At 59.9% G+C, this 113,982-nt stretch carries 109 protein-coding genes, 4 tRNA genes and 3 pseudogenes (2 of these 116 running past the window's edge); 68 read left to right on the top strand and 48 right to left on the bottom strand.

Annotated elements, in window-relative coordinates; translation table 11 throughout:
• The 3 genes from DV706_RS17050 to DV706_RS17040 form a co-directional block, all read right to left on the bottom strand.
• Nucleotides 1–315: the 5' portion of a YihY/virulence factor BrkB family protein gene (locus tag DV706_RS17050; RefSeq protein ID WP_006067694.1), read on the bottom strand. 477 nt of this gene lie to the left of the window's left edge; only the first 315 of its 792 coding nucleotides appear in the window; the start codon lies at nt 313–315; the stop codon falls past the left edge of the window.
• An 84-nt stretch (nt 316–399) separates the two neighbouring features.
• Nucleotides 400–1,179, bottom strand: a complete 780-nt coding sequence (locus DV706_RS17045) for a CAP domain-containing protein (RefSeq protein WP_006067695.1) — start codon at nt 1,177–1,179, stop codon at nt 400–402.
• Nucleotides 1,180–1,263: 84 nt separating this feature from the next.
• A complete protein-coding gene (locus tag DV706_RS17040) occupies nt 1,264–1,566 on the bottom strand; it encodes a lycopene cyclase domain-containing protein (protein WP_006067696.1) in 303 nt (100 codons plus the stop codon).
• A 103-nt stretch (nt 1,567–1,669) separates the two neighbouring features.
• Here DV706_RS17040 and DV706_RS17035 point away from each other — a divergent pair, with 103 nt between their 5' ends.
• Nucleotides 1,670–2,827, top strand: coding sequence for a CBS domain-containing protein (locus DV706_RS17035; RefSeq protein WP_006067697.1), 1,158 nt, complete (start codon nt 1,670–1,672; stop codon nt 2,825–2,827).
• A 22-nt stretch (nt 2,828–2,849) separates the two neighbouring features.
• On the opposite strand, the pseudogene DV706_RS17030 reads toward DV706_RS17035, so the two are convergent.
• Nucleotides 2,850–5,053: pseudogene (locus tag DV706_RS17030) on the bottom strand (beta-glucosidase).
• Nucleotides 5,054–5,110: 57 nt separating this feature from the next.
• Complete coding sequence (gene radB / locus DV706_RS17025; RefSeq protein WP_006067698.1) at nt 5,111–5,818, bottom strand: DNA repair and recombination protein RadB; 708 nt, start codon at nt 5,816–5,818, stop codon at nt 5,111–5,113.
• Nucleotides 5,819–5,938: 120 nt separating this feature from the next.
• Between radB and DV706_RS17020 the strand changes: the two genes are divergently transcribed.
• Nucleotides 5,939–6,715 carry a hypothetical protein gene (locus tag DV706_RS17020; protein ID WP_006067699.1) on the top strand — a complete coding sequence of 259 codons (777 nt, stop codon included), beginning with the start codon at nt 5,939–5,941 and terminating at the stop codon, nt 6,713–6,715.
• A 172-nt stretch (nt 6,716–6,887) separates the two neighbouring features.
• On the opposite strand, the gene DV706_RS17015 is transcribed toward DV706_RS17020, so the two are convergent.
• Nucleotides 6,888–8,324 carry a hypothetical protein gene (locus tag DV706_RS17015; RefSeq protein ID WP_006067700.1) on the bottom strand — a complete coding sequence of 479 codons (1,437 nt, stop codon included), beginning with the start codon at nt 8,322–8,324 and terminating at the stop codon, nt 6,888–6,890.
• Between the two features lie 994 nt (nt 8,325–9,318).
• Here DV706_RS17015 and DV706_RS17010 point away from each other — a divergent pair.
• From DV706_RS17010 to DV706_RS16995, 4 genes are all read left to right on the top strand, one after another.
• Nucleotides 9,319–9,669 (top strand): hypothetical protein, encoded by a 351-nt coding sequence (locus DV706_RS17010; RefSeq protein ID WP_006067701.1) that lies wholly within the window; start codon nt 9,319–9,321, stop codon nt 9,667–9,669.
• An 8-nt stretch (nt 9,670–9,677) separates the two neighbouring features.
• On the top strand, nt 9,678–10,034 hold the full coding sequence (locus DV706_RS17005) for a hypothetical protein (protein ID WP_006067702.1): 357 nt from the start codon (nt 9,678–9,680) through the stop codon (nt 10,032–10,034).
• A 362-nt stretch (nt 10,035–10,396) separates the two neighbouring features.
• On the top strand, nt 10,397–10,903 hold the full coding sequence (locus DV706_RS17000) for a hypothetical protein (protein WP_136350747.1): 507 nt from the start codon (nt 10,397–10,399) through the stop codon (nt 10,901–10,903).
• 460 nt (nt 10,904–11,363) lie between these two features.
• Complete coding sequence (locus DV706_RS16995; protein ID WP_006067704.1) at nt 11,364–13,145, top strand: hypothetical protein; 1,782 nt, start codon at nt 11,364–11,366, stop codon at nt 13,143–13,145.
• Nucleotides 13,146–13,438: 293 nt separating this feature from the next.
• Here DV706_RS16995 and glmS read toward each other — a convergent pair whose 3' ends face one another.
• The 3 genes from glmS to DV706_RS16980 form a co-directional block, all read right to left on the bottom strand.
• Nucleotides 13,439–15,235 (bottom strand): glutamine--fructose-6-phosphate transaminase (isomerizing), encoded by a 1,797-nt coding sequence (glmS, locus tag DV706_RS16990; RefSeq protein ID WP_006067705.1) that lies wholly within the window; start codon nt 15,233–15,235, stop codon nt 13,439–13,441.
• The gene (locus DV706_RS16985) at nt 15,235–16,419 is read right to left on the bottom strand and encodes a sugar phosphate nucleotidyltransferase (RefSeq protein ID WP_006067706.1); all 1,185 of its coding nucleotides are present in this window, start codon (nt 16,417–16,419) and stop codon (nt 15,235–15,237) included. The genes glmS and DV706_RS16985 overlap by 1 nt, the downstream gene beginning before the upstream one ends.
• Nucleotides 16,420–16,907: 488 nt before the next feature.
• Nucleotides 16,908–17,594, bottom strand: a complete 687-nt coding sequence (locus DV706_RS16980; RefSeq protein WP_240756787.1) for a hypothetical protein — start codon at nt 17,592–17,594, stop codon at nt 16,908–16,910.
• Nucleotides 17,595–17,946: 352 nt separating this feature from the next.
• Here DV706_RS16980 and DV706_RS16975 point away from each other — a divergent pair.
• The 3 genes and pseudogenes from DV706_RS16975 to DV706_RS16965 all read left to right on the top strand — a co-directional run.
• Nucleotides 17,947–18,759, top strand: a pseudogene (locus tag DV706_RS16975) (glycosyltransferase family 2 protein); the annotation flags it as partial.
• A gap of 548 nt (nt 18,760–19,307) precedes the next feature.
• Entirely contained in the window at nt 19,308–20,273 is a 966-nt protein-coding gene (locus DV706_RS16970) for a glycosyltransferase (protein ID WP_161569782.1), read from the top strand.
• A gap of 190 nt (nt 20,274–20,463) precedes the next feature.
• A complete protein-coding gene (locus DV706_RS16965; protein ID WP_136350748.1) occupies nt 20,464–21,141 on the top strand; it encodes a polysaccharide deacetylase family protein in 678 nt (225 codons plus the stop codon).
• 47 nt (nt 21,142–21,188) lie between these two features.
• On the opposite strand, the gene DV706_RS16960 is transcribed toward DV706_RS16965, so the two are convergent.
• Entirely contained in the window at nt 21,189–22,199 is a 1,011-nt protein-coding gene (locus DV706_RS16960) for a glycosyltransferase family 2 protein (RefSeq protein WP_006067711.1), read from the bottom strand.
• A 332-nt stretch (nt 22,200–22,531) separates the two neighbouring features.
• Here DV706_RS16960 and DV706_RS16955 point away from each other — a divergent pair, with 332 nt between their 5' ends.
• The 3 genes from DV706_RS16955 (at nt 22,532) to DV706_RS16945 (ending at nt 27,542) form a co-directional block, all read left to right on the top strand.
• Nucleotides 22,532–24,577 (top strand): glycoside hydrolase family 18 protein, encoded by a 2,046-nt coding sequence (locus tag DV706_RS16955; protein ID WP_006067712.1) that lies wholly within the window; start codon nt 22,532–22,534, stop codon nt 24,575–24,577.
• A 176-nt stretch (nt 24,578–24,753) separates the two neighbouring features.
• Entirely contained in the window at nt 24,754–25,785 is a 1,032-nt protein-coding gene (locus DV706_RS16950; RefSeq protein WP_006067713.1) for a glycosyltransferase family 2 protein, read from the top strand.
• Between the two features lie 296 nt (nt 25,786–26,081).
• Nucleotides 26,082–27,542: a flippase gene (locus DV706_RS16945; RefSeq protein WP_006067714.1), complete on the top strand. Its 1,461-nt coding sequence runs from the start codon at nt 26,082–26,084 to the stop codon at nt 27,540–27,542.
• Nucleotides 27,543–27,648: 106 nt separating this feature from the next.
• Here DV706_RS16945 and DV706_RS16940 read toward each other — a convergent pair whose 3' ends face one another.
• Nucleotides 27,649–29,511: a hypothetical protein gene (locus tag DV706_RS16940; RefSeq protein ID WP_006067715.1), complete on the bottom strand. Its 1,863-nt coding sequence runs from the start codon at nt 29,509–29,511 to the stop codon at nt 27,649–27,651.
• A 362-nt stretch (nt 29,512–29,873) separates the two neighbouring features.
• Nucleotides 29,874–30,650 carry a glycoside hydrolase family 18 protein gene (locus tag DV706_RS16935; RefSeq protein WP_006067716.1) on the bottom strand — a complete coding sequence of 259 codons (777 nt, stop codon included), beginning with the start codon at nt 30,648–30,650 and terminating at the stop codon, nt 29,874–29,876.
• A 409-nt stretch (nt 30,651–31,059) separates the two neighbouring features.
• Here DV706_RS16935 and DV706_RS16930 point away from each other — a divergent pair, with 409 nt between their 5' ends.
• A complete protein-coding gene (locus tag DV706_RS16930) occupies nt 31,060–31,320 on the top strand; it encodes a hypothetical protein (protein WP_240756789.1) in 261 nt (86 codons plus the stop codon).
• Nucleotides 31,321–31,398: 78 nt separating this feature from the next.
• Here the strand turns inward: DV706_RS16930 and DV706_RS16925 are convergent, their stop codons facing one another.
• Nucleotides 31,399–32,091, bottom strand: a complete 693-nt coding sequence (locus tag DV706_RS16925) for a hypothetical protein (protein WP_136350750.1) — start codon at nt 32,089–32,091, stop codon at nt 31,399–31,401.
• Nucleotides 32,092–32,693: 602 nt separating this feature from the next.
• On the opposite strand from DV706_RS16925, the gene DV706_RS16920 reads away from it, so the two are divergent.
• Nucleotides 32,694–33,704 carry a DUF1616 domain-containing protein gene (locus DV706_RS16920; protein ID WP_240756791.1) on the top strand — a complete coding sequence of 337 codons (1,011 nt, stop codon included), beginning with the start codon at nt 32,694–32,696 and terminating at the stop codon, nt 33,702–33,704.
• A gap of 19 nt (nt 33,705–33,723) precedes the next feature.
• Here the strand turns inward: DV706_RS16920 and DV706_RS22515 are convergent, their stop codons facing one another.
• On the bottom strand, nt 33,724–33,891 hold the full coding sequence (locus DV706_RS22515; protein WP_006067720.1) for a hypothetical protein: 168 nt from the start codon (nt 33,889–33,891) through the stop codon (nt 33,724–33,726).
• A 17-nt stretch (nt 33,892–33,908) separates the two neighbouring features.
• The gene (larC, locus tag DV706_RS22510) at nt 33,909–34,019 is read right to left on the bottom strand and encodes a nickel insertion protein (RefSeq protein ID WP_006067721.1); all 111 of its coding nucleotides are present in this window, start codon (nt 34,017–34,019) and stop codon (nt 33,909–33,911) included.
• Between the two features lie 559 nt (nt 34,020–34,578).
• On the opposite strand from larC, the gene DV706_RS16910 reads away from it, so the two are divergent.
• Together DV706_RS16910 and DV706_RS16905 are read left to right on the top strand one after the other, a co-directional pair.
• Nucleotides 34,579–36,807, top strand: a complete 2,229-nt coding sequence (locus tag DV706_RS16910; RefSeq protein ID WP_136350751.1) for a CDC48 family AAA ATPase — start codon at nt 34,579–34,581, stop codon at nt 36,805–36,807.
• Between the two features lie 228 nt (nt 36,808–37,035).
• Nucleotides 37,036–37,326, top strand: a complete 291-nt coding sequence (locus tag DV706_RS16905; RefSeq protein WP_049889989.1) for a hypothetical protein — start codon at nt 37,036–37,038, stop codon at nt 37,324–37,326.
• Between the two features lie 28 nt (nt 37,327–37,354).
• Here the strand turns inward: DV706_RS16905 and DV706_RS16900 are convergent, their stop codons facing one another.
• The 7 genes from DV706_RS16900 to DV706_RS16870 form a co-directional block, all read right to left on the bottom strand.
• Entirely contained in the window at nt 37,355–38,281 is a 927-nt protein-coding gene (locus DV706_RS16900; RefSeq protein ID WP_049889979.1) for a DMT family transporter, read from the bottom strand.
• Nucleotides 38,282–38,421: 140 nt separating this feature from the next.
• On the bottom strand, nt 38,422–38,787 hold the full coding sequence (locus DV706_RS16895; RefSeq protein WP_006067725.1) for a DUF7344 domain-containing protein: 366 nt from the start codon (nt 38,785–38,787) through the stop codon (nt 38,422–38,424).
• A 245-nt stretch (nt 38,788–39,032) separates the two neighbouring features.
• Nucleotides 39,033–40,340, bottom strand: a complete 1,308-nt coding sequence (locus tag DV706_RS16890; protein ID WP_006067726.1) for an ABC transporter ATP-binding protein — start codon at nt 40,338–40,340, stop codon at nt 39,033–39,035.
• Nucleotides 40,337–41,614, bottom strand: coding sequence for an ABC transporter ATP-binding protein (locus DV706_RS16885; RefSeq protein ID WP_006067727.1), 1,278 nt, complete (start codon nt 41,612–41,614; stop codon nt 40,337–40,339). Before DV706_RS16885 ends, DV706_RS16890 begins: the two co-directional genes overlap by 4 nt.
• A 1-nt stretch (nt 41,615) precedes the next feature.
• Nucleotides 41,616–42,623, bottom strand: coding sequence for an ABC transporter permease (locus tag DV706_RS16880; RefSeq protein ID WP_006067728.1), 1,008 nt, complete (start codon nt 42,621–42,623; stop codon nt 41,616–41,618).
• Nucleotides 42,620–43,609, bottom strand: coding sequence for an ABC transporter permease (locus tag DV706_RS16875; RefSeq protein WP_006067729.1), 990 nt, complete (start codon nt 43,607–43,609; stop codon nt 42,620–42,622). The genes DV706_RS16880 and DV706_RS16875 overlap by 4 nt, the downstream gene beginning before the upstream one ends.
• 81 nt (nt 43,610–43,690) lie before the next feature.
• Entirely contained in the window at nt 43,691–45,295 is a 1,605-nt protein-coding gene (locus tag DV706_RS16870) for an ABC transporter substrate-binding protein (protein ID WP_006067730.1), read from the bottom strand.
• 154 nt (nt 45,296–45,449) lie between these two features.
• Here DV706_RS16870 and DV706_RS16865 point away from each other — a divergent pair, with 154 nt between their 5' ends.
• From DV706_RS16865 to DV706_RS16855, 3 genes are all read left to right on the top strand, one after another.
• Nucleotides 45,450–46,094, top strand: coding sequence for a ribonuclease H family protein (locus tag DV706_RS16865; RefSeq protein ID WP_006067731.1), 645 nt, complete (start codon nt 45,450–45,452; stop codon nt 46,092–46,094).
• Between the two features lie 79 nt (nt 46,095–46,173).
• On the top strand, nt 46,174–46,641 hold the full coding sequence (locus DV706_RS16860; protein WP_006067732.1) for a DUF2240 family protein: 468 nt from the start codon (nt 46,174–46,176) through the stop codon (nt 46,639–46,641).
• A gap of 23 nt (nt 46,642–46,664) precedes the next feature.
• The gene (locus DV706_RS16855) at nt 46,665–47,060 is read left to right on the top strand and encodes a hypothetical protein (RefSeq protein WP_006067733.1); all 396 of its coding nucleotides are present in this window, start codon (nt 46,665–46,667) and stop codon (nt 47,058–47,060) included.
• A 28-nt stretch (nt 47,061–47,088) separates the two neighbouring features.
• Here DV706_RS16855 and DV706_RS16850 read toward each other — a convergent pair whose 3' ends face one another.
• The 4 genes from DV706_RS16850 to DV706_RS16835 form a co-directional block, all read right to left on the bottom strand.
• The gene (locus DV706_RS16850; RefSeq protein WP_006067734.1) at nt 47,089–47,754 is read right to left on the bottom strand and encodes an HAD family hydrolase; all 666 of its coding nucleotides are present in this window, start codon (nt 47,752–47,754) and stop codon (nt 47,089–47,091) included.
• Between the two features lie 182 nt (nt 47,755–47,936).
• Complete coding sequence (locus DV706_RS16845; protein WP_006067735.1) at nt 47,937–49,622, bottom strand: cation:proton antiporter; 1,686 nt, start codon at nt 49,620–49,622, stop codon at nt 47,937–47,939.
• On the bottom strand, nt 49,609–51,345 hold the full coding sequence (locus DV706_RS16840) for a cation:proton antiporter (RefSeq protein ID WP_006067736.1): 1,737 nt from the start codon (nt 51,343–51,345) through the stop codon (nt 49,609–49,611). Before DV706_RS16840 ends, DV706_RS16845 begins: the two co-directional genes overlap by 14 nt.
• A gap of 158 nt (nt 51,346–51,503) precedes the next feature.
• The gene (locus DV706_RS16835) at nt 51,504–51,872 is read right to left on the bottom strand and encodes a methylglyoxal synthase (RefSeq protein ID WP_006067737.1); all 369 of its coding nucleotides are present in this window, start codon (nt 51,870–51,872) and stop codon (nt 51,504–51,506) included.
• Nucleotides 51,873–51,984: 112 nt separating this feature from the next.
• Here DV706_RS16835 and DV706_RS16830 point away from each other — a divergent pair, with 112 nt between their 5' ends.
• The gene (locus tag DV706_RS16830; RefSeq protein WP_049889991.1) at nt 51,985–52,410 is read left to right on the top strand and encodes a VOC family protein; all 426 of its coding nucleotides are present in this window, start codon (nt 51,985–51,987) and stop codon (nt 52,408–52,410) included.
• 41 nt (nt 52,411–52,451) lie between these two features.
• Here the strand turns inward: DV706_RS16830 and DV706_RS16825 are convergent, their stop codons facing one another.
• The gene (locus DV706_RS16825; protein WP_006067739.1) at nt 52,452–52,715 is read right to left on the bottom strand and encodes a hypothetical protein; all 264 of its coding nucleotides are present in this window, start codon (nt 52,713–52,715) and stop codon (nt 52,452–52,454) included.
• A 275-nt stretch (nt 52,716–52,990) separates the two neighbouring features.
• Between DV706_RS16825 and pyrF the strand changes: the two genes are divergently transcribed.
• On the top strand, nt 52,991–53,791 hold the full coding sequence (pyrF, locus tag DV706_RS16820; RefSeq protein WP_006067740.1) for an orotidine-5'-phosphate decarboxylase: 801 nt from the start codon (nt 52,991–52,993) through the stop codon (nt 53,789–53,791).
• A gap of 58 nt (nt 53,792–53,849) precedes the next feature.
• Here the strand turns inward: pyrF and DV706_RS16815 are convergent, their stop codons facing one another.
• Nucleotides 53,850–54,104, bottom strand: a complete 255-nt coding sequence (locus tag DV706_RS16815) for a hypothetical protein (RefSeq protein ID WP_006067741.1) — start codon at nt 54,102–54,104, stop codon at nt 53,850–53,852.
• Between the two features lie 7 nt (nt 54,105–54,111).
• Nucleotides 54,112–54,291, bottom strand: a complete 180-nt coding sequence (locus DV706_RS16810) for a hypothetical protein (protein ID WP_006067742.1) — start codon at nt 54,289–54,291, stop codon at nt 54,112–54,114.
• Between the two features lie 191 nt (nt 54,292–54,482).
• On the opposite strand from DV706_RS16810, the gene DV706_RS16805 reads away from it, so the two are divergent.
• Nucleotides 54,483–56,084 (top strand): GTPBP1 family GTP-binding protein, encoded by a 1,602-nt coding sequence (locus DV706_RS16805; RefSeq protein WP_006067743.1) that lies wholly within the window; start codon nt 54,483–54,485, stop codon nt 56,082–56,084.
• A 47-nt stretch (nt 56,085–56,131) separates the two neighbouring features.
• Here DV706_RS16805 and mch read toward each other — a convergent pair whose 3' ends face one another.
• On the bottom strand, nt 56,132–57,064 hold the full coding sequence (gene mch, locus DV706_RS16800) for a methenyltetrahydromethanopterin cyclohydrolase (protein ID WP_006067744.1): 933 nt from the start codon (nt 57,062–57,064) through the stop codon (nt 56,132–56,134).
• A 163-nt stretch (nt 57,065–57,227) separates the two neighbouring features.
• A complete protein-coding gene (locus tag DV706_RS16795; protein ID WP_049889992.1) occupies nt 57,228–57,437 on the bottom strand; it encodes a heavy-metal-associated domain-containing protein in 210 nt (69 codons plus the stop codon).
• A 287-nt stretch (nt 57,438–57,724) separates the two neighbouring features.
• Between DV706_RS16795 and DV706_RS16790 the strand changes: the two genes are divergently transcribed.
• The 4 genes from DV706_RS16790 (at nt 57,725) to DV706_RS16775 (ending at nt 62,713) form a co-directional block, all read left to right on the top strand.
• Entirely contained in the window at nt 57,725–58,921 is a 1,197-nt protein-coding gene (locus tag DV706_RS16790) for an MFS transporter (protein ID WP_006067746.1), read from the top strand.
• Between the two features lie 104 nt (nt 58,922–59,025).
• Nucleotides 59,026–59,397 (top strand): VOC family protein, encoded by a 372-nt coding sequence (locus DV706_RS16785; protein WP_006067747.1) that lies wholly within the window; start codon nt 59,026–59,028, stop codon nt 59,395–59,397.
• Between the two features lie 166 nt (nt 59,398–59,563).
• Entirely contained in the window at nt 59,564–60,604 is a 1,041-nt protein-coding gene (locus tag DV706_RS16780) for a TAXI family TRAP transporter solute-binding subunit (protein WP_136350752.1), read from the top strand.
• Between the two features lie 93 nt (nt 60,605–60,697).
• On the top strand, nt 60,698–62,713 hold the full coding sequence (locus tag DV706_RS16775) for a TRAP transporter permease (protein WP_136350753.1): 2,016 nt from the start codon (nt 60,698–60,700) through the stop codon (nt 62,711–62,713).
• Between the two features lie 42 nt (nt 62,714–62,755).
• On the opposite strand, the gene DV706_RS16770 is transcribed toward DV706_RS16775, so the two are convergent.
• The 4 genes from DV706_RS16770 to DV706_RS16755 form a co-directional block, all read right to left on the bottom strand.
• The gene (locus tag DV706_RS16770) at nt 62,756–63,067 is read right to left on the bottom strand and encodes an MTH1187 family thiamine-binding protein (RefSeq protein ID WP_006067750.1); all 312 of its coding nucleotides are present in this window, start codon (nt 63,065–63,067) and stop codon (nt 62,756–62,758) included.
• Nucleotides 63,068–63,229: 162 nt separating this feature from the next.
• The gene (locus DV706_RS16765; protein WP_006067751.1) at nt 63,230–63,583 is read right to left on the bottom strand and encodes a HalOD1 output domain-containing protein; all 354 of its coding nucleotides are present in this window, start codon (nt 63,581–63,583) and stop codon (nt 63,230–63,232) included.
• A 518-nt stretch (nt 63,584–64,101) separates the two neighbouring features.
• Nucleotides 64,102–64,172 (bottom strand) — tRNA-Gly (locus DV706_RS16760).
• Between the two features lie 627 nt (nt 64,173–64,799).
• Nucleotides 64,800–64,870 (bottom strand) — tRNA-Gly (locus tag DV706_RS16755).
• Between the two features lie 302 nt (nt 64,871–65,172).
• On the opposite strand from DV706_RS16755, the gene DV706_RS16750 reads away from it, so the two are divergent.
• The 25 genes from DV706_RS16750 to secY are packed head-to-tail and all read left to right on the top strand — an operon-like array spanning nt 65,173 to nt 79,602.
• Nucleotides 65,173–66,075 carry a putative RNA uridine N3 methyltransferase gene (locus tag DV706_RS16750; protein ID WP_006067752.1) on the top strand — a complete coding sequence of 301 codons (903 nt, stop codon included), beginning with the start codon at nt 65,173–65,175 and terminating at the stop codon, nt 66,073–66,075.
• A gap of 4 nt (nt 66,076–66,079) precedes the next feature.
• A complete protein-coding gene (locus DV706_RS16745) occupies nt 66,080–67,099 on the top strand; it encodes a 50S ribosomal protein L3 (RefSeq protein ID WP_006067753.1) in 1,020 nt (339 codons plus the stop codon).
• A 3-nt stretch (nt 67,100–67,102) separates the two neighbouring features.
• Nucleotides 67,103–67,855 carry a 50S ribosomal protein L4 gene (gene rpl4p / locus DV706_RS16740; protein WP_006067754.1) on the top strand — a complete coding sequence of 251 codons (753 nt, stop codon included), beginning with the start codon at nt 67,103–67,105 and terminating at the stop codon, nt 67,853–67,855.
• Nucleotides 67,852–68,106 carry a 50S ribosomal protein L23 gene (locus DV706_RS16735; RefSeq protein ID WP_006067755.1) on the top strand — a complete coding sequence of 85 codons (255 nt, stop codon included), beginning with the start codon at nt 67,852–67,854 and terminating at the stop codon, nt 68,104–68,106. The genes rpl4p and DV706_RS16735 overlap by 4 nt, the downstream gene beginning before the upstream one ends.
• A gap of 2 nt (nt 68,107–68,108) precedes the next feature.
• Nucleotides 68,109–68,831, top strand: coding sequence for a 50S ribosomal protein L2 (locus DV706_RS16730; RefSeq protein ID WP_006067756.1), 723 nt, complete (start codon nt 68,109–68,111; stop codon nt 68,829–68,831).
• Entirely contained in the window at nt 68,828–69,250 is a 423-nt protein-coding gene (locus tag DV706_RS16725) for a 30S ribosomal protein S19 (protein WP_006067757.1), read from the top strand. Before DV706_RS16730 ends, DV706_RS16725 begins: the two co-directional genes overlap by 4 nt.
• 7 nt (nt 69,251–69,257) lie before the next feature.
• The gene (locus DV706_RS16720) at nt 69,258–69,734 is read left to right on the top strand and encodes a 50S ribosomal protein L22 (RefSeq protein WP_006067758.1); all 477 of its coding nucleotides are present in this window, start codon (nt 69,258–69,260) and stop codon (nt 69,732–69,734) included.
• A complete protein-coding gene (locus DV706_RS16715) occupies nt 69,734–70,660 on the top strand; it encodes a 30S ribosomal protein S3 (protein ID WP_006067759.1) in 927 nt (308 codons plus the stop codon). Before DV706_RS16720 ends, DV706_RS16715 begins: the two co-directional genes overlap by 1 nt.
• On the top strand, nt 70,660–70,872 hold the full coding sequence (gene rpmC, locus DV706_RS16710) for a 50S ribosomal protein L29 (RefSeq protein WP_006067760.1): 213 nt from the start codon (nt 70,660–70,662) through the stop codon (nt 70,870–70,872). The genes DV706_RS16715 and rpmC overlap by 1 nt, the downstream gene beginning before the upstream one ends.
• A gap of 7 nt (nt 70,873–70,879) precedes the next feature.
• The gene (locus DV706_RS16705) at nt 70,880–71,284 is read left to right on the top strand and encodes a ribonuclease P protein component 1 (protein WP_006067761.1); all 405 of its coding nucleotides are present in this window, start codon (nt 70,880–70,882) and stop codon (nt 71,282–71,284) included.
• Entirely contained in the window at nt 71,275–71,709 is a 435-nt protein-coding gene (locus DV706_RS16700; RefSeq protein ID WP_006067762.1) for a 30S ribosomal protein S17, read from the top strand. Before DV706_RS16705 ends, DV706_RS16700 begins: the two co-directional genes overlap by 10 nt.
• Nucleotides 71,709–72,107 (top strand): 50S ribosomal protein L14, encoded by a 399-nt coding sequence (locus tag DV706_RS16695; protein WP_006067763.1) that lies wholly within the window; start codon nt 71,709–71,711, stop codon nt 72,105–72,107. The genes DV706_RS16700 and DV706_RS16695 overlap by 1 nt, the downstream gene beginning before the upstream one ends.
• 3 nt (nt 72,108–72,110) lie before the next feature.
• On the top strand, nt 72,111–72,467 hold the full coding sequence (rplX, locus tag DV706_RS16690; protein ID WP_006067764.1) for a 50S ribosomal protein L24: 357 nt from the start codon (nt 72,111–72,113) through the stop codon (nt 72,465–72,467).
• Complete coding sequence (locus tag DV706_RS16685; protein WP_006067765.1) at nt 72,464–73,165, top strand: 30S ribosomal protein S4e; 702 nt, start codon at nt 72,464–72,466, stop codon at nt 73,163–73,165. Before rplX ends, DV706_RS16685 begins: the two co-directional genes overlap by 4 nt.
• Entirely contained in the window at nt 73,162–73,698 is a 537-nt protein-coding gene (locus DV706_RS16680) for a 50S ribosomal protein L5 (RefSeq protein WP_006067766.1), read from the top strand. Before DV706_RS16685 ends, DV706_RS16680 begins: the two co-directional genes overlap by 4 nt.
• Nucleotides 73,691–73,879, top strand: a complete 189-nt coding sequence (locus DV706_RS16675; RefSeq protein WP_006067767.1) for a 30S ribosomal protein S14 — start codon at nt 73,691–73,693, stop codon at nt 73,877–73,879. The genes DV706_RS16680 and DV706_RS16675 overlap by 8 nt, the downstream gene beginning before the upstream one ends.
• A 1-nt stretch (nt 73,880) precedes the next feature.
• Nucleotides 73,881–74,273 (top strand): 30S ribosomal protein S8, encoded by a 393-nt coding sequence (locus DV706_RS16670; RefSeq protein WP_006067768.1) that lies wholly within the window; start codon nt 73,881–73,883, stop codon nt 74,271–74,273.
• A 2-nt stretch (nt 74,274–74,275) separates the two neighbouring features.
• A complete protein-coding gene (locus DV706_RS16665; protein ID WP_006067769.1) occupies nt 74,276–74,809 on the top strand; it encodes a 50S ribosomal protein L6 in 534 nt (177 codons plus the stop codon).
• A gap of 3 nt (nt 74,810–74,812) precedes the next feature.
• Nucleotides 74,813–75,538: a 50S ribosomal protein L32e gene (locus DV706_RS16660; protein WP_006067770.1), complete on the top strand. Its 726-nt coding sequence runs from the start codon at nt 74,813–74,815 to the stop codon at nt 75,536–75,538.
• A complete protein-coding gene (locus tag DV706_RS16655) occupies nt 75,531–75,980 on the top strand; it encodes a 50S ribosomal protein L19e (protein WP_006067771.1) in 450 nt (149 codons plus the stop codon). The genes DV706_RS16660 and DV706_RS16655 overlap by 8 nt, the downstream gene beginning before the upstream one ends.
• On the top strand, nt 75,980–76,528 hold the full coding sequence (locus DV706_RS16650; protein WP_006067772.1) for a 50S ribosomal protein L18: 549 nt from the start codon (nt 75,980–75,982) through the stop codon (nt 76,526–76,528). Before DV706_RS16655 ends, DV706_RS16650 begins: the two co-directional genes overlap by 1 nt.
• Nucleotides 76,525–77,175, top strand: coding sequence for a 30S ribosomal protein S5 (locus DV706_RS16645; RefSeq protein WP_006067773.1), 651 nt, complete (start codon nt 76,525–76,527; stop codon nt 77,173–77,175). The genes DV706_RS16650 and DV706_RS16645 overlap by 4 nt, the downstream gene beginning before the upstream one ends.
• Nucleotides 77,175–77,642, top strand: a complete 468-nt coding sequence (locus DV706_RS16640; protein ID WP_006067774.1) for a 50S ribosomal protein L30 — start codon at nt 77,175–77,177, stop codon at nt 77,640–77,642. Before DV706_RS16645 ends, DV706_RS16640 begins: the two co-directional genes overlap by 1 nt.
• Before the next feature lie 2 nt (nt 77,643–77,644).
• Nucleotides 77,645–78,139, top strand: coding sequence for an uL15m family ribosomal protein (locus DV706_RS16635; RefSeq protein WP_006067775.1), 495 nt, complete (start codon nt 77,645–77,647; stop codon nt 78,137–78,139).
• Nucleotides 78,140–78,141: 2 nt separating this feature from the next.
• Nucleotides 78,142–79,602 carry a preprotein translocase subunit SecY gene (secY, locus tag DV706_RS16630; RefSeq protein WP_136350754.1) on the top strand — a complete coding sequence of 487 codons (1,461 nt, stop codon included), beginning with the start codon at nt 78,142–78,144 and terminating at the stop codon, nt 79,600–79,602.
• Between the two features lie 730 nt (nt 79,603–80,332).
• On the opposite strand, the gene DV706_RS16625 is transcribed toward secY, so the two are convergent.
• A complete protein-coding gene (locus DV706_RS16625) occupies nt 80,333–80,593 on the bottom strand; it encodes a cytochrome C oxidase subunit IV family protein (RefSeq protein ID WP_006067778.1) in 261 nt (86 codons plus the stop codon).
• A gap of 374 nt (nt 80,594–80,967) precedes the next feature.
• Here DV706_RS16625 and DV706_RS16620 point away from each other — a divergent pair, with 374 nt between their 5' ends.
• Together DV706_RS16620 and DV706_RS16615 are read left to right on the top strand one after the other, a co-directional pair.
• Entirely contained in the window at nt 80,968–81,195 is a 228-nt protein-coding gene (locus DV706_RS16620; protein ID WP_049889994.1) for a hypothetical protein, read from the top strand.
• Between the two features lie 229 nt (nt 81,196–81,424).
• Nucleotides 81,425–83,092, top strand: a complete 1,668-nt coding sequence (locus DV706_RS16615; RefSeq protein WP_006067779.1) for a S8 family serine peptidase — start codon at nt 81,425–81,427, stop codon at nt 83,090–83,092.
• Nucleotides 83,093–83,307: 215 nt separating this feature from the next.
• On the opposite strand, the gene DV706_RS16610 is transcribed toward DV706_RS16615, so the two are convergent.
• Entirely contained in the window at nt 83,308–85,788 is a 2,481-nt protein-coding gene (locus DV706_RS16610; protein ID WP_006067780.1) for a cbb3-type cytochrome c oxidase subunit I, read from the bottom strand.
• Nucleotides 85,788–86,825, bottom strand: coding sequence for a cytochrome c oxidase subunit II (gene coxB / locus DV706_RS16605; RefSeq protein WP_006067781.1), 1,038 nt, complete (start codon nt 86,823–86,825; stop codon nt 85,788–85,790). Before coxB ends, DV706_RS16610 begins: the two co-directional genes overlap by 1 nt.
• A gap of 438 nt (nt 86,826–87,263) precedes the next feature.
• On the opposite strand from coxB, the gene DV706_RS16600 reads away from it, so the two are divergent.
• Complete coding sequence (locus DV706_RS16600; protein WP_006067782.1) at nt 87,264–87,554, top strand: amphi-Trp domain-containing protein; 291 nt, start codon at nt 87,264–87,266, stop codon at nt 87,552–87,554.
• Nucleotides 87,555–87,664: 110 nt separating this feature from the next.
• Here the strand turns inward: DV706_RS16600 and DV706_RS16595 are convergent, their stop codons facing one another.
• The gene (locus tag DV706_RS16595) at nt 87,665–88,081 is read right to left on the bottom strand and encodes a hypothetical protein (protein WP_006067783.1); all 417 of its coding nucleotides are present in this window, start codon (nt 88,079–88,081) and stop codon (nt 87,665–87,667) included.
• A 97-nt stretch (nt 88,082–88,178) separates the two neighbouring features.
• On the opposite strand from DV706_RS16595, the gene DV706_RS16590 reads away from it, so the two are divergent.
• Entirely contained in the window at nt 88,179–88,814 is a 636-nt protein-coding gene (locus DV706_RS16590) for an adenylate kinase (protein ID WP_006067784.1), read from the top strand.
• A 27-nt stretch (nt 88,815–88,841) separates the two neighbouring features.
• Here DV706_RS16590 and DV706_RS16585 read toward each other — a convergent pair whose 3' ends face one another.
• A complete protein-coding gene (locus tag DV706_RS16585; RefSeq protein WP_083902075.1) occupies nt 88,842–90,383 on the bottom strand; it encodes a DUF7289 family protein in 1,542 nt (513 codons plus the stop codon).
• Nucleotides 90,384–90,612: 229 nt separating this feature from the next.
• Here DV706_RS16585 and DV706_RS16580 point away from each other — a divergent pair, with 229 nt between their 5' ends.
• The 6 genes from DV706_RS16580 (at nt 90,613) to DV706_RS16555 (ending at nt 95,353) form a co-directional block, all read left to right on the top strand.
• On the top strand, nt 90,613–91,566 hold the full coding sequence (locus tag DV706_RS16580; RefSeq protein WP_006067786.1) for a DUF106 domain-containing protein: 954 nt from the start codon (nt 90,613–90,615) through the stop codon (nt 91,564–91,566).
• Between the two features lie 153 nt (nt 91,567–91,719).
• A complete protein-coding gene (cmk, locus tag DV706_RS16575) occupies nt 91,720–92,295 on the top strand; it encodes a (d)CMP kinase (RefSeq protein WP_006067787.1) in 576 nt (191 codons plus the stop codon).
• A 5-nt stretch (nt 92,296–92,300) separates the two neighbouring features.
• Nucleotides 92,301–93,221, top strand: coding sequence for an RNA-guided pseudouridylation complex pseudouridine synthase subunit Cbf5 (locus DV706_RS16570; protein WP_006067788.1), 921 nt, complete (start codon nt 92,301–92,303; stop codon nt 93,219–93,221).
• Nucleotides 93,222–93,395: 174 nt separating this feature from the next.
• Nucleotides 93,396–93,466: transfer RNA gene (locus DV706_RS16565), tRNA-Pro, on the top strand.
• 431 nt (nt 93,467–93,897) lie between these two features.
• A complete protein-coding gene (locus tag DV706_RS16560) occupies nt 93,898–94,713 on the top strand; it encodes an Nmad3 family putative nucleotide modification protein (protein ID WP_006067789.1) in 816 nt (271 codons plus the stop codon).
• 103 nt (nt 94,714–94,816) lie between these two features.
• Nucleotides 94,817–95,353 carry an acyltransferase gene (locus DV706_RS16555; RefSeq protein WP_006067790.1) on the top strand — a complete coding sequence of 179 codons (537 nt, stop codon included), beginning with the start codon at nt 94,817–94,819 and terminating at the stop codon, nt 95,351–95,353.
• Nucleotides 95,354–95,495: 142 nt separating this feature from the next.
• On the opposite strand, the gene DV706_RS16550 is transcribed toward DV706_RS16555, so the two are convergent.
• Both DV706_RS16550 and rocF read right to left on the bottom strand, forming a co-directional pair.
• Nucleotides 95,496–96,650 (bottom strand): NAD(P)/FAD-dependent oxidoreductase, encoded by a 1,155-nt coding sequence (locus DV706_RS16550; RefSeq protein WP_006067791.1) that lies wholly within the window; start codon nt 96,648–96,650, stop codon nt 95,496–95,498.
• A 116-nt stretch (nt 96,651–96,766) separates the two neighbouring features.
• Complete coding sequence (gene rocF / locus DV706_RS16545; protein WP_006067792.1) at nt 96,767–97,687, bottom strand: arginase; 921 nt, start codon at nt 97,685–97,687, stop codon at nt 96,767–96,769.
• An 86-nt stretch (nt 97,688–97,773) separates the two neighbouring features.
• Here rocF and DV706_RS16540 point away from each other — a divergent pair, with 86 nt between their 5' ends.
• From DV706_RS16540 to DV706_RS16530, 3 genes are all read left to right on the top strand, one after another.
• Nucleotides 97,774–98,454 carry a metal-dependent transcriptional regulator gene (locus tag DV706_RS16540; protein WP_006067793.1) on the top strand — a complete coding sequence of 227 codons (681 nt, stop codon included), beginning with the start codon at nt 97,774–97,776 and terminating at the stop codon, nt 98,452–98,454.
• A 153-nt stretch (nt 98,455–98,607) separates the two neighbouring features.
• Nucleotides 98,608–99,540, top strand: coding sequence for a ZIP family metal transporter (locus DV706_RS16535; RefSeq protein WP_006067794.1), 933 nt, complete (start codon nt 98,608–98,610; stop codon nt 99,538–99,540).
• Nucleotides 99,541–99,762: 222 nt separating this feature from the next.
• Nucleotides 99,763–100,296: an Rrf2 family transcriptional regulator gene (locus DV706_RS16530; RefSeq protein WP_006067795.1), complete on the top strand. Its 534-nt coding sequence runs from the start codon at nt 99,763–99,765 to the stop codon at nt 100,294–100,296.
• 289 nt (nt 100,297–100,585) lie between these two features.
• Here DV706_RS16530 and gyrA read toward each other — a convergent pair whose 3' ends face one another.
• Entirely contained in the window at nt 100,586–103,060 is a 2,475-nt protein-coding gene (gyrA, locus tag DV706_RS16525; protein WP_006067796.1) for a DNA gyrase subunit A, read from the bottom strand.
• A gap of 17 nt (nt 103,061–103,077) precedes the next feature.
• Nucleotides 103,078–105,000 (bottom strand): DNA topoisomerase (ATP-hydrolyzing) subunit B, encoded by a 1,923-nt coding sequence (gyrB, locus tag DV706_RS16520; RefSeq protein ID WP_006067797.1) that lies wholly within the window; start codon nt 104,998–105,000, stop codon nt 103,078–103,080.
• Between the two features lie 287 nt (nt 105,001–105,287).
• On the opposite strand from gyrB, the pseudogene DV706_RS16515 reads away from it, so the two are divergent.
• The 3 genes and pseudogenes from DV706_RS16515 to DV706_RS16505 all read left to right on the top strand — a co-directional run bounded on the left by DV706_RS16515 (nt 105,288) and on the right by DV706_RS16505 (nt 110,050).
• Nucleotides 105,288–106,279 (top strand): annotated as a pseudogene (locus DV706_RS16515) (potassium channel family protein).
• A gap of 167 nt (nt 106,280–106,446) precedes the next feature.
• On the top strand, nt 106,447–108,909 hold the full coding sequence (locus DV706_RS16510; RefSeq protein WP_006067799.1) for a DNA topoisomerase VI subunit B: 2,463 nt from the start codon (nt 106,447–106,449) through the stop codon (nt 108,907–108,909).
• Between the two features lie 49 nt (nt 108,910–108,958).
• Entirely contained in the window at nt 108,959–110,050 is a 1,092-nt protein-coding gene (locus DV706_RS16505; RefSeq protein WP_006067800.1) for a DNA topoisomerase IV subunit A, read from the top strand.
• A gap of 166 nt (nt 110,051–110,216) precedes the next feature.
• Here the strand turns inward: DV706_RS16505 and DV706_RS16500 are convergent, their stop codons facing one another.
• The 3 genes from DV706_RS16500 to DV706_RS16490 all read right to left on the bottom strand — a co-directional run bounded on the left by DV706_RS16500 (nt 110,217) and on the right by DV706_RS16490 (nt 113,231).
• The gene (locus DV706_RS16500; RefSeq protein WP_006067801.1) at nt 110,217–111,587 is read right to left on the bottom strand and encodes an Nramp family divalent metal transporter; all 1,371 of its coding nucleotides are present in this window, start codon (nt 111,585–111,587) and stop codon (nt 110,217–110,219) included.
• A 143-nt stretch (nt 111,588–111,730) separates the two neighbouring features.
• On the bottom strand, nt 111,731–112,432 hold the full coding sequence (locus DV706_RS16495; RefSeq protein ID WP_136350755.1) for an MBL fold metallo-hydrolase: 702 nt from the start codon (nt 112,430–112,432) through the stop codon (nt 111,731–111,733).
• Nucleotides 112,433–112,493: 61 nt separating this feature from the next.
• The gene (locus tag DV706_RS16490; RefSeq protein WP_006067803.1) at nt 112,494–113,231 is read right to left on the bottom strand and encodes a fumarylacetoacetate hydrolase family protein; all 738 of its coding nucleotides are present in this window, start codon (nt 113,229–113,231) and stop codon (nt 112,494–112,496) included.
• Between the two features lie 285 nt (nt 113,232–113,516).
• On the opposite strand from DV706_RS16490, the gene DV706_RS16485 reads away from it, so the two are divergent.
• Nucleotides 113,517–113,591 (top strand) — tRNA-Glu (locus DV706_RS16485).
• Nucleotides 113,592–113,794: 203 nt separating this feature from the next.
• Here DV706_RS16485 and DV706_RS16480 read toward each other — a convergent pair.
• Nucleotides 113,795–113,982: the 3' portion of a hypothetical protein gene (locus tag DV706_RS16480; RefSeq protein WP_006067804.1), read on the bottom strand. The gene runs 130 nt beyond the window's last position; 188 of the gene's 318 nt are visible here — the last part of the coding sequence; its start codon lies off the right edge, out of view; the stop codon is at nt 113,795–113,797.

Below are 113,982 nucleotides of genomic sequence, written 5' to 3'. Positions count from 1 at the left end.
GAGACCGCGAAAGACCTTGAGCGCACCCCACGTGGCGACGGCTAGTGCGACGACGGTCGCCTCTGCGCGTCCGGATTCGGTCGTCAACGCGCTGGTGACGAGGTCCTCGCCCGCTTCGGGAAGGAAGTCGCCGGCGACGAGAATGAGCCGTTCGGCCGCGTCCTCACCGCCGAGCAACGAGCCGACGACGAGCGCAAGCAAGACGAGCGGAATCAACGAGACGAACGCGTAGTAGGCGAAGCCGGCCGCAAGGAAAGAGAGGTCGCGGTCGTTTGCCGTCCGATAAACCGACCTGAGCGTCTCAGACACGTCCATACGGGATCGAAGACGGCCACCACTAAAGGTCTGTCAGTCGGCCACAGTTTCTGTCTTCCAGTGCAGTCTCGACACCACCCGGCCTCACCACTCGACACAGAAGTTGTGTGATGCGTAGACTGCCCCGTCGTCGTCGATGTAGACGCCGACGCCGCCTCGATCCCAGGTCGGCGAGTCGCCTTCCTCGAGAATGGCTTGTCGGTGTGGAGTGGAGTTCATCCACTGATCGACGAGGCCGGTTGCAAGCGCCTCTGCGGACTGATAGTGGGCGGTGTCGTCGCCCCCAGGGGCTCCAACGGGGCGGTCGACCCACGTCTGGGCGATGTTCTCACCGTAGCCCCGACAGTAGTCGTCGACGTCGGTAAAACGCTCCATCGGCTCCTCGCCGTCGGGGTTGACGTGATCGAAGTACTCCCGATCGGCCATATCGTAGCTGTGGGCGCGGGCGACGGAGGCAACCGTGCCATCCCACTCGAGAGCCTCGAGACCGTGGTCGGCCCGACGGTCGTTGACTTCGGCGTGGACGAAGTCCTCGACAGTTTCCGACTCAACCGTCTCGACGTCGGTTTCGTAGGCCGACTGGTTCGGGTCGGCCGGATCAGTAACTGCAGGATTGCGCTCACCCGTCGGTGGTGGCTCCGAACTCGGAGCGGGGAGCGACTCAGTGTCGGTGCTGTTGGGGACGGTAAACTCATCACCGTCGATGCCGAGGTCCTCGAGGACAGTCGGTGCGAACATCGCGGTTCCGAAAGCGAGTGCCCCGATCAGGGCGACGAAGACGAAAAATCGCAACAGTGTCCGGATGACACCACGGTCAGCACTGTCGCTTTCGCTCGAGTCGTCTCCGGGACGGCGTCTTCCCATCGGCTATTGGAACGGGTGGGCGAAATAAGACGCTCGTGGTTGGTTGCAGCCACTGATAGGCGACCCATGCAGCGACGACGGTGGTTAGTCGCCGCCAAAAATCGTCTCGTGGAAGCCGATTACGAGCCCGGGAACGACCGCCATAAACAGATGCTCCTCGAGTGGAATCCCTGCGATATCGATCCCGGTTCGCAGTTTGATATCGAAGACGCCGACGGCGAGCGTGTAGCGATCCCAGACGTAGGCGATAGGATACAGTGCGAGGATCGTGATGGCGGCTTTTCGGAGCGCGTCTGCACGCCGGAGCAACAGGACGGCGATGGCACCCCAGAACAGCTCTGTCGCGAGATAGGTGTACCGACCGAGGACACTGATGTCGGGAATCATACTGTATGTACAATGGCCAGGCCAAAAACATCCGGCTTGAACCCACCCAGCTAGAACGTGCGGTATGTTCAAAACCCCGGCGTGAGTATACGCGGATAGAACGATGAATATCGCTGATATCGCCACCACGGAATATATCGAAGTCGACGTTGGTACACGCATGGGGAAGGTCCGTTCGACCTTTGACAACGGCAACCCCAAGGGAATTATTGTCACCGATGACGGTGAGTACGAGGGCGTCATCAGCGAACGAGAGGTTCTCCAGTCCCACGTAGAGGACGACGCCAAGGTGTCGGCACTGATCAAACCCAGCCGGAACTCGCCGGCACCCAAAGTCGACCGGAACGAAGACGTTCGGGAGACCGCACGCGTCCTGATCGAGAGCAACTCGAAGGTCGCGCCGGTGTTCGAAAACGGGGAACTCTGGGGTGTCATCAGCGGCGACGCAATCCTCGAGGCCGTCCTCGAGAACCTCGACACGCTCACCGTCGCGGACGTTTACTCGGACGATCCGGTTACGCTCGCGGAAGACGATGGGATCGGCAAGGCGATCAACCACCTCCGAGAGCACGGAATCTCCCGTCTGCCCGTCGTCAACGAGAACGGCTACCTCTCCGGCGTTGTCACGACCCACGATATCGCTGACTTCGCCATCCGAAAGAATCACACGACGACGACCGGCGACCGCGTCGGCGACTCCCAGCGACTGCTCGATGTCCCAATCTACGACATCATGGCCAGCCCCGTCGCGACGACGACACTCGACACGACGGCCAAAGAGGCTGTCGAGCAGATGCTCGAGCAGGATTACGCTGGCCTGATGGTCACGCCCGAGGACGACGACCGCGTCGTTATCGGCGTCGTCACCAAGACGGACGTGCTGCGTGCGCTGACGTTCACCGAAGAAGAGCATATGGACGTCCAGATCACCAACATCTCGATGCTCGATACGATCACTCGAGAGTCGATCGTCCAGAGCATCGAGCAGGTCTCTGATAAGTACGCCGACATGCAGGTGATGCACGCCCACGTGCGCTTCCACGAGCACAACGAGACGCTCCGTGGCACCCCGCTCGTCCAGTGTCAGGTCCGCCTGCGGACGAACAAAGGCCAGGTCGCCGGCACCGGCGAAGGCTACGGCGCGGAGAACGCCTTCCGCGTTGCCATCGACAAACTCGAGCGCAACGTTTTAGAGATCAAAGGCATCACGAGCGACGAGGAGTACCGCGGTCAGCTCCTGCGCAAGCTGAACGAGCTGTAACGGGACTGGCTGCGACTGATTCTCAGTCTCCTCGCTCGACCTCGAGACTGACCGTTTTGTGTACGTCTCGAGCCGAGCGAGCCACCTCCACGGTGTACGTGCCGGGATCGACCGTCCACCCTCGATCGAGGTCGTAGCGACCGAGCGCACGTGACTCGAGGCCGAGGTCAACGGTCCGCGCCTCGCCGGCCTCGAGTGCAATCGATTCGAACCCTGCGAGTTCACGTGTTGGACGCTCGACCGGCGACGATTCCGGCGGCCGGACGTACGCCTGTACGACCTCGCGACCGGGTCGGTCGGCGACGTTTTCGACGGTCACATGAACCGTCCGCCCGTCGACGACCGTCGCGTCTCGATACGAAACGTCCGCGTAGGTGTGGCCGTGTCCGAACGGATACGTCGGCTCCGCATCGACGCCGTCGGCGTCGAAGTGGCGATAGCCAATGAACACGCCTTCCTCGTACTGTGCCTCGCCGTCCACGCCGGGATACCGTCGCTGCTCGCTCGCAGGGTAGGCTACCTCGGGCGCGAACGTCACAGGTAGCCGTCCCGACGGATCGCGGTCGCCGTACAGCACCGAGGCGATCGCCGCGCCATCCGCCTGTCCCGGATACCACGCCTCGAGGATCGCATCGACATCGTCACGCCACGGGAGTTCGACAGGACCGCTCGAGGCGACTACGACCACCGTCTCGTCCGCCGCGGCGGCGACCGCCTCGACCAGTTCGTCCTGCTCGCCGGGTAATCGAAGCGAGTCGCGGTCTTTGGCCTCCGTCGTCCTGTCGCGGACGAAGACGACGGCGACGGCGGCGTCTCGAGCCGCCTCGACGGCTGCGTCGACGCTCGGTTCGGCTGCGTCGACACCGACCGGCTCCGCGGTGGTTGTCTCGTCCTCGGCAGCTGACTCGGCTTTGCCGTCACCGACGAACGGCAACACGTCGAACAGCGAGAGGGCCGGAACCGTGTCGACGCCACGGGCGACCGTGACCGTTCCATCGGCGCGCGCGCGCGGATTCCCTCCGCTGGGCTTGTCGATTGGAACGGCGTCGTCTCGGAGGACCCTCCGCCACCGAGTGTCGCCTCGTGGACGTTCGGCCCGATGACGGCGACGTCCGTCTCCTCTGCGAGCGGGAGCACGCCGTCGTTCTCGAGCAAGACGGTTCCGCGTGCGGCGAGTCGCTCGGCGAGGCGGCGGTGGGCTGGCGTGTCGAGTGCACCCTCTCGCTCGAGTGAGGCGGCGCCGGTATCGGTGGCGGGATCCTCGAGGTGACCGATTCGCTCGCGTTGCCCGAGGAGTCGCCGAACCATGTCCTCGAGTCGGTCAGGCTGGACCTCCCCAGCGTCGATGGCGGCCGCGAGCGGGTCGCCGAACAGTCCCGCGCGGGTTCCGTCGGGGAGCCCACTCATGATCTCGGCGGCTTCGCCCTCGAACTCATCCGGTGAGGGCCACTGGTCGTCCGACTCGTCGCCGGCTGCGACGCCCGGCATCTCGAGATCCAGTCCGGCGGTCGCTGCGCCGACAGTACTTTTGGTGCCGTACCAGTCCGAGACGACGTAGCCGTCGAACCCCCACTCGTCTTTGAGCACGTCGCCGACGAGGCGGGTGTGATCGCTCATGCGCATGCCGTTGACCCGATTATAGGCCGTCATTACGGAGCCAACACCGGCTTCGACGGCGGCCCGAAACGGTCGCAGGTACAGTTCGCGAAGCGTTCGCTCGTCGACCTCGCTGCTGACGCTCACGCGGTCGGTTTCCTGATTGTTCGCGACGTAGTGTTTGACCGTCGCGATCACGTCCTCGTCGTGGATTCCAGTGACGGCACCGACGGCGAGTCTCGAGGCCACCACCGGATCCTCGGAGTAGTATTCGAAGTTTCGGCCACAGTGTGGCACCCGAATCAGGTTCGCCCCAGGCGCAAGCAGCGCGTCCTGGCCGAGCGCTCGTGCCTCTCGGGCCATCGCTGCCCCCTTCTCGCGCGCGAGGTCGGGATCGAACGTCGCTGCGACGGCAATCGGGGCCGGAAACGCCGTCGCTCGCTTTCTTTCGGCTCGAACCCCGAGTGGGCCGTCGACCAGCCGATACTCGGAAATCCCGAGTCGCTCGACACCCGGGAGATACCCCGTCGCCGTCCCCTCTGGATCGTCCATCCCGCGAACCAGCTGTAGCTTCTCCTCGCGAGTCAACTCCGTCAGTAACTGTTCGACGCGGGCAGACGAATCGTGCATGCTACCGTGTCCAGACCGATACCGGGTAACTGTTCGGGAGGTGGCTACCGAGAGCAGTCAGCGCCGTGGCGATTCGGCACCGCCCTCGAGGCCGCGATCCGTAATGCGGAACTGGACCGACTCGCCGGCCGGCTTCGACCGGTGTTTCTCGAGGGTCGCCCGCCGCTTCCCGCCGCGGAATCGCTCGAGTCGGAGGACGACGCCGGTCCAGTGCTCGAGTGTGTTTCCACCGAGCGCGCGCGTGCGATCGGCGTCGGGGTCCGAAAAGACCTGGTTCGTGAGCACGACCGCCAGATTGTGTTTGCGTGCCAGTGAGAGGAGATGGGTAACCTGCCGGGCAACGCTGCGCAGCGCCTCGCCTTCGTCACCGTCTGCGGTTCGCTCGAGGCGATAAAAGCCGGTCGCGCTGTCGAGGACGATCAGATCGGCCTGCTGGGCGAACCCCTCGGCGTCGCGGACGGCTTCGGACTGCTCGTCGAAATCGAGCGCGTCCTCGATGACGATGCGGGAGGCGACGGCTTCGACGTCTTCGTCGTCGACGTGGGCCGACAGCAGTTGCTGAAAGCGGTCAACGGAAACACCTTCGGTATCGATGTAGACGGCAGTACCTCCGGCGACGGCCGTTTCGACGGCTGCGGACAGCGCCAGGTTCGTCTTGCCCGCGGCTGGCGGGCCGTATAGCTGCGTGACGGTCCCACGTTCGAACCCCCCGCCGAGCAACTCGTCGACCGGGCGACAGCCGGTTGAGATCGCCTCGTCGTTCACAGGTTGAGTTGGCAGGTTACGTGCAAAAAGGCCCCGAAACCGGCTGGTCGAGTCGCACCCGGAGACCGTCGCCGACCGAGTTCGTGTACGTTTATTCACGCTCGCGTCGAAGGCGACGATGTGATCGTCGTCGCCACTGAAGATTTCGAAGTGTACCACGGCGTCGTCACCGAACTCCGCGAGCGCGGGACCGAGTTCACGACCGTCGAACCCGACACGGGGGTACCGGACCACACCACGGTCGTTATTACTGGCCCCGAGCACGCCGACGCGTTCGAATCCGTGACGACGATCGTCGCGGAGCCGGATGCGCCCAGACGCGCCGTCGATCAGGCGCTCGCTGCGGCTCGAGGGAACGGTGGCCGCACAGTCATCGGTGTCGACCCGGGCCGCAACCCCGGGATCGCCGTCCTTGCAGGCGAGATGGTCGTCGCCGCCTTTCAGGTGCCACTGGCCAACGCGGTCGACGTGATTCAACGCGAAGCCGCCGACGCCACCTCACCGATCGTCCGCATCGGTGATGGCTCGCGTCTCCAGGGGTCGAAACTGGTCAACGACCTCGAGGACGTCCCGGTCGAACTCGTCGACGAGACGGGAACGACACCCTATCTCGGGACGGGCGCGCGAGGGATGGGTGATGTGCTCGCAGCCGTCAATATCGCTCGCCTCGAGGGCGAACCCGTCGAGACACGCGAGATCGATCCGACGGCGGGCGAGCTTCAGGCGATCAAGGACCGCTCGCGCGAACAGAGCGAGAACAACCGGGCGATCGATGAACTGCTTGCCCGGCGGGTCGCCACGGGAGAGTTAACGATCGACGAAGCGCTCGCGGAACATCGAAACAACGGCAGTGGCGGCCACGCTGACTCCCACGGGTCGGGAGCAACGGATGAGTAACGACGTGGACGTAGGGGTCGGGACAGGCGTCATCGACAGCTTCTGCGACCGTCGTCAGTTGTGACTCGTCTCGAGTGGATATCACGACGTCCGCCAACATACCGCAAGTTATCCCGAAATGACAGCCATCCACGGTCGCGATAAAGAGGAAAACAGTCGGCCGAAGCAGTGATTACGCGCCGATTCCGACGTTTGTCGCGGAAACTGCACCGAACTGGATGTTCTGGTTCTCTTGCATGGAGATCTGTGTGGTGTCTGCACTGCCACCGTCTTCAGCCACCGCGATTGCAGCATGCTGTTCGTTGATGTTCTGCTGGCTCACGAACTGGACCTGCTCGATTGCAGCCGTTGCATCCTGCGTGACGTCGCTCGTCTGCTCCGCGCTGGTGTCGTAGTCGTATGACATGCCCGGCGCGTCTTCGACATCGTCGCCGCCGACGGTGACGGTCGTGCTCGAGGTCTGCATGTCGCCATCGTACAGGTAGCCTGGTGATGCGTACACGTTGAGCGCATCAGCGTAGCCGATCTGGGCGTTGTAGTTGCGCTGGTCGGCCATCTGGACGGCGGTGGCTTCACTGTCGTCTGTCGCGATTGCCATCGCCGTGTTCTGAAGGTTGACGTTCAGCTGTTCAACGCTCTGTTCCTGGTCAACACCGGCTGTTGCGGACTGGTCATCTTTGTCCTTCTTGTCGTGTTTCGGCATCTCGGTGTCGACGACGCTGCTGCCGCCGTCGGCACTTGCGGTCGCGACGTTCATGCCGCCCATCGACGCGAAGAGGTTTTCGGCACTCGCAGAGCCGATCTGTTCGTTGAGGTTGGTCTGATCAGTCACCTGGATCGCCGTTGCGGTGCTGTTCTCGCCGACGGCGATGGCGACAGCGCCAGCCTGTTCGTTAATATTAGCCTGTTCGACTGCTTGCTCTTGGGCCAGCAAGGAACTCGCGTCCTGTTCTGCGTACTCACCGCCACCAACGTAGACGTTGGATGCGTTCGCAGCTCCCTCCTGTCGGTTCTCGTTGTACTGCGTGGTTTGCTGGAGGGCGGTTGCGTCACTGTTGTTGTGTGCGAACGCGAACGCGGTGCTCTGTTCGTTGTAGTTCTGCTGTCCCACGTCTTGGCTCTGGAGGACGCTCGCTTCTGCTGACTGGCTGATCGTCGTCTTGTCACCCTTCTTGTCGGCGACGCCCCAGCCATCGAACTGCTTGTCGTCACCGTTACCGAGCACGAGATGGACGTTTCCGACGTTCTCGAACTGCGTCTCGTGGCTGTGAGCGACCTCGTTTTCGGCGGACGCCTCACCAGTCTGTGCGTTGGCGTTGAGCTGGTTGGCTTCCTGAACTGCGGTTGCCTCACCACCGTCGATAGCGATGGAAACCGCCTCGCCTTGCTCGTTGATGTTCACCTGATCGACATCCTGGTGCTGGATGACTTCGGTGTCAGAAACCTGGTCTGCAGCGTGTTCTTCGACGTACTCTTCGAGTGACTTCTCGCCGAGGTCAGCGCCGAAGACCAGATACAGGTCTTCGCCGTCCTCGAGCGCGTGCACTGCCTGGTTGGTTGCGTCGCCGTTGTCGCCGGCCATCGCCGCGGGAGCGCCGGCGGCGAGCATTGATATGGCAACGATACATGCCATTAAAACTGTCGTATACCGTGATCGTTTCGTCGGTGAGTCTGTCATGTGTTCTGTATTGAATTTCGCGAGTGTCTTTTTTGCTGAGTCTATTCGACGCAAACAGTCATAGCCGAATGATAGACTTTGTTATCAACAGGTTGGAGACCGTATGAGTTAGCCTACTGATTGGAACGGACCTACTTTTCCGAGAAATCGGCACCTAAAACCGGCTGCTGTCGGGCGGTTTCGGTGTTCGACGGAGCAATCCGGGTTCGCGGGCCACGATCGAGCATCGGCCGACACGTCGCCGACACTGATCGTCGATTACGGCGATGGTGATTCGCGCCGTCGTTTCACCGACGAAATACGGGACTACCGATTGACTCGAAACCAGCGATCGGTTCGGTATCGGTCGCTCGAGTCGCGACTGCCGGTGGGAAGGAACTGATACCAGCGCCGCGACGACTACTACCGTATAGATCGGCAACTGACGGACGCGATCACAACGCGATATCGTTCGCCGCTACTGCGGTCGACACGAATACTGCACGGACCGCTGTCCGTATCAACGACGGTGTTTCGACGGATGGCGTTCGGTTCTGCTCCCTCTTTCACGTTTACTGATCGTTCCGTTACTGCTGATTATTGCGACCGATAACTGGGTGTTTCACCGGTCTTACACCTTCGATTTCCGGGACGGCGCGGAATCAATTTGAGTTGACAGTCAACGAGCAGAGAAAATGTATACCTCGATATAAGATTTTTTTCTCGAGTAAGGGTTCTCATCCGCCGATTCTTACAGATCACAATATCGGCTGTACGCCGAAAGCGTTCTACGGTTTAATACAGAACCCAGGTGTTGCCACGACTGGGCAACACGGCGCATTGGCGCTCGAGAACGCCGAATTTGCACGCTGAGCGACGCAAATCGGTGGGCAGGTAGAGCTGGACTCGAGCGTTCACGCGTGTGGTGCCCGGACAATCCATAACAATGAAACGCGCACTCGCGATGCTACTGACGGTCGCAATGGTCGGCAGCCTCATGTTCATGGGGTTCGCCGGAACAGCAGCTGCACAGGATCAGAGCGCAGACCAGGATGCTGATATCAAACAGGGTGCCTCTGCCACGAACGCGCAGAGCCAGTATGTGGGTCAGGAAAATGTCAACGCCGGTGATGAAATAAACATCGCCTATGCTGACGATGACGGTGACGCTACCGCGGGCAGCTCTGTGACACAGTCCAACGACAACTCACAGACTGCTGACGCTACCGCCACTAACACTGCGGACATCAACCAGAGCATCAACCAAGACTTCGAGGACGACTTCCCGTTCTTCTAAACTGAACCATGAAACGCACACTCGCAATCACGCTGACGGTCGCATTGATCGGTAGCCTCATGTTCATGGGGTTCGCCGGAACAGCAGCTGCAGATGACCAGAGCGCAGACCAGGATGCGAGCGTCAGTCAGTACGCTGACGCAAATAACTACCAGGATCAGAAAGTCGCCCAGTCGAACTACAACGTAGGTGACGAGCTGAACATCGCCGTCGCTGATGATGGTAGCGCAGATGCGGGCAGTAGCGTCGACCAATCGAACTCGAACTCCCAGTCCGCTACCGCCGAGGCTACGAATAATGCCACCGTGAGCCAGGACATCGAGCAGTCGTACGAAGATGACTTCTTCGGCGGTATCTTCAGCTAAGATACCATAGTCGGACGACTTCGAATTACACCTGATTATTTTTACACTCCATATCTGTACAGATCGCAGTCTCCAGTACTCAAACGGCTGATTTGAGTGAAAATGTAGCCGTCGTAGTTAGCGACCAATAAGTTGGTTTCGGCTTCGGTGGCAGTGTTTTCACTTTCAACGGCACACCGATCACGGATCAAACATGATGATTAGTTCACTGAGTGACGGACAACGATTCTAAAACGGAAGAAGACATGAATCGGCAAACAATAATTGTACTCTCGATAGCAGCAGTCGTCACCGTGGCCGCAGCAGCGATCGCTGCCTCAGACAATCACACGAGCGACGCGACTGAGAATGATTCAACAGCTATGACCGAAACCAAACTCGAGTGGGGAACAATCACGCACGATTCCGACGACGACACCGGCACTACGGCCGTCGACGTGACTGTCGAGGCCGAAGCCGACGTCTCGGTTTCGACGATGGCGGCCCTCAACGCGACAGATGAGTATCGAGACGACACGACCGCGGGCGACGACCTCGAGACGGAGCCGTTCCCGTGGGGTGTCGTCCACTACACGACCGACGACGACACTGGCGCCACCGACGTCACGGTGATCGTCGACGCCGAAGACGACGTTTCGGTCTCCGTAACGACGCTCTCCGAAGACGGCACGCAGGAGTCGACGTCGACGGTCCACCAAAGCAGTACGACGACGGCGGGCGCAGACGGTGACGCGGGCGCGGACGTGAACGTCTCGCAGTCGACGACTGTCTCCCAGTCGTCAGTCAACGTCGAATCGAGTGCGGTCGCCCACGGTGAGGACGGCGACGACGGCGAGGACGGTAGCTCCGTCTCGATCGACATCGACTGACTCGAGAACGGATACGAATCGGTACTGATCAAAGACACCAGAGGGCACAGTTGAGGTTCTACCCACTCGAAGCCCGTTGTCCAGTTCGGGGTTCCGAACGCCTCGGAGCCTTTTCGCCGTCGATGGCGAGAGATAGCCGTGATATTCGTGTTCCGTACTCGAGAAAGTACCGTGAAACGCTGTAGTTACGCAAGTGCGCTCGGGCGCCACGCAGCGAATGATTCCCACTACCGCCTCGAAGACGGCCCCTACGACAGTCACGGTTTCGTACTGATCCATGCCAGCGACACGATATGCCGCTCGTGCGAGACGGACTAACTCACGGTAGTCACCGAACTAATTCGCGTGTGTGACAGTATGCTGGTGGTTTATTTCGATAGATCATGGAAGAACACTAATGCGTTTATGAACGAGCATTCAGCGAATCAATAACAATACCCGCATCGGCTGTGGTCGGCGTATGGTCGATTCGACCAACAGACGACGGTTCCTGGCTGCGAGTGGTATCACAGTCGTCGGTCTCAGTGGCTGTCTCGGCAGCGACGACGAGCCGGAGGAAGAAGACGAACAGACACAAGCCGACTCGAGTGACGACGAACCGAACGAAAACAACCCCAACCAGCGGACGATTCAGTGGGGTGGGCAAGGAAGCGAAAACGCGACCCAAGAGTGTGCAGAGGACGAGGTCGGCTTCTGGAAGTGGGTACTCACGCCTGGTGGACCCGAGGCCATCGAAGAGGCGACGCTCTTCGTTACCATCCAGCCGACTGATCCGAACGCAGAGCCGGTGACCCTGGAGGTCGAGGGCTTTACGCCGGGCGGTCCACGAGGGGTGTTTCAGTTCAACGTCTTCCTAGAAGGCGGTGGGACCGTCCAGAGCGCGTTCGTCGAGTTCACTGGAGGCGGAGCCAATCCTCTACTGACGATCAGCGAAGGAGAATGCAGGGAAGACGACGACCCAGTCGACGTGACGGTTATCACCGACCCCGAAACCGACGTCAACGATTCCACCGCGACGCTCAACGCGGAACTCTTTCCCTTCGAGGAGGAGTTCGATGCGGTCGACGTCTTCTTCGAGTATCGAGTCGCTGGTTCGACAGAGTGGATCCGGGTGCCAGGAGATCCCGACTCGCTCTCAGACGAAGGTGGCGAGTTCAGCGCGGAGATCCCCGTCGAGCCAAACACCGACTACGAGTTCCGGGCGGTCGCAGTCGCACCCGACGGGACGGAGTTTACGGGGGAAATCCGAACGTTCACGAAGGAAGATGAACCCGACATGACGAAGCCGACGGTCGTCACCGGCCCGGCGACCGACGTCAACGAGTCGACGGCAACCCTCAATGGCGAGCTGACCGATCTCGGCAGCTTCGGCGTGGCCGACATCGAGGTGTTCTTCGAGTACCGACCCGTCGGCACTGAAGAGTGGCTCGCGACGGAGCCAGAAACGCTCGAGGAACTCGGTCCGTTCAGCGCGGCAATCGATGTCGAACAGGGCGTCGAGTACGAGTATCGTGCAGTCGCCGTCGCGAACGACACGCGGGCGACCGGCGAGATACAGACGTTCCGAAAGGAGGTACCGGATAAGGAGCTTCCCGAAGTCGTCACCAAACCGGCGACCGAGGTGAACAAGAAGACGGCGACACTCAACGGGCAACTGCTCACGCGCGGTGACTTCGACGAGGTGCACGTCTTCTTCCAGTACCGGATCGTCGGCGCGGCGGAGTGGCTGATGACCCCCGCACAGACGCTCACCGAGCCGGGGCCGTTCAGCGTCGAGATTTCGGGACTCCTCACGGGCGTCGAGTACGAGTTCCGAGCGATTGCCACGGCAAACGATGTGGTCGTCGCCGGGCCGATCCAGCGGTTCACAAAGGAGCCGGACGAGAAAGAGCGCCGGAAGAAGGAGAAACTCGAGAAGAAGAAACACGCCTACGAGCGCAAGAAACGCGAGTACAAGAAGTACAAGAAGAAATACGAGAAAGACCAGATCGACAAGACGACCCTCGAGAAGAAAAAGCGCGCCTACGAGGACGCCAAGCACAAGTACGAGAAATACCGGAGAAAATACACGAAATACGAGCGGAAGAAAATCGCCTACAAACACGAGAAAGGCGAGTACGAGAAGTACGAGAAGAAATACGAGAAAAACCGCATAGACAAAAAGACATACGAAAAGAAGAAAGGCGCCTACAACGACAAGAAACGCGCCTACAAAGAGACAGAAAAGAAACTCGAGTGTTAAGAGGGACCAACTGATACGGATTGCCGTAACGATGTATCGGCGCAACTGCGACCTGAGTTGCGGTTGCGCCGGTAATGGCTCACAGCAGTCCGTACGAGCACCCACGTCCGTGTAATTCCCATCTTCTGTGGCCCGAAATGAGCGATCCGAACTGGTCAGTACCCAGGTCTTCTCTCACTGCGGTCGGTCGTTGCGGGCTGAGCAACATCGACAACAGAAACAACGACCCCACTGACGACAGTTCAACAGTTTCGTTGACTCTTACTCGAGGGCGAGTGACATCGAAAGTACCGTTACTCGACGGTGACGCTCTTGGCTAAGTTCCGTGGCTTGTCGATCGATCGGCCGAGTTGGTTTGCGACCCAGTATGAAACGAGTTGTAACTGGATGTTTGCCAAGATTGGAGCGAACAGCCTGTGTGTGTTCGGGATCTCCAGTACGTGGTCAGCGTGGGTGGCGACCTGCGCTGGGACGTCCGTAACTGCGACGATCGGTGCGCCACGGGATTCGACCTCCCGGACGTTTCCGAGCATCTTCTCGGCGTTCGAGTCCCCGGTAAGCATCGAGAAGACCGGGGTTCGTTCGGTCACCAGTGCCAGTGGCCCGTGTTTCAACTCACCGGCAGGGAACCCCTCGGCGTGTTTGTACGTAATCTCCTTCATTTTGAGCGCCCCCTCGAGCGCGACCGGTGCGTTGTAGCCACGGCCGATGAAAAAGTAGGCGTCTGCGTCCACGTACTCGTCAGCGACCGTCGCCGCTTGCGATGTATCGAGAATCGACTGGACCTGATCCGGGAGCGCCCGCAACGCCTTGATGAACGCACTCGAGCACGCTCCTGTCAGCGCTCGCGAGAGCATCGCCAGCGCGACCTGCTGTGAGGCGAACGTTTTCGTCGCAGCGACGCCGATCTCGGGACCGGCGCGGATGTACATCACGTAGTCCGTCTCGCGTGCTGCCGAACATCCAACCACGTTCGTCACCGAGAGCGTCTCGGCGCCGATGCGGTTTGCGGCTCGAAGCGCACCCAGGGTGTCTGCCGTCTCCCCGCTCTGTGTGACGCCGACGACGAGCGTCCCCTCGTCGACTGGGATCGCATCGACGTCGTACTCACTCGCCAGAAAGGTGTTTGTCTGTATCCCCTGTTCGCGAAATAGTCTGGCTCCATACAGTGCGGCGTGATATGATGTCCCACAGGCGACGAAGTGGACCCGTTCCGGTCGCTCGAGTCCCTCGAGTTCGTCGATTTCGATCGACGCGTCCAGCTCGCGTGGCCGCCCGCGAAGACACTCGCGGAGGGCGTGTGGCTGTTCGTTGATCTCTTTGAGCATGTAGTGATCGTATCCGCTTTTGCCTGCGTCTTCGATATCCCACTCGACGGTCTCGACCGGCATGTCGACGAGGCTGCCCTGTCCGTTAGTAATCTCGACACCCGAGGGAGTGATCGACACGAACTGCCCGTCTTCGAGATAGACGACGTTGTCTGTGTATTCGAGAAACGCCGGGACGTCACTCGCCAGAAAATAGCTGTCGTCGCCGATTCCGAGAACGAGTGGTGACTGGTGACGCGTAGCGTAGACGGCTTCGTCTCCGGAGACAACCGCTGCCACCGCATAGCTCCCCTCCAGTCGCGAAATCGCCCGCCTGAACGCCGTTTCCGGCTTGTCGCCCCGCTCGAGCGCCGCTTCGATCAGATGTGGGATCACTTCGGTGTCGGTGTCGCTTTCGAACTCGTGGCCGTCGGCCTCGAGTGCGTCGCGCAGCTCCTGATAGTTCTCGACGATCCCGTTGTGCACGACGGCAACGCGGCCGTTACAGCTCGTGTGGGGATGGGCGTTCGTATCGGAGGGTGGGCCGTGCGTACTCCATCGCGTGTGCCCGATCCCCGCAATACCCTCGAGTGTGGTCGCCGGAAGCGTCTCCTCGAGTTCCGACAGTTCGCCCTCGCTTTTATACACCGAGACGGTGGCGTTGGCGATCGCGACGCCGGCCGAATCATAGCCTCGGTACTCGAGACTCGAGAGGCCGTTCAACAGGACTTCCGACAGCGCCTCGTCTCTCCGCGTTCCAGTGTAGCCGATGATTCCACACATCAGGATCGAACCTCCGTTCCCGCCTCGAGTGTTCCACGAACCGTCGTCCCTGCTTGGATCTCCGTGCGTGGGCCGACCAGTGTGCCGGGGACGTACGTGACGCCGCCGTGATCGTGGACGCGATCGGCTAACAACGCACCCAGCGTTTCGTTTTCGAAGACACGATCCGCGACGCGAACGTCGCCGGGACCGCCGGGAATCGTCGACCCCTGACCGATTCTCACTCCCGTTCCGGTGACACACTCGGTCACCGTTGCGTTGGCTCCGATACGCGTATCGGTGTCGACGACGCTCCGTTCGACGACCGCGTTCGAGCCGACAGTAGTGTTCTCACCGAGACAGACGTTGGGGCCGACGACGGCACCCGGTTCGATAACGCAGTCCCGATCAACGATGACGGGTTCACGAATCACTACAGATTCGTGAACCGTTGCCGTCTCGTGCACGTTCCTCGTCGACTGTCTATCGATGAGGCCGGTGTTGAACAGTTCGAACGAGACATCGAGAAGATCCCATGGATACGTCGCGTCAACCCAGAGCCCCTCGGAAACCGCACCACGAACAACGTCTCCCCACTCGACGAGTTTCGAGAGCCCATCGACCAGCAAGCGTTCACCAGCCCGCGGTTCTGCCGCTCGGATGGCGTCGAACGCCACCGGCTCGAGCACGTAGATGCCCGCGTTGAGGAGATACTCCCGGTCATCGGGCGGGTCTTCTACGATCGTCGTAACCCGGTCTTCATCTACCAGAACGCCACCGTAGCCATCGACGCTCGAGCGCTGCAACAATGCGACCGTTGCGGCGGTGTCGTGTGCCTCGAGTGTGTCGCGGATGATCCGGCTCGCAGCAATCTGATCGCCGTTGACCACGAGACACGTCCCGTCGACGGCTGCTTCGGCGGCGAGGACGGCATGGCCGGTGCCGAGTTGCTTGTCTTGGGTGACGTACGTAAGCGGCACGTCCCGATAGGAGGGTCCGAAATGCGATTGGATCCGTTCCCGTTTGTATCCGACTACCACGACGATCTCGGTAATCCCTGCGTCGATGAGTTGATCGAACACGTGCTCGAGGATCGGTTTTGCAGCCGCCGGAAGCATCGGTTTCGGCCTGTTTTTCGTCAACGGATGCAATCGGTTCCCCTCTCCAGCCGCTAAGACGATCGCAGTGGTGTCGTTGTCGTTCATATACTCGTCCTTCGATATCGAAGCGTCTTTTGACCCGTCGACCGTATTGTCAATTAAATAATAAATGTGCCGATTATATTCACCACACTGCCACTGTGATCTGCTTTTTTAAACACTGAGAAACTCTCACTCGTTCCGAGACAGCAGTTGGGCAATAGCAGGACTCACGCGGTCGGGTCCACTATCCCTTGTTTCCGATTGTTCCAACTGAGTTATACTCTCGTTATCGTATTTTGTTTCTGAAAAATTCGACTGCCGGTCGCTTCCGAACGGACCCACCATCGACCCCGAGACATCAGGTCGCTGCGAGAGCGGAGATGGGATCGGGGCGTCCCCTCCACGGAAAACGTGTTTTGACGCCACTTCGCTGCCGAGCTATAGTAGCCACTGATCGTCAGCGTACACCAGATCGCACGACGGCTGCGCGATCTGTCTGTTCATCGGTCCTGTTGATACGATATCGCGTCCACAACGGACGCGATCGACCATCACTCGATTTCAATCGCCCACTCGACCTGTTCGCTGTCGACTGCCACGTCGATGTAGCCGATCCCGTTGACGTGTACCGACGTTGCACCGCGGAACTCGCCGAGGGCGTGAAACACGAGTTCGCCGCCGTCCCACACATAGTCGCTTGCGTCCCCATCTTGTGGGATCACACGCACGCGAAAACTCCCGTCCCCCTCGTGTGCTCCGCCAACCAGTGTCGTGTCGTCGAACAGAATCGGTCCCAGCCAGCCCGGGCCGGAGTTCGTCACCGAAATCGGTGGCGTCTCCGCGTCGTCTTCGTCTACATCCGGCTGCGAAAGGTGCAACTCCCACTCCCCATCGGCATCGACGTAAATCGCGTACGTTCCCTCCTCGATGAACGTGCCGGTGGTGCCATCGAACGGTCCGAACTGCGTGAGCAACGACTGTGTTTGTCCACCGTCGCGGGAGACGGCTTGAACGAAGAACTCACCCTCGCCGTCGTGTGTCGCCTCGAGAACCGCTGGCCCGCTCTCGGTCTCGAACTCGTCGGTCACTGCAACGCCGTCGCCAGCGAACTCGAGCGATGCTGACGCTGCCCGGTCGTCGTCGGCTTCCGTTTGGACCTCGGCGAGGGCCCGTCGAGAGACACCACCCATCCCCACGAGTACAGGCCCGCTAGCCACGAGCAGAGTGCGTCGGTACATACCGCTTCCTGTGAGGATCGCGTATATAATTTATCGGGATCGAAACACGATGGTAATCACGGATAACGCTGCATCTCCCGCATGACGCCAGCCGCGACCCACGGTGGGCTGAGTCCTGAAAGCCATTGTCAGTACTTCACAAAGCTGCTTACTGCGAATGTGCATAGCAAGCAGACGTTCTAATTAACCAGCTTTGTGAAGTACTGGGGCTGACATCTGACTCAAATTTACCAATCAAGCATATTACTGCCAATATATAGAGTATTACAATTCGTAACAGTCCATCGGTTTTTCGCCCTCCGTGGTCTGCCTCATATGTCGAATCGTAACTCTGGTGGTTCGGTTCGTAATCATGTATAGAAATAACACTGTCGGTGTCGTCGTCCCAGCGTACAACGAGAGCGGTTTGGTTGGCGATGTCATACGGAAACAGCCGGACTACGTCGATCGAATTTACGTCATCGATGATCGTTCAACCGACGATACGTGGACCGAGATTCTGGCGGCGGGCTCCGACGCCGGAGGCGCAATTTGCGTCGGATCGGGTGGAATAGGGCGCACAACGTGGAAGATCCCTGAGACCCAGGCAGTCGTCTACGAATCCAGCGGGCGCGTCGTTCCGATTCGTCACAGAGAGAACCGGGGCGTAGGCGGTGCGATCAAATCCGGGTACCTGCAAGCCCGTGAAGACAGAATGGATATTACAGTGACAACTGATGCCGACGACCAGATGGACCTGGGTCAAATGACCAGATTGCTAGATCCGATCGTGGACGGAAGAGCGGACTACACGAAGGGGAACAGACTGTCGTCAAGGAAACTGCAGGATTCGATGCCGACGGTGCGGTTCGTTGGAAACGTTCTTTTGACGCTCTTGACGCGTATTGCTTCCGGTTATTGGCAGATGATGGATTCACAGAACGGATACACCGCAATCTCGGCGCAGGCGCTTGAGTGCATCGACGTGGAAGACCTCTTTGAATACTATGGGCTTCGCAACGAGCTACTCGTGAGACTGAACGTCGCCAATATGAGGGTTAGAGACGTTCCGATGGAGCCCGTTTACGGCACTGAGGAGTCCCATATTAGACTCGGACAATTCATACCAAAGGTTTTGATCATGTTAATACAAAGCTTCCTTTGGCGAATGAGAACTCAGTATCTGAAATAAAAAACTGACCGGCGACCCAGAACTTCTTCATCGAACTGACTCGCCATTCGCATCCCCAATCGCGATAGTAACTGCACCGCTCGTCGCCGAAGCGAGTTGGAAACCCGACAGCTATTGGTCCGGATCTCCCACAGCCACGATGCGCTCATGAAACCAGTAGTGAACTCCCCCATCCTACTCGTTCACGGCTGACGCCGTTCGCTCCTTGAGGATAGTGAATTAGCGCTTAACCCCAGTTAATGATCTGAACGAGTTAGCATCAATATGTACTGTCTCCGCCAGCTAAAACTGATAGGCCTTCTATCTCAATATCATCTCTTCATGGGGCTATCTATCAGCCTCGAAATCGTTGTGTTCTCTAGAGAACTTCTATCTGATCATCAGTGTGTATCGGTGTCGATACACAACACCACATTTAGTAGTTATAGGAGATTTCATCCGTGAGTAACATACTACTTCGTCATCGAAGCGGAGACTCAACAGAGTATTCCCGCTACAGACGATGCTGCGGTACTATGTCGCCCGTCTTGGACATAGCCGCTATGGATGCGAAAACGAACGAAACGATGCGAGAGGCGACCGATCCGTACGTCGTAGTCGATCCCACTCCGGAATCGCTAACCGCTGATGTCGTGAATCCGGACGAGTTGCCGGCTGTCTCGGTGTGTATTCCGACGTACAACAGCGAAGAGACAATCGAACGGTGTCTTCAGTCGATAACCAAGCAGGAGTACTCCGATGTCGAAATCGTCGTCATAGACGGCGGTTCGAATGACCAGACGACGGCGATCGCTCAACGATTCGCCGATGAAGTCGTGATCGATACGGGGCCGCTAGGGAGCGCGAGACAGACCGGACTGGAACGCTCGAGCGGAGAACTCGTCGCTCTATTCGACTCCGATATTTATCTTCCGGCCAGTGGATGGCTCCGTCGAGCAGTCAAGTACTTTAATTACGATGAGCAGGTGAGCACCGTGTGGCCGGTCTTGGTACCGCCGCCGAGTTCCTCCCCGATCTCGAAGGCGTACGCTCGCCACTTCAACTTAATTCTCGAGGACCGTATACGCAACGAGGTCGGGCTGTTGGGTCTCGGTAACGCCCTGTTTCGGCGCGACGTGTTCGAGGAGGTCGGCGGTATCGACCGATCAGTTCACTGGGGGGAAGACATCGACTGGGCGCGGAAGTTCCGGGACAGCGGGTACCAGGTAGTTTACTTGGACGATCCCATCTACCACGATACGATGAAGACGCTCTCGGAATTCGCAAGGGCACAACGAGAAGGGGCCAAGTCGTTCGCGACCGGCGAGGGCTTCATGGATTTCCCGATGACCAGGTTACTGTACGAACAGTTCGGGCTCGGGGCCAAGGGATTCGTCCGTGGAATGGCAAGGGGCGACACCGGATGGGCCGCCTTACCTGCGTTGCTTAGCGTCCGGGCGCTCGTATACGGGTTTTATTTCGGGAGAAACCAACTCCAGCGTCCTGTCAACCAGTTCAGTGGCGGCTAGTTCTGACGTACCGACGGAACGATATGGTTCGTTTATTAATGTTTCCTGAGAACGTACGATCGATTCGCAACGAATCAGAGGAACGACATTGATACCGACGCATCGAATTTGGTCCGCGTTGGCGCTTGTCGATGAGTACCTTGGTTTCTCGTCGACATTGCCGTTCCCCGACTCCGGGAACCGGATCCTGATGTATCATTCCGTCAGCGGTGGATACCACGACGATATCTCGCTCGCCCGGTTTCGAAATCAAATCAAACGGCTCGAGGCGGAATACGACATCGTTGACCTGACTGACGTGACCGAAACGACGGCTCGGCCTAGGATCGCGCTGACGTTCGACGATGGAACAACCGACTTTTACGAGAACGTTCGGCCGGTCCTTCATGAGTACGACGCCCCTGCGACGGTATTCGTCGTTTCGAACGCTCTTCTCGATGATCAGTTCACTCACGACGAGCACTACGATCACGAGTACATGACCGAGAAACAGCTCGCGGAACTCGCCGACGACAAACTTGTGACGATCGGAAATCACTCGAAATCACACCCACGGCTGTCCGAACTCACCGGCGACAAGTTAGTATCGGAGATCGCGGGGTCGAAGGAGGAACTCGAGGAATCACTGGGGATTGACGTGACTCGATTCTGTTACCCCTACGGCGATCATTCTCGAGAGGCCGTAGAAATTGTCCGATCTACCCATGATCTTGCGGCGTCTATCGAAAATGAGGTACACGTTGATGAGACATCCAACCCACACCGTCTTCCGCGGATAAACGGCGCTAGCGAACCGTACGAACTCGACTGGGCACTGACCGATTGCAGCGCGTACGTCGCGAGGATGGCGAACACACTCTTCGACTGAGGCACTCGAGAATTAGCACATCGGGTTCGTCGGGTCGTCGATCGGTACTACCCGGCAGCTCTCGCGGCCACTCGAGCGTTGGCCAATCGAAGCCGCGGATTCAGGAAGTATCGACGATACGCTTTTGCGGTCCGCTTGGTTATCGTCGGAGGAAAAAACGACAGCGAGTACAACACACAGAGCATCGGACTCGGTTTCGAGAAACTGACCGCCTGCCGCACGTGATCCTGCGCTTCTTTCGGGTAGCCGTATCTGAGCCGCTCTCTGGCCACCTTGCGATGATAGTCCGTCAGTTCTTCCCGGGAGAGGTACTGTCTCGCGGCCCGAACTCCGTCCCGATCGACGATCCGTTTCAGTTCCAACCAATCTTCGGGTTTCTTTAATTTCTTTACCGCCAATAGGTCGTACAGCCATATCTTTTCGAGCGAAGAACCGTAAGCGCTGTCTGTTCGGATCTGCTGTTCGTAGAGCGGTTCGTCGATGTTCCGAACGTCGTATCTATCCGCGAGCCGTAAAACGAGCTCATAATCTTCCGCCAGTTCGAACCACTCGTGGTAGTACCCGACCTCCTCAAGTGCGGATCGTCGAACGATCATCGAACCGTGAACGAAGTGATTCACGTCGACGAGATCGGAGAGCGACGGATCCGCCGCGACCCGCCGACGAGCGATCCGATCGCCGCTCTCGTCGACGAGCAACGCACCGGTACCGACGGCAGCGACCCCTTTGTTGGCATCTAAGTACCGAGCCTGTCGTTCGAATCGCGTTCGGTGCGATCGATCGTCTGAATCGTGACAAGCGACGTACTCTCCACGTGCCTTTTCGATTCCTCGGTTACGAGCGGTCGGGATTCCGGAATTGGTCTCCAATCGAACCGTCTGGATTCGATCGTCGTCGTACGATTCAATTATCGAATGCGTTCCATCAGTCGAACCGTCGTTGACGATCACCAGTTCGAAGTCCGAGAACGTCTGGGCGAGTATACTATCGATCGCCGATCGTAGGTACTCGGCGGCATTGTACGTCGGCATCACGACGCTGAGGGCAGGGTCGTCCATAGTCACGAAGTATAGGGCCCGTATCACGCCGAGGCTAATAAACCGTCACCGGGCAGAATACTGGGAACGACGGCCAAGATCGAATTAGTGACTTGATCCAGCTAAGATCTCACCAGTCTTTGCTTAGAATAATCAAACTCTGGTGTATTTTGGCGTACCAAGATATAATCCGATTTTATAACTGATCGAGAAGTTCGTGTTTTAATCGCTCATACTGCTGTTTTAACAACTAGTAATTAACCACACACCCAGGAGAAATGCTGAAAAATTATATAAAGAATGGATATATTAACAAAACTCTATAGCTTTCTGGAGCGACTGACAATGGATGCATGGTACGCGACCCGACGGAGCGGGAAGATGACGCGGACAAGAATTATCACCGAACCGAGAGTACGATTAACCGGCGATCGTATTTGAAAGCGACGGGAACGGCGTTCGTCGCAGCAGGATTGACGGCGGGAACAGCGAGTGCGAATACCGGTAGTGAGTCCTCCTCGAACGGGTACCACGTCAACGGCTGGTACCCGTCGTGGGGATGGTGGGACGATTACCGCCCGTCGGACGTTCCGTTTGAACTGCTTGATTTCGTCAGTATCTCCGATTTCACCCCGCAGCCTGACGGGACCGTAGAGTTCACGTATCCGTCGATCGAGTCCTCCGTTCTCGAGGAGTTCCGTCAGGTCGATCGAGACGGATCGAACGTGCTCGTGATGCTCGGAGGTGCCGGCGGTTCGCAGAACTTCGCGGATGCAGTGAGTACTGCCACTCGCCGGGAGCATTTCGTCGAGACGACCCTCGATTATCTCCGGACATACGACCTCGACGGCGTCGACATTGACTGGGAGTTCCCACTCGATATCAGCGCTTCCGACGCCGAAAACGCCGAGAAGCGGCGGAACTTCACGGCGCTGATTGAACTGTTCCGTGAACGGTTGGATGAAGCCGGTAGCGAGGATGGAAAGTACTACTGGCTCTCGGCATCGTTGTCGCCACAGCCGTGGCGAGCTCGCGAACACGATACGCAGCGCCTCGGCGAACTGCTCGATTTCGTGGCGGTTATGAACTACAACTACGCCGGGAGCTGGTCCAGCGCTACCGAACACGACGCCCCGCTTTTTTCGGAGATAGATGACGGGGTTCATGATTACCCACCGTCTTCTCACGCCGCGTTGCAGGCGTGGATCGAAGAAGGAATCCCAACAGAGAAAATTAACCTCGGTGTTCCCTCATTCGGCGTCGTCTTCGAAGGCGTTCTCGACGGCGGTACGAACGGTCTCGGCCAGCCCTGGTCGACCTGGGGCGGCAGCGAACAGTACTCCACGATCGCCGAACGGTATCTCGATAGTTCGGAGTTCGAGACGTTCTGGGACTCCACCGCGGAGGCCCCCTTCTCGTATTCGGCGAGTCAGGAGACATTCGTTTCCCACGAGACTCCCGAGAGCGTCAAGCGGAAGTGCCAGTACGTCGCGGACCGGGAACTTCACGGATTGATGTTCTGGCAGATCGGCGGGGATACTTCGAATCATGAACTACTACGGGCCGCCAGCACGGGAACGGACGATCACTCTATTAGTGATCCGTCAAACGGCGAGGACCGGGAAGTCGATGACGAGATATCGCTGGTCACGGACGGCGTCTCCGACATCTCGACATCGACAGCCACGCTGCACGTCACGATCGAGTCGATGGGCGACGTCGACAGCGCTTACCTCTGGGCGGCGTACGCGCCGGTCGGCGCGGACAGCTGGCCGGAGTCGTCAGCGGGCGGGTTTGAAGTGACGAGTGAGGGGGAGTATGAACTCTCGCTCGAGACTATGCAGGCGGGAACGGAGTACGAGGTTCGACCAGAGCTATGGAACGAGTCCGGGACCGAGTCACCGGACTTCGGATCGACGATCACATTCTCGACGGCGACGGGTGATAAGCCCGACGACGAACCCGACGACGAACCCGACGACGAACCCGACGACGAACCCGACGACGAACCTGAAGACGAACCTGACGACGAACCCGACGACGAACCTGACGACGAACCTGAAGACGAACCCGACGACGAAGATAGTGCTACGTCGGCTCCTCGGATCAATCGATTCCGTCTACGCAACTGGAGTAACCCACAGTGGGCCAGAGTGCGCGTAAGGTGGGCGGTTTCCGACGCCAATAGCAACCTCGAGACGGTTTCTCTCCGACTCATCGATCCGGACGACAGGAGCGTCGTCGACTCGAAAACGGTCAGCGTCAGCGGGTCGGGTGCCTGCAGTTCCGACCGTCTACGGAAGCGTCACGAACACGGCGAATACGAGGTCTCTCTCGAAGTGACAACATCCGACGGAGAGTCCGCGTCGACTCGAACGGACGTTCGTCTCCAGAGGTAAGGAGAGAGGCCCGGTTTGACGGTCGCTTTCCGACGCCGGTCAGTTCGTCCGGATACCTTGCCTTTCGGAACTGATACCGGTTCGATAGTGTGATGTTTCGATAATACGTATCATTATGACCGACCGTTCGCCGAGCGTGTACACAACATTATACACTCAATCGAACAAACGACGGTATGATCACTGCCGAGAGGGAATTTCCGGTCGATAAGCGGGATACGGAACAGACGCTTGATTCGATCGAATTTTCAGTAGTCGTTCCGACTCGGAACAGACAACGCGATCTCGAGCGGTGTATCTCGTCGATTGGCGACCAATCACGACCGCCGGAAGAGGTAATCATCGTAAACGACGGAGAACTCTCTTCGGAGCTCGTTGAACGGTTTCGGTCAATACTTCCGGAGACGGCCGATCTGACGATCACGGGTTCCAAACGCGGTTGTGTACCCGGATCGGGCACCGCTCGAAACACGGGAATGACGCTCGCGGCGAGCAGTGTCGTCGTCTTTCTGGACGACGATACGGTCCTTGCGCCATCGTATCTCGACAGACTACATGCTCTCTATTCGTTGCATGATTCGCCGACTCTTGCTGGAATCGGAGGGTTGCTGTTCGGTCCTCGAACTGACGAACGAGGAGAAGACACCGTCGATGCGCTTTCGAAGGCGTTTGATCGACTTTTTTATCAGGGAACCTCTCTGTGGAAGATCAACAATGCAGGTTTTTCTGTTCGATCGTATCAGACGGGAGAGGCGCCGATCACGGTGATGAAGGGCGACTGGATCGGCGGGAGCAATATGAGCTACAAACGGGACGTCGTGACGGACGTGCGGTTCCCGCAGTGGACGGCCGGCCGTGAGCCGGGGGAGGACCTGATGGTCGGCTGGCAACTGAAGAAGGCGGGATACCACTCGCTCATCGATCCGAAACTCCCCCTCAAGCACCCTGAAACCAACCACGAGAGGGACGTTTTCGAATCAAATGCACGCGAGGGTCGAAACCGCGTTCGCGCGTTCGAATCGCTCGGTGAGCGGAAACACGCACCGCTGTTCGCGTGGGCGATGATCGGGGCCACCTTTCGAACGTTCCTCAGATACGCTCTGAGAAGAGAGTGGACGGCTGCTCTCGGGAGTTCGCTGGGATTTCTCCTAGGCACCCTCAGTCAGGTTTTCGAGTCCATAACCGGAACGCACGAGACACTTGCGTGAACTTCGGTCGCAGATTCTATACCCTTTGAATTTGCCGTTCGACCGCGATCGGTCCGGACACGGCTGTCGCCATAATCGCGTATTCGGCGCCGGAAACACCGCGATTACCGCCGTTACTGACACCGGGTTTTTATCGGTAAACGGTGTAACCGAGTCACCGCGATCAGAGCTGCTTTCGACTGTGTATGACGCACGAATCCGATATTTCGAGTGCCGGAGACGACCGAACGCACCGTGCCGAAAAATGCGACCCGACGGACAGACTCGACGGCCCACGTACTCATTCACGTGACTAAATGAGAAGCGAACTCGTTGAACATATCTCCGCAGAGCTTGGTGGGAGAGTATTCCACGCGCTGATCGGCGGGCTGATTCTGGTATTTCTGACTCGCGTTCTGGGTGCAGATTCCTACGGAATTTTCGCGCTGGCGGTGTCGGTCTTCATGGTCTCAAGGCTGTTCAGCGAACTCGGGATCGCCCGTTCTGCGGCACGGTACGTCGCCGAGTACAAACACGATAACCCCGGAGTGGCAAACACGGTCGTCTCAGAGTCGAAACGGATCGCAATCGTTGCCGCGGCGACGGTCGCTCTCGCTCTGGCCGCCGCCTCCAATTGGATCGGGGCGTTGCTTGACGAACCGGCCCTCCCTTCAGTCGTCTTTGTTGGATCTGGCTACGTTCTATTCTACTCCCTCCATGAGTACAACCGGACGATCCTGCAAGGGTACGAACGGGTTGCGACCAGCGCCAAGCTCCACGCGACGGAAGCGGGACTCACGGGGCTTTTCGTCGCCGCGTTTGTGCTCTATAGACCGACGGCCGTCTCCGCGGTGATCGGCTACGCGGTTGGGTTCGGCATTGTCACGCTGGTCGGGTTCTATACGGTCAACTCGGTTCGAGATCGGGTCGCCAACGAGTCCCTCCCGACGAGCGAGATCCGGAACCAAATTTTGAAGTACAACGTTCCCCTTTCGGTTACGAACCTATCGGAAGTCGTCGATCGGCAGATGGACATCCTTCTCGTCGGTTATTTCCTCAATCCGCTGGCCGTGGCTTACTACATGATCGGGAAGGAACTATCGCGACTCGTCGGCATTCCGGGTGCCGCGATCGGTTTCGCACTCTCCCCGACGTACGGCGCGGAAAAAGCCGCGGGCCACCTGGAGCGAGCTTCCAAAATCTACGAGGAGAGTCTGAAAAACGTGCTCGTTTTTTATATTCCTGCCTGTACCGGCATCGTCCTCGTCGCGGGAGTCGCGATCCCGAACGTTTTCGGCGCAGAGTATTCCGGAGCGATTCCGGTCGTTCAGATACTCGCGCTGTTCGTCTTCTTCGAAGGACTCGCACATATCTCGAGCGACACGCTCGATTACCTCGGACGGGCGCGTACCCGGGCCGTGGCTAAGTTTGTCACGTCGATCGGAAACTTCGGGCTGAACGTGCTTCTGATACCCGTCATCGGGGTCGAGGGGGCAGCCATCGCGACCGTTATCACGCACGGACTCTACTCTCTCATAACCGTATACCTCGTCCATGTCGAGCTCGGGTTCGAACTCGTTCCGCTGAGACAGTGTCTCGCACGGGTTTTGGTGATTACGCTCGTCATGGGGCTCGTGGTTTATGTGCTCGTTCAGACGTTCAGTGGGTACATCGCCATACTTGTCGGCGTCGGGGCGGGAACGGGGATTTGGCTGCTGGGCTGTCACGCGCTCGCCCTACTCGACTACGGACAACTGGCAGCAGAGGTCCGAGAGTGACCGTGTGGGACTCGAAGACATCTCGTACTGATCTGGGACGGTCCCACCGGTTCACGAGGGATCTAAAACATGGAACGTATCCCAAGAGAGTACGATCTCGGGTTCGCTACCGGTAGTACGAGACCGTCCCCGAATCGTGGACGCGGTTGCGTTCGGCCAACTCGTCCCAGGCCATCTTCTCAGCGGAAACGTACGCATCGTCTTCGGCCGTGTACACCGGTCGCTTCTCGAACTCGTCCTCGCGTATCACCACTCCGTCGAACTCCGCGTGGACGATAGTCTCGTTCTCTACGGGAAATGCATTGCACTCCGCCTCGTGTATGTTCTCCGCGTAGTGACAGGTGATGTGGTCGGCGCCGAGTGCCCCCTCGTGAATTTCGAGTACCCGTTCAAAGGTCCGTTCCTCCTGTTCGGTGAGATAGTAGGTGTAGAATGGACGGTCGACGACGGGATTGTCTGAGGAAACGAAATCGTTCGAGACGGCAACGAAAGAAAAACAACTCAGCAGCACTATGAGTACGAGCAACCCCCTCTTTCCACCCACACTCAACAGCGCGTACAGCCCGTATCCTCCCGTGAGTGCAATAAAAACGAACCCGTAGTGGGCAAATCGTCCTTCGGTAAGATGGACTCCCGCAAGCGCGTCCACGATCAGTACCGGCGACGGGTAAAGCAACGGGATCATGACTACCGATGCAACTGCGAACGACGCGAACGCACCGGACCGCTCCCGATCGCGGAGGAACCAGGACAGGAACCCCACGAGGACGAACAAAACGAGAAACGAGTAGGGCGTGTAGTTGGCCACCTCTCTCCACGGCGCCTCAAATATTCCGCTCGGCGCACCCTCTCCCGATGCACCGCCGTATACGAGCTCGGTCCCCATCTCCACAAGCCGAGTGAGAAAGTAGCTCGAGAAGAACTCCGCGCGGTAAAACCAGTAGACAGCGGTGACCACGCCGATAATAGAGACAGTGAAGGTGTCGACAACGTACGGTCGACCGGAGCACATCCGCTCGGCACCGTAGAGGATCCCCAACAGTACGGCCAAAAACGGAATCGTGACTGGATGGTAGACGACGATTCCTCCAATAAAGAGGATACGGAGAAGTCGCATGCGCGGCGAGGCGCTGGCGACGAGCGTCACGAGGAGGGCAACGAAGAGAACGGAGGTGACGCTGCGAGAGATAGAGTACATGCCGTAGAACACGTATTCCGGAATCGCGATTAACACCAAACAGGATAGCAACGCGACCCGTTCGTTCGACACGAGGCGCATCGCGAGCGCGTACACCATTGGTACTCCGGCGGCGAATATCGACCCGGATAGCAACATCAACGCTGTATACGAGTCGAGCCACTGACCGGACAGCGACGAGGTCGAGCCGACGTAGACATGCCACAGGGCAAACTGTTCATATATCTCTGCCGCTTCGGGCATTGTTCCCGTTTCGTATATCGACTGGATCATCGCGTGGTGTGGCGGGAGATCCTCTCGTCCGATGAAGTAGTTGTAGTTGAGCGTGACACTGAAGATCGACACTAGAAGGGTCAGACAGAGGTGATAGAGCGAAAGGGCGACGTGGACGGGTCCCGTACCCGAGAGGACGAGGACGAACAAAAGAGCGTAGACGACGGCGTAGACCACAAAGAACCACGTCGGTCGAACCGCAAACGAGGCCGTCAGATAGATCATCAGCGCGACCGACGCGTGAATCAGGATCGACGGAACGCGCCAGTCGAGCGAGTCGAACGAAACCGATCGATTCCTCGCGTTGGTCGAGACCGACCGAACGACGAATGGGGCGAGGATCATCGGAACTGCGAGATAGATGCCGAGCACGCTGAAATCCGTCATCCCGACGAGGAAGGGAACGGCAACTCCGAGAACTCCAGCGATCGGAAGCAGGACGAGGAAGATTCGGACGGTGAGATCGAAGATTCGATCCCGATCGACGACCGCGTTCATAGGTGCGTACGCGTGACCACGCGATTCTTTCCATTAGTAGTCTGTGCGATCCGACGGTGGACTCGACCGTCGCCTCCGATCACTCCGGCGGTCGATCGACGCTTTCGGCGAGCGAACTCGCTGCCGCCCGGTACCTCTGTCGACAGCCTAGAGGGGCGTTCTCGAGACATGGGGTACGCGATCACGAGTCGTACGTCAACAACCGTTATATAGTGCCGTGGCCGGATCGGTAGAAACCGCCCCTTTCTTCTGTTCGAGGTATCGTTCTCGGCCTTTGCCGCCAACCAACGGACGATAGTCGCATCGATCGTTACGAAGAATCCACTCGGCTACACCTACGCGAACTACGCATCGAAGGCGCGTTACGAATTATGTTCGGAGAATATCGATGAGAAATCGAAATCGTCCTGCTCAATACCGCTGTGTTCTGGATTTACCTCTCCAACCTCCCCGGGGCTGTCTCGTTCGACGGTCCAGAAAGAGAGCATTCGAACGCCGCGGTCCTGGGCGAATTCCCGGAGTTGCCGAGCGTCATTTGGGTAGAACGCACCGCCGGCGCTGTTTTCACCGATCATCGGCGTGGCTCCGATTAACGACCAGAGTCTTTCTTCCGATCTGTCCGGGAACCGTTCGGCGAGCTGGTCGTGAGCCCCTTCGAGCGTCGAGATACAGTGTTCAGCCCTCGGAGCAACGTACACGTAGTTCATGGTCATCACGTTGATTATTTCGATCTCAACGCCGTGATCAATCGCGCTGTCGAGTATCGGCAGGTCGGAGATTCCGTCAGTGTTGGCCCGCAGCGTGTACGATACCCTCAACTCCGGATAGCGGTTCTGCAACAACGCGAGCGCTTCGTTGCGTCGGTCAAAGACCGGTTGGTCGGCCTTCTCGTCGTTGATGTCAAAATAGTCAACATCATATTCCCGAACGACCCGTTCGAAGGCGTCCGCGAGAGACTCCGGACCGTCGAAGGCCTCCGCGAGGTAGTCGCCCAGCGCACCCCCAAAGGAGACTATCAGCTTCCCACCGTTGTCCTGAAACGCCACAATCTCGTCGTCGAACGGGCTCTCGCCGACGACGTGGTCGGGGTCTCCGTCCCAGGCGGGATTTCCGTCCGGTCCGGCGAGAATAAACGCCAAACTGAGTCTGTCCGTGCCCGCCGATCGACTCCACTCTATCGGCTGCCCGTTCGATACGCTTGGTAGGTGATGATACGGTGCGAAGAACGCCTCTGGCCATTCGTTGGACGTATGCGAGTTGGAAGCACAACCGGCGGTAGCGGTCGAGAGTGCGAGGCTGCCAGAAGCGAGAAATGCCCGTCGATCCACATCTAACACTCGAACCCGCTCCGTTAGTTGCTTGTGCAGGCATAGAAAGGGTGATGATGTGCGGGTGTGATGCAGCGCAGCCGTGCTGCTCGAGAGTTCCGTTCCCGCATCACGTTCTCGCGCGGGTGACGCGCGCGACCGTCTACGGTCGGCACAGACGAACTCGGATGACGTGTCGGCTGGCCCCAGTTTTACTTACCCACACGGCGTGGAACGAACCATGGTAACCCAGCGACGTATGCGGGTACTCTCCTGGCAACTCGTGTGGATGCTCGGTGTCATCGTGAGCCTTGCCTTTCTGGGCGCGTTCTCGTACGAACTGTTCTTCGTGCTCTCAACGGTCGGTTTCCTGCTCCTCGTCGACCTCATTCGCCCGAGCATCGCGAGGCCTGAGTGGTGGATGCGGGCGAGATCGATTCTCGTGCTTGGACTGATCGGACTCGCGGTCGTGATCGCAAGGCGGATGATCGTGATGGTGTAACTCCTTACGCTGCCTCACAGGCACGAAACGACGGACCGGCGCACAGTAGCGGCCCGATACAACTCGATCGAGGGCCGTTCACTCCACTGAATCCCACGAACAGGTAATCTCCCAGTCCGCGCTACCGCTGGCGGAACGGACCTCGAGGGTCACCGGGCGACCGAGTCGGCTCGCAAACCCGACGGCCAGATAGGACGCGATCGGATGGTCGAACCGATCGACGTCGCCGAACGCGCTTCCGGCCACGCCGACCGTCGCCTTCCCCTCCGAGGGAACGACGTCCGCGACTGCTTCGTCGGCGATCTCCAGTACGTCTACCAGTCCGTCGGTGAGTGCTTTGGCAGTCGTTTCGACCTCTGGGTCGAGGTCACCGGGAAGCGTTCGATTGACGTCTCGATACAGCCCTGATCCACTCGGCTCGAAGACCAGATCGGTCGTGTCCGTCTCGGCCGACGACCACGGGACGGTGGGGTCGGTCGGAACTGATTGATCACCCTCCGCAGGGACGGAGAGCAACACCTTGCCGTTGGCCGGGACGTATATTCGTCGGTCGGAGAGTTCGAGCGCGTCGACGAGTGCCGCTCCGTTGGTCGCGGAAGATGCGTACACGTTCTCGGCGACGGTATCGGGGAGAACTCGGTCGGAACTGAGAACGATAGCGAGAACGGCACCGAAAAGTCCTGTCGCCGCCAGCGAAAGCAACACTTCGCGAGCGTCCGAGAAGACGACGCCGCCGACCCCAGCCAGTGTCCCGACGGCAACGAGTCCCAAGGCGACCCGGTTACGGCGGGACGAGCGGAAGCGCAAACTATCGTTGCGACTGGAGCGGATATTCTCGGCCGGGTCGACGGGGGCACCGTTCCGTAGCTCGGAAATCAATTGCTTCTCCTCTACCGTGGAAGCCCCGCTGTCTTCATCGCTCGAACTCATGGTCCTCCATCGCCTGCGAGTTCGATCGTGATCGCGTTTCGTCGGACGAACCGGCAGGGACCGTGCCTCCGTTGGCCGTGTCGTTTGCGGACCGGACAAGTCGACGCCGTCGAGACCGACAACCGCCGTAATTCGCTCGAGACAGCGGAGACTCGCCGAACGGGGCACGCCTCGCCGCGGATCGTCGTGAGTTGATCATCGGGGACACTACGTGAATAGGGAATTTCAAAGGGAGGGGAGGTAATATGTTATTACCGCTGGGACGCTGTTTCCACGAAGTCACCGTCTGCTCCGTCCGATCGTTTACATTCGGTTAACACGATCTGTTACCTACGACCGTATTCCGGGAATAGTCCAGAAGACGTTACAGTATGGTAAGTCGCCAACTGGTCTTTTACCGTCAACAGAAGTAGAGTGACCGGATGAGAACCGATCGCTCGGATATGTCGTCGAACGGTCATCGCCGCGGGACGGTCCCGGTCGATCTCGTGCTCGTCATCGCTGCCGTTGTTCTACTCAACTTCGCGGTCTTTGCGCCGATCGTTCGAGAAACACCAATCCGCGTTCCTGTCGCGGTAGCGTTCGTCCTGTTTGTTCCCGGTTACGTCGTCGTCGCCGCACTGTATCCCGACGACACTGATCTAACCGATTGTGCGCCTGTAGACGATCCAGATTCGCTGCGATCGGGGCGACTGCGGTCCGGTATCGGCAGCGTCGAACGGGTAGGGCTCTCGTTCGCGCTTAGCTTTGTTATCGTACCGGCACTCGGCTTTCCCCTGGCTCGCACGTACAACGGAGTTCACCTCACCTCTACGACCGCCGCTCTCACCGCGTTTACCCTCATTGTGACTGCGATCGCTACGGTCAGGCGTCGGAACCTCCCCGAAGAGGAGCAGTTTTCGGTTCCAATCCGCTCGTGGCTCGCGACGGGGCGATCGAGCGCCCTCCCGTTCGACGGCTGGGCCGACGCCGCGTTGACCGTCCTCCTCGTGGTGTCGTTGCTTCTCGTGGCTGGTAGCGTCGGGTTCGCCGCCGTCAATCTTCCACAGGACGACGAATTCTCTTCACTCTCACTGCTCACCGAAACGGAGAACGGGGAGTTGACCGCTGACGGGCTCCCAACGGAGGTAGTGGAGGAAGAACCTGCGGAATTTATTGTCGAGGTCGAGAATCACGAGCACAGAACCACAGAATACACGCTCGTCGCTGTCGAACAGTCGCTCGAATCCGGGAACGAGAACGGCGAGACGGCCGTTGGGGAAGAGCGCGAACTCCACCGGACCGATCTCTCGCTGAATCACGGAGAAACCGAACGCCTCGAGTACGAACTCAAATCATCCCTCGCCGACGAAGAGACACGCGTCGTCTGGTTGCTCTACGTGGACGACGCGCCCGAGGACCCGTCGATCGACGACGCCCCGTACTACGTTGATCTCGTCGTCGAGTTCGAGTAACTCGCGTCGTCGATCACAACTAACTCCGGACTATATCTCGAGCGCCGGATTCGATCCGACGAATCACGTTACGGGTCGGGACGTCCGCTTTTGCGGCGACTGTCTCGGCGTCGTCGTCTTCCGCACTCACGTCGTACACCTGCTCATCACCATCACGTCGCTCGAGACCTTTACTGTCACTTCGCACGTCTCGAACTCTCGCATTCAGCGGTGTGTGACCCCTGCGTCACGCGCTCCTGTGTCGGCCAGCCTCTCCCGAAGTCCGCCGAGAATCTCCGGCGTCGTGTCGTCGAGGTCTGTCTCGAGGACGGTCATATCGTCTTTCGCCGGTTCGCATCGACTGCACCCGTCGCTGATCAGCTTCCGAGATCTTGAGATGCTCGGTCCGGACATCGCCAACCCCACACCACTCGTGGTCACACAGCGGGACTTGGTCGACAGAGGATCATCGGCATTGGTTACGGGTCTCACTGCCACACTTGTGCAGTCGCAACTGAATCGAGGTGCCCTCGAGGTCCACCCCCAGTACGCTCGCAGACCTCGAGATAGCTGCGGTGACATGGCTTTCGACGTAGTCGTCGGGGCGACTCTGACATCGATCACTGTACTGAGGGTCAAATCACTGCTTGTGCACACGTGCCATCAAACACGAGGAGGAGTAAGCAGTATCGGTCACAACAACTCGCATCCAATTGCCACGAATAGCTGCCTCGAGCAGCTGTCGGTACCATCAAAACCAACCGATGCCGGTACATCTATGTACGCGCCAGTCATACCTCGATGTGATAGCATCTAGCACGGTAACAATCTGCGCTAGCAAAAAAACTATCCGCTCAGGAAGCGGAGTCATTGACATCGCCGTCCATCCCGAATCATGAATGAAGTTCAACTGGAGGTTGCGAAGGCATACCCGAACGACTCGGGTCGTGGTATCGCCCGACTCGATCCGGACACGCTGTTGCATCTAAAGCTGAGTCCGGGCGACATCATCGAAATTGAAGGCGCGAACACCACCGCCGCGAAGGTGTGGCGCGCAGACCGGCAGGACTGGAACACGGATACGGTCCGCATCGACGGCTTCACTCGGCAAAACGCCGATGTGGGTATCGGCGAGCGAGTCACGATCCGCAAGGCTGAAGCCACGAAAGCGGACAAACTCACGCTCGCGCCGCCGGAGGAGGCGTCAGTCCAGTTCGGCTCCGACGCGGCTGGCATGGTCAAACGCCAGATCTTAAAACGGCCGGTCGTCGGCCGCGACATCGTTCCCGTGATGAGTTCGACGAACCACCCGTTCATGCGCTCGCCGGGGCAGGCGATTCCGCTCATCGCCGTCGAAACCGAACCCGAGGGCGTCGTCCTCATCACCGAGGACACCGACGTCGAACTCCGCGAGGAGCCGATCAGCGGCTTCGAGAAGACCGGTGGCGGGATCACCTACGAGGACATCGGCGGCCTCCAAGGCGAAATTCAACGCGTGCGGGAGATGGTCGAACTCCCGATGAAACACCCACAGATCTTCAAGAAGTTGGGGATCGAGCCGCCACAGGGTGTCTTGCTTCACGGCCCACCTGGCACGGGGAAGACGCTGCTCGCCAAAGCCGTCGCCAACGAGACGTCCGCGAGTTTCTTCTCCATTGCAGGCCCGGAGATCATCTCGAAATACTACGGCGAGTCCGAACAACAGCTCCGGGAGATCTTCGAGGATGCAAGCGAGGAGTCGCCATCGATCATCTTCATCGACGAACTCGACTCGATCGCACCGAAACGTGAAGATGTCACCGGCGAGGTCGAACGCCGTGTCGTCGCTCAGCTGCTGACGATGATGGACGGCCTCGAGGCACGGGGTCAGGTCATCGTCATCGCAGCGACCAACCGCGTCGATTCGGTCGACCCCGCGCTGCGTCGACCCGGCCGGTTCGACCGTGAGATCGAAATCGGTGTGCCCGACGAGGTGGGTCGCGAGGAGATCCTCCAGATCCACACGCGCGGGATGCCGCTGTCGGATGACGTCAACCTCGGCCATCTGGCCGACGAGACCCACGGCTTCGTCGGGGCGGACATCGAGTCGCTGACGAAAGAGGCCGCGATGAAGGCGCTGCGCCGATACCTTCCGGAGATCGATCTCGACGAGGAGGATATCCCGCCGAGCCTGATCGACCGGATGATCGTCAAGCGCCAGGACTTCCGTGGCGCACTCAACGAGGTCGAACCCTCGGCGATGCGGGAGGTGCTCGTCGAACTCCCGAAGATCTCCTGGGACGACGTCGGCGGTCTCCACGACGCCAAAGAGCAAGTCCAAGAGTCCGTCGAGTGGCCACTGAACAACCCCGAGCGGTTCAGTCGGCTGGGCGTCGATCCGCCATCCGGCGTCTTGCTGTACGGCCCGCCCGGCACCGGGAAGACGCTCATGGCGAAAGCCGTCGCCAACGAGACCAACGCGAACTTCATCTCGGTGCGTGGCCCACAGCTGCTCAGCAAGTGGGTCGGCGAATCGGAGAAGGCCATCCGACAGACCTTCCGCAAGGCGCGGCAGGTCTCGCCAACGGTGATCTTCTTCGACGAACTCGACGCGCTCGCGCCGGGCCGAGGCGGCGAAGTCGGCTCGAACGTCTCCGAACGCGTCGTCAACCAGCTGCTGACCGAACTCGACGGGTTAGAGGAGATGGAGAACGTGATGGTCATCGGGGCGACGAACCGTCCGGACATGATCGATCCCGCGCTCTTGCGTTCGGGTCGGTTCGACCGGCTCGTCATGATCGGCGAGCCCGACATCGACGGTCGTGAACGCATCCTCAACATTCACACGGAGGAAACACCGCTGGCAGCCGATGTCACGCTCCGTGAGATTGCCGAGATCACCGACGGCTACGTCGGCAGCGACCTCGAGTCGATCGCCCGCGAGGCGGCGATCGAAGCGCTACGCGAGGACCACGAGGCCGATATCGTCGAAATGCGTCACTTCCGAAAGGCCATGGAGAACGTCCGACCGACGATCACCGACGACATCCTCGAGTACTACGAGCAGATCGAAGAGGAGTTCAAAGGTGGCTCGAGCGGGCCGGACCCGACGGGACGACGCGGCAGTCGGATCGGCTTCCAGTAACCCACGAGTCGGCTTTGGGTGCGGTTTCGGTTTTTTGATGGCTGTAGCAATTGCATACTGAACGGTGTCCGCTGGAGCCATCCGGCTGAGAATCGACCAATTCGAGTGGAGAGGGTGGGATTCAGATTCAGGCCGACCTTACACACGGTAAACCTCTCACAACACGGTGAAACGCTCGTGCTGGTCTATCTGCTGAAATCCACTCAGTTGAAAGAACTGAGTAGTTCGATGTCGAACCAACCCTCCGGTCACGATCAGGACACCGTGGTGTCTCGAGAGCGAGATGGCGAGGATCAAGACGTTGATGGGACACTCGAGAAGATCGTCCCATCGCTTGCTGGGCCGATTCGCACCACGGGGTTCTGGGGCGCGATCGTCCTGCCGATTCTGTACCTCCCGGTGCTTATCACTGGCCTGTCGACGTCCTTCGAGGCGAGTCTCTTTCTCGGGTTGATCATCCTGCATCTCCTCGCACTGTACGTTGGGCATGCACACCGTCGCCGAGAGTCTGACCAGTAACGAGTCGTGTTCGCGACTGTACCCTCGCTCACTCACTCGACTTGTGTCGGCGGAGCTGTCCAACCGCGCGGCGCAGCACCTGCCGCTTGACGAGAACGAAGCCGGTCGCGATGAGCCCGAAGCCGACGACGGTCGTCGCATCGATGACTTCGCCCAGATAGAGCCAGCCGACCAGCGCGGCGAAGATCGGCGCAACGTACGAAACCATGTTGATCTCGACGGCACCGAGGCGCTCGAGCAGGTCGAAATACAGCAGAAACCCCAGCGCGCTCGCGACGAGTGCGAGATAGCCGAGCGCACCGATCGCCTCGGGATGTGTCCACGTCGATGGCTCAAGTGGCTCGCGCAGCGCCAGACTCACAGCGTGCATCAGGAGTGCACCGCCGAGCATCGACCACGCCTCCATCGTCTCGATCGGCAACGTGGTCTCGAGACGGCGAGTGAGGACACTCCCGAGTGCGAACGCAGCGGCGGCACAGAACACCAGCAGCGTTGCAACGACATCTGTCGTCAGCAGATTCGAGGGATCTGGCTGGGCGATCACGCCAACACCAACCAGCCCGACGAGCAAGCCGGCGGTACCAAGCGGCGACAGCGCGTCGGATGGGACGAGCACTCGAGCGAAACCGGTCGTCAAAACCGGTGAGAGACTCACCACGATTGCGGCTGCAGCTGCGGTCGTGTTTTGCTGGCCGACGAACAAGAAGACGTGATAGGCCGCGATCAGCAGCGTCGCTCCGACGACGACCACCGCCCACTCGTCGCGCCCGCTCGGATACCAGTCGTCGACGGCGTAGGCCGCGTAGGCAAGCATGACCACGCCTGCGATATCGTATCGCAGTGCTGCGAACAGCACTGGTGGAAAGTGCTCGAGGCCTGCACTGATCGCGACAAACGCGGTCCCCCAGATTCCTGCAAGGGCCAAAAAAAGCCCAAGCGTTCGAGCGCGACTCACATCGAACGTCTCGTCAGGAGCCCCCTCTCTGTTTCGATTCGAGAACAGCGCTGGCAGATGGAGCGATTCAGTAAGATGCAGAGGTTGACGACCACGAGACCAGCTCAGAGTGTCTGGATGGCGACGAAAATCCGGTCAGTTCACAGCGATGAGAGTCGGCGAAGTGTCGGGTCGTCTTCGGTCTGTTTGAACTGGTTCAAAAGCGGCTTGATATCGTCGAAGCCGTCGTCGAGGACGATGTCACCACTTCGAAGGTCGTATTCGATGATCCCGTAATCCGCGAGCCGAGGCAGATGGTTGTGGACTAGCGAAACGTAGACACGCTGTCTGGTTTCGTCGTCGACCTGTGTCTGATCGTCGTCGTGTTCCCACGCAGCAATCTGACCAACGACCTCTTCGAGGTTCGCGCCGCTGTGGGTTGCCAGTTCGTAGAGGAGATATCGGCGTTCTGACTCTGCAAGGAGTGAACACGCTGCTTCCATCCGAGTGGCGGTCGCGTTGTTCATACCTCTTCGAGGAACCACGCCATATTACACCTGCTGCCAACACAGATTGGGTCACCCTGCTGTTCGACCGCCGACTCGAGTACAGAAAACCGTCTGCTAAGGCTGTCAGGGGGAGTTGTACCGACGATTCAGGGGGAAATGGTTGGTGGTTTCATCTCGAGGCTGTAACGCTCGAGACCGAGTATCTCGGCTCACCGCCGGATAGACAACTGACACGACTGGGAACGGCGTACGAACGACCGAGTTCAGTCATCCGACTCGCCGGCTCGTGTTCCCGTCTCGTGGAGGTGACAGGCGACTGGATGAGGCCTGTCACCGAGTGTGGGATGGTTTCGCTCGCAGACGCTCTCGTAGCTCGCCCGTAACCGCTCGGCAGCACCCGTCCAGTTTTCGTCGGCCAGCTCGGCAAGTGCGTCTTCGACGATCGCATCGTGGCGTGGGGGCAACTCGGTCTCGAGCAACCGCGTTTTGAGCGCTGTAACGAAGGCAGGGACGTCTGCCTCCGGGACGCCACCAGCTGTAGGCTCAAACTGGCCGTCGTCACCGACGGAGGCGAGGGAGAGATCGCGGCGTTCGATCCGTTCACGCAGGTGCATCAGCTCACGGTAGGTCGCTTGCTCGATGTCCATCCCCTCGGGTGGGATCACCATCGGACAGCGGGTCCGGAACCGACAGCCACTGGGTGGGTCCCGCGGAGAGGGGACGTCACCGGTAAGCGTCTCCCGATCGCGCTTGCGTTCGTCGGTCGAGACACGAGGCACGCTCTCGAGCAAGGCCTGTGTGTAGGGGTGGTCGGGGCCGGCAAACAGTTCCTCTACTGGGCCGACCTCGACGATCTCGCCGAGATACATCACGGCCACGCGATCGCAGACGTGACGCACCACTGAGAGATCGTGACTGATCAACAAGTAGGTAAGGTCGAACTCGTCTTGCAGGTCGTCGAGTAGGTTCAGGACCTGCGCTTGCACCGAGACGTCGAGCGCCGAGGTGGGTTCGTCCAGCACCAGAAACTCGGGTTCCAGTGCGAGTGCGCGAGCGATCCCGATCCGCTGGCGCTGGCCACCGGAGAACTCGTGAGGGTAGCGATTGAGTTGATCCGCCGAGAGCCCAACGCGCTCGAGGAGTTTAGCGACGCGCTCGCGTCGCTCGGCGTTCGTCCCGACGTCGTGGATGTCGAGTGGCTGTCTGACGATTTCCCCGATCGTCATCCGGGGGTCGAGACTCGAGAACGGATCCTGAAAGACGACCTGTGCGTCGCGGCGGAACTCTCCGAGCGCAGTGTCGTCCATCTCGTAGATGTTCGCACCTTCAAACTCGACGCAGCCGTCCGTCGGCTCCTGCAGTCGGAGCAGCGTCTCACCGGCAGTCGATTTCCCGCAGCCGGACTCCCCGACCAGCCCTAGCGTCTCCCCACGATAGATGTCAAGGCTCACGCCGTCGACGGCTCGGACGGGCACCGGATCGTCGCCCAGTAGTTGATCGAGAAGCGAGTCGTTCTCCCAGAAGTACTTTTCGAGGTTCTCGACGCGGACGAGCGGCTCGTCGGTACTCACTGGTGTTCACCTCCGGTGGTTTCGGCCGGCGGATGTTGCCGTTCTTCGCCATGGTCTCCATCGCGGTCATCGGGGCCGACGTGTTTGTCCCCGGCTGGACGGCCCGTCCCGTCGAAGTAGTCGCCAGGCAGCGCTCTCTTGTCGTCATACCCCGTTTCGGCGAGCACACACCGCACCGTATGGTCGTCGCTGCCGCTCGCCGGATACTCGGCCGGATGGTCCAGGCAATCCTCCATGGCTTTCGGACATCGGTCGGCGAAATGACATCTGTTCTCCATCTCGTGATCGAGGAGACTCGGAACGTTCCCAGGAATCGGCTGGAGACGGCCGGCCGCTCCCTCGAGGTCGGGAACCGAACCGAGTAGTCCTGCCGTGTAGGGGTGGACGTGGTCGTCGAAGACATCCTCGAGCGTGCCGCGTTCGACGATTTCGCCGGCGTACATCACGCCCACGCGGTCACACATGCGAGCGACGACGCCGAGGTTGTGTGTAATCAGGAGAATCGTCATTCCCAGTTCCTCCTGAAGGTCGTCGAGCAGATCCAGAATCTGGGCCTGAATGGTCACGTCCAGTGCCGTCGTCGGCTCGTCGGCGATCAGCACGTCGGGCTCGCCGGCCAGCGCCTGGGCAATCATCGCCCGCTGAAGCATCCCGCCGGAGTACTCGTGGGGGTACTCGTCGGCTCGCTCGACTGGGTCGGGGATGCCGACCAGCTCGAGCAGTTCGATCGCCTGCTCGTGGCTCTCCGACGAGACGTACCGTCTCGAGGAGAACATCGATCCGAGGATCATCGAGGTCAGCGTGTACTCCTCCGATCGTGCGCGGGTTGACCGAGGGTTGGCGCTCGCGCGCCGCTGGACCTCCACCGCCTCGGCGATCTGCTCGCCGACGGTGATGGTCGGGTTGAAGCTGCTTTGGGGATCCTGAAAGATCATGCTGAAGTTCGACCCGCGCAGCGAGCGGCGAACCGACGGAGGGATTCGAAGCAGGTCGATCCGATCGCCGTCGATCGCGTCCGGGTAGTCGTCGGCGATCGCGTCGGCGAGGTCGGGATCGCGGTACCAGATCTCGCCGTTGGTAATCTCGCCTGGCGGTTCGATCAGGTCGATAATCGAACGGGCCGTGACGCTCTTGCCGCTGCCGCTCTCGCCGACGATGCCGTACGTGTCGCCGCGGTCGATCGAGAGGTCGATCCCGTCTACTGCGTTCACCTGACCCTCGTCGGTGAAGAACCTGGTCTTCAGTCCATCGACTCGAAGAATTTCGTCGGTCATACTAGCCGGCACCTCCGGCACCTTCGCCCTCGATGTTCGGGTCGAGGGCGTCCCGTAGCCAATCGCCGAGCAGGTTGACACCGATCACGGAGAGGACGATTCCGATCCCCGGGATGGTGGCGACCCACCACTGGTTGCGCATCACGTCGTGTCCCCGCTGGATCTCGTAGCCCCACGACAGGGTCGTCCCCGAGAAGCCCAGATAGGAAAGCGAACTCTCGAGGAGGATGATCGCCGCGACCTGGATCGTCGCGAGCACGATGATCGGCGTCAGGCTGTTGGGCAGGACGTGCTTGCGCATGATCGTGGCGTGGTTCGCGCCGAGCGAGCGCGCTGCCTTGACGTACTCCTCGTTGCGTATTGCCATCGCTTCTCCGCGGGCAACGCGTGCGAACCAGACCCATGTGACGAGCGCGACCACCACCGTGACCATTCCGGGAAACGTGATCGTCTCGGGCATTCCGTCCGCGAAGCCAGCCACGACGATCGGATCGGGGATACCGATCGTTCCCCTGCCGAACGCGCCCATCAGCGCTAGCGCGAGGACGAGCGACGGGAACGCCAGCATGACGTCCGCCATCCGCATGAGCCCGTCGTCAACCCGGCCGCCAAAGTAGCCCGCCACCAGTCCGACGGGGACGCCGATCGCGGTCGCGAGCAGCGTTCCGGAAAGTCCGACGAGCAGCGAGGTCCGGGCGCCGTAGAGGAACCGTGAGTAGATGTCCTGTCCGACATTGTTCGTTCCGAGAACGTGTTCGCTGGTCCCTTCAACGGTGTGGCTCACTCGTTCGCCGTCCTGGGCGATCGTGATTTCGTCGGTCAGACCGAGCGGCGGATACGATGCGCCGGCCTCGTCGCTGTGGCCCTGCTCGTGGGGATTGTGCGTCGCCAACACCGGAGCGAACAGCCCCATGAGGAGGATCGAAACGAAAATAACGATACCGAGTTTCGCCAACAAGCTCCGGCGCAGTTCCTTCGTCAGATTTGATTTGATTCGATTCGAAATCATCTGTCGGTCACCTGCGGGTTCAGCCGCGCGTAGAGCGCGTCAACCAGGATGTTGATCAGCACGAACGCGACCGCGATGAACAGCACGATCCCTTGGACGACCGGCCAGTCACCGTTTCGAAGCGACGTGATGAACATCTGTCCCAGTCCGGGCCAGTTGAATACCTCCTCCGTAATCACCGCGCCGCCCATCAGCGTCCCGAGCTGGAGCCCGAGGACCGTGATGATCGGGATCAGTGTGTTCCGGAGGACGTGTTTGTACCGAACCAGCGTCCGTGGAAGCCCCTTGGCTTCCGTCGCGGTCACGTACGGCTTCCCGAGTTCGTCGATCATGCCGCTTCTGGTCAGCCGCGTGATCAGCGCCGTGAAGTACGTTCCCAGCGTAATTGCCGGGAGAGTGATATAGCTGAGCCACGAGAGCAGATCGGCGACGTAGCCGTACCGGAACAGGTTGTACATCGCCTCGTGGAATGCGATGCCCCGGCCGGACGTAGGAAACACGCCGACCTGCATGGCGACGATCAGGATCAGCATGATCCCAAGCCAGAAGTTCGGCGTACTGATCCCGACGAGGGAGCCAAGCGTCGCGGCGTAGTCGGCGGGCTGGTCGCGCCGCGTTGCGCTGACGACGCCGAGGGGAATCGCGATGACGATCGCGACGACCGTCGCCGCCACGGCGAGTTCGACTGTCGCCGCGAAGTGTTGTGCGATAATATCGTTGACCGCGCGACGCTGATTGTATGAGTACCCCAAGTTCCCAGTTAGCAGATTGCCAAGGTAGTCAAAATACTGTACGTACATCGGCTGATCGAGGCCAAGATCCTGTCGGATCTGGTCCCGCGTCGACTGATCGGGGACCTGACCCGCAATCAAGTTCACGGGATCGCCCGGCGAAAGCGCTCGTAGGGCGAACGTGATCGTCACGACACCCCAGATGACGAACACCCCCTGCAGGAGCCGTCGTATCAGAAATTTTCCAAAGGCCATTCAGTTCACGTCCTGCGGTTAGCTGTTTTGAATAAGGCGTTTTCGTTCTCAATCGTTGCGGAGCCGGGGCCAGCCCGGCGGTTAGCTCATCTCCCAGACGAAGACGCTCTCGTCTTCGCGGGCGTCCCACTCGATGTCGGCGTCAAGCCCGTAGATGCTCTGTTGCTGGTGGAGGAAGACCCACGGCGCCTTTTCGCGGGCCATCTCGTTGATGTCCTGGAGAAGGGCCTCTCGTTCCTCGGGGTCGTCCTCGACTTGTGACTCCTCGAGGGCCGTCTGCAGTTCCTCGTCGCGGAAGCTCTGGACGCCGCCGTCGTCGTGGAAGAACCCGAACATGCCGTAGTCTGCGTCGCCCGTGATGACTCCCCAGCCGATCAGGAAGAACGGAATCTCCTCGTGGTCGACGCCGGCAGAGTTCGCATCCGAAACCACGTCGAACGGGACGGTCTCGAAGTCACAATCGACGTTCGGAAGCTGGTCGATCTGGTCGGCCGCGCGTTCGCCGACCTCGGCGTCGTTTAAGTACCGGCCCTCGGGGACGGTGAGCGTGATGTCGGCTGGGTCATCCTCCGTGTGTCCTGCCTCTTCGACGAGTTCCTCGGCCTGCTCTAAGTCGTGTTCGTAGGGATCGAGGTCCGGATTGTATCCGTTGACTTCCGGCGGCGTCGGCTGGGACATCGGGGCACCGAAGCCGTTCAGGATGTCGGTGATGATCTCCTCGTTGTCGACGGCGTAGTTCATCGCCTGCCGGAACTCTTCGCTGTCGAACGGCTCGACCTCGTTTTTCATCGGCAGGAAGATGTTGCGGAACGAGGTCACCTCCTCGATTCGTGCGTCGTCGTCGTCTTCGACGTTTCCGACTTCGCCGGGCTGGACGTTGTCGACGAAGTTGGTCTCGTCGGCCAGCAGCGAGCTCACGCGACCGGAGTCGGAGGTCTCGCCCTCGAAGACCAGTTCGCCGACGTTTGGCTCGTCGCCCCAGTACTCGTCGAACGGCTCCATGACGATTCGGTTCTGGCCCGGGTTGTACTCGGTAACCTGGTACGGACCGGTGCCGTTGAATGCCTCGGCGTCGTCACCGGAAATGACGCCGTCGTCGGTCGTCGGTGCGTCGTTCTCGTACCACTCCTGACTGACGGCTCGCAGGTAGTTGCCGAACTCGAACTCCGCGAGTTGGGCCGCCCCGCTGTAGGACAGTTCGAGGGTCGTGTCGTCAAGCGCCTCCGCACCCTCGATCGAGCCGAGCCCGGCGACCTGGTCCGAGGCCGGCGGAACGTCGGGATCGATCTGTCGCTCAAGAGTAAACGCGATATCTTCCGCGGTCAGCTCTTGTCCCTGATGGAAGACGACGTCGTCACGAATCGTGAGTTCGACCGTGCCGTCGTCACCGTGTTCCCAGTCTTCGACGATGCGGCCTTCGGGCTCTTCACCCGGCGTAACGTCGAACAGCGGCTCGTAGACGTGATCGTATACGTTAAAGTATGGTCCCGTGATGTGGTCGTTCGGATCTTCGACGTCGGGGAACTCTCCCTGCGTAATCGTGAGCGAGTCTATATCCAGGTCCCCTTCCCCGTTGGGATCGCCCAAACAGCCAGCAAGGGCACCGAGGCCGGTCGTCGCCCCAGCGACTCCCGTGAGCTTCAGTAACGTTCGCCGATCGACACTCTGATTGGTAGCACCCTTCATATATCATAGGAATATAACCAGACGTTTATAAATATTGGTAGCGCCGGTGGAAATATATAGTTCCCTTTTCCACATGGAAAAAACTGCTGGAATCCTCTCTCGTACCACGTGATTCACCCACAAACTTAAATCCGTCTCATCACATACTACAGATATGGCCGCTCACGGCCGGTCCGCACTGCGTGACCTGTTCGACGAGTCGCCCACACCCCACATCGCCCACCCCCCGCGGACCCACCATCGTGACTTCTACGTCGCTACTGATGGGTCGTTCCGGGAATCGGGCGGTGGATTGGGCGCTGTCATCGAAACGCGCGACGGCACCCGTGTTGCCCGCGTCGCAACCACGGATATGCCGCCCGACAACAACGTCGCCGAGTATCGAGCACTCCATCTCGGCCTCGACGTACTGGCAGCTCGTGCCCCTCGAGACGCCCGCATCGGCGTCCTCATCGACCACGACGACCTCGCCAGCAACGTCAACAGCACGATCCTCGCGACGAACCATCCCGACGGGAAACCACCACGGCCCGTCTCCATCCCTGCCGCGACACGCTATCATTGGCGGGGTATTCTGGCTCGACTCCACGGCTTCGGCGAGGTTCGGGCCGCGCGTATCGATAGCGACCAAAATCCTGCCCACCCGCTCGCGAACACGCCCGACCGCTACCAGCACGTCAATCAGGAGCTAAACCGGTGTGTGCTCCCCGAAATACCAGAGCCGTCGGCAGCACAGGCCCAGTTCCCGCCGCCGTCCCGTGCCGACCGCAACACCGGTGGCGGACGCGCTTCGGACTGACTCACACGCAGGTCCAGCGTCGAGCTGACGCCGACCGGAACCGCCACCGTTATTTCGTCGTTCGGAAGATGCATACTCGATGAGCCTTCGCGTCGCCGTTGCTGCGCCGTTTATTCAGAACGGCACCCAGCGACTGCAGGAAAACGAGTTCGTCGTCGCGCTCTCACTCGACCGGGACTGGTTTTCTCCCGACCAGTCAAAACGTCTGATCGATATCGCGACACAGGAGGGACTCCTCGAGCGAGTCGATGGGGCCCTCGAGACGACGTTCGAGACGGCCGACGTGACGGTCCCCGAGGAGTTCGTTCCCGACGAAGACCTCCTGCAGGAACGCTCCGCGTTCGAGCGCGTCCTCGAGAGCCTCGTCGCCGAAGGCGTTGAGAAACACGAGGCCGTCGGCGCGATCAACACACTCCAGCAGGAACTCGGCTTGACGATCGAAGTCGCCGCCGTCGTCTACGCTCGCCGGGAAGGTATCGACGTCTCCGATCTGCTCCCCGTCGCTCGCTCGACGCTCTGTGATGACGGGCAAGCCGAAGGGCGTTAGTTGCCGGCCGACCGACTACGCGTATGGTCGAGGAACGGATCACCGATGGCCGCCGGATCGCCGAACTACTTGCGTCTGAACTCGACGGCCGCGAGGACGGGGTCCTCGAGTCGGTTCAGGTCATGAACGCCGACCGCGACGTCGAGCCGACGGTCGACGGTGAGCGGGCATACGACGTCACCGTCGCCGACGAGCGGATCGCACAGGTGTTCGTCCACGACGACCGGGCCCGCCTCGAGTTCGAGGCCGGACAGGACGTCGCCGCTGAGACAGCCAAGGAGTTGGAACTTCGCGTGCGACCGAAAGCGACCGAGCCGCCTCGAACGCTCGTCTTCGTCGAACACGGCGCGGCGGTCAAACGTGGTTCGGACGTGGTACAGGCGGTTTGTCGATCGCTGCAGACGGACTCGAGCGAGTAACGCGCCGTCAAAATAGCCTGTTTCGTTCTTATCGTGTCTCGAGCGCCCCAACGACGTCCGGAACCTGCTCGCCGACAGTCGACTGCTCGACGTGGGCCGTGGCCCGTGGGTCGGGGTCGGGGCCGTCCTCGAGCAGCACCTGCACGGCCTCGAGACCGGCGTTCGTCGCGCCGTAGATGTCGGCCTCGACTTCGTCGCCGATGTAGACGGCCTCGTCGGGAGCGACGTCGAGTTCGCCGACGATCGCGTCGAACGCACGGTGGTCCGGTTTGCCGGCCTCGAGTTCGCCGGTGACGAGCGCGGCGTCGAACACGCGTTCCCAGCCGAGTGTCGTGAGCTTGTCCCGCTGGGCGCGAACGGGGCCGTTGGTGAGCAGTCCGACGCGGTACTCTCCTTTGAGATCCTCGAGCATGGCTTCGACGCCGGGTAACGGCTCGAGCGTCTCGGCGATCGTCTGCCGGTAGGCGTCGGCGACGGCGGCCGGCTCGGCGTCGGTCTCCCGGCCCTCGAGCAGGTCGGCGAAAATCGGTTCTCTGGTCTCGCGCGTGAGATTGCGCCGATGGGCCTCGAGATACGCCTCGCGTGTCAGCGGTGGCGCACCGGCAGTGGCGGCTGCCTCCTGCAGAATCGTGGTTCGGTCCTGTGTGGGCACGGCGAGTGTGTAATCGAGGTCGAAGACGACCGCCCGTGGCATAGCAGTCACAGGGGGCTCGAGTAGGTTGAAGCTATCCCTTTTCGATGGCGTCGAAACCCGCCAACAAACGGGCTGAAAATGTCCGGCCAGTAGCGACCAGTCGGACGGATTGCTGTCCTGGTTTACCGGCGCACCGTGAATCGGTCTCCGATTGCGCCGAAACTGACGGACAGCCGTCTGTCTCAGTCGCGACTGAATCGGCTGCCGAAACCTCGTTTCTCGAGTGTGTCCAGCGTCTCGAGTTGGTCTGCTCGGAACGATTCCTTGTCGAAGTCGTCGCTGATTGCGGTCTCAATAGTGTCTATCAGCTGATCAGATGCGAGCACGTTCGGGACACTGACGTAGGTCGCCCCCTGATCGAGCAGTTCACGAGCTTCCGCGGAGGTCTCGGACCGGAGGATTACGTCAGCGTCGGTCTCGACCTCGAGGACGGCCTCGGAGACGGGACGGTGGTCGACTGTCGAAACGACGAGCGACGCCTCCGTCACACGGGCTTTGTCCCATGGATACGACGATATGGCATCACCGAAGGTGTAGTTCTGGCATTCGATCTGCATGTCATCCCAGAGGACGGGGTCGTTCTCGATCACGACGTACTCCCGGTCGAGTCGCTCGAGCGTATCGACGAGACGACGTCCCTGCCGACCGTAGCCGACGATCACGGTGTGGTCGGAGAGTCCGTCAGTGACGTGACTGCGCTCGTCAATCTTCCGAGTCTGCCGTCCGGCGACGAGTCGTTCGATGAGGGACCGATAAACCGGTTCCTCGTACCGTCTGGCGACGGACGTCAGGATCATCGTCGCAGCAGCCGCGAGGATGATGGCATCGAAGAGGGTCTCGGAGATGCTCCCAAGCAACAGCGCCTGAATCGCGACCACGAGCGACAGTTCGCTAACCTGATTGAGGCTCGTACTCGAGAGGAACGCGGTTCTGGCGTCGTACCCCTCGTAGACGAACGAGAGCATGAGTACGAACGGGTTGACAACTAACACGAGGAAGACGAGCGTGAGCGCGACGACGAGCACGCTGATACTGGGAACCGACACGAGTGCACCGAGCGTGACGAAGAAGATCGCGACGAAGAAGTCACGAATGGAGGCGATCCCGTTTTGAACACCGAGCGCGGAGATATCGTCTCCCCGGATCGAAATCCCAGCGGCGAACGCCCCAACGACGATCGAGACGCCGGCGAGTTCGGCCCCTGCAATGAACGCGATAAGGATCGAGATACTCCCCATCATCACGAGTTCATCGGAGCCACCGGCAAGTCGGACGAGTAGCGGGAATCCGTGCCGGTAGACCAACAGCGCCACGAGCAAGAGGAGGACGGCGTAGCCGATTTTCGAGGTCACGATCGTCGACGTGTACTGCTCGGCTGAGAGAACGACGATCAGGCCGATCGCGAGTAGATCGTCGAAGAAATGAACTGAGGAGGCGAGTCGGCCATGGACGAGGTTGCTCCGAATCTCCTGCTCGAGTTCGCGTGCACCGACGATAGTCGAACTCAACGTGGCGGCGATCGCGAAGTAGACCGCGTTCTCGGGGCCGAAGCCGAACACCAGGTAGGCGACGCCGAACGCGATCGGGCCGACGACGAGCAGCTGTGTGACGGCTGCCGTTTCGGCGTCTCTGAGCACCGATTGAATAGAGCTGAAATCCGTCCGGAAGCCGAACGTGAACACCAGAAACGCGATTCCCCACTGGGCGAGTTCGATGAGTTCCGGCTCCGCGACGACCGTGCCGGTGACCAGCCCCGCCAGCAGATAAAACGGGATCGGTGAGAGCGAGAAGTGATTGGCGATCAGGAGGAACACGCCAGCCGTCACGAAGACGACCGCGAGTGCAGTGATCAGGTCAGTCATCGCCATCACCTCCCGGACCGGTCCGCAGATGCTGGCGATCGGTCGGATCACTGCGTGCACGCTCGGTGATCCGTTCGATGTCACGTTCGACTGCTTCGTCGAACGATGCCGGGTCGGAGACGTACCATTCGAGGTACTCGCTCAGCTTTTCGGCGGTCAGGTATGTACTCAGAATCACGTATGATGCGCCGCGGTCGTAGAGCTCACGCGCACCGTCGATCCGCTCGGCTTCGACGAAGGCGGTCGCGTCGTCACTAACCTCATTGAGGAGTGCTTTGTTCACGTCCAGTTGGACGGTCGAACTCAGGACGAACGACGCGTTCTTGAGGTTCGCCGCCTTTCGGATTTCGCCGTGACGGAAATCGCCGTAGATGTAGTCGTACCGCCCTTCTTCCTCGAGTTCCTCGATATGGTCCGTCCGGCGGTCGATGATGACGACGTCCCCGTACTCTTCCTCGAGCAACGGCAACACCTGCTGGGTGACCTCGTCGTAGCCGATGGCAATGGCGTGGTCGTCGTACGATTTCAGATCGATATCGGTTTTCGATTCGGACTCGAAGCGGCTGAACCACGGCTTCGATTTGGCGTAGAGCGTGTGGTTGTAGTTGATGATGTACGTCGAGACGCTCATCGTCATGAGCGCCATCAGACTCAGATAGCCGAGGATGTCCGTGCCGATGTAGCCCTGCTGGACTGCAAGCGCACCGACGACCAGCGAGAACTCACTGACCTGAACCATGTTGATCGCCCCGAGGAAGGAGGTTTCGACGCTGAAATCCTCCCGGTCGATCAGATAGAACATGATCCAGAAGTTGCCGACCATCAACACCACCGAGGCGACGATCGCCTCGAGCCAGTAGGCAAGCAGGTCGTCGGCCGCGAGTCGCAGCCCGATGCTGGCGAAGAACACGAGGATGAAGAAGTCCGTGATCGGCGTAATTCGATCCTCGAGTTCCTTGCTGTAGGGCAACTGGGCGAGGCTGATGCCGGCGAGGAAGGCCCCGACCTCGAGGGAGAGATCGAACTGTTCGGAGACGGCAATAAAGAGGAAGGCCCATGCGATGGAGACGACGAGGAAGACGTCCTTGTTGTCCGCGATCCGGCGGAACAGTTTCGGCAGGAGATATCGCGAGGAGGCGATCGAGAAGACACCGATAAACGTCATCATGACGGCGATGACGCCGAGTGTGGTCGCAATCTCGTTTGCACTGCCGAGTTCGTCGGCACCGAGCAAGGCGAGGATGATGACGAGATAGATGTCCTGAACGATGAGGACGCCGACGTCGATCTTCCCCGGTAGCGCGGTGATTTCGTCTTTGTCGGTGAGGATTTTGACGATGATCGGCGTCGCACCGAAGACGGTCGCCAACGCGATGATGACGACTTCCGTGGGATCGAACCCGAGCGCCCACGCGACTGCGAGTGCGAGTGCCGTCTGGAGAATCGTCTGCCAGACGGCGATGTTGATTATCGGGCGTAAAATCTCTCGGATATCGTCGAATCGCATCTTCATCCCGAGCAAAAAGAGCAGGAAACCGAGCCCGAGTTCGGCCATGCTCTCGACGAGCCCGTCTTCGGTGACGATGTCGAACATCACCGGGCCGAGGATCAGCCCCGTCAGGATGTAGGCGATGATCGTGGGCTGGCCCGTCTGGCGGGCGATCAGGCCAACGATCGTCGCGACGACGATAATAATCGCAAAGTCAGCCGCGAGGGCAATTTCACTCATCAGTGAGTAGTTCACTCGTGCATAGGTTCACTGCTGTTGTTATAGGTTGTCTTCTCCGTTCGGAACCACTCGCACGTCGTGAGCGGTCATACGGACTGCTGGAGTCACTGACCGTCGATCACCGACCCCGCCGCCCGTGATCGGGACCGCAGACCGTCTCAGTCGGCCAACCCCTCGATCAGAAACGTCGCGGATGCGAGGTTCGTCGCCAGTGCCGTGTCGTGGACGTCACAGATCCGCAACAGCGCGGAGATGTCGGGCTCGTGGGGCTGGGCGCGGAGCGGATCTCGGAGGAACACGATCCCATCGAGTTTGTTTTCGGCGACCTCCGACCCGATCATCAGGTCCCCACCGAGTGGCCCCGACTCCTTGCGCTCGACCTCGAGGTCGGTTGCCTCCATCAGTCGCTTACCGGTCGTCCCAGTTGCGATCAGGTCGTACGCACTCAACTGCGTTTCGTGTGTTTGTGCAAACTCGAGGAGATCCGACTTCTTCTCGTCGTGGGCAATAAGTGCGACGCGGGTCATATCGGATCGTTGATCTCCGGGACGATAACTGTGTGTGGCGCAACCGGTCCGCATTCGGCTCCGCTCGAGCGGAGCCGAACGTTTTTCGTGGCTGCTCGCCCGACCACTCGCCATGACAGATTCTGAGCCCAGTGCCCATCACGTCGGTATCACCGTGAGCGACCTCGAGGCGACCCTGCCGTTTTATCGGGACGTCCTCGGACTCGAGGTTATCACCCGATTCAGCGTCGGTGGCGAGGCCTTTTCGGCGGGCGTCGGCGTCGAGGACGCACGCGGCGAGTTTGCCCATCTCGACGCGGACGGCTGTCGAATCGAACTCATCGAGTACGACCCGCAAGCGCGGGGGTCGCCGGCCGCTGGTCTCAACCAGCCCGGGGCGACCCACGTCGGGCTTTCGGTGGACGACCTCGAGGCCTTCTATGACGCCTTACCCGAAGACGTTTCGACGATCAGTGAGCCCCAGACCACCGAAAGCGGAACGTCGATCCTGTTTCTGCGCGATCCAGAGTCGAATCTGATCGAAATACTCGAGAGCTAAGCGAGCCCCGAACCCGTTTCGAAAACTCAGCCGGTTCCTGCTCACGCGAGCGTCGATCGGACTTCCTCGACGGGGACGTCACAGTTCGAACAGACGTGCTTTTCGGCGGCGATATAGACGGTTCCACACGCCGAGCAGTGAAAGAGATTGCCGGGTGCGTCCGGGTTCGTGGCCGACTGATCGTCCGTCGCCTCGTCGGCGGTGTCGTCTGCCGGCGTGTCATCGGCAGCGAACAGTGTCGAGCGGATCCGATCTCGGATTCGGCCGATCGGAGAGGAAGAACGTCTGTTGGTTCGAATAGTCATGCGGTAGGTTTCGATTATATTCGCGAAGTAGTTGCTGTCTAAAGTATTTGGGAGTGGACCTACCGAGACGCACAACTGCTCGAGTCGAGAGCATCGAATACGGGTCGCTTCGGTGGCGTATCCGTCGGATCTGTCTCTGCGGGGCACGTGTGGTTACTGTGTACGTATACCGAGACGTCTCGAGAGCGGCCGAGCTCTCGAACGCGTCCGAGTGCTCTCTGACTCCGGCCGAGAGTATAGCAACCTTTTCGACCGTCGGGGGACCACTCGCTCGCATGAACTTCTTCGACCGCTTGCACGACCGTATTCGGACGGTCGACAGCGTCGTCAGCGTCGGACTCGATCCCGACCCGTCACGTATTCCTGCCCACCTCCAGGAGCACGACCTCCCGCGGTGGGCGTTCAACCGCCGGATCATCGACGCCACCCACGAACACGCGGCCGTCTACAAGCCGAACGCCGCCTTTTATGAAGACCCTGACGGCTGGCGTGCACTCGAGGAAACGATCGCCTACGCCCACGGCAAGGACGTCCCCGTCTTGCTCGACGCGAAACGAGCCGACATCGGGAACACGACCCGCCAGTACGCCGAGATGCTCGAGACCGTCGACGCGATCACGGTCAACCCGTATATGGGCCGGGACTCGCTGCAGCCGTTTCTCGCAGACGAGGAATCTGGCGTCTTCATCCTCTGTCGGACCTCGAACCCCGGCGGTGCGGACATTCAGGACCTCGAACTCGAGACGGGCGAACCCGTCTACGAGCGCGTGGCCGCGCTGGCGGATCTCTGGAACGACAACGACAACGTCGGCCTCGTCGTCGGCGCGACGAAACCCGAAGAACTCGAGGAGTTGCGCGAGCAGGTGCCGGAGCTGCCGTTTCTCGTGCCCGGCGTCGGCGCACAGGGCGGCGATGCCGAAGCCGCAGTCGAGTACGGCCTCGCAGACGGCGTCGGGCTGGTCAACTCCTCGCGCGGGATCATCTTCGCGGGCGAAGAGCAGGGCGAGGAGTTCGCCCACGCCAGCGGTCAGGCCGCAAAACGGCTGAAAAAGCGGCTCAACCAGTATCGGGAGTGACGCTGGGTCACTGTCTCGGCTGAACACGCTCTTCAGTTCGTCGTTTCTCGGTTCTGTTTCAGCCGTTCGGGCTATCTTCAACCACGCGACCTGCGATTCGGCCGTCGACGACGCGACCGAGGAGTTCGACCTCGACTGGCTCCGCCGGCGGTCGGTCCTCGAGTCGCTCGAGTCCCTCGACGACCGCGATATCCATCGGACTCGAGTCATGTGGATGGTCGGCGACGAGTCGGCCGTCGCGTTCCTCGAGGAGAAGGTCAAACCGGTCACCGATCGCAAGCGATTCGTCGAGTAGATCACGAATAGACGTCATAGCGGCCTCACAGGCGGTGGATATCCACGTCGTCGGACTGGCGGCTGGGGTCTGCCTGTGCGACACAGTCGACACAGAGCCCATGCGCTTCCTTGTAGTGGACTGAACAGGCGAGCGTGCCACAGTTTTGACACTGCTCTTCGGCGAGTCGTGACTCACAGATCTGGCAGAGACCGCTGACGCTCATGGCCGTAGTAGGGCCTCGAGTCTCTTGAAACCGGGGCTGGAACTGCGCCGTCACGATCGACGAATCCGACGGCTGTGGGACACCTCGTTTCTGTCTCCGTGAGAGAACGATGCCCGCTGTGACGATGCTATCATGTTTTATGTTCACAACCCACGGGAAGGCTTTTGCCATGTGGGATACTACCGGGCCACATGAGCCGTGACCGGGCTCTTCTCAAGCGAGCCCTGGACCGTGGCGAACAGGACGGTGGCAACGTCGAATTCAAAGAGCGACTCTCACGAGACGTCCACCTCGAGGGTGGACGACGAGAGAGTTTGGCCGCACAACTGCGCCACCGACTGCTCTCCGGCGATGGCGAGGCGACCTACGTCGTTGGTGTAACGGACGACGGTGGCCTTGCCGGGATCGATCCGGACACGTTCGCCGAGACGATGGACGTTCTCTCGCTGCTCGCCGAGGAAGCCGACGCGCATATCAACGACGTCCAGACGTGGGGCGTCGATGACGGCCTCGTCGGCATCGCGATCATCCAGGAAGGTGGTGTCCTCGAGACGGACGACGAACACGTCGTCGTCGGCACTGCGGGTCACGTCGACCACGGCAAGAGTACACTCGTTGGATCGCTCATCACTGGCACGCCGGATGACGGCGACGGTGCCACACGTAGCTTCCTCGATGTCCAACCCCACGAGGTCGAACGCGGCCTCTCGGCTGACCTCTCCTATGCAGTCTACGGCTTCGATGACGAGGGCCCGGTCCGAGTGCGAAACCCGAACCGTAAGGCGGATCGAGCGTCGGTCGTCGAAGAAGCCGATCGACTCGTCTCCTTTGTCGACACTGTCGGCCACGAGCCGTGGCTGCGGACGACCATTCGCGGCCTCGTCGGCCAGAAACTCGATTACGGCCTGCTCGTCGTCGCCGCCGACGACGGTCCGACCCGAACCACGCGCGAACACCTCGGCGTCTTGCTCGCCACCGATCTCCCGACGATCGTCGCGATCACGAAAACTGACGCCGTCAGCGACGAGCGTGTCGAGGAAGTCGAACGCGAGGTCGAAGGAGTTCTCCGCGAAGTCGACAAATCGCCGCTGCGGGTCGCCCGTCACGGCGTCGACGCTGCCATCGACGAGATCGGTGATCGCGTCGTCCCGATCGTCGAAACCAGCGCGATTACGATGGACGGCCTCGAGACGCTTGACGAACTGTTCGACCGCCTGCCAAAGACGTCCCAGGACACCGGCGAGTTCAGGATGTACGTCGACCGGAGCTACTCGGTAACTGGCGTCGGCGCGGTCGCCTCGGGGACGGTGATGTCCGGCGAGGTCGAAGCCGGCGACGAACTCTTACTCGGCCCGATGCCCGACGGCCGCTTCCGGGAGGTCGAAGTCCGCTCGATCGAGATGCACTACCACCGTGTCGACAAGGCTCAGGCGGGTCGAATCGTCGGCATTGCACTCAAAGGCGTCAAAGAGAGCGCCATCGACCGGGGCATGGTCCTCCTGCCTCGCGACGCCGATCCCAACCCGGTTCGGGAGTTCGAGGCCGAAGTGATGGTACTCAACCATCCTACCCGGATCGGCGAGGGGTACGAACCGGTCGTCCACCTCGAGACGATCGGCGAGGCCGCCGTGTTCTCCCCCGAAAACGGTCGCCTCTTGCCGGGTGACACCGGCGAAACCACGGTCCGGTTCAAGTTCCGACCCTACCTCGTTGAGGAAGGCCAGAAGTTCGTCTTCCGCGAAGGTCGCAGCAAGGGTGTCGGAACGGTGACCGGTGTCCATCTGATCGAGTAACGCTGCCGCTTTTCCATGCTTCGTCGGGCACTGGTTCGAACGCCCGGCTACAGGTCGAACGACTCGACGAGCAGCTCTTCGTCCGTCTCGCCGTAGACGTACGTTGGGCCGCCGATGACGTCGACTGTCACCTTCGCAGGCGCGAAGAGATCCGACGGGACCTCCGTGAAGTCCCACTCGAGATCGTCAAAGATCTCTCCGAACGGCCGGCCGTGGCCCTCGGCGGCCGTCGACGGCACCGAGTCGAAGACATCGGCATCCTCACGGACCGTCAGATGTGCCGTGCCGCCGTAGGCGATCGCGTCGTTCGTGCGTGCGATGGCAGTCCGCTCGTCGCCAGCGACGGGCGCGACCGGTGCCCGTCCCGTCGCCGAGACGATGTCCATCGGATCGTAGCCCAGTTCCGAGAGGCGGAACGTCGCAAGTTCGGCCGTGCGAGCGGCGTTCGTGATCGATCCAACGTGACTCGCGGTTGGGTACGCAAGCAGGAAGACACCGCTGGTCTCGACTTCGGCGAGGTCAGCGACCTGTTCAGCGGCGGCTTCGGTTGGGTCCTGATCCGTTTCGACAGCCAGCGCCGTCAGATCGAACGCGTCCGTGTAGCCGACGCGGCGGAACTCCGATTCCTCGGCCACGAGCGCACGTGCCGGACCGCTGCCAAGCCCCTCGAAATCCTCGGTCGTTAGCTCCCAGCCCGCCTTCTGCGAGCAGAGCAGCGACAGCGCCGGCTGATCCGTCGAGAGTTCGACGAACGGAACCGGCGCGCCACCGAGTTCGCCGAGGTCGTGACTCGGCGTTGCCATCCCTGCTGTCTGAATCTCCGTCAGTAACAGCCCTGCCTCGATCCCGCCGGCGAACTCGAGTCCGAAGTCGAGTACTGTCGCCTCGTTGTCGAGGTCGTAGCCACCGATGTTCAGCTCCTCGGCGTACTCGAGGGCCTCGTCGACCAGCTCGATCGCCATCCGATTGAGACTTTCCATAGCGGAGGATTCACCCTCCGACCTAAAACAGTTTGTCAGTTCGTGTCCGCAGCCGTCGTCGCTGCTCACCGACTGCACCGGCATGCGGTCTGCTGTAATTCATTTCCGGCGTGACCGCGAGCAGTCCTGCGGTCGTGGCAGGACATCGGGACGGCAAACCGTATCAGGTCGCCACGTCGTAGCCCGCGTCTTCGATCGTTCCGCTAACCGTAATCTCGTCAACCGTCGTCTCATCGTGTTCGACGCGTACCTCGCCCGCCTCGTGGTCTGCCGTCGCAGACGCGACCCCCTCGAGCGCCTCGAGTGCGTCGGTCACGGTTGCCTCACAGCCATCACACGCCATGCCGGTTACCTCGAGTGTTGTCTGTTTCATCGCCGGTGTCTCTGGTCTCGACGGAAGTGAGCGTTCTGTTTTCGGTGAGGTGGGATACCGAACGGGGGTGTTCTCTGTGTAGGAGACATCGCTTGACTCTCGACAGCCAATCATGCTCGATCACAGCAGTTATTTCGACGACTGTGCGTGTGTCGTGTACTTGTGGCTCTCAATCATGTTCCGTTTGCCGTCGAATACGACGCTAGAGTTCCGCTTCGCACGCGTCATTTCCGGGGAACCGACCGGCAGACGACCAGCACTAGTTCTGATCGGGTGACGGAGACGCGATGAGCAACGCCGTCGAATCACGACTCCAAGTTCGAGGGTGGAAAGGGTACACTGCACTAATCCTTCTGTGGCAGGTGACCGCGAGTATCTGTTTTTATTCAGTGTATGCGGTGACGCCGTTCATCCGTGATGAGTTTGGCATTTCTGCGACCTACGTCGGCGTGATGATGACGACGCTGACACTCGGCTATACGCTCTTTTTGCTCCCGGTCGGGTCGATTATCGACGAGCACGGAGAAGACCGAGCGTTGGTCCTCGGATTGCTCGGCCTCGCCGTCGGTGCCGTTGGCGTGACGGCAGCACCGACGTATCTCACCTTGCTCGCGGCCGTGTTCGTCCTTGGTGCGTTCTATGCGACAGCGATGCCGGGTACTAATAAGGCAGTTTTCAATGCGATTCCAGCCGACCGGCTCAACACCTCGATGGGGATCAAGCAGGTGGGTGTGACTGCCGGAAGTGGGATCAGTGCCGTTCTTGTCCCGTGGTTCGGTGCCGCATACTTCGGCTGGGAAGTCGCGTTCCTCCTTGCGGCGGGCTGGGCGGTGATTATAAGTATCGTCTTCTGGTCGATCTATGATGCTGGGAGTCGGAGCGGCGACAGCAATCGTCACGGTATCCGCGGCCACCTTGCGAATCCGGAGTACATGCTGTTGGCAGCTGCTGGATTCGCGCTTGGCGCAGGCCTGTTTACCACGATCGGGTACACCATTCTTTACATCGATGAGAATGTCGGTGCAAGCGTCGTTCTCGCTGGTGTTACCCTTGCTGCCGCGCAGGTCTTTGGCAGCGCTGGCCGTATCGGATTCGGTTGGCTCGCCGATCATCTTTCGATGCCGCTGACCGCATCGACACTTCGTATCCTCTGTCTCCAAGCGAGTGCCTCAGCAGTCCTTTTCGTCGCAGTGACGTTTGTCGACAGTCCAGTCGTCGCGCTCGTCCTCTTTTCTTTGCTCGGTTTCTTTGTACTCGGCTTTACTGGCGTCTACTACTCCTGTATTGGCTCGCTCGTTCCCACCGAAGAGATGGGAAGCGCGACCGCCGGTGGACAGATCGCGCTCAACTGCGGTGCTCTGCTTGCACCGCCCGCATTCGGTCTCATCGTCGATACTCGCAGCTACGAGGCGGCGTGGACGATGCTCGCGGGCGCGTCGTTCGTTGCCCTCTTGCTTCTCGTCGTTCTCCTCTGGCGAACGTAACACACCGTCTCCCACGCTCGAGGACCCTGTTGTACCGGTTGGTCACTGGCTCGCACGCCACATGGAATATCAACCGTTATGAACACAATCGCAATGGTACACGTATGGAGTTCATCCATACTGCAATCTGGGTCGACGATATCGACGCGACGAGAACCTTCTACTGTGATATCCTTGGACTCGAGGAGACGTGGGGGTTTACGGCCGACGACGGCGTCGAAAACGTCTACATCGGCACCCCTGACGGTTCCGAGATTCAGTTCAAGCACGATCCCGACGGAGACACAGCTGATCCAACGGGTATCGACCACCTCGCACTCGGTGTCGAAGATACCGACGACGTTTTCGACCGCGTCGTCTCAGAAACCGACTGTGACGTCCTCGAGGAGCCGACGACGATGGATGCAATCGATCGACGAGTCGCGTTTGTTCGTGATCCGAACGGCTACGTCGTCGAGTTCGTCGAACGCGTCTAGCTCCGAACTCGTTGCACTGCCAGATAATTTCTTTACCACCGCTAGCAAAATGCAGCCTAATAATAAACACTCAAAACATATTCTTGTGCGGAAACATATGATGATTGATCATAGATCATGGTCAATCCAACATAGTTAAACCAGGCAAGTGCAAGCATGTGAGTATATGCCAGATATGACGCAGCTGAGTCGACGTAATGTTCTTAAGGCAACTGGTGCAGCAGGAATCGCCGGTCTTGCTGGTTGTCTCGGCAGTGACGGGGAGACGGTCACGATCGGTGCGACCTCCGAAAACAGCTCGAGCCAGCAGGCGGCACAGGCGCTTGCACGTGCGGCAAACGAGCACAGCGAAGACGTGAACGTCTCGCCGCAGGTTACGAGCGGGTGGACCGCAAACCTCGACGAGTTCGACAGCGATAACATCCCCGCGATGGCCGTCGACAACAACTCGCTGTCGAAGGCGATGAACGAAGAAGATCCCTTCGACGAGGACCCTGTCGACGACTTCCCGATGCAGGGGTTCGTGTTCACGAGCCTCGAGATGTACTGGGTCGCAACTGAAGAGTCGGGCATCGAATCGACCGCCGACATCGTGGACGGAGATTACGATATCTACCCGATTCAGCCAGGATTCGGTACCCGACTGCTGACCGAGGAGGTCATTGATCGGGCCGGTATGTGGGAACCGCTCGACGACGAGGGTCGAATCTACAATGGTGACACCGGCGACGTTGCTGGTGCGGTTGAGGAAGGCCGAGTGGACGCACTGTGTGTTTACGGTGCAAACGGCGTCGACCTCACCTCGTGGGCCGAAGAAGTCGACGTGCAGGCGGACTTGCAAGCGATCCCGATCCACGACGAGTTCGAAGAGGCAATCGATAACACGCCTGGCGCACTCAAAACGGAGTTCGAGCCCTACGGCTGGAACCAGGATGTCACCGAAATCACTGACACTGTAACCAGCTGGGCACTCGGTGCACAGTGGGCGTTCGGACCCGAAGTGTCGGCAGATGCGACCTACGAGATCGCACGCCTCGCATATGAGCACGACGACACGATCCGTGAATCCGATCCGACGACGATCGACCACACGCCAGAATCGATGACCGAAGCCGTTATCGAAGACCTCGAGATTCACCCCGGTGTCGCGGATTTCTTCGAGGAACACGGCGTCTGGGACGACTCCTGGACTCGCGGCGAGATCTGAACAGAAACGTAGCACACCCTCTACGAACTATAATGATTGATAACAAAACACATCGCCAGTATCGCGTATCGAATAGCCGTAGGTGACTATGCAATGGTGACTCTCAACACAGACCGGAACAAACGGATACTCGAGTCGGTCCTCACCTACGGATCGGTCCTCTTCTGGGTGATGGTCCTCGGCTGGTCGTACTCTCAGCTGATGCCGCGTGCACAGTATGGGATCGTGTTTCTGGGCGCGATCTTACTCGTGTACATTGTCAACGAATTCATCGGCGTCATCGAAGAGGAAGACCGCCTTTCAGCGGTGTTGCTCACGATATCTGCAGCCGTCGTCATCACGACGGTGGTCTACCTCTTTACCAACTACAGTGCCCTCTATGAAGGTGCACGCGGGATCGCGACCGATTCAGCACTCGCGCTCGCGCTTGCGTTCACGCTGGTAATCGTTTATCTGACCTGGCGATCGTTCGGAATGACGTTCCTCGTCGTCTTGCTTGCCGGAATCGGATACGGTCTGTTCGGCCAGTACATCGGTGGCATCCTGGGACACGGCGGCATCACGTCCGAACGGATGCTTCGCCTCCTCGTCCTCGAGGTCGAGGGCTTTTTCGGGTCACTCAACCGACTCGTGGCAGCATGGATCGCGCCCTTTTTGCTCTATGCTGGCCTGCTCAAGGCCTACGGCGCGTTCGACATGATCTTGCGGCTGGCGGTTCGCTCCGCGAAATACATCTCGTCTGGGGTCGCCCAAACTGCGGTCGTCGCCAGTGCTGTCATCGGCTCTGTTAACGGGAGTCAGACCGCAAATGCGGGAATGACCGGATCGTTCACGATTCCGATGATGAAAGAAAGCGGCGTCAAACCCGAAACCGCCGGCGGGATCGAGTCCGTTGCCTCGACTGCTGGTCAGGTCCTCCCACCCGTGATGGGTGCAGCAGCGTTCATCATGGTCTCAGTGATCGGTGGTTCTGTCACGTACGTCGACGTGATGCTCGCTGGACTCATCCCGGCAGCAATCCTCATGGTCTCGATTTTTGCCGGTGTTCACTATATTGCAGCACCACAGATCGAGAATCCCACGATGGACGACTACTTCCAAGGGACCAAAACCACCGGTGAGTTCATTTATGAGGGCCTCAAGTACGCGATTCCGCTTGTGATCCTCCTCTACGTGCTTGGTGTCCTACAGTACACCGTGATGACCGGTGCGCTGTGGACGGCGGTGGCGATGATCATCACTGGCATCACGTTCCCGATTGCAAGAGCCCTGTACGAAGGAGAGAGCCTGACAGCAAAGGGTCGCGAAGTTCTTGTACATACTCGCGACGGGGCCCGTGAGGGCGCTGTGGTGCTCGCACCGGTTGCAATCATCCTTGCAGCAATCAACGGCGTCGTCGATATCTTGCTCACGACTGGCGTTCCGACGGCAATCTCGCTTGCATTGATGGACCTCTCCGGTGGCGTCCTCCTCCTCGCGGCAGTGATGTCGATGATAATCTGCATCCTCCTCGGGCTGGGAATGCCGACATCGGCAGCGTACACGATCGTCGCGTTGCTGGTCGCGCCTGCACTGACCGGACAGTTCCTCCTTCCCGACTTTGCTGCACACTACTTCGTCTTCTACGCTGCAATCCTCGCCGGACTGACCCCGCCAATCGCTACGTGCGCTGCGGTCGCCTGTGGGATCGCCGGTGCGAGTTTCTGGAAGACCGTCTGGGAGGCACTGAAAATCTCTGCGCCGCTCTATGTGCTCCCATTCGCGTTTATTTACCATCCGGAGCTCGTCTCCGGAGCGTTCGACGCGACTGCGATCAGCGCTGGTGCCCTCGCCATGCTCGGTGCACTGACGATCATCCACGGGATCAACTACCGGTTTGCCTTCGGTCGAAGCGTCTCCACCGGTGCTCGAGTCGTCTTCTTCGCACTCGGGATCATCGTGATGGTCTACCCCGACCTGCTGGTGCAGCTTGGCGCTCTCGCCGCTACGGCCGGCCTATTGGTCGTCCAGACAATCGTCGGAAAACCTGATCCGGTCGGAAAGCTCCAGGCGCTTGCAACCGGAATCAACGGTAGCAGCAAAGAGCCGATTGAAGCCGAACGGCCATAACCGCACTGCGTTTTGTTTCTCTTCGATCCGATCTCTCGAGCGTTACTCGTGGCTCGTCGCTGGCCGACCGAGATGATCCTCGACAGCCTCGACTTTCGCTGACGCAGTTGTCTCCTGCGTGCGCTTATCGTCGATCTTCAACACCGTGCTCACGCGGTCGCCGTCGACCGCTTCGTGGGCCGCCTGCGCAGCCGCGAACAGCTCCCCGATCTCGTCGGCCTCGATCACCGTCCCCATCGGGTTCGTCTCGTAGGCGACGTCGTACGCCTCGAGTGCATCGACGGCTTTTGCGACCTCGCCGGACATACTCCCCTCGGTCACTGGTGCCACACTCAGTAGTGCAACGACTGTCATCGATCGTACTGAGGATCGGAACGCCCCTAAATCCGACCCCTCGTTTCCACAACGGGAACACTCAACACAGCGTTACAGAACGAGCAGCGACGCTCGCGTGGCGTCGTGGCTGCTGGGAACGCACACGAGACGATTACTCGGCTTGGGGACGCGGGCAGTCGGTCAGTTCGTCTTCGATGATCGACTCGAGTCCGTCGGCGGATAGATGATGACATCTCCGTTGGCGTAGACGTACACCTCGTACTCGAGGGCGGTGAAGGCGACGTGACCACCCGTGCGCTCGGTGCCGTCTGCCTTTTTTCTGAATAGTCGGTCGAGTGCGTCCGGATCGACGCTGTCGTACAGTGAGAACTCGCCCTGTGAGACGTCGGTGTCCGCAATCGACGCAAGTGCATGGACGATCGTCGTCGTAATCGTCGCAGTGCCGTCGATATCGTGGTGGAAGACGTAGCGATCGTTCGTCTGATCGTACTGAATGTCGTCCGTGTCGTCGGTGGATGTGAGTTCAGTTTCCATAGGAGGTCTGCGAGTTCGGGCGTCTATCATTTCCTAGCCCTTCATGGTATAAAAGCCAATCGTAGACAACATTCGTAACTGTCTCTGACTGAAATGCTGCCTAATAGTTCAAAAATAGCCATTCTCTGTTGTCAATGAACGTCGTATTTACTGACTGGCTAGTGACATCAACGAATACGGCCTGTGTGCTCGTCTCTGCTATCGTGGTCGCTCGTGGTATTGGAGCCAAAGCACTACGCTGGCTGACGTTGACTCGCGTGAAACAGCTCGCTCGCTTCGATCGACGCTGTGACAGACTTGCTTCGAATCCAGGTTCGCATTCCAGAATTCGACGCGTACTCACGACACGCTTCGCGGTCGCTTGTGGGATTATATTTAGAGAAGTGCGCTGGCTGGAGTCTGACCCCCTCCTGAGAACCTGCTTGCTACGTTCGCAGGACCGAAGTCTGCTTCAAATTCGAGAACGATTTGCACTGAACAGATGACTCGCTACGCTCGTCGTTACAGTTCAATGAAAATGCGCTGGCTGGGATTTGAACCCAGGTTGTGACCATGGCAAGGTCACGTGATACCACTACACTACCAGCGCGTACTCACTCGGTCTCGAGTGCATTCGGATGGAGTTGCTACGTCTATTTATAAATGTCGAAACGAAAACCGCCCGCTCTGTGCCACGTTGCAATCAGTCTCTCGATTAGAACTCGAGCAACCACAACCTCCGTTTCGACCTGTTCGTACAACTGCCGGTACAGCTCGTCGGCATCGTCTGCTATCGAAGCGCGCTGGCTATCGTAGCCACTGCACGTCACTGCACGCCAGATCGCCTGGTTGGAGCGCGGTTCGACGCGATCACCGGAGCGAGAACCGCAATCTGGTGAGCGGGGAACGACGTGACCCGTGAGCTATGCGATCCGTGTGGACATCGTTTCAGTTGTTACTCTAGGATTTGGGCCGATCCTGAGAATCGACTCGTGTTCCTCACAGAACCGAAGTCTGCTTCAAATCCAGATTCGCATTCCAGAATCCATCGCATACTCACGACACGCCTCGCAGTCGCTCGTGGAATTGAGTTCAGAGAAATGCGCTGGCTGGGATTTGAACCGCTCCTGAGAACCTGCTCGCTACGCTCGCAGAACCTCAGTATGCTTCAAATCCGAGAACGGTTTTCACTGAACAGACGGCTCGCTACGCTCGTCGTTACAGTTGACAGTGAAAATGCGCTGGCTGGGATTTGAACCCAGGTTGTGACCATGGCAAGGTCACGTGATACCACTACACTACCAGCGCCCTGTTGCGCACTTACACTTACACCGGCAGGGATGTATAAGGGTTGCGAACCGGGAGCAGTATGGGTGTTCACGACGTACCATGTGGCTTCGACATAGCTTTCACCGATTCGTGTGCACACGCGTAGAAAAGATATACACGGGTTTCCAGTCACACCGTCGGCTCGTCATTTGAGACTCCCTGTATGTCCTGATTTCCCACGTGTGAGGCGTTCACAGCCGCAATCGAATCCGCTATCCTTTTACGATGGTATCGGCAACACATCGCTACAGTCTAGTGACGCGGCGCCGAAGCGTCTCGGCATGACCGTCAGCATACTCGTCCCGTCGTCGCTCACCCGTGAAGCCGAGGACAAACGCGAGGCAACTCGCAAACTCGGATACGTCGCCCGCGCGGCGACGATCTTTCGGGCTGATCGCCTGGTCGTCTACCCGGATCGGGAAGGCGAAACAGGCAGATTCGACGGCGGGTTCGTAAGCACCGTCTTGCGGTACGCCGCAACGCCACCATACCTTCGAAACGAGGCATGGGGAATGCGGGACGAACTGGAGTATGCGGGCATCTTGCCGCCGCTCCGCGCCATGTCACAGACCGGCTCCGAATCTACCGGTTCGGGGTCGTCAAGACAAGGAATCGTGACCGAGGTCGGACCTGAAGGGCGCGTCCGGGTCAATTGCGGCTTGCAACACCCGATCTCCCTCAACGTTCCTCCGAAAATGGAGGTCGACGAGGGGGAGCGCGTGACCGTCAGGATCTCTTCGCGACGACCGGTCCGAGCGAAACTCGAGGACAAACCCCTCCCGGGGCTGTCAGTCGAGCGGACGGACCTTTCCGCAGCACTCGGCCGTGAGGACGCTGGCGTCTGCATCGCCGCTTCCCGATTCGGTGAAGAGCTCACCGTCGGGCGGCTTGGGACGCTGGCCGGACGCATCGATCGTGACGGGCTGACTGTCGCGTTCGGTGCGCCCGAGAGAGGGCTGCCGGATATCCTCGGAATCGAGGCATCAGCTGTCAACGCGTCGTCGGGACAAGGCGACGCGGCCGAATCGTCCACTGGGGACGACACAGCCGATGACGGAGTCGAACCCACAGCCGATCCAGGGTTCGACCTCTGGCTAAATACGGTTCCGAATCAGGGCAGCGAGGTTGTGCGAACGGAAGAGGCTCTGTTCGCCACCCTCGCTCCCCTCTCACTGCAAGAGTGATAGAATGCCACAACCAAACGCACCACGCAAAGGCTCACTCGGGTTCGGCCCACGACAGCGGGCGACCAGCGAGGTCCCACGCTTTAACTCGTGGCCGGACGACGACGGACAGCCGACGCTCCAGGGTTTCGCGGGCTACAAGGCCGGTATGACCCACGTCGTTATGGTCGACGACAAAGCGAACTCGCCGACCGAGGGAATGGAAGAGACCGTTCCCGTGACGATCGTGGAGACGCCGCCAATGCGCGCCGTTGCTCTGCGAGTGTACGAAGACACCCCGTATGGTATGAAGCCACTGACTGAGGTCTGGACCGACGAGTTCGTTCCCGAACTCGATCGCGTGCTGGACCTTCCCGGTGACGATTACGACGTCGATGCCGCGACGGACGAACTCCGTGGCTACCTCGAAGAGGGACGCATCGACGACGTTCGCGTCATCACCCACACGGTACCGGGGGAGGTTCCCTCGATGCCGAAGAAGAAACCGGACGTGATGGAAACGCGCGTCGGCGGCGGCTCTATCGAAGAGCGCGTCGACTTCGCCCTCGAGACCGTCGAGGACGGTGGCGAACACGTCATGAACGACATGTTCCGTGCCGGCGAGTACGTCGACGCAAGCGGCGTCACGAAAGGGAAAGGGACGCAGGGTCCCGTCAAGCGATGGGGCGTCCAGAAACGCAAGGGCAAACACGCCCGGCAGGGCTGGCGTCGCCGCATCGGCAACCTCGGCCCCTGGAACCCATCCCGCGTCCGCTCGACGGTCCCACAGCAGGGACAGACGGGCTACCACCAGCGGACGGAACTGAACAAGCGCCTCGTCGACATCGGCGACGGCGCAGACGCGACGGTCGACGGTGGCTTCGTCAACTACGGCGAAGTCGATGGACCGCACGCGCTGATCAAGGGCTCGCTCCCCGGGCCAAACAAGCGTCTCGTACGCTTCCGCCCGGCGATCCGACCCGGAGACCAGCCGCGCCTCGATCCCGAGGTGCGCTACGTCTCCACCGCATCCAACCAGGGATAACACATGGAAGCAACAGTACGCGACCTGAACGGCGACGAAACGGGCTCTGTCGAGCTCCCGGCGGTCTTCGAGACCACATACCGCCCGGACCTGATCGCCCGCGCCGTTCGTGTCGCCCAGGCAAACCGGAAGCAGGACTACGGTGCCGACGAGTTCGCTGGCAAGCGCACGCCGGCTGAATCGTTCGGTAGCGGCCGCGGTATGGCCCACGTCCCACGCCAGGATGGACGCGCACGACGCGTTCCTCAGGCTATCAAAGGACGAAAGGCCCACCCACCAAAGGCCGAAAAAGACCAGTCCGAATCGATCAACACGAAAGAAAAGAAGTTGGCCGTCCGCAGCGCCATCGCGGCAACGACGGACGCCGAAATCGTCGCCGACCGTGGTCACGAGTTCGACGAGGACGCCGAGATCCCGGTCGTCGTCGACGACGAGTTCGAGGACCTTCAGAAGACGAAGGAAGTCGTCTCGTTCCTCGAGGCCGCTGGTCTCGAGGCCGACATCGAACGTGCCGACGAAGGTCGAAGCGTCCGATCCGGACAGGGGAAAGCCCGTGGCCGGAAGTACAAGACGCCGACGTCGATCCTCTTTGTCACCTCGAGTGAGTCCGGCCCATCCCGTGCGGCCCGGAACCTCGCTGGTGCCGACGTCACGACGGCTGCGGAGGTCAACGCAGAGGCACTCGCACCCGGCGCACAGCCGGGTCGACTGACTGTCTGGACCGAAAGCGCACTCGAAGAGGTGGCAGACCGATGAGTTCGATCATCGAACACCCACTGGTCACGGAGAAGGCGATGAACGACATGGACTACGAGAACAAGCTCCAGTTCGTCGTCAACCCCGACGCCACCAAACCCGAGATTCGCGACGAAGTCGAAGCTCGCTTCGACATCTCGGTCGCTGACGTCAACACGCAGGTAACGATGAAAGGCAAGAAGAAAGCGACAATCAAACTGTCCGAGGACGACGACGCTCAGGAAGTCGCCTCCCGGATCGGGGTGTTCTAAGAATGGGACGACGCATTCAAGGACAACGACGCGGACGCGGGACATCGACGTTCCGTGCCCCATCCCATCGCTACAAGGCGAAACTCGACCACAAGAAGGAAGAAGACGACGACGTCATTCGCGGAACCGTCGTCGACATCGAACACGACCCGGCTCGGTCCGCACCGATCGCCGCTGTCGAGTTCGAAGACGGCGATCAGCGACTCATCCTCGTTCCTGAGGGTGTCGCCGTCGGCGAGGAGATCCAGGTCGGTGTTTCGGCTGAGATCAAACCCGGGAACACGCTCCCGCTCGCGGAGATCCCCGAAGGGGTTCCGGTCTGTAACGTCGAGGCAAACCAGGGCGACGGCGGTCGATTCGCTCGCGCCTCCGGTGTCAACGCAGACCTGATCACCCACGACCGCAACGCAGCGGTCATCCAGCTCCCAAGTGGCGAGGTCAAGCGCCTCGATCCGCAGTGCCGTGCAACCATCGGCGTCGTCGCTGGTGGTGGCCGAACGGAGAAGCCGTTCGTCAAGGCAGGGAACAAGTATCACAAGATGAAATCGCGCGGGACGAAGTATCCACGCGTCCGTGGTGTCGCGATGAACGCCGTCGACCACCCATTCGGTGGCGGTGGCCGCCAGCACCCCGGCAAACCAAAGTCCGTCTCGCGGGACGCCCCGCCAGGACGGAAGGTCGGTGACATCTCGTCCCGACGCACCGGTCGAGGTGGCAACAAATGAGTCAGGAGTACCGAACCGGCCGTGAAGGTGAGTTCACCTACCGCGGCTACACGCTCGACGAGCTGCAGGAGATGGAGCTCGAAGAAGTTGCAGAACAGCTACCCGCTCGCAAGCGGCGAAGTATCAAACGCGGTCTCTCCGTCGAGAAGCAGAAGCTCCTCGAGAAGGCCCGCGAAAAAGACGAGGAAGAGACAGCGAACGCGCCGATTCGAACCCACCTTCGGGATATGCCAATCCTGCCGGAGTTCGTCGGCCTGACCTTCGAGGTCTACAACGGCCAGTCGTTCGAGCGCGTCCGTGTCGAACCCGAGATGATCGGACACTATCTCGGCGAGTTCCGACTGACCCGGACGTCCGTCGAGCACGGACAGGCCGGTATCGGTGCGACTCGATCCTCGAAGTTCGTCCCACTGAAGTGATCACCGTATGGGAATCAACTACTCAGTCGACGCAGACCCGGACACAACCGCGAAAGCGATGCTCCGAGAGCGTCACATGAGCCACAAGCACAGCAAAGAGGTCGCCCGCGAACTCAAGGGCCGTACCGTCGAAAACGCCCAGGCGTACCTCCAGGATGTCATCGACCAGAAGCAGTCGGTCCCATTCAAGTCCCACAACACCGGCGCGGGTCACCGCTCCGATATTGAGGGCTGGGACGCCGGCAAATACCCCGAGAAGGCCTCTGAAGCGTTCCTCGACTTGCTCGAGAACGTTGAGTCCAACGCGGACCACCAGGGCTTCGACGGCGCATCGATGGAGATCGCCCACGTCGCCGCCCACAAAGTCGGCGAATCGGTCGGCCGCAAGCCCCGCGCAATGGGACGTGCGTCCGCCTGGAACACGCCGCAAGTGGACGTCGAAATCGTGGTCGAAGAAACTGAGGACGACGAGGAAGATAACTAATGGCTGACGAACACCAGTTCATCGAAAACGGCCTCCAGCGGTCACAGATCGACGAGTTCTTCCAGGAAGAGCTCGGCCGCGCAGGCTACGGTGGCATGGACGTCGCCAAGACGCCGATGGGTACGCAGATCGTCCTCAAGGCCGAAAAGCCCGGGATGGTCATCGGCAAAGGTGGCGAGAACATCCGGAAGGTCACGACGGCTCTCGAGGAGAAATTCAACCTCGAGGACCCACAGATCGACGTGCAGGAGGTCGAAGAACCCGACCTGAACGCACGGATCGTCGCTGATCGACTGGCCAACGCACTCGAGCGTGGCTGGTACTTCCGGAAAGCCGGTCACACGACGATCGACCGCATCATGGAAGCCGGCGCACTTGGCGCCGAGATCGTCCTCTCCGGAAAGGTCACGGGCGCACGATCGCGCGTCGAGAAGTTCAACCGTGGCTACATCAAGCACAACGGCGAACCCGCCGAAGAGGTCGTCGACCACGGCCAGGGCGTCGCAGTGATGAAACTCGGTACCATCGGGGTCAACGTCAAGATCATCCCACCAGGTGCCAAGCTTCCCGACGACTTCGCCGTCTACGAAGACATGGACCCCGAGGAAGTCGTCCCTGACGCCGTCGAGGCCAACGAGGCAGAGGGTGTCGAGGAACTCCTCGAGGGCGAACCCGAAGCGGCCGAGGCAGCCGGCGCCGAAGCTGCGGCCGACGAGGCCGTCGAGACGGACGCCGAGGATGACCTCGACGAAGACGTCGTCGAGGAAGTCATCGAAGCCGAAGTCGACGACGAAGAGGAAGTCGACGTCCCAGACGAGTCCCCAATCGAGGACGACCTCGATGAACTCGAGGAAGACGTCGAAGCGGAAGCCGAAGAACTCGTCGCGGAGATGGAAGACGAGGACGACGAGGGAGGTGACGCCTGATGGCGATTCTCCACGTCGAAGAGATCCGCGACATGACGCCTGCAGAACGAGCAGAGGAGCTCGAAGAACTCGAGACGGAGCTGCTGAACCAGAAGTCCGTTCTCGCAGCCGGTGGTGCACCGGAGAATCCGGGCCGCATCGGCGAACTAGGTACCACCATCGCGCGGATCAAGACGATCCAGCGTGAGGAAGGCGACCTCGACGAAGAGTAATCGAACAATGGCACTGACACCTGAGACCCTGCCGCGACACGAACTCAATGGGCTCCCCGTGCGAGTCGTCGAGAGTGACGACGATTCGCGAGTGGGCCTCGAGGGCCGCGTCGTCATCGAGACGACCAACACCCTTTCCATCGAGATTCGGAACGGTGGCGAGTCTCGGGTCGTGATGGTGCCGAAGTCGGGCTCGACGTTCGAGTTCGCGATCACAGATGACGCCGCCGACTTCCCAAAGGAGTCGGGGACCATGTCCAAACTGGCCGACACTCAACCTGCGGGCACCGAGCAATCGGACGCCGCAGACAGCGCCGGCGAGGATGTGGCCTACGTTACGGTCGATGGCTCGCGACTGCTCTCACGCCCTGCCCGACGCACGGAAACTAGTGGTGATTCACCATGGCAATAGGACTAGACGTTGAAACCCCTCCGGAACCCGAAAACCCGGAGGAATACGACTACAAGACGTGTCCGTTCTACGGCGAGCTTCCCGTTCGAGGACAGATCCTCGAAGGGCAGGTCGTCTCGACGGACATGGACAAGACCGTAGTCGTCGAGCGAGAGTACGATGTGGCGGTTCCAAAATACGACCGCCTCATGAAACGACGCTCGCGCATCCCGGCACACGTACCGGGCGTGCTCGAGCCGCTCTCGGTCGGTGACTCGGTCAAGATCGCAGAGACCCGACCACTGTCGAAGACGAAATCGCACGTGGTCGTCGAAATAACTGAAGAAGCAACTGCAGCCGACGTCGCCGAGCTGACCGGCGAAAGCGAGCCGGACCCACAGCTTTCGGCCGACGACCTCGGCGGCAGCAACGAGGGTGATGAGTGATGGAGGCAATGAAAGCCGACGTCACCCAGGGACTCAAGAAAGGGTCGCTGGTCACGTGTGCCGACAACACTGGCGCACGCGAACTCAAAGTCCTCAGCGTCGCGGGCTACCACGGCACCAAGAACCGCCAGCCAAAAGCGGGACTCGGTGACAAAGTGACCGTTTCGGTCACCAAGGGTACGCCCGAGATGCGCCGACAGGTCCTCGAGGCCGTCATCGTCCGCCAGCGGAAGTCGATCCGCCGGCCAGACGGGACGCGACTGAAGTTCGAGGACAACGCGGCCGTCATCATCGACGAGAACGAAGAGCCCCGCGGAACGGAAATCAAGGGCCCGATCGCCCGCGAAGTCGCAGAACGCTTCGGAGCAATCGCAAGTACCGCAACGATGATCGTATAGACAATGAGCAAGCAACCACACAAACAGCGAAACCAGACGGAGCATGCGCCGCTGCACAAGCGAGGGAAGCAGCTCCACGCGACGCTGTCCGACGACCTCCGCGAGGAGTACGAGACCCGACGCACCCGTGTTAACGCGGGCGACACCGTCGAGGTCATGCGCGGTGACCACGCTGGAACGGAAGGCGAGGTCCTTCGTGCGATCCTCGAGGACGGGACGATCCACGTCGAGGACGTGACGGTCGAGACGGCAGACGGCGAAGAAGTGCCACGACCGCTTGCCCCCTCGAACGTCCGTATCACGGAACTCGACCTGGAAGACGAGCGTCGCGAGGCGCGTCTCGAAGGTGATACCGAATGAGCAACCACCAGAAACGACTGTCAGTACCGAAGTCCTGGCCGGTCGAGCGGAAGACTAACGTCTTCACGGTCAAGGCCGGTGCCGGCCCACACGGCAAAGAGGGCGTTCCGCTCGTCGTCTTGCTGCGGGACGTACTCGGCTACGTGGACTCGAAGAAAGAAGCACGATACGCCCTCTCCGAGGATGCAATCCTCGTCAACGGCGAGCCGATCAATGACGAACAGCGCCCAATCGGCATGTTCGACATTATCGCGTTCCCCGGCCGAGAGGAGTACTACCGCGTCTTCCCCGACGAAGGCGGCCGACTTGCGCTGACTGAGATCGACGAGGATGCTGCAGAAAGCCGCCTCGGCAAGATCGCAGGCAAACAGCAGGTCACCGGTGGGGACACGCAGCTGACGCTGCACGATGGCACGAACGTCATCGTCGACGACGGCAGCGAGTACAACACGAGCGACTCCGTCGTTGTCGACAACGACGACAAGTCGATCGTGGCTCACTTCCCATTCGAAGAGGGCGCACTCGTCACAGCCATCCGTGGCAACCACGGTGGCAAGATCGGCGAGATCGACGCGATCGACATCACGCCAGGAAGCGGTCCGAACACCGTCGGTGTCTCTACCGACGACGACGGATTCGAGACCATCCAGGAGTACGTCGTCGTGATCGACGAGAACTTCACGGGTGATGACGAATGAGCGAAGCTGACGTCGGCGAGTTCCACGAGATGCGAAAGCCCCGCGTCGAGAAAGTCGTCGTCCACATGGGCGTCGGCCGCGGTGGCCGCGAACTCGGCAAAGCCGAGGACATTCTCGAGGAAGTCACGCAGCAAGAAAGCGTCCGTACCCAGGCGAAAAAGACCGAACCCGATTTCGGCATTCGTCAGGGCGACCCGATCGGCGCGAAGGTCACCCTTCGTGGCGACGAGGCTGCTGAGTTCCTCGAGACGGCACTGCCGCTTGCGGAACTCTCCGCGAAGCAGTTCGACGATACTGGCAACTTCAGCTTCGGTGTTGCAGAGCACACCGAGTTCCCCAGCCAGGAATACGACCCGAACGTCGGGATCTACGGCATGGACGTCACCGTCAACCTGGTCCGTCCAGGCTACCGCGTCGCAAAACGCGACAAGGCCAACCGTTCGATCCCTTCGAGCCACCGACTCACCCCCGAGGACGCAATTGCGTACCTCGAGGCGAACTTCGACGTGAGCGTGGAGGCAGACGATGAGTGAAACTGAAACAGACGTAGAAAGCGAGCGCACGGGCGAGCACGCCGCAAAGCGCACGGGGCAGGAAGCGGCCTGCCAGCGCTGTGGCCGCAAACAGGGGCTTGTCGGCAAGTACGACATCAACCTCTGTCGGCAGTGCTTCCGCGAGATTGCTCGTGACATGGGATTCAGGAAGTATCGATAATATGACTGGAAACGATCCACTCAGCAACGCGCTCTCGGGACTCGACAACGCCGAGAGTGTGGGGCATCTGACCCACGAGGTAACACCCGCCTCCAACGAGATCGGCAGCGTACTCGAGGTCTTCTACGACCGCGGGTACATCGACGGCTTCGAGTACGTCGACGACGGTAAAGCCGGTCAGTTTGAGGTCGAACTGAAAGGAGCGATCAACCAGTGTGGCCCCGTCAAGCCCCGCTACGCCGTTGGCGCAGAAGACTTCGAGAAATGGGAGAAGCGCTATCTTCCCGCTCGAGGCTTCGGTGCACTCGTCGTCACGACGAGCAACGGTATCATGAGCCATTACGAGGCGCGTGAGGAGGGCATCGGTGGTCAGGTTATCGCATACGTCTACTAACCATGCGAGTCGAACTGGAAATCCCTGACAACGTAACCGTCGAGACCGACCATCTCGATGTGACCGTCGACGGTCCGGAAGGCAGCGTTTCGCGCCGTCTCTGGTACCCTGACGTGTCCGTCGAGACAGAAGACGACACTGTGGTCATCGAAAGCGACGCCGAGGACGCGAAAACGAACGCGACCGTCGGCACCTTCGAGAGCCACATCACGAACGCCTTCCACGGCGTGACCGAGGGCTGGGAGTACAAGATGGAAGTCTTCTACTCTCACTTCCCAATGCAGGTCCGCGTGGACGGCGACGAGGTCGTCATCGAGAACTTCCTCGGCGAGAAGGCACCGCGACGCACGACTATCCACGGTGAGACGGACGTCTCCGTCGACAACGAACGCCTCGTCCTCTCCGGTCCGAACAAAGAGGACGTCGGCCAGACGGCGGCAGACATCGAGCAGCTGACCCGAGTCAGCGGCAAAGACACCCGTGTCTTCCAGGACGGGGTCTACATCACCGAGAAACCCGCGAAAGGAGGTGCCTGATAGATGGCAGACGAAGACCAAGCAAACGACGAGCCACAGGAGCTCGAGGACATCAGCGGCGTCGGCGAGAGCAAGGCAGATGCCCTGCGCGAAGCCGGCTTCGAGTCCATCGAGGACGTCAAAGAGGCCGACCAGGACGAACTGGCCGAAGCCGATGGCGTCGGGAACGCACTTGCGGCCCGAATCAAAGCCGACGTCGGCGATCTCGAGGTCACCGAAGAGACCGAAGCCGAGATCGAAGATGAAGGCGAAGCAGAAGAAGAGCCAGCCGAGGACGTCGAGACGGAACTCCAGCCCCGCGGGCTGACCGAGAAGACGCCCGAGCTTTCCGAGGAGGAAGAACGACTGCTCCAGCGCCGCCGTAGCGTCAGCAGTCCACAGTTCAACCGACAGGACTACCACAAGAAAAAGCGGACCCCAGAATCCTGGCGCCGCCCACGCGGTCAGCTGTCGAAACAGCGCCGTGGCGTCAAAGGGAAGGGGCCGAAAGTGTCGGCCGGCTACCGAACGCCCGAAGCCGTTCGAGGGAAACACCCAAGCGGCTTCGACGAGGTCTACGTCGAGAACACCGACGACCTCGACGGTGTCGACGGCGACCATCAGGCCGTTCGAATCGCATCCGCTGTTGGCGCACGCAAGCGCGAGCGGATCGAAGAACAGGCCGAGGAACAGGGCGTTCGCGTCCTGAACCCAACCTACGAAGAAGTCGAGGTGGAATCCAATGACTGATCTTTCCGCACAGAAGCGACTCGCTGCCGACGTCTTAGACGTCGGGCAGAACCGCATCTGGCTCGACCCCGAGGCCCAGGCGGACATCGCCGAAGCGATTACCCGCGACGAGATCCGTGAGCTCGTCGACGAGGGACGCATTCAGGCCGAAGACGCCAAGGGCAACTCCCGTGGCCGTGCCCGTGAGCGCAACGCAAAACGCGCTTACGGCCACCAGAACGGCCCCGGCAAGCGCCGCGGCAAGAAAGGCGCTCGCCAGAACAAGAAAGAAGAATGGCAGAACAAGATTCGCGCACAGCGACGGAAGCTGCGTGAACTCCGCGACAAGGGCGAGCTGACGCCCACGCAGTACCGCGAGCTTTACAAGAAGGCTGGCGGTGGGGAGTTCCGTAGTGTCCGGTATCTGTTGAATTACATTGACGAAACCTACGGTGACCAATAATGGCGACAGGACCACGATATAAGGTACCGATGCGGCGTCGCCGTGAGGTCCGGACGGACTACCACCAGAGGTTGCGCCTGCTGAAATCGGGCAAGCCCCGCCTGGTTGCTCGCAAGAGCAACAAGCATACTACGGCGCAGCTGATTACTCCCGGACCTCAGGGAGACGAGACGCTCGCAAGCGCACACTCGAGCGATCTAGAAGCGTACGGCTGGGAAGCACCCACAGGAAACATCTCTGCGGCCTACCTGACCGGCCTGCTGGCCGGCAAACGAGCCGTCGAGGCAGGTCTCGAGGAAGCAGTCCTCGACATCGGCCTCAACACGGCAACCCCCGGGAACAAGGTGTTCGCGGTGCAGGAAGGCGCAATCGACGCAGGCCTTGAGATCCCGCACAACGACAGCGTGCTTGCAGACTGGTCGCGTACCCGCGGCGAACACATCGCCGAGTACGCCGAACAGCTCGACGAGCCACTGTACAGCGGTGAGTTCGACGCAGCAGATCTGCCAGAACACTTTGACGACGTACGAGAGGCGATTCTCGAATGAGCAACTACAACGACAGTGGATGGGAACCCGTCACCCGTCTCGGTCGGATGGTCCAAGAGGGCGAGATCGACGATATGGAGACCGCCCTCAACTCGGGACTCCCGCTGAAGGAACCCGAGATCGTCGACCAGCTCCTGCCGGGGCTTGACGACGAAGTGCTGGACATCAACATGGTCCAGCGTATGACGGACTCCGGACGACGCGTGAAGTTCCGATGTGTTGTCGCGGTCGGTAACCGTGACGGCTACGTCGGCTACGCGGAAGGTCGAGACGACCAGGTCGGGTCTGCCATCCAGAAGGCGATCGGTATCGCGAAGCTGAACATCATCCAGGTGCCACGCGGCTCCGGCTCGTGGGAAGACCGCTCGGACCGGCCCCACTCGCTGACCCGTCGGACCACCGGCAAAGCCGGCTCCGTCGAGGTCGAAGTCATCCCTGCCCCCGAAGGGCTCGGACTGGCTGCAAGCGACACCGTTCGTGCCGTCCTCGAGCTGGCCGGCATCGAAAACGTCTGGACGAAGAGCCACGGAAACACTCGAACGACGGTCAATCTCGCGAAAGCGACGTTCAACGCACTCGAGAACGCCTCGCAGTCGCGCCATCCACAGCGTCGTCCCGACCGAGAAGAAGCCGAGGTGAGTGAGTGATGAAAGCGATCGTTCAGGTTCGTGGTGAAGTGAACCGCAAGCAAGACGTGCAGGACACGCTGAAGATGCTCAACATCCACAGCGTCAACCACTGCGCACTTGTCCCCGAGACCGACACGTACCAGGGGATGATCACGAAGGTCAACGACTACGTCGCCGTTGGCGAACCCGATGCTGACGTCCTTGAGACGGTGCTCGCAAAGCGTGCCGAGCCCCTCGAAGGCAAACAGTCGGACGTCGACGAGGAGTGGCTCGCCGAGAACACCGAGTACGACGACTTCGGTGCACTCGCCGAGGCACTGCTTGCCGAGGAGACGACGCTTCGTGAGGAAGGACTGTCGCCGACGCTTCGACTGCACCCACCACGCGGTGGCCACGACGGCATCAAGAAGCCGACTGTCGAAGGCGGCCAACTCGGAAAGCATACAACGGGAGAGATTAACGACCTCCTAGACTCGATGCGATAATCATGACGAGCAAAAAACGACGCCAGCGCGGATCGCGCACACACAGCGGCGGCACCCACAAGAATCGACGTGGTGCGGGCCATCGCGGTGGTCGCGGCCGTGCCGGGCGGAGCAAACACGAGTTCCACAACTACGAACCGAAAGGGAAACACGGCTTCAAACGGCCACAGGGCATCCGTAAAGATGTCGCAGAGATCGACGTCCAGAAACTCGACGAGGACGCAATTCTCTACGCCGCTGACGGCCAGGCCGAAGAAACCGACGACGGCTACAAACTCGACGCACGTGATATCGTCGAAGACGGCCACGAGGTCGACATCGTCAAGGTCCTTGGCTCCGGCCAGGTCCGCAACACACTCGAGGTGACGGCTGACGCCTTCTCCGCAGCTGCTGTGGAGAAACTCGAGAGTGCCGGCGGAGCGGCAGTTGTCTCGGAACGCGGCCAAGAGGCCGAGTCCGACGACGCTGAAGCCGAATCCGAACAGAACGAGGAATAACTATGGGATGGAAGGAAGCCGCTGAACCGGTCTTGACGCGGATGCCCGCGGTGCGCCGTCCAGAGGGGCACGTCCCCTTCAAGCGGAAGCTGGCGTGGACTGCCGGCATCCTCGTGTTGTACTTCTTCCTGACGAACATCTCGCTGCTCGGAAGTGCGGAAGGTGCAACCGACATCTTCGGCGAGTTCCGTTCGATCCTCGCCGGTGAGCAGGGATCGCTGATGCAGGTCGGTATCGGACCGATCGTCACCGCGAGCATCGTCTTGCAACTGCTCGGCGGTGCGAACCTGCTCGGTCTCGACACGGACGACCCACGAGACCAGGTGCTCTACCAAGGGCTGCAGAAGCTGCTTGTCGTCATCATGACGGCGCTGACTGCGCTCCCGATGGTGTTCGCCGGCGGCTTCCTGCCAGCTCAGCAGTCACTGACGCTTGGTGGCCTCGAGTTCGGCCACACACAGGTCCAGACGCTGATGTTCGCCCAGATCTTCGTTGGCGGAATCCTCATCCTGTATATGGACGAGGTCGTCAGCAAGTGGGGGATCGGCAGCGGGATTGGCCTGTTCATCATCGCCAGCGTGAGCCAGCGACTCGTCACTGGGTTCATCCAGCCCGATGCCGGCGGGTTCTTCTATGACTGGTACCGGATCATCACCGGGCAGGTCGAGATCGGCTCGATTGTTGCTGGTGACGGGCTGTACACGCTGTTGCTTCAGGACGGGCATATCATCGCCTTACTGACAACGCTGCTGATCTTCGGGATCGTCGTCTACGCGGAGTCGGTCCGCGTCGAGATCCCGCTCAGCCACGCCCGCGTCAAAGGTGCTCGCGGTCGCTTCCCGGTGAAGCTCATCTACGCGAGCGTCCTGCCGATGATCCTCGTCCGTGCGCTGCAAGCGAACATCCAGTTCATGGGCCAGATTCTGAACAGCCAGTGGGCTGGTATGCCCGCAGCGCTGGGAGCCTACAATGCTGACGGCCAGCCAACTGGTGGGTTCTTCTACTACTTTGCGCCCATCTACTCACCTGACGACTGGATGTGGTGGACGGGTGCCGTCACCCAGGAAGCGTGGCAGGTGCTGATCCGCATCTCGATCGACCTGACGTTCATGGTCATCGGTGGTGCGATCTTCGCCATCTTCTGGGTCGAAACCACCAACATGGGTCCCAAGGCCACCGCCCGACAGATCCAGAACTCCGGGATGCAGATCCCCGGCTTCCGGCAGAACGTCGGTGTCATCGAGAAGGTCATGGAGCGGTACATCCCGCAAGTGACTGTCATCGGTGGCGCGCTGGTCGGCTTGCTCGCCGTCTGGGCGAACATGCTCGGCACGATCGGTGGCGTTACCGGAACCGGCCTGCTGCTGGCAGTCTCCATCACGTACAAGCTGTACGAGGAGATCGCCGAGGAGCAGATGATGGAAATGCATCCGATGATGCGCGAGATGTTCGGCCGCGAGTAACGGCTCGAACCGCTCTGCGCGTTGTTTCTGTATTTTGCACCGACAGCGCTGCCTCTCCAACCGCAACTGGCGGGTATCGTAGCGCGTGCACTACTTGCTCCTTACTCGCACGCACGTTGATTTGACGGAGACCAAGAGACAATGTGTTGTTGTTGGCAACCTGGTCGAAGCCGTGGCTCTAGTCGCTGCGTGCCGAGACGAGTGTCTAGAGTAGATCGCCGCGCACGGACTTCGCTGAACGAACCAGTTCGACGTGCGGATGTAGACACTCTTCTGGCGAGCCGTTCAGTCGGCACACTCCCGTGTAGCGTCGACTCGAGGCCGTTCAAAGAGCGGTGAACGAGCGAGCAAGTCGTTGCCAACAGTGTACGGAGTGAAAATAGAGATTGGGAGTCACAGCAAGGAGTTGTCGACAGCAGCGAACACGGTCGCGGTTTGGGTCGCGACGATGGACCAGCTATCGTAACAACTGAAACGGTTTGCACACCGATCGCACAGCTGTCATGCGATCGGGTGCGCATGACGGTCAGTGGTTACGATAACGTTCGTCTGATCGGCATAGACGTGCTGGATGGGTTGTTCTGTCACACAGTGATAGTGATCTGGCGCGTGACAGCGAATACGCACTGGCGAGCGTAGTGAATCACGACAGAGCTGCCTCGAGTGCGGAAATCAGCTAGCGATCTTCTAATCGGATCTGCTGCAAAACTGAAGCGTTCGTCGGTCGACGTTACTGGATAGAGTAACCAGCTGCGACGGTCAGCAGGAACACCATGAACACGGCAACGATCATCATGTAGCTGATCGCCCGTGGCTCCTCCCGCAGGTGCTGGTAGTAGCCAGCAATCAGGAGCGACTTGATGACTGCGAGGACGACAGTCCCGCCGATCGCTAGCTGTTCTGAAATTCCTATTTCGAAAAAGACGAACTTGGCGGTCCCTAACACCAGCAGCACGACGTATATGAGGGTGTATGTGCGAACGTCAGCCATTGGTACACTATTCGAAAGTTGGCCACTTATACCTTCCTCATACGATCGATGGTACCGGCCGATACGTGTCCTGGACAAACCAATTCGTAAATGCAAACGGAGGCCAACGTGATAGCAATGAGTAGACGGTCGATGTTCGTTCGCCGGACAGGTACTGCGTAGGTATGCTCTTCTCACTCACTGTCGCGGTCAGTGTTGTTACTGCGAGCAACGCCGCGGTTGGTCTCTCAGAACATGGTGGTGAGGTGTCGATTCCGACGCGGCTTTCTCTCATGCTGGGGGATTGGTGTGGTGGGGATGTCGAGACTCCTGTCGACGTTTGTGACCGATCGTGCGCTCGTCGGCCGCTTTCACGACGAACTGGTTGGGCTCCAATGGGCGACTCGAGGCCGTTGCCTCGCTGGGAGGCGGCGTGGGAGGCCCTGAACCCACCTCAGAACCCGACCCAGTACGCTCTGACGTCGTGGTTTGGCTACGTGAAGCTGGTGGGCATCCTGCCAGGATCGCTCCTCGCCGTCTGGGCCACACACGTCATCTCGGTTCGACTCTCTTCGAACGCTCACACGCGATTAGAATCCAGCATCCGTTCGTCGCTGTCGTAGTTCTGGTTACGGTACTGTGTCTGTACCCCTTTGTAACTCCCTCGATGGAGCCCGTCTACGTCCCTATCTGACACCGTTCCCGTCCGCGCCCGGCAGTTCGGAGCCAGACACCCCACAGATCACCGTCTGCTTGAGTCTAGTGGAGTTACTGTCCGCTCGCTGATCCGCTCTGGCAGACGTTCATGGTTCTCGGAATGTCTTTATCGACTGACGACTCAGTAGACGTACTGTGGCGACTCGCTTTCCGTTCTCGAACGACGTCTGCAATCACCTTCTCACGCTCTTTTTCAGCTGTCTGTTGCTCATCACGATCCTTTCGGCACCAGCCCTCGCCGCGGCACCCGAGAGCACTGCGGTGTCCAGTGCGCATTCCCAGACCGACAGCCCGCTCAACATCGAAGAACTGAACAGTTCGGCGTCAGAAACGGTCGAGATCGTCGTCCGACTCGAGGAGGTGACGATTCCAGAAGCTGCGAGTGATGCTGACGCCGAGCAGTTGTTGACTGATCATGCCAACGAGACACAGGATCCGGTACTCGAGTACGCGGCTACAACGCCAGGGGTCAGTGTCGAAACGGAGTTCTGGCTAACGAACGCCGTGTTGCTCGAGGTTGATCCCGACCGGATAGAACTCGAGGCGCTCGAGTCAGTCACAGCAGTCGAAACAGTGCACAGAAATTTCGAACTGACCATCCCAGAGCCTCAGACAACGATACAGACGGGTGAAACGTCGTCGGCTGCGATTGGCACCGAGCCCCATCAGTCGACAGCTGGCATCGAACTTCTGAACGCACCCGCCGTCTGGGATGCGTACGAAACACGTGGCGACGGCGTTCGAGTCGCGGTTCTCGACACTGGGATCGACGCCACCCATCCAGATATCGATCTCTACACTGCCGATTCATCGGATCCAACCTATCCAGGCGGGTGGGCGGCGTTCGATGAGACGGGTGACAGAGTCGATGGCTCAACACCGTACGACTCGGGGGTCCATGGCACGCACGTTAGCGGGACTGTCGCTGGTGGCGGGGCAAGCGGTACCCAGATCGGTGTCGCACCGGACGTGGAGTTGCTCCACGGCCTCGTGTTGAACGAAACGAGCGGATCGTTCGCCCAACTCATCGCTGGTATGGAATGGGCACTCGAGGAGGACGCCGACGTCATCAATCTAAGTCTGGGGATGACCGGCACGTACAGCCAACTCGTTGATCCAGTCACACACGCCATCGAAAGTGGTGCCGTCGTCGTCGCAGCAGTTGGTAACGAGGGTGTAGACAGTTCCAGCTCGCCTGCCAACGTGTACGATGTGATCAGCGTCGGTGCCGTCCACGAAGACGGGACCGTCGCCTCATTCTCCGGCGGCGAACATCTCAATCGGTCCGAGTGGCACACGGCCCCGGAAACGTGGCCCACATCGTACGTCGTCCCAACCGCTGTGGCCCACGGTGTCGGAGTTACCAGCGCCGTTCCGGGTGGTGGCTACCAAGCACTGCCGGGAACATCGATGGCGACACCGCACGTCTCTGGAACGGTCGCGCTGTTGCTGTCGGTCGAACCCGATGCCACTCCCGACGCCGTTTCGACAGCGCTATCCGAAACAGCCTGGAAACCAGATGGGGCCATCACCCCACAGCGTACCACGACGATGGATACTCGCTACGGGTATGGAATTGTCGACGCGAAAGCCACAACAGATGCGATCGTTGCGGTCCACAGCGACATCGACACGTCAGTCACCGGTGAGACGGCCGAGACGGAAGCGACGGAGACGACGGCGACTCGAGAGACACCACCGTTTAGCAGGCTGGTAGCCGGGACAGCCGCACTGGTCGTGACGACGATCAGCGTCGCAACACTGCTTCTCGCGCGGTCGCTTGCCCGCGAGACAAAGCGGTAGCACGGAACGCAGTCTCGTCGCAACCAGCGTTTCGGTTGCTCCGACGTCGGCTCGAGAAACGGTCGTGTCGTGCTGGACAGTCTGTGTTCGAGCAGTAACGTTCTGTGTGACTGTCCTAGCACGGCATGCTACCTGGCGAACCGAGCGTTTCCAGCGGCTCTCCGTCGCCAGTCTCCTAAAAAAGTCGAAAATCGAATCCTGCGTAGCGGGGGCCGCTACATCAGGTAGAACAGTGGGAACAGGAAGACCCACACGATGTCGACGAAGTGCCAGTAGAGGCCGAAGAACTCGACTGGCCGGTGGTCCTCGAGGTAGGCATCGATGCTGATGATCCGGTAGATCATGAACACGGCGATGAGCAGCCCGAGGATCACGTGGAGTGCGTGCAAGCCGGTCGTGACGAAGTAGATGGAGTGCTCGAGACTGGTCCACCAGTACTCGCCAATCGAGAACTTGTAGGTGTACTCGTAGGCCTTGACGCTCATGAACACCAGTCCGAGTAGGAGCGTCGCACCCATCGCACCGAGCAGTCCTCGCTTGTTCTGTCGCTCAGCGAAGACAAGTGCAAGGATGACCGTGAAACTCGAGGTCAACAGCACGTAGGTGTTGAGCAGGCCGGGCCAAGAGGCGAACGGAATCGTCTCCCAGTTACCCCAGCCCATGTGGAGGCGCATGAAGACGAACGCGCCGATCGCGGCGCCGAAGACGACGACGTCAGATGCCAGGAACACCCAGACACCGAACTTCGTGTTGCCGACGCCACCGAACGGCCATCGTTCGGCGATCGGCATCTCGGGGGCGTTGAACTCCTCGACACCGAACTTGAACAGCGTGTACCCGAGGATCGCGACACCGAGTGCCGTAACGAGGGGGTAGATGATGTTCGTTTCGGCGCTGGTGCCAACGAGTGCATCTGGCGCCGTTCCGGTTCCTTCCGCAAACTCGATCATGTACGGTGTAAGTCCCGAGAGACCGAGGAAGAACACGAACATTCCCAGACCGATACCGAGTGGCCAGATGCTGGCGTGGTCGGCGTGTTCTTCTTCGTGGGAGGTCGTGGCTGTGGCTTCACCGTGAGCGGTTGCCACACCACCGTCAGTGGCTGCTTTCGAGTCGTCAACGAACTCGAGTCGGCCGCTTGCGTAGCTTGGCCGGTCAGACCAGTTCTCCAGCGGTGGAGGCGACGGAATCGCCCACTCGGCTGTACGGGAGAACTCCCATGGGTTGTCGGGTGCTTCAGGACCAGACACCCAGCTCTTTGCGAACGTGTAGAACATGATCAGGAACGACGCACCGAGGATGAATGCCCCAACGGTCGCGATCTGATGGTAGAGCTGCGCTCCCTCAGTGTAGTGGAAGACACGGCGTGGCGTCTCCCAGGCGAGGAACATCGGGAAGTACAGCATGTTGAATCCGATGAAGTAGACTGCGAAGTTGAGCTTTCCGAGGCGCTCGGAGTACATCTTGCCGCTGATCTTTGGCCACCAGTAGTAGAGGCCGGCGATCAGTGCAGTCACACCCGAGACCATCACGTAGTGGAAGTGAGCGACGACCCAGTAGGTGCCACGGAACTCGTAGTCAAGCACGACGGCACCGAGGAAGACCCCGGTAATACCGCCGAGGATGAACAAGACGAGTGCGCCGAGGCTGAACAGGAACGGGGTCGTGAATCGAACGCGTCCCTTGACCATCGTGTAGATCAGCGCGAAGACCATCAGGTCAAAGGGCAGTGAGATCCCGATCGTTGTCGCCATGAACAGCGTCTTGATCTCGAGGTTGATCGTCGTCAGGAACATGTGGTGCATCCAGACGAGGAACGACTGGACGGCCACCAACACCATAGAGATGATGACCCACTTGCGGCCAACGAGTCGTCGACCAGTGAACGTCTGGAACGTCTCGAACATGATCCCCAGTGCGGGGAAGAAGACGATGTACACCTCGGGGTGTCCGAAGAACCAGAACAGGTGGCCCCAGAGCAGCCCCGATCCCTGATCAGTCGCGAAGTACTGTGTCAGGAAGAGGCGATCGATCGACAACAACAGCAACGCAGCCAGCAGTGCTGCGAAGGCAAACAGCATCATCCAGACCGTCAGCAGCCACGACCACGTGAACATCGGCATGTTCCAGAGGCCAAGGCCTTCCGCACGAGATCGGTGGATGGTGACAAGGAAGTTCACCGTCCCGATCGTAATCGACATGACGAACAGTGTCAACGCGAGCACGGTCGAGTTACTTCCTGTCGTCGCCTCGAGTGCGGGCGTGTACGTTGGCACGTTCAGCGGGGCGTACATCGTCCAGCCACCGGAGAGCGAGCCACCCTGGAAGAACGAGAGGGCGATCAGGAGTCCCGAGAACAGGTAGAACCAGTAACTCAGGGCGTTCAATCGTGGGAAAGCAAGGTCATCTGCCCCGATCTGAAGCGGGACGAAGTAGTTTGCAAAGCCGGCTGCAAACGGTGAGAGGAACCAGAAGACCATCAACAGCCCGTGGGCCGAGACGGCCTGGTTGAACTCGTTACCCGTCAACAGACCGGTTCCACCGGCTTCCCACAGGTGGGCACGGAACACGAGCGCGAGAATCCCACCGAACAGGAGGAAGAACAATGCTGTCGCCAGATAGAGGATCCCGACGTCTTTGTGGTTTGTCGTGACAAGCCATCGCTTGACAGACGTCATTGGCGGAAGATCACTCATTAGTTCTCACCTCCGTCGTCGTCTTCATCGTCCGTTTCGTCGTCGTCAGCTTCGTTCTCGGTACCGTTTGCATCGTCATCGGTATCTTCGTCGGCATCACCAACCGTGTAGGTCTCGCTTGCTGGGTCAGTGATTCCGACGGTGTCTTCGATCGTTTCGAAGTCGTCGTCTTCGAACGTGATCGTCAGGTCGTATTCGCCGCCCTGTTCGATCTCGTCGATCGTGACCGAGCCGTCCTCGAAGTCGCTTGCATCACGAGTGTACTCGAGGTCAGCATCGTACTCGTCGTTGTCCTGGTGGACGATTTCGAGCTGGAAGTCCTCGTCGGTGACGTTCGTGATTGCTTCACCGTCTTCGGTCTCGATCGTGACGTCGAGTGTCAGCTGATCGTCGAGCCAGGTCTCGAACTCATCTTGCTCCATGACGTTGACGGTCCCAGTCATCTGGGTGTGGAAGTCACCGCAGAGTTCGAAACACTCGATTTCGTGTTGTGCACCGGCTTCCTCAGCCATGAACCACGTATCGTCGTACTCACCCGGGATCGCGTCCGCTTTCACGCGTAAATCAGAGATCCCGAAGGTGTGCCAGACGTCGCCTGACGTCACCTCGATTGCAACCGGCTGATCTGCAGGAACGTTCATCGTTCCAGTCGCTTCAGCACCATTTGCGTATTCGAAGTGCCAGGCGAACCCGTCGCCTTCGACGTCGATTTCGACTGGATCTTGATCGAACTCGTCGTCCGGGTCCTCGACGTACAGGAGCATCCCGTAGGTCCAGACAACCAGCGAAATGACGATAATAGCGCTGATTCCGAACGATAAGAATAGTTTCTTGCCGCCCTTTCCACCTGTCGGTAACTCCCCGAGTGTTGGCAGTGATTCGTCGTCTTTCCGTTCGTCGGTATCGCGGTATTTGTACGCGTTGTACAATGTGTATGCGACAACGACAACGCCGACGAGCGTACCGAGTGCGAGAAACACCATGAAGATGCCCTCGAATACGTCGACACGCGTGCCACGCTCACCCAACACCTGCATCGGGGTCGTAAGTGCGTTGTAGATTGTATTCACCTCTTTTGAAGACCGCTTATATGACGGTGGATGGTTGCTGGGTGCACTTATCTATTTGGAAACGATTTAGCCGACTGTCTCGCAGTCTGCCTATACCGTGATGTCTCGTTTCCACGCAGTGCCAGCCAACCATTGTTCACAGTCGTTCATCATTCACTTCGGCCCAGAGCCCTTTTTTCTATCGCTGTCTGTCGGAGATCGTACCAAAGATAATATATATCTCGCCTCGAAAAACGGCCGAAAGCGAACGTGTTCGTATCAAAAATGGATACCTGACGCGCCCGAGTATCGGATTGCCGTGCTACACTCCTCCGATCCGCTCGCGCGCGATACACAAACTTTCGTCTTCTCCCATTATATATGATCCAGCAGAAGCTTCTATACGACTCACACTAACTACTACGTATGCCAGAAGAGGTCCTTTTCAAGTTCGAACGGCAGATGGAACGCAACGAGATCGCTGACTACCTCCGGACTGTCGCTGACAGCCTCGAAAGCGGCGGTCCGATCTCCCTCGAAGCTGGTGGCGACTCAGTAACGATGACCCCGCCAGCACGTCCAACGTTTGAGATCAAAGCCGAGCGAGAAACCTCGAGTTCGGCCCCCGACAAGCCGGGTGAACTCGGCCTCGAGTTCGAACTCGAGTGGAAGGAGGGAGATCACGAATCCGACACCGGCGAGCTCTCGATCGAGTAGTCATTGAAACGGAGTGGGCAGTCGCTGGTCACACTCGAATGCCAGCGACTCTATAGCAGCCACTGTTGCAAGCCAATCGTGTGATCAGCGACTGTGTCGATCAGTGATGGCTACAGTTCGACGACCCAGATTCGAACATCGGCTGGGAGATCGTAGACTTGCTGAACGATCGCATCGAGACACTGGGCGATCCGATTTGGATCCGCTTTCGCACTGATCTGGACGTTGACGCCCTCGGCGTCTTCAGGACGATGGATCTCGTCGATTTTGAACGCTGGGAACTCACCCAGAACGGATTTGAGTGTCTCGAGTTCGTCGTCAGTGCAGTCGAGGTTGATCGTCCCATCGCCGAACTGTAGCCACGGCACGCCGAGTGCTGGGTCGGGGCCGTCGGAGTCGCTGTCATCGAGTGCCGTCTCGTCGACCTCGAGCGTCAAAAATCCGCTTCCGCGGTTGCGGTGGGCAGTGATAGCGTCGACGTACAGTTTTCGTCGCTCGGCAGGGTCAGCTGCGTCGAAACGCGTCATACGAAACTGGATGGGCTCGCTTCTTTAAGCTGTTATGTGACAGCGATGACGTACACATTTCTTTAAGCCTTTATGGGAGGGTGGTGAACGGTGGGATATGGCACAGCCACGAATTCTGATCCTGGGTGCACCCGGGGCAGGAAAGGGGACCCAGAGCGCAAAGATCATCGAGGAGTTCGACGTCGACCACATCACCACCGGTGACGCACTCCGTTCGAACAAGGACATGGACATCTCCGACATGGACACGGAGTACGACACGCCACGCGAATACATGGATCAGGGCGAACTCGTCCCCGACGCAGTCGTCAACGCCATCGTCGACGAAGCGCTGAACCAGGCCGACGGCTTCGTGCTCGACGGCTACCCACGAAATCTCGAGCAGGCCGAGGAGCTGCAGGACATGACCGACTTGGACGTCGCACTCTACCTCGACGTCAGCGAGGAGGAACTCATCCACCGACTGACCGGCCGCCGGATGGATCCCGAGACGGGCGACATCTACCACGTCGAGTACAACCCACCGGAGGACCCCGAGGTCGAAGAACGCCTCGAGCAGCGCGACGACGACACCGAGGAAACGGTGAAAGAACGACTGCGCGTGTTCCGCGAGAACACCGAGCCCGTGATCGAGTATTATGAGGATGAGGGTGTGCTCGAGCGCGTCGACGGCGAGCAGGCACCGGACGAGGTCTGGGAGGAAGTGAAGGCGACGATCGAAGACGCGGCGTAAACTCAGCGACGCAGTTTTTCGCGGGCGTTAGTTCCCTTCGACGTCGACCTTGTGTTCGGCGACGTTGAGGTAGGTTAGCTGTGGTGGTAGCGTGTAGCCATCAGGATAGATATCGATCTCCGCATCTTCAAGGCTTTCATCATATTCGAAATTAACCTCGTTCCCGCCTTGATAATAAACCGAGGAAACATAGAGACCACCATAATAACTTGGATTAGAATGCAAACATGCTTGTTGCCAAGAACATCTTCCATCATCCGTTCCAGAGTAATTATTACTTGGAGCATATATGAGTCCTTCAAAACCACCACCTGTCATTTTAAATGAGGTTTCTGACGTCCCGTATACCTGGAACCGTTCAGCATCAAGATCCTCCCCAACTGTAGATGGTCCAACACCACCTCCTTCAACAGAAATATTTTCTGTCAAATATAATCGCACTACGTGATCATTTCCTTCAGTTCCATTGACTAAAAGTCCTTCCTCGTCATCGTAATTATTATTTCCATCTATTTCGATGCTCCCATCGAGTATTATTGTTACGTTCCCATGAGAGACGTCAATTTGTGAATAATCTCCATCAATATCTATGTTATCAGCAAAATATGTTCCATTTGGAGAGTCCGTGTGTGTTAGTGTTTCTCCACCATCTATCGACCATGGTTTATCAGAGGACACCCAATATTCTGATGAGTTTTTATCATCAACTAAATCATCAATGACATCATCAAGTTCTTGCATCGAATGATGTCTAACTTTGAAGTCTGTTTCATTAATATCTACGTTACCATCTTCGCCAGGTGGTTCGGAAACCGTTATTCCTGAGTCGAAAACCGCTTCGCCTTCGATATAGCCGAACTCTGCAGTTACCGTCCCACGATTATCGTCATGTACTTCGACGTTCTGAACGGTCGTGGCACCACCCTGCTGCTTAAAATACGCTTCCCAACCACGGTAGTACTCGCTTTCGACCTCTATCGTCACGGTATCGTTCTCAACGAGACTCGCCTCCTGTAGCGGATTGGTTTTGTGGTGTGAGACGTGGATGTTTCCGGAGTCAAGCTGTGCCTCGTCTCGAGTCTTGATAATCGGAAACGAGAGCGCCTCGGAGTCCGCGTCATAATTGATCGGTGGTGCCGAGACGACCCGTGTCTCGTTGCCCGTTTCTCGGAAGACGCCGCCAGCCTGATAGGCGATTTTGGTCCCGTCGTCGCCGGTGTACTCTATCGCGCCGATTGGAATCGTTTTGTTGACGTCACCGCCCTCGATAGTGAGGTTACCCGTATTACTCATCACGACAGCGCCGTCTTCTCCGGCGTCGATATCCATCGAGCGCGAAACGTCATCGTCTGACGACGCCGTTTCCATCTGCTGGCTCAACTCGACGAACGAATTCTCGACGCGGTCGTGTTCGGACTCCTGCTCAACATCAGTCAACATGTCACTAGCAACGAGAAAAATTCCGAGACTCCCAATCGCGACCATGCCGATTAGAAGCACGATCCCGATTAGCGTCGATTGCGCCCTCCCCGACAACATCGTTGTTTCGGTCCCGCGTGGTACGCTCATGTATTCTGTTTCGATAGTCACCATATTAATATAATCGGTCAATCCAACATGTTACGAATAGCCAGATCCAGTGATTTCGCGTTTCTCTCCTTGTTTGGAAGGGGTTCTCTCTCGAGTCAACCAGAATAGTTTTTGAGCTGTCATGTGGCTACGAGGCCAAGACAGCAGGCGATCGGCTGACAACCGAAGATAAACACTTGTATACCGAACGTGCCCTAGTCCCAGGCAGATGACTCGTACAGCGGAGAAGATCAACGACCTCGTTCGTGAGGATTCCTCGATGGGCGACGCCCTCGAGGCGATCCGCGAGGAAGCCGACAGGAACGGGGGCGAGGTCCAGTGGGCCGACGTCAACGACGACCTGTCGAGTGGACAATGGGGTCGACTGATTGAAAAGGGCGTACTGGTCGACGGCGACGAGGGATTCGAAATCGCCGATCGTGAGGCCTACGACGAGGCTCTCGACGGTGACGGTGACGGTGGGAGCTTCGACACCGATGTCGATATCGATGCCGAGGAATCCCAGTGGTCACAGTGGGACAAACTGGCAGGTGTGGGTGCACTCCTGTTGATGTTTGGCTACTGGATCGAGTCCGTCCGGGATACAGTGGGTGGCGCGCTCGATATGTTCCTGGGGCCGCTTGATGCCGCGCTGCCGTTTTATGCGGTCATTCTCTCTGTGGCGTTGCTGACCGGACTGTACTCGACGCTGCTGCAGGCGAACCTGATGAACCCCGAAATCATGGGCAAGTATCAGGAGCGGATGAAATCGATGCAGGACAAACAAAAGGACGTCCGCGAGCGCAAGGAGGAAGCCGAGGAACGCGGCGCCAGCGACGCTGAACTCGAGCGCCTTGAGGAGGAACTCGAGGAGGTTCGCGAAGAGCAGATGGAGGCCATGGCGGAGAACCTCGGGATGTTCAAAGAGCAGTTCCGACCGATGGTCTGGATCATGCTGTTTACCATCCCACTGTTCCTCTGGATGTACTGGAAGATCCACGGCGTGGGGATCGGAAGCGCCGAAGCGACGATCATCATGCCGATCGTCGGCGAGACGAGCTGGAGTTCAGGACTGCTCGGACCGATGCCGGCCTGGATCCTCTGGTACTTCCTCTGTTCGATGGGCTTTACGCAGCTGCTGCGCAAGGCACTGAACATCGATATGACGCCGTCGACGGCCTGAGATCGGATTTAGCATCCGACTGGCGAGGCCTTCGTTTTCCGTTTCAAATCGCTGCAGATAGCAATCGGCTCGACTGCAAGCCGAGCTATCAAGCCAGTGTTCGTCCGTCGACCGATTCAAAACCCATTTTACCGGCCGCCGCGCAGTTCGAATATGTTACTCACCGTCTCCGGCCCGCCGGGCAGCGGGAAGAGCACCACTGCGGAGTTGCTCGCCGACGCGTTTGATCTCGATCATATCAGCGGCGGTGACATTTTCCGAGAACTGGCCGATGAACGGGGCTATACGCCGCTCGAGTTCAACAAACTGGCCGAAGAAAACGACCAGATCGATCGCGATCTCGATCGGCGCCTTCGACGGATCGCCGTCGAGCAAGACGATCTCGTCCTCGAGTCCCGGCTGGCTGGCTGGCTGGCCGGCGAGCAGGCGGATTTCCGCTTCTGGCTCGACTCCCCACCACGGGTTCGTGGCGAGCGGATCGCCGAGCGCGAAGGGAAAGACCCCAAGCGAGCGACCGAGGAGACGCAGGCCCGCGAAGCCAGCGAGGCGAAACGCTATCAGGAGTACTACGGAATCGATATTCAGGATCTGACGATCTACGATCTCTCGGTGAATACAGCTCGCTGGGAGCCCGATGCCGTCCTCGATATGCTCGTGACCGCCGTTGGAGAGTACGGCGCAGATGGTGACGAAGGACAGACCAACGTTCCGATCACATACGAGTTCTGACTCCGATGGCTAACCACTCTCGTCTCCGTGGTCCACCCGACGAACGGACGCCCGCCGAACTGCTTACCTTCGGTGTCGTCAACCTCGATAAGCCACCTGGCCCATCCTCGCATCAGGTTAGTGGCTGGCTGCGAGATGCCGTTGTCGACACGCTCTCCGAGCGCGGCGCTGACGTCTCGATCGATCAGGCAGCCCACGCAGGCACACTCGATCCGAAGGTCACCGGCTGTCTCCCCGTGATGCTCGGCGAGGCGACCCGGCTCGCGCAGGTCTTTCTCGAGGGTCCCAAAGAGTACGTGGCGGTCCTCGAGTGTCACGCACCGGTTCCGGTCGATGCCGAATCCGTCATCGCCGAGTTCGAAGGGCCGATTTACCAGAAGCCGCCGCGAAAAAGTGCAGTCTCGCGTCGTCTACGCGTGCGTGAGATGTACGACCTCGAGGTTCTCGAAACTGACGACCGACAGATCCTGCTGCGGATTCGGTGTGAGAGTGGCACCTACGTCCGCAAACTCTGCCACGACCTGGGGCTCGCACTCGGCACCGGCGGCCATATGGGACATCTCCGACGGACGGCGACCACGCCGTTCGACGACACTGATCTCCACAGCGCCTCCGAGTTCCTCGACGCGCTCGCGTTCTGGCTCGAGGACGACGACCCCGAACCACTCTACGAGGTCGTCGATCCGGCCGAACGGATCCTCGAGGACATCCCACGCGTTACGATCGCCGAGAACGCCGCCCGCGAGGTCGCAAACGGAGCCCCAGTGTACGCGCCGGGCGTCCTCGGGATCGACGACGGCGTCGCCACTGGCGACCTGCTCGCCTGTCATACGCCGAACGGGGCTGCGGTCTGTCTCGGAACGCTGGTCGGTGATCCGAAGGCCGACCAGGGGACTGTGGTCTCACTCGAGCGCGTTTTGGTCTGAGACGGTCTGCTCTGTCACTGTCCTTTCGCCTGCAGGACGGTCGCCGACACACCGGCACTGACGGATTGGAGCCCGTCTGAATCGAGCAACGGGATCGCATTCGATACGCGATATCGTCACGCACTCACTGTGAAACGACACGCTTAAACAGCAGACAGCCGTCGGATGAAACACGGGACCGTGGGGTAGTGGTATCCTCTGCGGATGGGGTCCGTAGGACCCGAGTTCAATTCTCGGCGGTCCCATATTTTGCGTCGCAAAGTTGGGAGTACGAGGTGCCGCGAAGCGGTACCTCGGCAGTCCCACTCAATATTATCTAGATGTTCAACTCCTGGGGTTTCAACCCTCTGAGCCTGCCGAAAATCCAATTCTCGCTTTCGGCATAATTCAACCTTCTCAACAGGTTCTCCAGGGGTGGTCTGCGTGACGATCTCGCTCCGATCGTCGACCGCTGACTCGAGCTGTCGGCACGGTGGTGTCGACGGCGATGCGCTCGAGGCCGAGGCCAAGTTCGGTACAAGCATCACTGTATTGGTTACTCACGAAACAGTCCCCAGCCACGAACCTCTCTGAACGAAACCGGTGCCGGGTTGAACAGTACCGACACAGCGACAGTGGGAGCACCGGCCTCCACCGATCGGCGGTTTTAGGTTCCAGCCACGCCGACCACCGAGCAATGACGGTCGTTCTCGCTGGTGTCGGTGCCGACAGCACGAACCTCGGGGCACTTGCCCCACTGTACGATGATGGGCGCTTCGAGTACGTGCCGATCCCTGAGAAGGCACACGCAACAGACGAAACCGCAACCCTCGGCTCGTGGGACCTGCGTGCAAGCGAGGGTACCGCAGCGTCGCTCACAAACCGAATCACACCCCAGCCGATCGGCGATGCCGACAGAACTGTCGCCGGTGACGAACTCGAGTCCTGGCCACTCCATCGCGATCCGAACTTTGAGGCCCTGACCTACGGCGAACACCGAACCAGCGGCTACGTCTCGAGGCTTCGGGCGCTCGAGCCGGGCGATGTCGTCGGCTTCTATGCTGGCCTGCGCCGTCCCGATGGCGACCGCGCCCATCGCTATCTGATCGGCTACATGACCGTCGATCGCGTCGACGTCGTCACACCCGAGATGCCCCAAGCCGAGCGCGAAGCGATCCTCGAGGCCCACCCCGAGAACGCCCACACGAAACGTGCCAGCGATGGCGAGTGCTATCTGGGCAAACCGGTCGTGCTCATCGACGGCCGCGAGCCCGGCGGGCTGTTCGATCGGTATCCGATCCAACTCTCGGAGTACTACGTCAAGTCGGGCAACGAACGCGCACAGTACTATCTGCGCGAGGAGATCGCAAACGCGTGGGACGTTCGTGCCGGCGGTGAGAACATGATGTACAAACCGGCCTATCGCTGTGCAGTCTCGAGCGATGCCTTTCGACAGCAGGTCGGACGCTGTCGAGAGCGGACGGCAGATGACGCAGTGATCGAGTCGGCATAGACTGGCTGTCAGAGAGTCGTGTGTGAAGATGTCTGCCCTCGACTCGTGCTCTCGCGCGTTGACATGGTCGGTTTCATGTAGTGATAGGTCGTATTCCTCGACAGTGACTGACGAGAACACATCCCGTCACGACCGCATTCGCCGGCATCCGACACCAGGGCCGGGCAACTCGTTGTCCGGGTGGCCGACCGCTCGTAGTCCCGCTCGAGTCGCGATTTCGTATCTCGTCATCTGGCTTGTCCGGATCTCGCCGAGTCTCCGGCTCAAGCGCTGGCTGTTGCGTCAGCTGGGCGTCACTGTTGGACCTGGGGTTTCGTGGGGACTCGAGGCCACGCCGGACGTCTTCTGGCCGGAACTGATCACGATCGAAGCGGAGGCGCTGGTCGGCTACGACGCGACGATTCTCTGTCACGAGTTTCTGCAAGACGAGTATCGGACGGGCGAGGTTCGGATCGGAGAGCGGGCGATGATCGGTGCCGGGGCGATCGTTCTGCCGGGCGTCGAAATCGGTGCCGATGCACGCGTCGCGGCGAACTCACTCGTGACACGTGACGTCCCGCCGAATACGACTGTTGCGGGTGTCCCAGCCGAGCCGATGGGGACAGACGACACTGACGAGGAGCCGCAATCGGAGTCATAAGCGCACGACGAGCGCCAGCCCGGAGAAAGCGAGCGCTCGGCATGAGCAGTTAGAAAAGCAAGATAGAAACGATGCTTCTCGAGAAGACGCGTCGAAAACGCGTTCTGCTCGAGCAATCGGAGCTGGTGGGGACGTCGCGAAACTACAGCGACGGCCAGGACTTGCGGGCTTCGTTCCAGGACGTGATGTCTGCGATCCAGCGGGCGGCGATCGCCTTTTTGAGGTTCTTCGCAGCGAAGCCACCGAAGGTATCGACGGGCAACATATCGACGTCGTGGGCGATTGCCTTGTCACCGACGGAGACGACGGTCCCTTTGTCGTCGTGTTCCCAGGTCTTGAGCGGGCGGTTTTCGATGGCTCGAGAGATGTTCTCGCCAGCGACTTCTGCGGCCTGCCAGGCGGCCTGTGCGGTCGGCGGCGCAGGCTGGTCGCCCTGGTCGATGATTGCCGAGTCGCCGATTGCGAAGACGCGTTCGTTGGAGGTCTGGAAGTTGGCCTTCGTGTTGACGCGGTTGTGTTCTTTCTCGAGGTCGACATCGTCGAACGCATCACGACCCGTAATTCCGCCGGTCCAGACGAGCACGTCGTGTTCGAGCGGTTCGCCCTCGTCGAACTCGATGACGTCCTCGGTGGCTTCGGTGATCGGATCGTCCGTATGGATCCGGACGCCAGCGTCCTCGAGCAGATCGCGCAGGGCCTGCTGGCACTCTGGGTCGTTCCCGGGGAAGATCTCGTCAAGTGCTTCGACGAGGTGGATTTCGATCGGTGCACGGTGGTTGTCGCGGAACTCCGCGATCTCACCGGCAGTCTGGATACCCGAGAGCCCAGCGCCGCCGATGACGACCTGCGCGGGCTCGCCGCGGGTGGCGTCCTGGCTGGCCTGCTTGACGGCGTCGTGAATCTCGAGCGCGTCGTCGAGACTTTTGAGCGTCAGCGAGTGTTCCTCGAGGCCGGGGATACCGTAGTAGGCGGTCTGGCTGCCGAGGCCGACGAGGACGTAATCGTACTCGACGTCATCGGAGTCGGCCAGTTCGACAACCTGTTCGTCGACGTCGAGACCGGTGACCTCGTCCTGAATAAAGCGAGTCGATGGGTCCGCGATCTGATCGATCGGGAACGTGATATCAGAGCGGACGCTTGGGTCACGGATCACGCGGTGTGATTCGTGAAGAACCAGGTGATAATCGACGTCCGCAATCCATGTGAGTCGTACGCTGCCTCCAAGCTCCGACTGGAGTTTATTGATCGCACCGGCACCAGCATAGCCAGCTCCGAGCACGACGACGTTCTCAGTCATACCTAGCAAATAGATACACTACGATACAAAGGTGTTGGAACACGAACCAATGAGTGGTATGTTCACAGTTAACATACTTCTAGCGGGTCTGTTCCGTGACGAGCAAGTGAGTCGGGTTACAGAATCCGCTTTCCGAACGTGCTTGCCGCGAGTTCGGCCGCGAGCGTCGCTGTCTCGTTACCCTCATCGAGGATCGGGTTCACTTCGACGACATCCATCGACCGGAGAATACCGCCACTCTCATGTCGCCGAGAGACGGTCTCGAGGGCGGCGTGAGCTTCCCGGTAGGTGACACCGCCGCGAACTGGTGTCCCAACACCGGGTGCTGTTTTGGGGTCGAGCCAGTCGAGGTCGAGACTTACGTGAACGCCGTCGGTGTCGGTGGTCGCAACATCCAACGCAGTCTCGACGACCGACGTCATTCCCTGTTCGTCGATATCGGCCATCGTGAAAGCAGTCATCTCACTGTCCCGGAGGAGTTTGCGTTCGCGATCGTCGATACTCCGAAGGCCGACGTATGCGATCGATCCTTCCCGGACACGCGGTGCGGTGGCCCACGCTTGGTCCTCGAACGTCCCACGGCCAAGCGTCGCCGCAAGCGGCATCCCGTGGACGTTTCCGCTAGGTGAGGTTTCTGGTGTATTGAGATCTGCGTGGGCATCGAACCAGATCGCGCCGAGATCGGCGTCTCTGGACGAGCCCTGCATCGAGCCGATCGCAACCGAGTGATCACCACCCAGAACGAGCGGAAACTCGCCGTCTGCAAGGGTCTGTTCGACGCGGTCGGCCAGCCGTGTACAGACGTCTTCGACCTCCCGGAGAAATTTTGCGTTCCCCCGGCTCGGCTGCTTGGCATCCGGATCGCGCTCCTCTGCCCGTGGGATCGAAAGATCACCCGAATCGGTTGGATCAACACCTGCACGCGACAAGCCATCGGCAAGTCCTGCATATCGGATCGCCGACGGTCCCATATCGACGCCTCGACGATCAGCGCCGTAGTCCATCGGTGCACCGATAATTCTGATACTCTGTCCCATGCGTGTGCTATGACGCGACATGGTTTGATCGTGGCGATCGAGCGAGCGACAGATTTAGGCTTAGATAGGACTAAAAATCCGATACGATGATGCTGAGCGACGTGATGGAAGATTATCTCAAGGCGATCTACCAGCTCCAGCGTGAGACCGACGAACGGATCAAAACGTCGGCCATCGCAGAAGAGCTAGACGTCACGTCGCCGACTGTCACCAGTATGCTCGATAAACTCGAGGACCGTGGACTTGTCGACCGCGAAAAGTACCGCGGCGTCACGTTGACCGACGAGGGTGAAACGGTCGCCCTCGAGGTGATCCGACATCACCGACTGCTCGAGGCCTATCTGACGGAACATCTCGACTACGACTGGGCGGAAGTCCACGAGGAAGCGGACCGACTCGAACACCACATCAGCGAGAACTTCGAGGCCCGCGTGGCGGACGCGCTCGACCAGCCGACGGTCGACCCCCACGGCTCGCCGATCCCCAGCGCCGACCTCGAGCCACCGGAACGGCCAGACGGAGCCTCCGTCACCGAGTTTGCAGAGGGAGATATCGTGGTCGTCGAGGAAGTCGCTGATCACGATGCCGAGGTGCTCTCGTATCTCGCAGAGCACGGCGTCGAGCCGGGGGTCGAACTCGAGATCGTGGAGGTCGCTCCCTTCGGGATGGTTACCGCCCGCTCGAGCGGCCACGACGACACCGTTTCGTTGCCCGAATCTGTCGCACATCATGTTCGTGTGGCTGCGCCGGCAGAAGTCGAACAATAACGGTAGTTCGGACAGATCTGTTCAGGAAATCCGTGAGCTGCTGCGTTTAGAGTCAGTCTAACTGCCGACCATTGGAAAAGCTATAAGTTTAGATGGCTCTAATCATTTGTCAATGATGACTCGATATTTCGGTACTGGTACGGAGGAGCCCTCATGACAGCACGATCGATCAACGATCTCCCGCGATGGGTGCTGGCTGTTGGCCCAGTGGTAGTTCTCGCAGTCGTGTTCGGACTCCTGTATTTCACGTCGCCGTTCAGCGGCCTCGGTTCAGCTGACGAGGCGAGCACCGCCGAAATTGTCTGGATGGTGACGGTCATCGGTGCGATTGCAGGCATCATTCCAGTTGCGATCGGGATGCTCTGGTTTCCCTTTATCCGGAATCTCGAGCCGAAGTATCTCCATGCGTTTATGGCGCTTGCGGCCGGTGTGCTTGCGTTTATTGCCGTCGAGATGACCGAAGAGATCATTGAGTACGGCGCCGAGGTCGACGGCGCGCTCACTGCAGGAACAGTCGCTGTCGTCGGTGTCGGGGGGACGTTTGCTGTGATGTATGCCGCCAGCAAGTGGCGACAGCACAAAATGTCGAGCCAGGACAAAAGTGGGCTCCACATTGCCTACCTCGTCGCGCTCGCGTTGGGACTGCATAGCATTGGTGAGGGGCTCGGGATCGGTGTCGCCTACGTCCAAGGGGATGCGACGCTCGTGATGTTGCTCGTGTTGGCGTTCGTCATGCACAACGTGATGGAAGGGCCGACTGTCGTCGCGGCAGTCGCCCGCGATAGGGACCAGCCACCACTTCGACATTTCGCTGCGATGGGCATTATCGCTGGCGGACCCGTTATCCTCGGCGGCTGGATCGGCAGCTTCGCAAACTCGCCACTGCTTGCCGTTCTCTTCTATGCGATCGCTGTCGGTGCGATTATCCAGGTGCTCATCGAGGTCGCCGAACTCATCCGTTTTGATGCCGAAGCCGTCCTGAGTCGGACGAACACGGCAACGTTCGTCGGCGGCTTCGTTCTCATGTTCTTCCTCGAGGACGTCCTCACCGACCTCGTCCTCGAGGGCTGGCTCGTTCCAGTCTGAGGCTGCCGAGATGGTGACAGCAGTTCTCACACGTCTATCGATCACCGTGTGGTAACAGACGGTATCAGCAAACAGTCTCCTAGAGCGACGCAAACAGACACCAACTCACAGACCGCTCCCGAAGCAAAACGCCTTACTATAGGCGGCTCAAAGATCAAAATCCTAGCGAAACAACCTGACTCACCCGTCGGGTTTAAGGAAATCAACTACGAATATCCCAGTATGTCATCCATCGAACTCACCCCCAGCCAGAAGAAAATCCTCCGGGCACTAACGAATCTTCACAAGGAATCGGAATCCGCGATCAAAGGTGAGGATATCGCCGAACAGGTCGACCGGAACCCCGGCACGATCCGAAACCAGATGCAGAGTCTCAAGGCCCTGCAGTTGGTCGAAGGCGTACCAGGCCCGAAAGGAGGATATAAACCAACCGCAGCAGCGTACGAGGCGCTCGAAATCCAGCAGATGGATGATCCAGCCTCCGTCCCACTCGAGCACGAAGGCCAGCCTGTAGACGACGTCATCGTCGAGGAAATCGACCTCTCGAGTGTTCACCACCCCGAACTCTGCCGTGCTGAGATCCACATCCAGGGAGCGATGGGTGAGATCCACGAGGATGACTCGGTCATCGTCGGACCGACACCACTCTCGAAACTCGTTATCGAAGGGCGTGTCGACGGGAAAGACGACACGAACAATATTCTGATCCTTCGGATCGAGGACATGGTCGCGCCTGCCGAAGAACCAGCACACTGAACGCGCGTTCGGCGCTGGCAGTTCGTCTCGTCTCCGTTCTTATCGACAACTGCTCCTATTGGACAGCCCGGCGTGGAGTCGGTCACACACTCGAGGTCATCGTCCACCGGACACATTTGCAGCCAACTTCGTACTGACTGTGAGTCACGTCCGCCAGCGGTCTGGCGACACCGTTCACCCCACCGCCAACACATCTGGTATCGACTCTCGAGTCAGTTCGAGCTCGCGCACGATCCGATCCCTCTGCTGGTGTCGACTGCGACGCGAAAAAAGGAACGCGGCGCCGTGGTCAGTTCTCGTCGGTGTCGACCGTCGTGACAGCCGGAATCTCGTCGACGCTTGCGACCGCGTCGCCTGCCTCGACATCCATGACGATCACGCCCATCGTATTTCGTCCGACCGTCGAGATGTCGTCGACGCGCGTGCGGACGATCTGGCCGCGCTCGCTCATCATCACGAGTTCGTCGTCGTCGGCAACAGCTTTGACAGCCGTCACCGGCCCGTTTCGGTCGCCCGTTTTGATGTCGATCAGGCCCTTACCGTAGCGTGATTGGGTGCGATACGCCGAGAGGCGAGTGCGTTTGCCGTAGCCGTTTTGAGTGACGGTCAACAGCGCCCGCTCGTCGTCTTCGTCGGTCGCAACCAGTCCGGCGACCGCGTCGCCGTCCTCGAGTTTGATCCCGTTGACACCGCGGGCGTTGCGCCCCATCGAGCGAACTTCACTCTCGTCGAAGCGGATCGTCATCCCGCCTTCGGTTGCGATAACCAGATCCTGCGAGCCGTCGGTGACTTCGACGTCGACGAGTTCGTCACCGTCCTCGAGGTCGGCCGCGATGATCCCGGTCGAACGGATGTTGTCGAACTCCGAACCGGCGGTTCGTTTGACGTAGCCGTTCCGGGTGGCCATCGTCACGAACTCGCCGTCGCCGAAGGCGTCAGTGTCGACGATGGCCGTAATATCCTCGTCGGTGTCGAGGTCGAGGATATTGACTGCCGATTTCCCGCGTGCCGTCCGGCCCATCTCGGGAATCTCGTAGGTCTTGAGCTGGTAGACTTTGCCCTGATTGGTAAAGCACAGCAGGTAGTCATGGGTGTTCGCGCGGAACACCGTCGTGACGCGGTCGCCGTCTTTGACGTCCGCGCCGATGATTCCCTTGCCGCCCCGACCCTGCGGGCTGAACTGGTCGATCGGCATCCGCTTGACGTAGTCGTCTTCGGTCATGACGACGAACACCTCTTCTTCCGGAATGAGGTCCTCGTGAGTGACCGTCCCCTGGTCCTCGATGATCGAGGTCCGGCGGTCGTCGCCGTACTCGGCTTTGATCTCACGGAGTTCGTCTTTGATGACCGCGAGCAGCTCCTGCTCGCTTTCGAGAATCGATGTCAGGCGCTCGATCTCGGCCTGGACGTCCTCGTACTCGTCTTCGATCTCGGCCGTCTCCATCGACGTGAGACTGCCCAGTTGCATCCGGACGATGTGCTCTGCCTGGGCTTGGGAGAACGAATACGCCTCCTGCAGGGCGGCTTTCGCGGCCGACCGATCCTCGCTGTTGCGGATCAGTTCGACGACGTCGTCGGCGTTCTCGACGGCCGTCAGTCGACCCTCGAGGATGTGGGCTCTGTCTTCTGCTTCCTCGAGGTCGTACTCACTGCGTCGGCGGACGACTTCACGGCGGTGGGTGACGTACTCCTCTAAGGTTTCTCGCAGCGAGAGCACCTGCGGCTGGCCGTCGACCAGCGCGAGGTTGATCACGCCGAACGTCTTCTCGAGATGGTTCTCGAGCAGTTTGTTTTTGACGACCTCGACGTTCGCACCGCGTTTGCACTCGACGACGATGCGGACGCCGTCGCGGTCGGACTCGTCACGCAGGTCCGAGATCCCCTCGATCTCGCCGTCGTTGACGTTTTCGGCGATCCGCTCGACCATCCGGGCCTTGTTGGCCTGGTAGGGGAGTTCGGTGATGACGATTCGCTCGCGGCCGTTTTTCCACTCCTCGACTTCGAACTCGGCACGCACGCGGATGCGCCCGCGACCGGTCTTGTACGCCGAGTAGATGGCGTCGCGACCGACGATGTTCGCGCCCGTCGGGAAGTCGGGGCCTTTGACGTGCTCCATCAGATCCTCGACCGTCGCGTCAGGGTTGTCGATGAGTTCGATCGTCGCGTCGATCACCTCACAGAGGTTGTGCGGCGGGATGTTCGTGCTCATCCCGACGGCGATTCCCGAGGAGCCGTTCACGAGGAGATTCGGAAACGCCGCCGGCAGGACGTCGGGTTCCTGTAGGCGGTCGTCGTAGTTCGCCGAGAAGTCGACCGTGTCCTTGGCGATGTCCTCGAGCAGTTCCTCGGAGACGGCGGCCATCCGTGCCTCAGTGTATCGGGGCGCGGCGGCCGGGTCACCGTCCATCGAGCCGAAGTTCCCCTGCCCGTCGACGAGCGGATAGCGCATCGAGAAATCCTGAGCCATCCGGACGAGCGTGTCATAGATTGCGCTGTCGCCGTGAGGGTGGTAGTCACCCATCGTCTCCCCGACGATCGAGGAGGACTTGCGGTGGCTGCTACCGGAAGAGACGCCCATCTCGTGCATCGCATACAGGATACGCCGGTGGACGGGTTTGAGGCCGTCCCGGACGTCCGGAAGGGCACGCCCCGCGATGACGGACATCGCGTAGTCGATATACGACTGCTCCATCTCATCTTCGATGCGGACGTTTTCGATCGCCCGTGCCTCTACGTCAGTCGGTTCGGGTACGTCTGAACTCATATATTACCTCACCACAGTTAGATGTCGATCCATTCGGCTTCGGGCGCGTGTTCTTTGATGAACTGCTTGCGTGGCTCGACGGCGTCGCCCATCAGCACGGAGAACATCTTGTCCGCCGCGGCGGCGTCCTCGATCGTGATCTGTTTGAGAATACGGTTTTCCGGGTTCATCGTCGTCTCCCAGAGCTGTTCGGGGTTCATCTCCCCGAGCCCCTTGAAGCGCTGGACCTGCGTCGGATTGCCGTCGCATTTCTCTTCGACGATCTCGTCGCGTTCAGCGTCGGTCATCGCATCGTACGTCTCGCCCCGGTAGCGGATGCGGTACAGCGGCGGCTGGGTTGCATAAACGTAGCCACCCTCCAGCAGCGGGCGCATATGCCGGTAGAAGAACGTCAGCATGAGCGTCCGGATGTGTGCGCCGTCGACGTCGGCGTCCGTCGCCATGATGATCTTCTTATACCGGACGTCGTCGACATCGAACTCGTCGCCGATTCCCGCACCGATCGCGGTGATCATGTTCCGGATCTCGTCGTTCTCGAGAATCCGATCGAGTCGGTGTTTCTCGACGTTCAAGATCTTCCCTTTGATCGGAAGCACGGCCTGGAACTCGGGGTTTCGGGCCTGTTTTGCGCTGCCGCCTGCGGAGTCACCCTCCGCGATGAACAGTTCGGCCTTCTCGGGGTCTTTGGTCTGACAGTCGGCGAGTTTGCCGGGCAACGAGGTCGAATCGAGAGCGGATTTACGGCGGGTTAGCTCTTCGGCTTTCTGGGCGGCCTTGCGCGCTTTGGCAGCCTCGACAGCCTTCGTGATGATCGCTTCTGCGGTGTCGGGATGCTCTTCGAAGTAGGTGCCGAGTCCTTCGTGCATCGCGCTTTCGACGATCCCTCGAACCTCGGAGTTGCCGAGTTTCGTCTTCGTCTGCCCTTCGAACTGCGGGTCGGGGTGTTTGATCGAGATGACTGCAGTGAGTCCCTCGCGAATGTCTTCGCCTTTGAGGTTCTCGTCGAGATCGTTCAGTAGATCGTTCTCGCCGGCGTAATCGTTGACACAGCGTGTGAGCGCGGTTTTGAAGCCGGTGAGGTGGGTGCCACCCTCGCGCGTGTTGATGTTGTTTGCGAAGGCATGAATCGAGCCCTGTAGCTCCTCGGTGGCCTGCATCGCCACCTCGACTTCGATGTTCTGGTCGTCGTCCTCGAAGTAGATAATGTCCTCGTGCATCGCCGAGCGCGTCTCGTTGAGATACTCGACGAACTCGCGGATGCCGCCCTGGTACTCGTAGGTTTCCTTGGCCGGGCCGTCCTCGTCGCGTTCATCACGCAACGTGATGCGAACGCCCGAGTTGAGGAAGGCAAGTTCGCGAAGCCGATTCGAGAGCGTCGAGAAGGCGAAGTCGTCGCCCTCGAAGATGTCGGTGTCGGGCCAGAACCGAATCGCCGTGCCTGTCCCCTCATCCGGGTCCATATCGCGGACCCGTTCCATATCGCCGACGGGTTCGCCCGCCTCGAAAGCGTGTTCGAAGACGCCGCCGTCGCGTTTGACCTCGACCTCGAGTCGACTCGAGAGGGCGTTGACGACCGAGACGCCGACGCCGTGGAGGCCACCGGAGACCTGGTAGGACTTGTTGTCGAACTTCCCGCCAGCGTGGAGAACAGTGAGAATCACCTCGAGGGCCGGCCGATCGTACTCGTCGTGTGTATCGACGGGGATACCACGGCCGTCGTCTGCGACGCTCACAGAGCCGTCGTCGTGGATGGAGACGGTAATGTCGTCACAGTGACCTGCCAGTGCCTCGTCAATCGAGTTGTCCACCACTTCATAGACGAGATGGTGGAGCCCTCGAGAATCGGTAGAGCCGATGTACATTGCCGGTCGCTTTCGCACAGCCTCCAGGCCTTCTAAGACCTGAATCTGTCCGGCGCCGTACTCGCTTTCCTGGGACATGTAAAACCTGCTTTCGGGTAGTGGTCCCCACCTAATAAAAGTCACGTGTACGCGCTCGCGCGCGAAGCCACCGTAGCCGTTGCTCGGCTGGCTCTCAGGATGGGATATCTGGTCGTGAAGGGGTGTTCAAGCTCCTCATACCCCAGGTGTTTCTGGTGGTTACGTGGTTTCACGACGCTTGATCGCCTCGAGTCACACACCCTGCTGGAGTCCCGTGATCGCTCTCAAAAAGCCGTGTCAGTGCCCGGGGTGTCGTTGACGGTCTTCGCTCCTGTATGGGAGATGAAATACAACCGCTGTATCTGGCCGTCGGGATCGTTGTGCTCGTCGCCGTGGTCGTCGACATTCTCTGGACGACACTCTGGGTCGACGGCGGGGCTGGTCCGCTTTCCGGACGGCTGACGACCTGGATCTGGCGTGGCCTGCGGACGGCAAGCAACGACCACCCGCGCGCGCTGAGTCTCGCCGGGCCGCTGATCCTCGCGTTCACGCTTGCGATGTGGATCGCACTGTTGTGGCTCGGCTGGACGATGGTTTTCGCTGGCGACGAGACGGCCCTCGTCAGCGCCCATACCGGCGCGCAGGCCGACTGGTCCGGACGATTCTACTACGTCGCCTACACGATGTTCACGAACGGAAACGGCGATTACACGCCGACGACGAGTGGCTGGGAGATCGCCAGTTCGTTCACGACCGCGACTGGAATGGCCTTCGTCACGCTGGGCGTCTCCTACGTCCTCGGCGCAGTGTCGGAAAAGCGCTCATTTGCCAGCGACGTCACCGGTCTGGGCGAACGCAGTGAAGCATTCGTCCGTACGGGCTGGACCACTGAAGACGAGTTTCGCGGCCTCGAGCACCCACTCGAGTCACTCGCTACGCAACTGTCCATGCTCGCAGACCAGCACAAGGCCTATCCGATTCTTCACTACTACCACAGCGAACAGGCCGCTCGAGCGTCGGCGATGGCCGTTCCCGTCTTCGACGAGGCACTGACGGTCGTTCGCCACGGCGTCTCGGACGATGCACAGCTAAATCCAACACTGGTCGAAGATGCCCGTTCGAGTGTCGAAGCTATCTCGACACGCTCGGGACGGCGTTTATCGATCCTGCCGACGAACTCCCACCTCGGCCGGAACTCGATCGACTCCGGAGCGAGGAGATTCCGACCGTCCAGAACGACGCGTTCACTGACGACGTCACGGCACTGTCCGACCGTCGCCGGAAGCTACTGGGTATCGCACGTGCCGATGCGAGGGAGTGGCCGCCGCTCGAGGAGTGAGAACGTCGGTTTGAGTCTGTTCCGGTGCGACCACGATGGCCGGTCAGATTACCGGCAAACCGTTGTAACCGGCAGTGTGTGGCTCGTTTACAGCCGCCTCAAACCGCCGGTTCACTTTCACTCCGGTAACACACACCTTTTAGCCCCGCCGCTAGTATGGGGGGACAATGACGTCGTTTCAGTCGACACTCGAGGACGAGGTGGGGATCGCCGAGGAGCTGGCCGAGAGCCAGCAGGCGATTTCGATCGCCGAGTTCTTCGAGAAGAACAAGCATATGCTCGGCTTCGACAGCGGCGCTCGAGGCCTCGTCACGGCTGTCAAAGAAGCCGTCGACAACGCCCTAGACGCCGCCGAAGAAGCAGGCATTGCCCCGGATATCTACGTCGAGATCGAGGAAGCCGGCGACTACTACCGGCTGATCGTCGAGGACAACGGCCCGGGTCTGACGAAAGACTCCCTCCCCAAAGTCTTCGGAAAACTGCTCTACGGTTCGCGGTTCCACGCGCGCGAACAGTCTCGTGGTCAGCAGGGGATCGGGATCTCCGCTGCTGTTCTGTATGCCCAGCTAACGAGCGGGAAACCCGCGAAGATCACCAGTCGAACCCAGGGTGCAAGCGAAGCCCAGTACTTCGAACTCATCGTCGACACTGACGCGAACGAACCCGAAATCAGCGTCGAGGAAACGACTTCGTGGGACCGCCCCCACGGCACGCGCATCGAACTCGAGATGGAGGCAAACATGCGCGCCCGCGGGCAGCTTCACGACTACATCAAACACACCGCGGTCGTCAACCCCCACGCCCGCCTCGAGTTGCGCGAGCCCAAGAACCACTTCAAGTTCGAACGCGCGACGGACCAGCTGCCCGAAGAGACCGAAGAGATCCGCCCACATCCCCACGGCGTCGAACTCGGCACCGTGATGAAGATGCTGTCGGCGACGGATTCACAGACGGTCTCGGGGTTCCTCCAGGAGGAGTTCACCCGCGTCGGCAAGAAGACCGCCGAGTCGATCATCGACGAGTTCCGCGACCGCTACTACGGGCGCGAGATGCGCTGGCGGCCACCCACGGCACGCGATGACGTCGACATTGGCGCTGCAGTGTCGGCTGCCACCGCGAACAAGGGAGCCGATGCGACGGCCGCCTTCGCCGACGCCATCGCCGACTCGGTCGCCGACCACGACCGAATCGCTCACCACGAACTCGTTGCTGCCGTCGACGCGGCTGCCGACGACGTCGAAGCCGACCACGGAACGACGTTCGGCGACACCGTCCGCGAAAACGCCGTCGAGGCCGTCTGGCTCGAGGTCATCGATGCTGCGGACGGCGCGGAAACAGACAGCGAGTCAGATGGGACGGCAGCGTCACGCCTCGTCGCCGATCTGTACACCCTCGCCGACGAGGCGACGAGCACCCGAAAGGACGACGAGATCATCCACGCCTTCGCCGAGCGCCTCGCAGCCACGTTCGACGACGAATTCGAGGCCGACAACGTCCGCCATCGACTCACCCGGACGCAACTCCGCGAGTTCGTCAATCGGGCCGCAGCGCTAACTGAGGAGTACGACGACGTCTCCTTCGGAGAGACAGCACGCGAGAACGTCACCGACGCCGTCTGGGACGTTATGGCGACGGTTCCCGACGACCCACCGCTGGTTCGCGAACTCGACAGCGACCGGGATGCCGCCAGCAACCTCGTCGACGGCATGCGTGCGGCCGACATCATGGCCCCACCGACGCGATGTCTCTCGCCGATCACGGAGGAGTTGATCACGGCCGGCCTCAAAAAGGAGTTCGACGCCGATTTCTACGCTTCTGCGACTCGAGACGCCGACGTTCACGGCGGCGATCCGTTCATCGTCGAGGCCGGCATCGCCTACGGCGGCGAGATTCGAGCCGAGGGCAGTGCCGACGTCATGCGGTTTGCAAATCGGGTGCCGCTGGTCTACCAGCGCGGCGCGTGTGCGACGACCGACGTGGTCAAATCGATCGGCTGGCGCAACTACGGGCTCGACCAGCCTGGCGGGTCCGGCCTCCCGAACGGTCCGGCCGTGATCATGATCCACGTCGCCTCCACGAACGTCCCGTTTACGAGCGAGTCCAAAGACGCCGTCGCAAACGTGCCGGCGATCGAAGACGAGATCGAACTTGCGATCCGTGAGGCCGCCCGCGAACTCAAAAGCTATCTCAACAAGCGCCGCTCGATGCAACAGCGCCGGAAGAAACAGAACGTCCTTGGGAAGATCCTCCCCGAGATGGCCGCCAAAGTCGCCGAGGTGACCGACCGCGAGGAGCCCGATATCAACGACGCCGTCGCACGCATCATGAACAACGTGCTCGTCGAACGCAGCGTCAAAGAAAACGGCGACGGCCAGGCAGTCTCAGTCACCGTCGAGAACAACTCGGGTACGGCCGAATCGCTCGAGATCACCGACATCGTCACCGCCGAACCGACGAACCTCTCCGAGGAGGCCACCGTCGTCGAGATGGACGGCGAGTGGTTCGTCAAGTGGGATGTCGACGTCTCGAGCGACGACGAGGCCGCCCTCGAGTACGTGGTGCCCAACGATGCGGCGTTCGATCTGGACGTCAAGGGTGTCGAAAGCGAGAAACTCACGGTGTCAGCATGAGCGTGCGACCGGGTGCTCGGACGGAACGAAGTGAACTTACGGTGAAACAATGAGCGCAGACAACGACCAGCAGGCACGAGAACAGTTGATCGACCTCGCGGCACAGTTTTACGACCAGTTCGAACTGGGCGAGATCCCCCACATGTCCGTGCCGACGCGGACGAAAAACAACATCGAGTACGACGAAGACAAAGACGTCTGGGTGTACGGCGACCGAGAGTCGACACGCTCTGCGAACTCCGTCCGCGGTGCGCGAAAGCTGCTGAAGGCCGTCTACACGATCGAGTTCCTCGCGAACCAACTCGAGGAAGACCGCTCCTCGACCCTGCGTGAGTTGTACTACCTTTCGGAAAGCTGGGACAACAACGAGGCACAGTTTTCGGATCAGGACGAATCCAACGGCCTGATCGAGGATCTGGAGATCGTTTCGGGTGTGACCCGCGAGGACTTCCACATGCGCCCGGAGGAGTCGGGCGCAACCATCATGGGGCCGCTGCACCTGCGCGAACAGACCCGTCGCGGCGAACGCGATATCCACTGTCAGGAAGACGTCGGCGAAGGTGGCTACCAGATTCCGAACAACCCTGACACGATCGAGTTTCTCGACTGCGATGCCGACTTCATCCTCGCCGTCGAGACCGGTGGGATGCGGGACCGACTCGTCGAGAACGGCTTCGATGACGAGTACAACGCCTTGATCGTCCACCTCAAGGGCCAGCCCGCACGGGCGACTCGACGGATCATCAAGCGACTCCACGACGAACTCGACCTCCCGGTGACGGTCTTCGCCGACGGCGACCCGTGGTCGTACCGAATCTACGGCTCGGTCGCTTACGGCTCGATCAAGTCGGCCCACCTCTCGGAGTATCTCGCGACGCCAGCTGCCCAGTATATCGGCATCCAGCCGGCCGACATCGTCGAGTACGATCTGCCGACCGACCCGCTCAGCGACTCGGACATCAACGCCTTAGAGAGCGAACTCGAGGACCCGCGCTTCCAGACCGACTACTGGGAAGAACAGATCGAACTCCAACTCGAGATCGGCAAGAAGTCCGAACAGCAGTCGCTTGCAGCCCGTGGATTGGATTTCGTGACGGAGACGTATCTCCCCGAGCGTCTCAGCGAGATGGGCGTCATCTAGACGCACCTCGAGCCGAGGGTCGGGGAGAGTGATCGAGCGTCTCAGCGAGATGGGCGTCATCTAGACGCACCTCGAGCCGCGTTCGACCAGCACCAACGCTGTTACAGACTGTTTGTAGCACTGGCTGATCGTAGAGACGATAGAAATCGGATGGCTCGGGGTCGTGTTATCCGATGAAGCCGAGTCGAAGTGCAGCCCCCATCGCACCGAAGATGAGGACGAACACGAGGCTGACGACGTAGTAGGCGTGCCAGGCTCGAGACGGGCGGAACGGCTCGGGAAGGTGTTTCTCGACGACGTACCAGTTGGCTGGGTAGAAGAAAATCTCCGTGACCGCGAGGATGGCGGCGACGTAGAGCAACAGCGTCACGGGGACGTTCCCGAGCGCGAGCACCATCGCGCTGCTGACGACGACGACGCCGGCGACGACGAGCTTTCGGATGCGCTCGCTGTCGATACTCTCGTCCTCGAGCGCCATCGGGAGGATGTCACCGGTTGCACGGGCAGCCCCGTCGAGAAGCGTGATAACGGTCGAGTAGAGGGCTGCGAACGCGCCGATCAGCATGGCGTAGTACGACCATTCGCCGAAGGAATCGCTCAGGATGTTGCCGATCGCGAACGCGAGGTTGGCGTCCGTCGGCGGGTCCGGGTAGAGGACGTTCGTCGCCAGAATGACCATTGCGGCAATCAGAACGAAACTGAACACGTAGCCGACGTTGAAGTCCCGGCGGCCGGTTTTGATCCACGCACGGATGTAGTCGTGGTGGGCCGGGTTGTTCGGATCGAGCCCCTTCTGTCGCAGCTCACCAGCCCCTTCGCCTTTGGCCATACTCCAGCTGCCGATCAGAATACTCGTACTGAAGCCGGTCGGTGCGAACCCGGCGGCCGCGGCAAACAGCGCGACGAAGGCGGGTCCGGTGAGGTCGGGGATCGCGAACGTCGTTTCGGCGATCCGTTCGGGCGATGGCGGCCCAACGAGAGCGCCGAGCATGACGAGCACACCGACGGCGACGGTGAAACCGATCAACGCCTTCTCGAGGACGGAGTAGCGAGACGTGATCACGAGCGCGCCGGCGGCGCCGACGAAGAGGACGTACGCCCACGCTGCGGTGAGCCAGCCAGGAGTCAACGCGGCGATGAACGCGGCCGTGCTCATGCCGACGCTAGCCGTAATGAACGTGTACATGACGGTGAAGACGAGGATCGTCACCCAGAGCGCCCAGTTTTTCGGCCCGGGGAGATCACCGTAGGCTTCGATCGGGTTTGCCCCGACGCCGTAGTTATAGCGAATGCCCAGTTCCCAGGCACCGTACTTGGCGACGTAGATGAGGCCGAACATCCAGATTGCGACGAGTCCGAACGTTCCACCGAGCGTCGGTGCGAGAACGATATGACTTCCACCGATGCTGATCAGCGCCCAGAGCATCGACGGTCCGAAGTGGTTCTTGAAGAACCCCTTCCAGCCGGCCGACGGATAGGTAAGCTCGGGCTGGGACGTCTCGAGCCCGTCTTCGGTCTTACTCGCCACGGTGCTCACCGGTGTATGGAGCCATGACGATGGGTTTCAGGCAGGTATCCACTCGAACCCACCAAGAACGTGTATGCGTGCCAACAGTATACATAGGAAGTATGAGTGACTAGGCGATCCGTGACTTATGTCCACGGATTCGTCACCGGGCGCTACTGCTCGTCGAGCACCACTGGAACCGCGCGGTTCGCGACGTCGACGACGAACGCATCAGCGTCGGTCTCGAGCGCCTCGAACGTGTCGTAGTGGATCGGCAACACGAGCTCGGGGCGAATTCGTTCCGCGAGCGCGGCGGCCTCGTGGCGATCCATCGTAAACGCGCCGCCGATCGGGGGGAGAAACAGGTCGATACCCAGTTCGTCGTGGAGCGGGAGGACATCGGTGTCGCCGGGCCAGAACGCCGAGACGCCGTCGACTGTGACGGCAAAGCCACAGCCTTCGCCCTCGGGATGATACGGGTCGCCGTGCTCGTCGACATGTGGGCCCGCGGGGTCGTTGTACGCGGGCGTGGTGAACAGGTCCAGCGGGCCGAGGACAAACGATTCATCCGCACGGACACGCTCGACCTCGTAGGGCAGGTCTTCGGGCTGTTCATCGACCCGGTCGATCTCGCTGGCGTCGATCGATTCGTGAACGACGACGATCGCGTCCTCGTGAGCCACCCGGCGAATGCCGTCGGGATCGTAGTGGTGGGCGTGTGTCACCAGTACGAGGTCGCCATCGCGCGCATCGTATCCATCGAGCACCCCGTACCGACCGGGATCCATGTAGATGACAGCCCCCGTCTCGCCCTCGAGGCGAACGGTCGCGTAGCCGAGCCAGTCGATGGTCACTGCACCGAAACGAACGGTCATACTCGCCCGTACGCTCGAGCAGGTCGAAAAAGGTTCGCCTCGCAGTTACTTCGACTCCGGTCTACGGCCGTCGGATCGAGTGTGCGAGTGTGCCGACGCCCTCGATTTCGATCTCGACCTCGTCGCCATCGGACAGTGGACCGACGCCTTCCGGCGTCCCGGTCGCGATCACGTCACCTGGCTCTAAGGTCATGTAGGCCGTGATCTCGGCGATCAGTTCTGGAATGGGGAACATGAGTTGTTCGCGCGAGCCGTCCTGTTTCAGCTCGCCGTTGACGCGGGACTGAACAGATGCGTCGGCCGGCACTTCATCGGGCGTTGCGAGCAGTGGCCCAAGGGGCGCAGCGCCGTCGAACGCCTTCCCGCGGATCCAGTTCTGTTCTTTCTCCTGGTCGTCGCGGTTCGAGATATCGTTGACGCACGTAAAGCCCTCGACGACGTCCATCGCCTCGGAGACGGGGACGTGACGGCATTGCTCGCCGATAACGACGCCCAGTTCGGCCTCGTAGTCGATGCGCTCTTTCCCGGCCGGTGCGGTGACGGTGTCGCCGTGGCTTGCAATCGTGTTCGGCGGCTTCAGGAAGATCAGCGGGCGGTCCGGAACGTCAGAGCCCATCTCGTCTGCGTGGTCGGCGTAGTTACGGCCGATACAGACGATCTTCGACGGCTCACACGGTGGGAGGACGTCGATCTCGTCGGACTCGAGTGCGTAGCTCTCGTTCCCGAAGTGGACGTGGCCGTTCTCGAACTCGCCGCGGCGGACAGCACCGGCAGGGTCGCGGAATCGGACGTATTTCATGCGCGATGGGTTGTGGTGTATATTCAAAAGCGTTGAGATGCCGGCGGCACTCGCCCACCAAAGCGCGTAGCCAACCGCTCGAGTAGTGACGAACCGACAGCACCTGGCCGTACCTCGGCGTCGATCTGGGGTCGAAATGACAGCGTCCTAACTACGTTAGTAGCTGCCATTACGGACGCAGAACGGAACGCTTTTTACTAGGCCCCCGCAATCGACTAATGCGTTCGAGGCACGCTGGGTTGGATCGCCAACCGAGGCGAGACGCAGTGTGAGAACGCAATGATCGCTCCGTTGGTGTAGTCCGGCCAATCATTTCGGCCTTTCGAGCCGATGACCAGGGTTCAAATCCCTGACGGAGCATTCTTCCGCGAAACAACGTACCGAAGACAGAGCGTGTTCGCTGGCGTTTGACGCATTCTCCCGACGATCATGTTCCTGAGCCGTGTGTCTGAGTCACAGATCGGCACCGGCTCGAAACCACATGCCAGTCGTTGTGGCCCCGAGCAGGGGCTCGTGTGCCGGTTTGAGTGAACTCGAGAGCAGCCAGTTTGCCTCGAGAGCTGTCAGTGATCGATCCCGGGTCGCTGAAACGTGGTCTCGGCTGCCGTCGACTCCGCGAGTGCTGACTCGAGTTCCGGTGCCGAAAGAACGTCGTTGCGATCGGGTTCGTCCGGCCGTCTGAAATAGTACGTGTCGGCACAGCCGGCGACCATCTCGGTAAGCGACTGTTCTTCGTCGTGGACGACCGAGA

The organism is Natronorubrum bangense (genome assembly GCF_004799645.1).
In the GTDB taxonomy this organism is placed as follows: domain Archaea; phylum Halobacteriota; class Halobacteria; order Halobacteriales; family Natrialbaceae; genus Natronorubrum; species Natronorubrum bangense.
The sequence above is the reverse complement of the archived record's forward strand: the minus strand, read 5'-3'. Positions and strand labels throughout refer to the sequence as shown.

What these genes read in the sequence shown, in the direction of transcription:
- DV706_RS16860 (WP_006067732.1), top strand. Translation starts at nt 46,174, where the DNA reads ATGAGCCTTCGCGTCGCCGTTGCTGCGCCGTTTATTCAGAACGGCACC.
- DV706_RS16850 (WP_006067734.1), bottom strand. Translation starts at nt 47,754, where the DNA reads ATGCCACGGGCGGTCGTCTTCGACCTCGATTACACACTCGCCGTGCCC.
- DV706_RS16660 (WP_006067770.1), top strand. Translation starts at nt 74,813, where the DNA reads ATGGCAGACGAAGACCAAGCAAACGACGAGCCACAGGAGCTCGAGGAC.
- DV706_RS16490 (WP_006067803.1), bottom strand. Translation starts at nt 113,231, where the DNA reads ATGAAATACGTCCGATTCCGCGACCCTGCCGGTGCTGTCCGCCGCGGC.
- DV706_RS17035 (WP_006067697.1), top strand. Translation starts at nt 1,670, where the DNA reads ATGAATATCGCTGATATCGCCACCACGGAATATATCGAAGTCGACGTT.
- DV706_RS16535 (WP_006067794.1), top strand. Translation starts at nt 98,608, where the DNA reads ATGACAGCACGATCGATCAACGATCTCCCGCGATGGGTGCTGGCTGTT.
- DV706_RS16895 (WP_006067725.1), bottom strand. Translation starts at nt 38,787, where the DNA reads ATGAACAACGCGACCGCCACTCGGATGGAAGCAGCGTGTTCACTCCTT.
- DV706_RS16720 (WP_006067758.1), top strand. Translation starts at nt 69,258, where the DNA reads ATGGGAATCAACTACTCAGTCGACGCAGACCCGGACACAACCGCGAAA.
- DV706_RS16905 (WP_049889989.1), top strand. Translation starts at nt 37,036, where the DNA reads ATGTCGAACCAACCCTCCGGTCACGATCAGGACACCGTGGTGTCTCGA.
- glmS (WP_006067705.1), bottom strand. Translation starts at nt 15,235, where the DNA reads ATGTGTGGAATCATCGGCTACACTGGAACGCGGAGAGACGAGGCGCTG.
- DV706_RS16685 (WP_006067765.1), top strand. Translation starts at nt 72,464, where the DNA reads ATGAGCAACCACCAGAAACGACTGTCAGTACCGAAGTCCTGGCCGGTC.
- DV706_RS16950 (WP_006067713.1), top strand. Translation starts at nt 24,754, where the DNA reads ATGATCACTGCCGAGAGGGAATTTCCGGTCGATAAGCGGGATACGGAA.
- secY (WP_136350754.1), top strand. Translation starts at nt 78,142, where the DNA reads ATGGGATGGAAGGAAGCCGCTGAACCGGTCTTGACGCGGATGCCCGCG.
- DV706_RS16530 (WP_006067795.1), top strand. Translation starts at nt 99,763, where the DNA reads ATGTCATCCATCGAACTCACCCCCAGCCAGAAGAAAATCCTCCGGGCA.
- DV706_RS16845 (WP_006067735.1), bottom strand. Translation starts at nt 49,622, where the DNA reads ATGGCGATGACTGACCTGATCACTGCACTCGCGGTCGTCTTCGTGACG.
- DV706_RS16645 (WP_006067773.1), top strand. Translation starts at nt 76,525, where the DNA reads ATGAGCAACTACAACGACAGTGGATGGGAACCCGTCACCCGTCTCGGT.
- DV706_RS17010 (WP_006067701.1), top strand. Translation starts at nt 9,319, where the DNA reads ATGAAACGCGCACTCGCGATGCTACTGACGGTCGCAATGGTCGGCAGC.
- DV706_RS16795 (WP_049889992.1), bottom strand. Translation starts at nt 57,437, where the DNA reads ATGAAACAGACAACACTCGAGGTAACCGGCATGGCGTGTGATGGCTGT.
- cmk (WP_006067787.1), top strand. Translation starts at nt 91,720, where the DNA reads ATGTTACTCACCGTCTCCGGCCCGCCGGGCAGCGGGAAGAGCACCACT.
- DV706_RS16855 (WP_006067733.1), top strand. Translation starts at nt 46,665, where the DNA reads ATGGTCGAGGAACGGATCACCGATGGCCGCCGGATCGCCGAACTACTT.
- DV706_RS16970 (WP_161569782.1), top strand. Translation starts at nt 19,308, where the DNA reads ATGGATGCGAAAACGAACGAAACGATGCGAGAGGCGACCGATCCGTAC.
- DV706_RS16700 (WP_006067762.1), top strand. Translation starts at nt 71,275, where the DNA reads ATGGCAATAGGACTAGACGTTGAAACCCCTCCGGAACCCGAAAACCCG.
- DV706_RS16810 (WP_006067742.1), bottom strand. Translation starts at nt 54,291, where the DNA reads ATGAGCGTCAGCGGTCTCTGCCAGATCTGTGAGTCACGACTCGCCGAA.
- DV706_RS16725 (WP_006067757.1), top strand. Translation starts at nt 68,828, where the DNA reads ATGAGTCAGGAGTACCGAACCGGCCGTGAAGGTGAGTTCACCTACCGC.
- DV706_RS16880 (WP_006067728.1), bottom strand. Translation starts at nt 42,623, where the DNA reads ATGATTTCGAATCGAATCAAATCAAATCTGACGAAGGAACTGCGCCGG.
- DV706_RS16635 (WP_006067775.1), top strand. Translation starts at nt 77,645, where the DNA reads ATGACGAGCAAAAAACGACGCCAGCGCGGATCGCGCACACACAGCGGC.
- DV706_RS17000 (WP_136350747.1), top strand. Translation starts at nt 10,397, where the DNA reads ATGACCGAAACCAAACTCGAGTGGGGAACAATCACGCACGATTCCGAC.
- DV706_RS16560 (WP_006067789.1), top strand. Translation starts at nt 93,898, where the DNA reads ATGACGGTCGTTCTCGCTGGTGTCGGTGCCGACAGCACGAACCTCGGG.
- rpmC (WP_006067760.1), top strand. Translation starts at nt 70,660, where the DNA reads ATGGCGATTCTCCACGTCGAAGAGATCCGCGACATGACGCCTGCAGAA.
- coxB (WP_006067781.1), bottom strand. Translation starts at nt 86,825, where the DNA reads ATGCAGGTGTTGGGTGAGCGTGGCACGCGTGTCGACGTATTCGAGGGC.
- DV706_RS16745 (WP_006067753.1), top strand. Translation starts at nt 66,080, where the DNA reads ATGCCACAACCAAACGCACCACGCAAAGGCTCACTCGGGTTCGGCCCA.
- DV706_RS16770 (WP_006067750.1), bottom strand. Translation starts at nt 63,067, where the DNA reads ATGACAGTCGTTGCACTACTGAGTGTGGCACCAGTGACCGAGGGGAGT.
- DV706_RS16675 (WP_006067767.1), top strand. Translation starts at nt 73,691, where the DNA reads ATGAGTGAAACTGAAACAGACGTAGAAAGCGAGCGCACGGGCGAGCAC.
- DV706_RS16840 (WP_006067736.1), bottom strand. Translation starts at nt 51,345, where the DNA reads ATGAGTGAAATTGCCCTCGCGGCTGACTTTGCGATTATTATCGTCGTC.
- DV706_RS16885 (WP_006067727.1), bottom strand. Translation starts at nt 41,614, where the DNA reads ATGACCGACGAAATTCTTCGAGTCGATGGACTGAAGACCAGGTTCTTC.
- DV706_RS16705 (WP_006067761.1), top strand. Translation starts at nt 70,880, where the DNA reads ATGGCACTGACACCTGAGACCCTGCCGCGACACGAACTCAATGGGCTC.
- DV706_RS16780 (WP_136350752.1), top strand. Translation starts at nt 59,564, where the DNA reads ATGCCAGATATGACGCAGCTGAGTCGACGTAATGTTCTTAAGGCAACT.
- DV706_RS16930 (WP_240756789.1), top strand. Translation starts at nt 31,060, where the DNA reads ATGGTAACCCAGCGACGTATGCGGGTACTCTCCTGGCAACTCGTGTGG.
- DV706_RS16610 (WP_006067780.1), bottom strand. Translation starts at nt 85,788, where the DNA reads ATGAGTGATCTTCCGCCAATGACGTCTGTCAAGCGATGGCTTGTCACG.
- DV706_RS16945 (WP_006067714.1), top strand. Translation starts at nt 26,082, where the DNA reads ATGAGAAGCGAACTCGTTGAACATATCTCCGCAGAGCTTGGTGGGAGA.
- DV706_RS16505 (WP_006067800.1), top strand. Translation starts at nt 108,959, where the DNA reads ATGAGCGCAGACAACGACCAGCAGGCACGAGAACAGTTGATCGACCTC.
- DV706_RS16940 (WP_006067715.1), bottom strand. Translation starts at nt 29,511, where the DNA reads ATGAACGCGGTCGTCGATCGGGATCGAATCTTCGATCTCACCGTCCGA.
- DV706_RS16980 (WP_240756787.1), bottom strand. Translation starts at nt 17,594, where the DNA reads ATGTACCGACGCACTCTGCTCGTGGCTAGCGGGCCTGTACTCGTGGGG.
- rocF (WP_006067792.1), bottom strand. Translation starts at nt 97,687, where the DNA reads ATGGGACAGAGTATCAGAATTATCGGTGCACCGATGGACTACGGCGCT.
- mch (WP_006067744.1), bottom strand. Translation starts at nt 57,064, where the DNA reads ATGGAAAGTCTCAATCGGATGGCGATCGAGCTGGTCGACGAGGCCCTC.
- DV706_RS16665 (WP_006067769.1), top strand. Translation starts at nt 74,276, where the DNA reads ATGCGAGTCGAACTGGAAATCCCTGACAACGTAACCGTCGAGACCGAC.
- gyrB (WP_006067797.1), bottom strand. Translation starts at nt 105,000, where the DNA reads ATGTCCCAGGAAAGCGAGTACGGCGCCGGACAGATTCAGGTCTTAGAA.
- DV706_RS16695 (WP_006067763.1), top strand. Translation starts at nt 71,709, where the DNA reads ATGGAGGCAATGAAAGCCGACGTCACCCAGGGACTCAAGAAAGGGTCG.
- DV706_RS16540 (WP_006067793.1), top strand. Translation starts at nt 97,774, where the DNA reads ATGATGCTGAGCGACGTGATGGAAGATTATCTCAAGGCGATCTACCAG.
- DV706_RS16680 (WP_006067766.1), top strand. Translation starts at nt 73,162, where the DNA reads ATGAGCGAAGCTGACGTCGGCGAGTTCCACGAGATGCGAAAGCCCCGC.
- larC (WP_006067721.1), bottom strand. Translation starts at nt 34,019, where the DNA reads ATGACCGTCCTCGAGACAGACCTCGACGACACGACGCCGGAGATTCTC.
- DV706_RS16775 (WP_136350753.1), top strand. Translation starts at nt 60,698, where the DNA reads ATGGTGACTCTCAACACAGACCGGAACAAACGGATACTCGAGTCGGTC.
- DV706_RS16870 (WP_006067730.1), bottom strand. Translation starts at nt 45,295, where the DNA reads ATGAAGGGTGCTACCAATCAGAGTGTCGATCGGCGAACGTTACTGAAG.
- DV706_RS16785 (WP_006067747.1), top strand. Translation starts at nt 59,026, where the DNA reads ATGGAGTTCATCCATACTGCAATCTGGGTCGACGATATCGACGCGACG.
- DV706_RS16620 (WP_049889994.1), top strand. Translation starts at nt 80,968, where the DNA reads ATGGGCGACTCGAGGCCGTTGCCTCGCTGGGAGGCGGCGTGGGAGGCC.
- DV706_RS16625 (WP_006067778.1), bottom strand. Translation starts at nt 80,593, where the DNA reads ATGGCTGACGTTCGCACATACACCCTCATATACGTCGTGCTGCTGGTG.
- DV706_RS16995 (WP_006067704.1), top strand. Translation starts at nt 11,364, where the DNA reads ATGGTCGATTCGACCAACAGACGACGGTTCCTGGCTGCGAGTGGTATC.
- DV706_RS16495 (WP_136350755.1), bottom strand. Translation starts at nt 112,432, where the DNA reads ATGACCGTTCGTTTCGGTGCAGTGACCATCGACTGGCTCGGCTACGCG.
- DV706_RS16960 (WP_006067711.1), bottom strand. Translation starts at nt 22,199, where the DNA reads ATGGACGACCCTGCCCTCAGCGTCGTGATGCCGACGTACAATGCCGCC.
- DV706_RS16730 (WP_006067756.1), top strand. Translation starts at nt 68,109, where the DNA reads ATGGGACGACGCATTCAAGGACAACGACGCGGACGCGGGACATCGACG.
- DV706_RS16735 (WP_006067755.1), top strand. Translation starts at nt 67,852, where the DNA reads ATGAGTTCGATCATCGAACACCCACTGGTCACGGAGAAGGCGATGAAC.
- DV706_RS16955 (WP_006067712.1), top strand. Translation starts at nt 22,532, where the DNA reads ATGGTACGCGACCCGACGGAGCGGGAAGATGACGCGGACAAGAATTAT.
- rplX (WP_006067764.1), top strand. Translation starts at nt 72,111, where the DNA reads ATGAGCAAGCAACCACACAAACAGCGAAACCAGACGGAGCATGCGCCG.
- DV706_RS16550 (WP_006067791.1), bottom strand. Translation starts at nt 96,650, where the DNA reads ATGACTGAGAACGTCGTCGTGCTCGGAGCTGGCTATGCTGGTGCCGGT.
- DV706_RS16655 (WP_006067771.1), top strand. Translation starts at nt 75,531, where the DNA reads ATGACTGATCTTTCCGCACAGAAGCGACTCGCTGCCGACGTCTTAGAC.
- DV706_RS16875 (WP_006067729.1), bottom strand. Translation starts at nt 43,609, where the DNA reads ATGGCCTTTGGAAAATTTCTGATACGACGGCTCCTGCAGGGGGTGTTC.
- rpl4p (WP_006067754.1), top strand. Translation starts at nt 67,103, where the DNA reads ATGGAAGCAACAGTACGCGACCTGAACGGCGACGAAACGGGCTCTGTC.
- DV706_RS16910 (WP_136350751.1), top strand. Translation starts at nt 34,579, where the DNA reads ATGAATGAAGTTCAACTGGAGGTTGCGAAGGCATACCCGAACGACTCG.
- DV706_RS16640 (WP_006067774.1), top strand. Translation starts at nt 77,175, where the DNA reads ATGAAAGCGATCGTTCAGGTTCGTGGTGAAGTGAACCGCAAGCAAGAC.
- DV706_RS16650 (WP_006067772.1), top strand. Translation starts at nt 75,980, where the DNA reads ATGGCGACAGGACCACGATATAAGGTACCGATGCGGCGTCGCCGTGAG.
- DV706_RS17015 (WP_006067700.1), bottom strand. Translation starts at nt 8,324, where the DNA reads ATGCTCGCCGCCGGCGCTCCCGCGGCGATGGCCGGCGACAACGGCGAC.
- DV706_RS16865 (WP_006067731.1), top strand. Translation starts at nt 45,450, where the DNA reads ATGGCCGCTCACGGCCGGTCCGCACTGCGTGACCTGTTCGACGAGTCG.
- DV706_RS16805 (WP_006067743.1), top strand. Translation starts at nt 54,483, where the DNA reads ATGAGCCGTGACCGGGCTCTTCTCAAGCGAGCCCTGGACCGTGGCGAA.
- DV706_RS16580 (WP_006067786.1), top strand. Translation starts at nt 90,613, where the DNA reads ATGACTCGTACAGCGGAGAAGATCAACGACCTCGTTCGTGAGGATTCC.
- DV706_RS16585 (WP_083902075.1), bottom strand. Translation starts at nt 90,383, where the DNA reads ATGAGCGTACCACGCGGGACCGAAACAACGATGTTGTCGGGGAGGGCG.
- DV706_RS16595 (WP_006067783.1), bottom strand. Translation starts at nt 88,081, where the DNA reads ATGACGCGTTTCGACGCAGCTGACCCTGCCGAGCGACGAAAACTGTAC.
- DV706_RS16830 (WP_049889991.1), top strand. Translation starts at nt 51,985, where the DNA reads ATGACAGATTCTGAGCCCAGTGCCCATCACGTCGGTATCACCGTGAGC.
- DV706_RS16600 (WP_006067782.1), top strand. Translation starts at nt 87,264, where the DNA reads ATGCCAGAAGAGGTCCTTTTCAAGTTCGAACGGCAGATGGAACGCAAC.
- DV706_RS16590 (WP_006067784.1), top strand. Translation starts at nt 88,179, where the DNA reads ATGGCACAGCCACGAATTCTGATCCTGGGTGCACCCGGGGCAGGAAAG.
- DV706_RS16985 (WP_006067706.1), bottom strand. Translation starts at nt 16,419, where the DNA reads ATGAACGACAACGACACCACTGCGATCGTCTTAGCGGCTGGAGAGGGG.
- DV706_RS16750 (WP_006067752.1), top strand. Translation starts at nt 65,173, where the DNA reads ATGACCGTCAGCATACTCGTCCCGTCGTCGCTCACCCGTGAAGCCGAG.
- DV706_RS17040 (WP_006067696.1), bottom strand. Translation starts at nt 1,566, where the DNA reads ATGATTCCCGACATCAGTGTCCTCGGTCGGTACACCTATCTCGCGACA.
- pyrF (WP_006067740.1), top strand. Translation starts at nt 52,991, where the DNA reads ATGAACTTCTTCGACCGCTTGCACGACCGTATTCGGACGGTCGACAGC.
- DV706_RS16835 (WP_006067737.1), bottom strand. Translation starts at nt 51,872, where the DNA reads ATGACCCGCGTCGCACTTATTGCCCACGACGAGAAGAAGTCGGATCTC.
- DV706_RS16920 (WP_240756791.1), top strand. Translation starts at nt 32,694, where the DNA reads ATGTCGTCGAACGGTCATCGCCGCGGGACGGTCCCGGTCGATCTCGTG.
- DV706_RS16825 (WP_006067739.1), bottom strand. Translation starts at nt 52,715, where the DNA reads ATGACTATTCGAACCAACAGACGTTCTTCCTCTCCGATCGGCCGAATC.
- gyrA (WP_006067796.1), bottom strand. Translation starts at nt 103,060, where the DNA reads ATGAGTTCAGACGTACCCGAACCGACTGACGTAGAGGCACGGGCGATC.
- DV706_RS16765 (WP_006067751.1), bottom strand. Translation starts at nt 63,583, where the DNA reads ATGGAAACTGAACTCACATCCACCGACGACACGGACGACATTCAGTAC.
- DV706_RS16510 (WP_006067799.1), top strand. Translation starts at nt 106,447, where the DNA reads ATGACGTCGTTTCAGTCGACACTCGAGGACGAGGTGGGGATCGCCGAG.
- DV706_RS16570 (WP_006067788.1), top strand. Translation starts at nt 92,301, where the DNA reads ATGGCTAACCACTCTCGTCTCCGTGGTCCACCCGACGAACGGACGCCC.
- DV706_RS16670 (WP_006067768.1), top strand. Translation starts at nt 73,881, where the DNA reads ATGACTGGAAACGATCCACTCAGCAACGCGCTCTCGGGACTCGACAAC.
- DV706_RS16790 (WP_006067746.1), top strand. Translation starts at nt 57,725, where the DNA reads ATGAGCAACGCCGTCGAATCACGACTCCAAGTTCGAGGGTGGAAAGGG.
- DV706_RS16815 (WP_006067741.1), bottom strand. Translation starts at nt 54,104, where the DNA reads ATGACGTCTATTCGTGATCTACTCGACGAATCGCTTGCGATCGGTGAC.
- DV706_RS17045 (WP_006067695.1), bottom strand. Translation starts at nt 1,179, where the DNA reads ATGGGAAGACGCCGTCCCGGAGACGACTCGAGCGAAAGCGACAGTGCT.
- DV706_RS16965 (WP_136350748.1), top strand. Translation starts at nt 20,464, where the DNA reads ATGTATCATTCCGTCAGCGGTGGATACCACGACGATATCTCGCTCGCC.
- DV706_RS17005 (WP_006067702.1), top strand. Translation starts at nt 9,678, where the DNA reads ATGAAACGCACACTCGCAATCACGCTGACGGTCGCATTGATCGGTAGC.
- DV706_RS16715 (WP_006067759.1), top strand. Translation starts at nt 69,734, where the DNA reads ATGGCTGACGAACACCAGTTCATCGAAAACGGCCTCCAGCGGTCACAG.